We start from the raw sequence: 112,940 nt of genomic DNA, 5'->3' as shown, positions 1-112,940 counted from the left end.
ATCACCCAGCGGCACGAGATGCCTTGGACTGTCGACGATCATGTACTCGGCCATGGTGCCCGGCCGGTGGATTCCGGGTGCGCTGATCCCGTGAACACAATTGTTCTCACTGCCCTGCGAGCAGGAATGGCACATCCCGCAGCCCCACGGTCCGTACACCAGCACCGCTTGGCCGACCTCGATGCCGGTGGTGCCCGGACCGAGTTCCTCGACGACGCCTGCGCCCTCGTGCCCGAGAGTCAACGGCAGCGGCGCGAACACATACTGGTCGGCTGGCGTCGACATGATGAACTCATCGGAGTGGCAGGCGCCCGAAGCGGTCATCTTCAGCAGCACCTCGCCGGGCCCCGGCACCGGTTTGTCAACCGTGACGACCTCCGGGCGCGCCCCGAACTCGCGGTACTGCAGAGCTTTCATGGTCGCGGACACGGTCAGTCGACGTCCTCGCCGATCCACTGCGAGAGCAGATGATGAATGTGGCGGATCTTCACCTCTTGGTACCGGGCCAATGGCAGGTGCTTCGACTGTGCCGACTTCAGACCCTTGTGCACCTTGGGCATGTTGTACGCGTCCTGGTCGAACACCCGCGCAGAGCTACCCAGAACGGTCGCCTCGATCCACGACTGATCAGGTTCGAGCCATTGGGTTTTTGCCGGCTTGGGCCGCTCGCCTTTGAAGGGGCCGAGCAAGTAGACGTCCATGATCGACGTCTCGTGGTCGTCGCCGTTTGGCCGGAACCGGTAGACGATGCGCTGGTAGGCGCCCCATGGGTGGAAGTTGGGGAACACGGTGTAGTAGATGCTGTCGAGCGACTCGGCATCGGACATGTTGTCTGCCTTGACATCTCCGATGATGTCCCGCAGGCCCTCGCGGGCCAGCATCCCGGACATCTCGCGGGCGGTCACGCCCTCGGGCAGTGTCACCATCGGGTCCTCGTCGATGCGGGCGTCGACCATCGAGTCGAACATCTCCTGCTCGGACGGGACGAACTTGATGTGCGGGCTGGGTACACCGTTCGCGGTGATGCCGCGGTTGAAGTTTCCCCAGCTGTCGTACTGACTGTTCGAGTCGCCGGTGCCCACCACTCGCTGCGGGTGGGTGGTGATGACGTGGAATGCCTCGGAGAAGGCCTCCTGCGCGATCTTCCAGTTGGCCTGGATGACCTGGGCGACATGGGCCTGGATGTAGCGGTCCTCCAAAGGCCAAGCCTCGAAGTGCTTTCCGAGGTCGCCGAGGAAACTCGCGAGCGATTCGGAGGCCGGGTCCATGTTGATGAAGACGAAACCACCCCAGGTGTCGACCTTGACCTGTGGCAGATCCATCTTGCCCTGGTCGACCTGAGGGAAGTCCCAGGCGCAGGTCATGGATTTGAGTGATCCGTCGAAGTTCCAGGCGAATCCGTGGAAAGGACAACGGATCTCGTTACCTGCTGGCCCGTCCTCTTCGCGCAGCGTGCGGCCACGGTGCAGGCACGAGTTGTAGAACGCGCGGATGCCCATGTCCTTGCCCCGCACGATCAGGATCGACTTCTCGCAGATCTCGTAGACGAGGGTGTCACCCGGTTCTGGGATCTCTTCCTCGCGGCATGCCATCTGCCAGACCTTGTACCACATGCGGTCGCGCTCGAGCTCGTGGTACTTGCGGCTGATGTAGCGGGAGACCGGCACGAAGTTCTGGTCTTCGTACTTCTCGTACGACTCCCCGCGCAGGATGTCGGGCACCGGATGGGTGTCGGTGTCGAGCAGTCGCTGGTACGCGGTTCCGTTCTCGATGAAACCGCCGTCTGTGGATCGACCGGCCGCACGCTCGTCGATATTTGTCACAATTTGCCTCCTTGTTCAAGGCTGACGGCGAGGGCGTCTGCCGCCACTTTGTCGGCCTGCATCTTCTCGAGCAGTTTGGCTGCGCCCATGAAACGCCTGTTCTGGGTGATCGGCACAGGTTCGCGCGGTCCGAGACCCACCCACCGGGCCAGTTCGGGGTCCACAGCCTTCACCTCACCGTGCAGGTACCGACCCTCGGGGTCGAAAGTGCCGGTCTTGCCGTCTTTGGTGGTGACCCGGACGTTGAAATCCTCATCGAATTCGTAGATCGCCCGGCTCATCGGATGCTTGATCTGACGCATCGCGTGCTCCCTCTTCTGAGACTCGCTGCCTTACTTGGTACCGAATGCACTAACTGTAGCAGCGAAGAGTGATCGCGAGCACAAATTTCTTTAGGTTGTCACCAAAAAGTACGTCAGCGGCGACGACTCACCCATTCGAGTGCGCCCGACACCAGGGCTCGGTAGTTCGCGTCGCGCAATGTGGGGGCCTTGTCTCCGGGTTGCAGGTAGACCAGCCGGCTACGGCCATTGGTCTTTGTCCACCCGGCCAGGGGGGAACCCTCGCGATGTCGCCAGCCCTCCCGGTTGTCGCGACGGCCCGCCATGGCCAGCGACGTCGACCAGTGGACGGCGTCGGTCATCTCGGCATCGGTGCGCAGCAGTGGCTCGACGTCGTCTTCGAAGACCTCGCACAGGTACGTCTCGTCGGTCAGTCCGAACTCTGCGGGCACCTGCGAGACCACCGGGTGAGCCGCGTCGACCACCGAGATCGTCTCTGGTACTGCGTGTCGGTAACCCGAATCCGGGCAGGTGACGCCGCGGACCACACCTGGCTGGTAGAGGTAGCGACCGCCGACGAACTCCGCCCATTCATCCCAGCGCGCCCAGGATGCGAGCGCGTGGTGCAGCACCACGTACCCATGGCCCGTGTCGGGCGCTGATCGGATGGCCTCACGGATCGATTCTGGGGGATCGGTCGGCTCCGGAAGGGTCCCGGGCATGTCGTAGTGGAGTGATGCGTCGAACTCGGCGAGTTCTGCAGCGGAGATGTCTGCATCCGGATGCTCACGCCACGTGATGTCCGCAGGCAGGGAGTCGAGGAACTCGGCGAAGGCCTCCCGGTCGAAGGAATGCCCACCCGTGACAGCCAGAACTCGCATCGAAACGCTCCACTTCGTCGAACTCAACTGGTATTGCTGTCAAGTTACTCGACGGAGTGGCGTGGAGGGGCGGGTCAGCGACCTTCGATCATCCTCGAGCAGACCTCGGTGGTCGCAGTCCGCAGCCTGGGGACGGGGATGTCGGCGAGCGGCCCACCCTCGATACGGAGTGGCTGGATGGCGATGGTCATCGCGATCATCGTGCGCACCCGAAGCGAGCGGGCTGCGTGTTGTGCCGCGGCGGCGCGCTTGTTGGGAGGCACATCGGTGACCGGGAAATAGTCGAATGCGCGGCGGATGTGCCGTTCCTCGTACTCCTTGGTGAGCAGGCGTGTTCCGGGAGTCGCGCCGCCTGCCATTTGAAGGAACAGCATGCGGGCCGAGTTCGGGTGCTCCGCGGTCCAGTCCCACACGGCCGAGACGACCTCTTTGAACGAGTCGGCATCTGCAGAGACGTCATCGGGTCGGGCCGAGTACGCCGCCTTGGAGCTGGCGTCCATCGCATATCCCAGAGCGCTCTCGAACAACTCTTCCTTGCTGGCGAAGTGGTAGTAGACGGCGGTGGGGACCATGCCGGCTTCCTCGGCGATCTCCTGGATCGAGGCCTCGGCGAAGCCTTTCTTGGAAAACACTCTGACCGCTGCCTTCACGATCAGGTGGCGCCGTGACGGCCGGTGCGCCGAGCCCTTTGCCGGTGCGGTCTTCTTCACGGGTTCGTCAGGTTCGGAGTCGTCTGCCTGCTCGGGGGTCGGCGACCCGAGGCCACCGCCCGGTTGGTCATCCGCCGCAGGCAGCGAATCCCAGCCCAGCCAGTTCTCGTCGGTGTCCAGCGTCCGGCTGTCGGTGGTGCGTTCACCGTTCGATGCCGGTGTGGTTGTCTTCCGCCGTGCCACAGTCGTTCCTCCTCGCCCCGGATGACTGCATTGCCCCTTGAGTTACCACATCAGGATGTCACAGCCTCGAGAACTTGTTCCGCCTGTCATCATCTAGTGCATGACAAGCAAGGGTGGGGAGCCAGGGAGGTCCGGCACGGGTACGTCTGCTGCCGCCACCCCGGTGGGCAAGGGGACCAAAAGAGCAGCACACAGGCCCTCGCGGCGCGAAGTGGTGGTCGAAGCGGCGATGCACCTGTACTCCGTCCGGTCGATCGAAGACGTCACCGTCGCCGACATCGCTGCCGAAGCGCACATGACATCGGCCGCGGTCTACTACCACTACCCGTCCAAAGACGAGGTGCTGCTCGGTGGCCTGCGGCTTTTCGCAGAGCAACTGCTCGATGAGCTGCGGGGCAAAGTGGCCGAGGATCCGGATGCACCGCTCGGCGACATCATCGTGCGATTGCTGGAATGGACCGACAGCCAGCGGTCGGCGTCGCTGGTCTATTTCGTCCGCTCGCCCGGCTGGAGTCTGTCGATCGAGGCACTCCGCCGAGAGGTGCGCCTCGAGATGCTCGCGGTGTTCTCGGCCGAGCTGCGAACGCGCAACCGTGTCGCGTCGAAGGCGAAGCAGGCTGCCGCCGCAACCGCGCTGTCGAGTCTGCTGGAGGTCTCAGCCGCGTCATGGCTCACCGAAGACGCTGTGCTGGCCAACCTCGGCCGCCGAAAGTTCTCCGACGAGGTCCGAGAGTTGGCAGCGGACATCTGCAGTGTGTGATGCACATCGCTGGTCTCGGACCGCACTTCTGAAGGACTCTCACGCCATCTAGCTGGCAATTCGACAACGTATCTTTAGACCGACGACAGTTTGTGGTTCACTGGCAGAGTGCTCAGTCAGCCGCGTGCCCGCTCCATAGACCTCGACAATCCGTTCGCGCCATTGGACGGCTTGTGCGAGCTCGTGTTGGTGCGTCACGGTGAGCAGCAGCTCACCAAGGAGTTGAGCGCCGGCGAGACTGTGGACCCGCCGCTGTCGGAGACCGGTGAACGCCAGGTGCAGTCGGTTGCCGACCGCCTGGCAGCCACCCGGGTCGACGCCGTGTACAGCTCGCCGTTGCAACGGGCGCTGCGTACCGGTACCGAGATCGGCGCCCGGCACGGTTTGACCCCCGAGGTGCGCGACACTCTCACCGAGTTCGAGCCGTGGCAGAACTTCCCCGCAGATCAGTCGCCGTTCGAGGTGCTGCCTCACGAAGAGATCTCGACCATCTTCCGCGAACACATCCGCACCAGGCGGTACGAGGCGTTTCCGTACGCCGAGGACGGGGCCGCATTCCGGGCACGTGTGCTCGGCGAGCTGTCGCGCATCATCGACGCGCATCTCGGTCAGCGGGTGGTCGTCACCGCTCACGGCGGCGTCATCAACGCCGCGCTCGCCGACGCACTGGGCAGTGGATTCGACATGCCGGTGCGGGTGCACCACACATCCATCTCGGTTCTGCGGGGGGCGGACACGCGCCGCGCGGTGCAGTCCATCAACGACTTCTCACACGTGCTGTCTTTCCAGACACACGTGGGAGCAATGAATCTCTGACCTTCCAGGGGGTCACCCGCCTCCGCCATCACAAGGAGTAACAATGGATCTGAACCTCAAGGGCAAGCGCGCAATCGTCAGTGGTGCGAGCCGCGGCATCGGCCTGGCCATCACCCGGACCCTGCTGAACGAGGGCGCCTCCGTCGGAATCTGTGCGCGCGGTCAGGAACACCTCGATGAGGTCGCGGCCGAATTGTCCGAGTACGGAACGGTTTTCCACAAGGCGGTCGACGTCGGTGACAGTGAGTCGGTCAAGTCGTTTGTCGATGCATCCGCAGAAGCCCTCGGCGGCATCGACATCGTGATCGTCAACGCCTCTGCCGCCACCGGCAAAGGCCCGCAGGCGTGGGTGAACAGCTTCAACGTGGACCTGATGAGCCTGGTCAACTTCATCGAATCGACCTCCGGTCATCTGGAGGACAGCGAGGCGGCCGCCGTGGTCGCCATCGCGACCACCTCGGCTCTCGAGGCCGGCCCGATCACCACGGCCAACAGTTACGGCGCACTGAAGGCGGCCGCCTTGCAGCATGCTTCAGCACAGGCAAAAGCACTCGGTCCCAAGGGTATCCGCGTCAACTCGGTGTCGCCGGGGCCGATCTTCTTCGAAGGCGGCGCGTGGGACACCATCAAGGCCAGTCGCCCGGCTCTCTATGAGGGTGCGCTCGAGGCCGCGGCGATGGGCAAACTCGGTTCGGCCGAGGACGTCGCGAACGCTGTGGTGTTCTTGGCATCCCCCGCTGCCGGCCACATCACCGGAACCAACCTGGTCGTCGACGGCGGATTCACGAACCGCTTCGACTTCTGATCGACATCTCGGCGAGCGGAAAACGACATGACCAGTAGTGACAACAATGACCAGCCGGCCGACGTGGTCATCCTCGGTGGCGGATCCGGCGGCTATGCGTGCGCCCTGCGTGCGGCGCAGCTGGGCATGTCGGTGGTACTCGTCGAAGCCGGAAAACTCGGCGGCACATGCCTTCACAACGGGTGCATCCCCACCAAGGCGTTGCTGCACGCGGCCGAGGTGGCCGACTCGGTGCGCGAAGCCCACGACTTCGGCATCAAGGCCACCCTCGACGGCATCGACATGAGTGCCGTCAACGGCTACAAGAACGATGTCATCGCCGGCCTCTATCGCGGGCTCCAGGGCTTGGTCGCCTCGCGTGGTATCGAGGTTGTCGCCGGCTACGGCCGAGTGGTCGCCGACCGTACGGTCGAAGTCGAACTCGCCGCGGGTGGGCGTGCCCGATACCGCGGAGAGGCACTGGTGCTCGCGACAGGTTCGCAGGCCAGGAGCCTGCCCGGACTCGAGCTCGGAGGGCCCGTGATGACCAGTGACCGGGCACTCGAACTCGACTCCGTTCCCGACCGGGTGGTGGTTCTCGGCGGTGGTGTCATCGGATGCGAGTTCGCCAGTGTCTGGGCATCTCTGGGCACCGAGATGACCATCGTGGAAGCTGCTCCGCGCCTGCTGCCCACCGAAGACGAGTGGAGCTCGAAGCAGGTCGAGCGCGCATTTCGCAAACGAGGCATCAAGAGCCTGACGGGTACCGCTTTTGCATCCGTGACCACGGACGCCGACGGCGGCGTCGACGTCGAGTTGGCCGACGGCAGGCACGTCAGCGCGGATCTGCTGCTGGTGTCGGTGGGACGGGGTCCACGGACTGCCGGGCTGGGGTTCGAAGAGGCCGGCATCGAAGTCGACCGCGGGTGGGTGATCACCGATGAGTTGTTGCAGACCGGCGTGCCAGGTGTGTTCGCGGTGGGGGACATCGTGCCCGGGCCGCAGTTGGCGCATCGCGGCTTTGCCCAGGGCATCATGGTGGCCGAGCAACTCGCCGGACTGGACGCGATGCCCATCGCGGACAAGGGAATTCCCCGGGTGACGTACTCGAACCCGGAAGTGGCATCGGTAGGCCTGACGGAGTCGGAGGCAGCCGAGAAATACGGTGAGGTCTTCACGGCCGTCTACGATCTCGGTGGCAACGGCAAGAGCCGGATCCTGCGCACGACAGGTGGGATCAAGCTCGTGCGCGCCGGCGAGAACGGACCGGTTGTCGGTATCCACATGGTTGGTGCCCGCGTCGGGGAGCTCATCGGTGAAGCGCAACTCATCTACAACTGGGAAGCGACGGCCGGCGATGTCGCCCAGTTGATCCACGCGCATCCCACACAGGCCGAAGCGCTCGGTGAGGCCCATCTCGCGTTGGCGGGCAAGGCACTGCACGCACACGGCTGAACCTTGTACCGGTTCACGCGGAAAGAGGAACACATGTCCGGACCCTCGGGCCGTATCGACGCGGTACTGGTGTGTGGTGGCCAATGGCACGACTTCGACTATGCTCGCCTGCAACTGCTTTCGGCCTTGGCGGACTACGAGCACGTGCGTACCCGCGTCTTCGAGAACTACGACTGTCTCGAAGCGATCGACTCGGCGGACCTGCTGATCACCTATACGTGCAACGTGGTTCCCGACGTCGGCCAGCAACAAGCACTGATCGACTTCGTCGGACGCGGCGGGAGATGGCTCGCCCTGCACGGGACCAACGCGGCGATCGAGCCGACGGCGCCGGGAAGTCCGAGTAAGTACGTGACCCCCAGGTCGATGGGTGACCTGCCGGCTGTGATCGGCAGTCAGTTCCTGGGACACCCGCCGATCGCGCCGTACCTCGTCGAGATCACCGATCCTGACCACCCGTTCGTGGCCGACGTAGAACCGTTCGAGGTGACCGACGAGTTGTACATCAGCGAACTGCACCCACCCATTCAGGTGCTGGCGCACACCCGGTTCGTCGGTGCATCAACGGGTTTCGAGGAAGGGCACACCAGTGTGGACGAGCCCCGGCCCGTCTTGTACCTCAAGGACCACGGCGATGGAACGGTCTGCTACTTCACTCTCGGTCACTGCCGGGGACGATTCGACGTACAGGACCTGGGCATCGACGACCTCGGCAAGGTGGACCGGGGCAGCTGGGTGGTACCCCAATTCGACACCATCCTGGCGCGGTGCCTCGAATGGGCCATCACCGGGCTGATCAGCCCGGAGCCTGCCTAACCTGCGAAAGCTCTTCTCAGAGCATCACATTGCGATCCGAAGTACGTCCTGGACACCTCTGCGCGCCGCGCCACCAGATCGAACCCGTGGAAGGCGCCCGGTACGGTGACGAACTCACACGGCACGCCGGCTTCCTCAAGGCGCTCGGCGTACCTCTTGTCCTCGTCGAAGAACAGATCGAGTGTGCCGACCCCGATCCATGCCGGCGCGACGCCGCTGAGGTTCTCGCGACGTGCCGGCACCGCCGTCACCGGATCGGCGTCGCCGAGGTAGCTCTGCCAGCCGAAACGATTGCTCTGCGCGTCCCACAGCCGATGATGTCGATCAGGTGTCTCGGAGCGGTCGTCGAGCATTGGATACGACAGGAGCTGCAGCACCGGGCTGATCCCGCCGCGGTCGGCAGCACGCAACGCCAGTGCCGCCGCCAGCCCACCTCCTGCGCTGGCCCCACCGATTGCGATGTTGGCAGGGTCGATGTCCGGCTGAGTGGCCATCCATTCCAGGGTGGCGTCGCAGTCGTCGAGTGCGGCAGGATACGGATTGTCCGGAGCCAGCCGATAGTCCACGGAAACCACTGTCGCGGCGAGCTTCTCGGCGAAGGCACGGCAGAGGCCGTCGTCCTGCGCGGCTGCACCGATGACGTATCCGCCACCGTGTATCCACAGAAGTGCAGGCGATGGTGCGCCGGTACCCGGATGCCTGAACACCCGCGCAGAGGCGCCTGACTCGAGCTGGTGAACTTCCACATCTTCCGCCGAGGGGAGGATGGTCCTCAATTTCCGCATGACCGGCAAGGTCCGACGGCTGACCAGTCGAGGCGGCAACAGCATCGATGCCAAGCGCAGGTCGGGATGGAACTCGGCGCGGTTTCGGATGCGGCCGATCATCGGTGGCCGACAGGCGCCGTGGGTGTGTCCATGATGAGCAATCGTAGGTCACACCGCAGAGGTGGCGCGGGTCTATCGGACAGTGAACCCACCGGTCGATGTGCGGCTCGACCGGTGGGTTGTCTCTCCTCCGTGGTCGGAGAAGTCCGGCGAAGTCCGGTGAAGTCAGTAGGACGCGGTGCCGCCGTCGACGCTGAGCAGCGCCCCGGTGATTCCGGCACCCGCGTCCGAGGCGAGCAGCATCGCCATCGCGGCAACTTCCTCGACTGTATTGGGCCGCTTGATCGCCGACTCCTCGGCGAACAGGGCAACCATCTCTTCGAACGACATACCCATCGCTTCGGCGGTGGCGGGGCCGTTGTCCTTGATGATGTCGGTGATCACAAGGCCCGGGCAGATCGCGTTCACGGTGATGCCTTCGGTGCCCACCTCCCGAGCGATCGATTTGGTCATCCCGTTGATCGCGTGCTTGGCGGCGACGTAGGCGGTGAACACAGGCTTACCCTGCTTGCCCTCCACCGACGAGATGTTGATGATGCGTCCGTACTTGGCCGGGAGCATGTGCTGCAGCGCGCGGCGGGTGGCCCAGAAGTTGGCGTTGAGGTTCCAGTTCATCACCAGGTTCCACTCGTCATCGGTGAGCTTGGCGGTGGGCTGAAGATCTTTGGCGCCACCGGCATTGTTGACCAGCACGTCGATGCGTCCGAACGTGGCGACCGTCTGCTCGATGAAGTCCTCGACGTCCGCCTGTACGGTCACGTCGCCGGGGAAGAACGCGGCTCGCTCGCCGACTCCGAGATCGGCCAGTGCCTTCTCGCCCTTCTCGGCCGACCGTCCGTTGAGCGCCACCTTGGCGCCCTCGGCGAGAGCCGCCTCGGCGATCCCTCGTCCAATGCCCTGAGTACCGCCGGTGATGGCGACGACCTTGTCTTGCAGCTTCATCAAATCTCCCTTGAACCAACGGTCGGTTGAGTGCAGACAAGTTACTTGTATTCGTCTACAGTCTCAGTACAGTGTTACATGTCACACACCGTACTGCATCCAAAATATAGAAACTATCTAAGAGTCGAGATGAGATGACCGAAGAACGTTGGCTGGTCGATACCGATCCCAGCAACCGCCTGCCCGTGTACACCCGGCTGAACGCCAGCGACGTGCTGTCCGATCCGATCACCCCGCTGGGCGCCGATCTCGGATGGATCCAGAACATCTTGCCCGGTTGGAACTTCGGTTACGCCAGCTTGGGCAGCTATTCACTGGCAGAGAAGCCTGATGTGGCCGCGTCATCCGGCATCTTCTACGGCCACCTGTACATCAACCTCTCGATGTCGCGGCTCGTCGGGATCCGCGGTGGACTGCCGGTGGAGTTGGTAGACCAGCTCTGGTACGGCGGCGACCCCGACATCCCCGCCTACGTCGGACATCCGGACGACGAGAACGCAGACGCCAGCCGCCGTCTGGCCGACCGCAATGCCTGGGCGCTCTCTACAGAAACCTTCCCGGAATTGGAGGAAGATCGAACGCTCGCGGACCGACTGCGCACCGAGCGGCCCGATCTCGCGTCGCTGACCCCCGCGGCCCTCGTCGCGCGAGCACGTTCGGTGATGCCGCTGGAGCGGGTCGCCTGGCGTGGCGAGGTGGTGGCCACCAACTGCGCCGCTGTCGGCCCCGCCGTGCTCGGCCAACTGCTGGGTGCCGATCATCAGGACCTCATCGTGACGCTTGTCGGTTCGGCCGGCGACGTCGATTCGGCCCTGCCGTCGTATGCGTTGTGGGAGCTCGGCCGCCTCGTCCGCGCCGACGAGCAGCTGATGGCGGCCTTCGACGGCGGCGTCGCCGGGGTGGGTGCGCGGATCGCCGGCATCGATCCGAAGTTCGACGCGTCGCTCGAGCAGTTCCTCCTCGACTTCGGATACCGAGGACCGAACGAGTGGGACCTCGGTTCGGTCTCCTGGGAGACCAAGCCCGACCTGGTCTTCTCACTGATCGATCGCCTCCGGCTGCAAGACGATTCGGCATCACCCGCCGCCCGGCTGTCGGAACATGCGTCCGCCACCGACGACGCGTTGGCGCGTGCCCGGGCCATCGTGGGTGACGACGCCGAGGCACTCGCGACTCTCGACGCTGCGGTCGCATCGGCCCGGCGGTTCGCAGCGTGGCGTGAACGGGCAAAGACCAACTGCATCAAGGTGTTGCACGAGGCACGTGTCCCGCTGGTCGAGTTGGGTCGACGTCTGCACGCGCAGGGTCATCTCGAGTCGCCCGACCACGTCTTCATGGCAGTCGACGACGAGCTCGACGCCCTGGCCAGCGCGCCGGAGTCGATGACACGAACACTGGCCGGCCGGCACCGGCAATGGCGCGAGCTGTTCGGACTGGAACTGCCGACGTTCCTTGACACCCGGGAGCCGATGCCCCCGTTGTCGGGTCTCAAGCGCAAGGGCGAATCGGTCGTCGAGGGTGTGAAAGTGGGTGACGTGCTGCAGGGTTCGGGTGCTTCTCCGGGCATCACCACCGGGCGCACCCGCGTCATCACCTCGATGGACGCACTCGATACGTTCGAGGTCGGCGAGATCCTCGTCGCGCCGCAGACCGATCCGTCGTGGACTCCGCTCTTCATGGTGTCGGCCGGTGCGATCACCGACGTGGGTGCCATGGGTTCGCACGCCATGATCGTCAGCCGCGAGCTCGGAATCGCCTGCACAGCGGGCGTTCCCGCTGCCACCCGACGGATCCCGGACGGCGCGCTGGTCGAGGTCGATGGCTCCAAGGGCACGGTAACAATCCTGGAGCTGCCGTGAGCAGCGGTGTCATCACCACCACGCGGGCGGTCTTCTTGAAGGAGCGGCCGGCAGACGGGGAGCCCCGTCCAGAGCATTTTGAGGTTCGTGAGACGGCGGTACCCGAGATCTCGGGCGATCAGGTGCTGGTGCAGAACCTGTTCATGAGTGTCGACCCGTCGATGCGGGGCCGTCTGGGGACTTCGGAGATGCACTACACCACCAACTTCCAGGTCGATGCCCCGCTGGACGGCTCGGCGCTGGGTGTGGTGGTTGCCGGGAACAGCCTGATCCCGAACGGGTCGTACGTTCGCCACCGGTTGGGCTGGCGCGAACACGCCGTGGTCGACGCTTCCGCCGCGGCGGTCATCGAACCCCGGGGGGTCGAACTGCACCACTGGCTCGGGGCGCTGGGGCAAACAGGTTTCACCGCTTACGCAGGTTTGGTCCGCGCGGGCGAGTTACGTCCGGGCGACGACGTCTTCGTCTCGGCTGCCGCCGGTGCGGTCGGCAGCACAGCCGGGCAGTTCGCCCGATTGATGGGTGCGCGCACCGTGATCGGCAGCGCGGGAGGCCCGGCGAAAGCGACGAGGCTCACAGAGGATCTCGGCTTCGACGCGGGCATCGACTATCGCAGAGAGCCGGTCGGTTCGGCTCTGGGGGCCGCGGCTCCCGATGGCATCGACCTCTACTTCGACAACGTCGGTGGAGACCATCTTGTCGCCGCACTGTCGTCTCTGAAGGTCGGAGGCCGAGTTGCGTTGTGCGGGATGATCTCCAACGGAGGTCCGGACCGTCCGGCCATCGACGTGTTGATGAACGCCATCCTGAAGCGAATCACCCTGCGTGGCTTCATCGTCCGTGACCACGAAGATCTGAGGGCCGAGTTCGAGGATCGGGTTGTCGGCTGGCTTGCGGCGGGCGAACTGGTCGCCGAATCCACCATCTACGCCGGTCTGGACAACGCCGTGGGCGCTTTCCTGTCGATGCTCGGCGGCGGAAACGTCGGCAAGATGTTGGTCAGCCTCGGCTGAATTCGGCGGTATCGGCCATGTCGAGGACAAATCGGTAACGCACATCGTTGCGAGACAACCGCTCCAATGCCTCGTTCACCTGGCGTGAAGGCAGCACTTCGACATCTGCGGTGATGTTGTACTCACCGCAGAAGTCGAGCAGGTCCTGCGTGTGTCTGCGGCCGCCGCTGCCCGCAGAGGAGAGGCTCTTGCGGCCGATCAGTAGGTCGACGGTGTCAACCGTCATCGGCCCGAGATGCCCCACCACGCAGAGGGTTCCGTCCAGAGCGAGGCAGCGGAGATACGGGGCCGGGTCGTGCTCCACCGGCACGCAGTCGATGATGAGGTCGAGCTTCCCGGTCATCTCCGCCATCGAGGCGGAATCGGTCGAGATCACCACGCGGTGGGCGCCGAGCCGAGAAGCGTCCTCGGCCTTTCCGGTTGACGTCGTGAACACCGTGACCTCGGCGCCGAGCGCATTCGCCAACTTGACGGCCATGTGGCCGAGGCCGCCGGCTCCCACCACACCGACCGACATGCCCGGACCGACAGAGTTGCTGCGCAACGGTTCCCACACCGTGATACCCGCGCACATCAGAGGCGCCACTGCTGCGGGGTCGAGGAGCGAAGGACGGTGGTAGACAAAGCGGTCGCGCACAACGTACTCGGTGGAGTACGCACCCAAGGTTGTCGAACCGTCACGTCGGTCGGTGCCCCCATAGGTCAAGGTCGGATAGTTTCGGCAGAAGTTCTCCTGACCCACCCCGCACATGTCGCAGTCTCCGCACGAGTCGACGATGTTGCCCACCGCAACCCCATCGCCCACTTCGAATGCGGTGACCGCCCCTCCCACCGCGGTGACTGTCCCGACGAACTCGTGACCGGGGACCACGGGGGACGAGTCCCGGTCGGGCGCAGAGTTGCGCACCGCGTGCAGGTCGGTATGACAGACCCCGCAGAACGTGACCTGTACCGCGACATCGTCATCCCTGAGCTCTCGCCTCTCGAAGCGGAAGGGTTCGAGACCTGACGTTGTCGTGCTCGCTCGATAGCCCGTGACTGTTCGCATGTGTCCTCATCTCAATAACCAACCAACCAGTTGGATCCGACAGTAGGCGGTCGCCTGCGTCGTGGCAACCAACGAGTTGGTTTTGGGTAGAGTGGGCGTTCATGGGCGACGCATCAGAGACCAGGCGGCGAATACTGGCTGCGGCCACCGCGGAGTTCGCGGCCTACGGGATCGCCGGCGCCCGGGTCGACCGGATCGCTGCCACCACCCCGATCAACAAGTCGCAGATCTACAGCTACTTCGGTAGCAAGGACAAGTTGTTCGACGCCGTCTTTGCTGCGCGTGTTGATGCCGATGTGGACACCGTGCCGTTTGACGCGGACGATCTCCCGGGGTACGCCGTACGTCTTTACGACATGTATCTCGAGGACCCGTATCTTGTTCGGTTGTTGTCATGGGCAAGGTTGGAGCGCACGCCCACCGGCGCCCTCTTCGCACACCTACCGAACCGTGATGCCGATGTGCTCCAAGCGATCTCGGAAAGCCAGACTCGCGGGATCCTCGTCGACGATGTAGGTGCGGAAGACTTGTGGTCCATGCTTATCGCGCTGGCGAGTACCTGGGCGCAGAATGCCATCGTCTACACCGCAACCGGTGACGACAGCCCGAAGGACCACAACCGACGACGATCGGCCCTACGCGTGGCGGTCGGTCGCGCTTTCTGCCGAGACCGGTGAACGTGGGGCATTAGCCCACGCCAACAACAGGCTCGCACCCACGATGCCCAGCAACGTTCCGATGATGAATCCGCCGAAGTTGGCTGCCGGTAGTGCCACCAGCGCGATGATCATGGCGCTGACACCCGCGGGCAACTTCACGCTCGGACGCAACAACGAAGCCACTCCGCACAGCAACATCAGCGCGCCGAGCAACAGGGTGGATACCCCGGAGATGGTGCTGATGGTGACAAGGACGTCGCCGACGTGGATGGTCGTGTAGGCGGGTAGCAGCAGGCACAGACCTGACAGGATGAGCAAGGTAGCGCCCCAGAACGGTCGTTGTGTCCGCCAGGTTCGGAATCGCGCGCGTCGGGTCTGAGTACTTTCCGTGGTCAGCAAGTCGTGGATCCCTTGTCGACGTCGATGGTGAAGTTCTTCATCGACACCGCGCGGGCGTTCAGGGAGATGACGTCGATGCGGGCTTGCGTCATCGTCGCGTTCGCCGCCGTCTTCCCGGCTGTTATCACGCCCTCGGCCTGACCCGTCGCGGAGACGTCGAGTCCGAGCTGCGCCGGTCCCGCCTTCACGGACCCTCCCACGGAGGAGGCATCGACAACCAGGTTGTCCACGGTTGTGTTGTTGCCCGGAACCCGGATGTACATGGTCACGTCACCGATAAATGGAAGGCCGTGTGCCACAGTCGAGAGGCACACGTCGGTCAGTTGCGCGGACTCCATGCTGATGGCGGCGCTGGGCAGATTTCCCTCGGTGGTGGTGTCCACCTCCCGGGCGAACAGGGTGACGTTCTGTGCGGTGCCCGACGAGATCGTCGCCAGCGACGACTGGCCAGAGATCGACAGGTTCATGGGCAGATCGCCGTTGGCGATACCTCCACCGATGAGTGTTGCGCCGACGAGGCCGACAAAAGTGCACGCAGCGAAGCGGCGTTTCCGGATGGATCCCATGTGCGAGCCCTAAAAGTGGTGGGTGAGTGACAGCAGCGGGGTCAGATCACCGGGCACATGGGCAGAACCCGGTTGATCACGCTCGCTGTACCCATCGTTGCGCACGGGCAAACCGTTTCGGACCCCAGGGGGTCGCACGTCACACGATGTTGACTGTGTCCAGTACGGTCGCAGCGAAATCCGAGTCACCGTCGATGGATACGTGGTCACGCCAGGGTGTGCGAGTTGTGCCCCACATCACAAAAGACGTTGCGGTAGATGCGATCACGGTGTCTGCGTCGGCAATTCCGGTCTCGACGACGAGCAGGTCGGAACCTGGTCGAAGGGTCCACTCGCCGCCGCCCGGGCCGGAAAGACGGACGCCCAGCGGGCGGTCGAGCACCGAACTGACCGGCTTGCACATCTGCGGCAGCCCGTCCCACATCCAGCCGATCGCAGCGCTCAGCACCTCGTTGTCGGCTTCGGCGACCGGGCGAGTGACCGGGCCTTCGGGTGCCAGCAGATCCACGTACATGTGGCACCACATGTCGAACGCAAAGGCGTCCGAAAGTTGGTGGCTCTGATACGTTCCCAGGTCTGTCATGGTCATCGGGGTACTTGCCACACCGTCTTGTTGCATCATTTCCAGCACGCCCATGGCGCCGTCGGCGTTGCTCAGGAACTCGTCGGCGACCTGGATGCTGGTCCAGTCGCGGCGTTGCGCCACGAGTAGTTCCTGCATCTCCTCGGCGGTGGATGGCGTCGGTGCTCCGGGGTCCTCGGCCGGGGGATCCACCATCACCTTGAAGTTCGAACCCGTGTGTGCCACCAGGTCTTTCACTGACCATCCGGCACATCGGCTTGGTGCATCCCACTCGGCGGCCGTGAGGCTGCGGACAACGTCCGCGTACCTTTCGGCGAGTTTCTTGCTCGCGACCAAACCGGCTGTGCTCATGGGGGACTCCCTTGGCGAACGACGCACACGCTGTGACGCGCGTCTCAATATCGACAGTCAACCAACAAACAGGTGGCGTTGTCAAGTAACTCAGAAGGGTGGTGGAGCGAGCTCGTCCGCCCCCTGACTTCGACGGCGGTTTCGTTCCCTCTCCTGTTGACGGCGTGCATGTTTGGCAGCGGTACGCGTCTTCTGTCGGCTGTCCGTGAATGGTGGCGACAGAGACGATGGGTGCCTGCGGGGCACAGGGCCGGCGTCCCAGACGAGACGCGCGAGCACCGGGAACAGGTCTTCGCCGGTCCAGGCTGGGCCGCGATAGGTGCGCCCTTCAGGCGTGGTGAAGACGAGCCGGGTGCGACCGTTGCGCGTGTCCGGGTGCTGGTCGTCGAGCCAGTCTGAATAGGTCTTGAGCAGATGGTGGAAACGGCAGAGGACCTTCATGTGAGCTGGGTGGGTGGTCCCTCCGGCAACTGGATTGTCGTGGTTGTACTCGTGCGTGTGGTCGAGGTCGGCACCCCAGGCCTTGCGGTCGCAGCCAGGCCACGTGCAATAGCAGTCGCGGATGCGTATGTAGCTGTCTGCGACTGCGGATGGCCTGTACGAGTCGCCTGGTTGTACGACAGGCAGTGGAACGGCCTGCACATAAGGCGGTTCGACGGCGTCCGGCGTACCTCCGACGTCGACGCTCGGAATGCTGTGTGGCGCCCGGCGATACAACGTCCGCGGGGTGAGGTCATCTGCAGATGCGGGAGATTGTGGTGCCGAGCGGGGAGGGGGCATGGCTGATCCCGCAGACGACTCGCCATCGGCCTCGCGTGGCACAGCGTCCGTGCGTTCGGGCACGAATGCGTTCGGGACTGCGTGCTTGTCGGCCATCAAATCGGGAGTTTCGCGGTCGCGACCCAACCAGGTGTCGTCGTCAAGACGAGGATCGTCGACATCCTGATTGTGAGCGACATCGGCCGATGCTTCTGCCTGATCGACCTCCCGGTACTCGTTCCCCATAGGACGTGCGACGATTTCAGGTCTGGTGGCGATGTCGCGTACATGGTCCCCACTGATCACTCCATGTCCGGCGAGGTATCCGGGGCTGTCTGCGCTGCCGTCGACGGTTGCTTGATCAGCGATCACGTGAAGAATGATCTTCACGTCGATCCCAGAAGCCACCGCCTCGTGGGTCGGGACCGTACGAATGTTGGCTGTGCAGGGGTGCTTCGGGTCGTTGGGGCACTGGCAGTAGAACTCGCGGGCCATCACCACTGCGAACAGAGCGTCGGCCATCCGGTCGGACTTGCGCCGTGGATCGGCCTTGCAGACCGACATCGCCAGCTTCTCGAGGCGCGCCATGATCATGGCGGTCTCTTCGGCGCTCGCGACCGCGTCGATGGCGGACATTCCGTGCTCGATGTTGTTCGACCACACGCCGCGCTTGTTCTTCGCGTCTTCCCGATCGTGCCGGACGAGGTCAGGGTCACGGCGAAATATCGTGGCGTCGACCATGTCTCGCATGCGGTTCTTCGACCACGATCCGGGTCGTTGCAGGTGGCCGGCTATCTCGTGGTCGATGCCGGCCATGAACGCTGACCCGTCGATCAGGTCGGTCCTCGAGACGATCGTCGCGATGTGATGCGCTGCAACCCGTCCTTGCCGCAGTTGTTCGTTGACTGCCGGTAGCCGGTCTCGCAGAGCCAATGCTCGCGACAGGTGGTGCTCGGCACCCTGCTGTGTGATCTGCTGCGCAGCTGCCAAGCGAGCCGCGCAGACGGCGAATGGGTCGAGCGCCCTCAGCGCAACCGCCGTGTCCTCATGTGGCTCGACGAGTTGCCGATGCATCTGTGCGGCAGCGTCGTAACGCGCCCACTCCAAGTAGGCCTGGCCTGCAACCGCTGCCTCGGCGTTACGCAGCAGCTCATTGGGCCGCAACACCGCCGCGGCCACGATTCCGGTTGCCCGTTCTTGCTCTGATTTTGTCCCCCCGAACATGTGTTCGAGTGTATCGGAGGGGTCTGACAATCCCCGCCGAGTTGGGCTCGCCGGAGTTCTCAGGCGCAGCTGACCTGCTAAACCCGCAGGTGCGCGGTCTCATTCACGGATTGGATGACAAACCTGCCCGACCGCAGCACCGCGACGCGGGTCATCGAGGTGTAGCCGGGGTTGAAGAAGAACGGTGAAGGGGCCTGCAGGATGTCGGTCAGCAGAGTGTTGATCACGCCGCCGTGGGACACGATGACGGTCAGCTGGCCTGGTGCCCGCTCTGCTGCCTCGGTCACCGCCGCTCGCATGCGGGCCGCTGTCGCGACTTTGTCGTAGTCGGGGATGAACTCGTCATATCGGCCCTCCGCGAAGGCTTTCCCCCGTGGCGTGGCCGCGATGGCCTCGGGCGTGGCGTATGTGGTGCGATCGCTGTCCCATTCGCGAAGCCGCTTGTCCACGTGCACTTCCAGTGCGTGCGGCTGCGCTGCCAGCAGTGCGGTTTCGTGTGCTCGGGCGTAGTGGCTGGAGACGAACTGGGCCACCGGCTCCGCCCTCAGCCATTCGGCGAGACGCCGGGCTTGGGCGACACCCTCGGCGCCCAGTGAGGGGTCGGCCACCGCGGGGCCTCCGGGTAGTCCATGGCGGACCAGGATGATCTGGCTGGCTGTGGCGATGGTGTCGGGGGCGGTGGTGTCTGCGGCGGCGGTGACCGTGTTGTCGACCTGTGTCATGGGTTCACCGTGCCACGCAGGTGGGCGGTGTCGTTGATGGCATCAACAACGGTGACACCGGAATCGAGTCGGCGCAGCCGGGCCACGGAGGTGTAGGCGGGGTTGTGCCAGAACGTCTTCGACATCTCCAGTACGTCCGCGATCGCTGCGTTGAGGATGCCGCCGTGGGCGACCACCACAACCCGTCCCGATCCATAATGGTCGATCACCTGCTCCATCGCACTCCTGGCGCGGGCACGGAACTTCGGCAGATCGAGTTGCGGCACATAGTCTTCGAACCGGCCGGCCGCCACGGCGAGTAGCCGGGGATCGTCCGGTTCCATGTCTTCGAGGGCGACATAGTCTTCAGGGCTGATGTCGTCGTCCCACTCACGAAGATCCTCGAGGACAAGGTCCACCTCGCGGCCCAACCCGGCTGCGATGGTGTCAGCGGTTTCACGCGCGCGGGCCAGAGGACTGGAGACGATCGCATCGACCGTCTCGTGTCGCAACCATTCGGCGAGTTTGCCGGCATCGGCGATCTCCTCGGGCGCCAGGACGGGATCACGAACCCCCGACACGGGTTGGCCATGCCGGACGAACAGGATCTCGATCATCGGTGCCTTTCGAAGAGCATCAAGGTCGTACGGAGGAACAGGTGACTCAGCCCGCTATCGTGCGGCCGGTGGCCCAATAGGGGGCGCGCAGGGCCTTCTTGTCGAGTTTGCCCATCGCGTTTCGTGCCAGCTCGTCGACGACCACGTATTTTTTGGGGCACTTGTACGAGGCCATCGACTCCTTGGCGAACGCGGCGAGGGCCTCGACGTCCAGCGAAATACCCTGTACGGGAACAACAAGCGCAAGGAGCGCCTCGCCGAGATCACCGTCCGGCACACCGATCACGGCGACCTCGGCGACGTCCGGATGGGTCAGCAGCACTCGCTCACTCTCGGCCGGGTACAGGTTCACTCCGCCGGACACCACCATGTCGGCCACCCGGTCGGTGATGAAGACGTACCCGTCGTCGTCCACGTAGCCGACGTCCCCAAGCGTCGCGACCCCGGGCAAAATGTAAGCGGCAGCAGTCTTTTCAGGGTCAGCGTGGTAGACCACACCGCGTTCGGGTGGGGTACGAAATCCCAGTACGCCGACGGTGCCGCGCTCGAGTTCGGTGCCCTCGTCGCCCACGACAACAGCTTCGAACGGCGGCACGGCCCGGCCGACGGAGCGTGGATGCTCCAGCCATTCCGCCGAGTCGATCTTGCACACTGTCCCGATCTCGCTGCCGCCGTACGACTCGATGAGTACTGGCCCGAACCAGTCGATCATCGCGCGCTTCACGTCAGGTGGACAGGCCGAACCCGTATGCGCCACATACTGCAAGCTCGAGACGTCGTACCGATCTCGCACGGCTTCGGGCAAGGCCAGCAGGCGCTGGAAGTGTGTGGGCACCATCAACGTGGAGGTGACCCGATGGGTCTCGATCAACTCCAAGGTCCGCTCGGGATCGAAACGGCCGAGGATCACCACCGGTTGGCCGGAGAGCAGATGGCGAATCGACGTCAACGGTCCGTTGTGTTGCAAGGGCCCGACCACCAGATGGGTGCCCGTCGGGTATCCCGATCGGCCTGCGACTGCCGACGCGAAGTCGGCGGCGTTCGCCGCGGGCGCGGGCAGCCAGTGCACCTCGGTTCCGCGAGCACGCCCGGTTGTGCCCGATGTGTAGACCAACGGGGGCCGGGCGGGTCGCTGATCGGGAGCGGTTGTGGCGCCCGAGGTGGTGGGAGAGTCCAGAAAGTCAGCCCAGGTGACAACGCCGTCAGCGGCGGGTGCGTTGTGTGCGATCACGGCGCGCAAGTTCGCCTTGCCGGCGGCTTCGGTCGCCGATTGCAAGCCGAGAGGTCCGGTGACCACCGCGACGGATCCGGAGTCGATCAACTGGTCGGCCATCTCACCCGCCTTGAGCTGGCGGGATACCGCCACCGGCCCTACGCCGCGGCCGATGGCTGCGGCGTGCGCGAGCAGGGTTTCCACGTTGTTCTCGCCGATCACCGCAATGCGCTCGTCAGGATCGCCGGCCACACCGATGAGCCGCTCGCCGAGGGACTCGAGAATGCCCAGAACCTCGTGCCATGTCGTGATGGTGCGGTCGTCCACCAGGGCTGTGCCGGTGGGATCGGTCATCGCCCGATCGCGGATTCGGTCGAGCATCGACTCAGTCCTTCCAATACGTCCGTGTAGGCGCCCATCGTGCGATTTACTGGATACCAAGTCAAGTAAGACGCTGGGCCGGGGATCTGCTGCAGTAACTTTATAGTGATTCTACTTACATTCGGCTACAGTAGTGGTCGATACTGCAGAAGAAGTAAACAAAGTCGCCCCCGGCGTCCATGACTGCAAGGTTCGAAACGAGAGAAGAGGTGCTCGTGGTGACTTCGACCGCGACCAACGCAACCCGCGAGGCCATTGAGCCCGTCGGATCCAATGACCCCACCCCGAGCAAAGAAGTGCTGCTCGACCTGCACCGCCGTATGGTCCGGATTCGGCAGTTCGAGACCGAGGCGGGTCGCCTCATGGAGGGCGGCAAGCTTCCAGGCTTCCTGCATCTGTACGTCGGCCAGGAAGCGGTGGCCGCCGGCGCCATGAGCAATCTGCGTGACACCGATCAGATCTCCTCGACCCACCGCGGGCACGGTCACGCCGTGGCCAAGGGCGCGCAGTTCCGGCAGATGTTCGCCGAACTGTTCGGCCGGGTCGACGGCTACTGCAAGGGCCGCGGCGGCTCGATGCACATCAACGACCTCTCCATCGGCATGCTCGGCGCCAACGGCATTGTCGGAGGCGGAATCCCGATCGCCGTCGGGGCTGCGTTCGCGGCCAAGTACCGCGGCGAGGACACCGTTGCCATCCCGTTCTTCGGTGACGGTGCAAGCAACATCGGCGCCTTCCATGAAGCGGCCAACATGGCCGGGATCCTGAACCTCCCGGTGGTGTTCGTCTGCGAGAACAACGGCTACGCGGAGTTCACCGCACTGCGCGACCACATGAAGCTCGAGAACGTGGCCGACCGCGCACCCGCGTACGGTTTCCCCAGCGAGATCTGCGACGGCATGGATGCCATCGCCGTGCGTGCCGCGGTGGGTCGCGCCGTTGAACGAGCTCGAAATGGCGGCGGTCCGACGCTGGTCGAGGCCAAGACGTATCGGTACTACGACCACCAGGGTGTCAAGGGCCTGCGCAAAACCTACCGGACCGTCGAAGAGGTCGAGGCCTGGAAAGAACGGGACGCCATCAAGCTGCTCGAGGCCCGCGCGGTCTCCGAAGGTGTTGTCACCGAGGCCGAGTTCGCACAGATCTGGGCCGAGGTGGACGCCGACATCGCCGAATCCGTGAAGTTCGCCGAGAACAGCCCATTCCCGGACCTGGCCGACTTCGCCCTGAACGTCTACAGCGACTGAACCCGAGAAGGCTGAACACATGTCTACTGCAACAGAATTGACGGCGACCGAGACGTCTCCGGCCGCGCGTCAGACAACCTACGTCAAGGCCTACAACGAGGCCATCGCGCAGATCATGCGCGAAGACGAGGACGTCTTTGTCATCGGCGAGGACGTCGCGGCATACGGCGGCGTCTTCCACATGTACGACGGCTTGCTCGCCGAGTTCGGTGACCGGCGGATGGTCGACACCCCCATCGCGGAGATGGGCCTCATCGGGCTCGGCGTCGGCGCCGCTGCGCGGGGTCTCCGTCCCATCGTCGACATCATGTTCATGGACTTCCTCGCGGTTGCGCTCGACCAGGTGGTGAACCAGGCAGCCAAGATGAAGTTCATGTACGGCGGCGAGGTCAAAGTTCCCATGGTGATCGCGGTGGCCTACGGCGCCGGTGTGAGCGCGGGCGCGCAGCACTCGCAGAGTCTTGAGAGCTGGCTGGCGCACACCCCGGGTCTGAAGGTGGTCATGCCGTCCAACGCGTACGACGCCAAGGGCCTCATGGTGTCTGCGGTGCGCGACGACAACCCCGTGGTCTTCATGCTGAACAAGGTGCTTCTCGGCGCACGCGGCGAGGTACCCGAAGAGATCTACGAGATCCCGCTCGGCGAGGCCGCCATACCGCGCGAAGGTGACGACGTCACCATCGTCGCGTTCGGCCGAATGGTGGCCGAAGCACTCAAGGCAGCCGACATCCTCGAGCAGTCCGGTGTTTCCGTGGAGGTGGTCGACCCCCGATCGGTCCAGCCGCTCGACACCGCCACCATCGTGAAGTCCGCATCCAAGACGAACCGCATCCTGGTGGTCCACGAGGCAGTGACCTTTGGTGGGATCGGTGCGGAAGTGGCCGCCCAGATCCAGGAAGAGGCATTCGACTACCTCGATGCCCCGGTCCTGCGCATCGGGGCGCCGTTCACGCCGGTGCCGTTCAGCACCCCGCTCGAAAAGGCGTATGTCCCAGACGCGGACCGCATCGTCGCAGGCGCACGCCGACTGCTCGAAAGGAACTGACCGTGGCTCAGCAGATCGTGCTGCCGAAGTTGGGGCTCACGATGCAGGAGGGCGTCATCGGTGAGTGGCTGGCCGGCGAAGGCCAGCACATCGCGGTGGGCGACCTGTTGCTGCGGCTCGAGACCGACAAGGTCGAGGTGGACGTGGAGGCCGAGGCCGAGGGCATCCTCGCCACCGGCGCATCGGCCGGCGACGTACTGCCGGTCGGGGCGGTGATCGGCTGGCTCCTGGGCGAGGGCGAGTCGGCGCCCGACGGCACGGCTGCTGTCGCGCAACAAGAACCAGTCGCTGAAACGCATACCGCTCCTGCCTCGGTGGTCGTGGGCGGCCCCGACGACGGAGGACGTATCAAGTCCTCACCGAACGCGCGACGAGTCGCCGGTGCGGCGAACGTGGACCTCACGACCATCCGTGGCACGGGGCCCGGCGGTCGGATCGTGTCCGAGGATGTCGAGGAACATCTCGCCGCATTTCCCGCCAAGGCACCCGAACCGACCGCAGCGGTTCCGGCCGCAGGCAAGGCCGTCCAGACCGGCGGCGCCGCGGACCAATTCGTCGGCCCACTCGTGCGGCGGAAAGCGGATGAACTGGGCGTCGATCTCGCGCAGGTCGTGGGATCGGGCACCGGAGGCCGCATCACCAAGGCAGATGTCGAGGCGGCAGCGGGCACGGTGGCAGCTCCGGCGGCCCTCGGTGGCGGCTCGCCGACAACGGGTCCCCAAGCGGGTGCGGTGATTCCGTTGACAGGCATGCGAGGTGCCATCGCACGCAACATGATCGACAGCCTGCAGACGATGGCGCAGTTGACCCATGGCTACGAGGTGGACGTCACCGCATTGGTAGATGTCCGCGAGCAGCTCAAGGCCGAGGCAGCGCAGTCCGATTCAAAGGCGCCCAGTCTCAACGACTTCGTCGTCAAGGCAGCGGCTCTCGCGCTGCGTGAGCACCCGCTGCTCAACGCGGGCATCGCGGACGACAAGATCACGCTGTTCGAGGAGATCAACGTCGGTGTGGCGGTTGCGGTAGACGGCGGTCTGATCGTGCCCGTGGTGCGCGACGCAGACAGTCTCTCGGTGGCCGAGGTCGCCGACCGCACTCGAACGCTTGCGTCCGGGGCGCGGACCGGCAAACTGGGCCTGTCGGACATGGAGGGCGCGACGTTCTCGGTGAGCACGCTCGGCGCGTACGGTGTCGATTTCTTCACCCCCGTCATCAACCCGGGCAACGTCGCGATCCTGGGCGTCGGCCGAGTGAAAGACGGCTTCCGTTGGGAGGGTGAGACTCCGGTCCGCACGCAGGTGTTGACGTTGAGCTTGACCTTCGACCACCGCGCCGTCGACGGGGCGCCGGCCGCCGAGTACCTGAAGACGCTGAGTGCAATCCTGGGCCGGCCCCTGTCGCTGTTGGCCGGGCGTTAGTCGGGGCTTCGGCATGGAAGAAACCGTCGTAGACGAAACCTTGTTCGCCCAACTCGATCCGCCCGTGCTGGCCGGGTCGGGTTGCGCGGCGTGCGGCGTGGTGGTGTTCCCGTTTGCGGCCCGGTGCCCGGCATGTGCGAGCGCAGCGATGGAGCAACGGTCACTCCCGACCCGCGGCAGGGTGTGGACCTGGACATCGCAGTCGTTCGCGCCGAAGCCGCCGTACGAGATACCTGAGTCGGGTTTCGAGCCGTTTGTGGTCGGCTACGTCGATCTGGGGCCGTTACTGGTGGAATCGAGAATTCTCGGACCGGTGGTTATCGGCGACGAGGTGGAGCTACGTCTTCTCCCATTGGCCGGCGGCGACATCTCCTTTGCGTTCGGGAAGATCGCCGAATGAGCGCCAGGGACGTCTACATCGTGGGTGCAGGCATGCACGCCTTCGGTCGGCACCCCGGGGTGACCGGTATGGACATGGGTGAGCACGCATTGCGGGCCGCTCTCGTCGATGCAGGACTCGAATGGTCCGACATCGACGCCGCCGTCGGTGGGAGCAATGTGTCCGGCAAGCCGGATTCGCTTGTGTCGCGGCTCGGTTTGACCGGCATACCGTTCACCACCGTCAAGAACGGCTGTGCAACAGGCGGAGTGGCATTGTCCACCGCGGCCGACATGCTCACCGCCGGACGCGCGGATGTGGTTGCGGTTGTCGGATTCGACAAGCACGAGCGAGGGGCGTTCGGTTCGGATCCCGCTGCCTACGGGCTCGGTCAGTGGTATGCCCGGAGTGGGATGATGGTCACCACCCAGTATTTCGCGATGAAGACCCAGCGGTATCTGCATCAGCACGGCATCGACAGGACAGCGCTGGCGGCAGTGGCCGAACGCGCTTTCGCCAACGGCGCAAAGCATCCGATGGCGTGGCGTCGCACACCGCTCACCGCGCAGCAGGTGCTCGATGCCGCAACGGTCAACGACCCGCTGACCCAGTACATGTTCTGCTCGCCCGGCGAAGGCGGCGTGGCGTTGATCCTCGCCCGCGGCGACCGTGCTCATGACCTGTGCGACACGCCGATTCGGCTCGCGGCCGTCGAGGTCCGAACCCGGCGATTCGGTTCCTTCGAGGTGTTCTCACCCTGGCTGCACACCGACCCGGTGAACAGCCCCAGCATCGACGCCGCTGCAGCCGCGTTCGATGCTGCAGGCGTGCACCCGGCTGATGTCGGCGTTGCGCAGTTGCAGGACACCGACTCTGGCTCAGAGTTGATCCATATGGCCGAGACCGGCCTGTGCCGGCACGGCGAGCAAGCCAAACTGCTCGACTCGGGTGCCACTCGTCATGACGGAGAACTACCCATCAACACCGACGGCGGCTGTCTGGCCGGCGGCGAGCCCATCGGGGCGTCCGGATTACGCCAGGTACACGAGGTGGTCCGCCAGTTGCAGGGGCGCGCCGAAGGCCACCAGGTGCCAGATCAGCCGGAGATCGGTTTCACCCACGTCTACGGTGCCCCGGGCCTGTCGGCATGCACGGTCTTGACCGTCTGAGCACGAAAGGACCATCGTGACCAAAACTCTCGACACCGTGCCGGCTCTCGCCGACTTCCAGGAGGAGGTACGCCGCTGGCTGGCGTCCATCGTGGACCCGCGGCCGGCGCCGACTCCGACGGACAAGCCCGACCTCGCGGTGTTCCGTAACCTGTCCGACGAAGACGAACTCAATTTGCTCGACGCCGTCCGGGCGTATCGCCGACAGCGTTTCGACGCCGGCTATGGCGCCGTCACGCTCGCCGTCGAACACGGAGGCCGTGGACTGCCTGCCTCTTTCGCATCGGCGATCGCACAGGCCGAGCGTGAGTTCGACGTCCCACCGTCCACTGAGCTGATCAGCGTCACCACCGGACTTGTCGGTCCCGCCGTTGCCATGTTCGGAACTGACGAGCAACGGGCAGATTACGCGAACCCGTTGCTGCGTACCGATCTTCTGGCGTGCCAACTGTTCAGTGAGCCTGGCGCCGGTTCGGATCTGGCGGCTCTGAGTTGTCGAGGTGTTCGGGAGGGCGACGACTGGATCTTCAACGGCCAGAAGGTGTGGTCGTCGGGTGCCAGATTCGCCGATCTGGGCATGTTGCTGGCCAGAACCGACCCCGACGCACCAAAACACAAGGGAATCACCGCGTTCCTGATCCCTCTTGATGCAGAGGGCGTCGACATCCGGCCGATTCGGCAGATGAGTGGTGGCGCCTCATTCAACGAGGTGTTCCTCCAGAACGTTCGGGTGTCGGACAGCATGCGACTCGGTGCGGTCGGCCAGGGCTGGAAGGTCGCCAGTGCCACATTGGCATTCGAACGTACGGCGTCCGGATCGGTCACCCGGAAAAAGGGCGGTTCGGTCGCCGAACTCGTTGCGTTGGCCAAATCACTGGGTGTTGTGGACGATCCCCTGGTACGCCAAGATCTGGCGGACGCCTACATACGCTCGGAACTCCGTGCCGCAACCGCCGACCGCGTCGCTCGTGCCGCCGCGGCCGGCCGGTCGCCCGGCCCAGCTGCCTCGGTGGGCAAGCTGATGGCTTCCGACGTGCTCGGACGTATCGGTGAGATCGCTGCAGACCTGTTGGGCAACAACATCACTGCAGCCGTGGACCCTGATCAGTTCGCCTGGACGGAGCATCTCCTGGGCAGTCCGGGCTACCGGCTGGCGGGTGGCACCGACCAGATCCAGCGCAACATCATCGGCGAGCGGGTACTCGGCCTTCCGCCTGAGCCGCGTGAAGACCGCGACAAGCCGTGGTCGCAGCGCGACAGACGCTGACCGGCTGACGCGCGGGCAGTCACGACCGTTCCTGGCCCGGACGAGGTACGTCGGCCTCCCAGCGTGCGCGCCGTTCGTCGTCCGTCTGTTCCCACCACGGTGTACCGCGTTCGCCGAGAGCCACTTTCGTGGCCTGGACACCTGCTCGTGACTCCGGCGCGCCGCTGGTCCGTTTCACCTCTCGACGCCAGGCCATCAGTATCGAGCGTAACTCGGCACTTCGATCTTCTGGAATCGCAGGATCCGTGGCGCGCCAGCGGCGCCCGCCCACCACGATGTAGCGACCATCATCGGTGTGTTCGACTTCCTTGGCCATGCAATCAGGCTGCCACAAGTGGTCAAGCGTGTGCGTGAGCGAATGTGCCGATGAGTTCATCGGCCACCCAGCGGGCCACGCCGACCGGGTACGGAGCGGGCAGACCCAGCACGATGTGGCCGAACCCGGCATCGACCACTTGGCCGATCGCGTCCCGGGTGCGCTCCGGCTCTTCATAGGAGACCGGCACATGGATCGAGCGGGTGATCGAAGCAGGGTCGCGACCGATCTCGGTGCAGAAGCGATCGAGCAGGGTGCTGCGCGCGATGACGTCGTCGATGTCGCCCCCGGGAATGTTCCAGATGTCTGCGTGCTCGGCCACGATGCGCAGCACTGCGGACGAACGCCCGGCGATCAACAGTGGCGGATGTTGACGCTGAACAGGTTTCGGATTCTGCAACGCCCCGGTCAGTTGCACGTACTCGCCGTCGAAGTCGAACGGTGAGTCCTCGGTCCACAGGCGTTTGATCACGACGCAGGCCTCGGCGAGACTGCCCACCGCATGAGCGACATCATGGAACGGCAAGCCGTGCGCGGGTATTCGCGTCGAGCTTCCGGAGGGTTCGGCCGCGAGCCCGCTCCGATCCCGAAGTCCAGCCGACCGTCGGAGATGATGTCGACGGTGGTGGCGATCTTCGCGAGCATCGCCGGCGGTCGAAAGCGGTTGCTGGTGACCAGGAGGCCGAGGCGTAGACGCTCGGTCTCTGCGGCGAGAGCCGAGAGCAGCGTCCAGCCTTCGAAGATGGGCCCGTTGGGGTCGCCACCGATCGGCATGAGGTGGTCGAACAGCCAGGCATGTTCGATCTCGGGGATCGCGTCCGCCTCGAGCCACACGCGGAGGACGTCGCGGTAGTCGACTTGTTGTTGGGCGGTGAGGATGCCGAAGCTTGGTGCAGAGGTGGGCATGAATCTTCCTTTGAGAGCTTTTGCAAGACCTGAGAAGTTGGTCGGATCGGTGGGTCAGCGACGCCGCAGCGATGGGTCGAGAAGGGCGGGTGGAGTGTCGACCTTCTCGTCCGGAGCGAGATCCGTACCTGGAGCGACAATGGCGTCGATGGCATCGAGGATGTCTGACGAGAGCACCGTGTCGGCGGCCGCAGTCTGGGAGTGCAGATGTTGCAGCGTGCGGGGGCCGATGATGGCGCTGGTCACGCCGGGATGAGCGGTGACGAAGCCGAGCGCGAGTTGGATCAGGGTCAGGCCCGCCTGGTCGGCGAGACCCGCCAACTGCTCCACTGCCTCCATCTTGGCGCGGTTCACCGGGATTGTGGTGTCGAACCGGGCCGGCATCAGACCAGAACGGCTGGTTGCGATCTCACGACCTTCGCGGATCGCGCCAGACAGCCAACCCGACGCCAGTGGGCTCCACGCCAATACACCCATTCCGTACTCCTGCGTGACCGGCAACACATGGGTCTCGATGCCCCGTTGCAGGATCGAGTAGCTGGGCTGTTCGGTCACATATCTGCTGAGGCGGTATTCACGGGACGCCCACTGTGCCTGAACAACTCGGTATGCGGGGAACGTCGAGGAGCCGAAATAGCGTATCTTGCCCGCCCGCTGCAGATCTGTGAGTGCAGAGAGAGTCTCCTCGTCGCTGGTGGTCGGGTCCCACCGGTGGATCTGGTACAAATCGACATGGTCTACCCCGAGCCGGCGGAGGCTGTTGTCGAGCTCCATGGTGAGCCAACGGCGGGAACTGCCTTGATGATTCAATTCTTCGCCCATCGGCATGTTGGCCTTCGTCGCCAGGATGAGGTTGTCGCGGCGACCGGAGATCGCACGGCCGACCATCTCTTCGGACTCTCCCTGGCCGTACATGTCGGCTGTGTCGATGACATTGATCCCAGCGTCAAGAGCGGCATCGACGATGGCGGTCGCTTCCTCTTGGGTGGTGCGACCGATGGCGCCGAAGTTCATCGCTCCGAGCGCCAAGGTGCTGACCTGGACGCCGGTACGACCCAGGGTGCGGTACTTCATGGTGTCTCCTCTGACAGTGTGACGCGAGAGCTTGTGCGGCTCTGGCATACTGATCGAAACGGAACTGCGTTCCGATATGAACGATACGGAACAATGTTCCGTTTGCCAAGCGGAAGGGGTGACGCGGCACTGTGATGGCCAAACGCACGTCGGAAACACCCAGCCCTCACGTGGCGGAAAAGGATATGGGCACGCCCCCGGCTCGGAAGCGGTCAGATGCGCGACGGAACGAGAAGACCCTGCTGGATGCAGCGGCCGCCGCGTTCGTCACTTCCGGAGTCGAAGTGCCCGTGCGCGCCATCGCCGCGAAAGCGGGGGTGGGCGTCGGCACCATCTATCGGCACTTCCCGACGCGGGCCGACCTGATCGTCGCCGTCTACCGTCACCAGGTCGAAGAATGCGCGCAGGCCGGCCCGGCGCTCCTGACGTCCGTGACGTCCCCGCACGCTGCGCTGACCCAGTGGATCAATCTTTTTGTCGACTTCCTGGTGACAAAGCACGGTCTGGCCGAGGCCCTGCAGTCGGACGACGCCAGGTTCCAGACCCTGCACAGCTACTTCCTCGACCGGCTGGTCCCCGTATGTGCTTCCCTACTCGAAGCCGGCGCGGCCGCCGGTGAAACCCGTTCAGACGTCGCCGCATTGGAGCTGATGAGGGGCGTCGGCAACTTGTGCATCGGATCGGGTGACACCTCGACCTACGACGCAAGACGCATGGTCGGAATGCTCATGGACGGATTGCACGTTCGCTGACGCGAGGTATCCGCCGCGGCCTGCCCACCACTACTGTCGAGAGATGCCCACAGCCAAGCGCCTCATGCAGGTATCCGACAGCATCGACATCGCTGCGGACCCCGGTCGTCTGTACGAGATGGTCAGTGACCCGACCCGGATGGGTGAATGGAGCCCGGAGAACCTCGGTGCAACCGTGGTGAACCCGGCGGCCGACGGCGCAGCTTTTGTGGGGATGGTGTTCGACGGTCGCAACAGGCGTGGGCGCACCAAGTGGGTCACCCGTTGCACGGTGACCGCAGCCGAGCCCGGTGCGCACTTCGCGTTTCGAGTCCATGCGATCGGACCGAAGACCCCACGCCTCAAAGGTGCAAATGCATCCTGGGAGTACCGGTTCGCAGTTACCGAGGACGGTCGCACCCGAGTCACCGAGACCTGGTTCGACGATCGGATCAAGTGGCCCGATGCGGTGGCAGGTGTGTTCGACCGGATTGTCACCCGCGGAATGACATTCCCGGAGTTCCAGCGCCGAAACATCGCGAAAACGCTTGAAGCACTGCGCACAGCTGTAGAAAGTCGGTAAAGCGGACGTTCGGTGATGTAAGACTATGCCGATGACCTGGCACCGCGTATTCCCGCTCGCCCGCATCACCGGCCATGTTGCCTGGTGGGTGTTCGTGGTGGTGACGTTGTTCGCAGGTGGCATCACCTGGACGGGGGCCAGCGAGTACCTCGGCCCCACGTCCGGCACGGGGTGGTCGGGAAATCGGCAGGCCTACAGCGAGATCACAGCTCCGGTGGCCATCGCCAACTTTACGGGTGCGTCGTCGTTCGAACACGATCCGTGGACCCAGCTCGAAGTGCTGTCGGTGACTGCATTCGCAGTGGTGCTCCTCGCTGCTGTGATCGAGGCAATCGCATCGCGTCAGGTGGTGCCGGGGATCGTGACTGTTGCGGCGCCGTGCGTCGCCTTCGGGTTGCTGTTGTCGGCAACTCCCGGCGTCCTCGACAGCATTCAGTTCGGAACGATGCAGACCCTGGGTGTGGTGCTGGTCGCAGTCGCTGTGCGGGAGGTGTGGGCCCGCCGGTTTGCCCCGGGCCCGGGGATCGGTACTTCAGACAAGCCGTGACACACGGCGATGCCGGCCCCCTGAACGGGACCGGCATCGGCGTAATCTGTTCTGTCAGTTGATCAAACGATCACTTCAGGTCGAAGCGATCATTGTTCATGACCTTCACCCATGCGGCGACGAAGTCGTTGACGAACTTGTCCTTGGCGTCGTCCTGCGCGTAGACCTCCACGAGCGCACGCAGCTGGGAGTGCGATCCGAACACCAGATCGACATCCGTCGCGGTCCACTTGGGAGCACCCGTCGACCGATCGGTGCCCTGGTAGATGCCGGCATCGGAGTCGGCTGCCTTCCACTCGGTGCCGATGTCGAGCAGGTTGACGAAGAAGTCGTTCGTCAGTGTGCCCGGGCGGTCGGTGAAGACGCCGTGCTTGGTCCCGCCATGGTTTGCACCCAGGGCGCGCAGACCACCGACAAGAGCGGTCAGCTCGGGTGCGGTCACGTCCAGCATGTAGGCGCGGTCGAGCAGCAGCACCTCCGCCGGTGTCTTCTCTCCGGTGCGAACGAAGTTGCGGAATCCGTCGGCCCGCAGTTCGAGCACCTTGAACGACTCCGCATCGGTCTCCTCCTGCGAGGCATCGGTGCGACCGGGCGTGAACGGCACCGTGACGCCGTGGCCGGCGTCCTGGGCAGCCTTCTCCACAGCGGCGGATCCGGCGAGCACGATCAGGTCGGCCAGCGAGATCTTCTTGCCGCCCGAGCCGTTGAAGTCCTGCTGGATCTGCTCGAGAACGGTGAGCACCTTTGCCAACTCGGCAGGCTCGTTGGCCTCCCAGTTCTTCTGCGGCTCAAGGCGAATACGCGCACCGTTGGCTCCACCGCGCATGTCGGTGCTGCGGAAGCTACTGGCCGACGACCATGCAGTGTTGACCAGCTGGGCTACCGACAGACCGGACTCGAGCACCTTGCTCTTGAGCGAAGCGATGTCCTGGTCGTCAACCAGTTCGTGGTCGACTGCCGGAACCGGGTCCTGCCACAGCTGTGCCTCGGGGACCCAGGGGCCCAGGAAGCGGGTGACGGGCCCCATGTCGCGATGCAGGAGCTTGTACCAAGCCTTGGCAAAGGCTTCGGCGAGCTGCTCGGGGTGGTCCAGCCAGCGGCGGGTGATCTCGCCGTAGATGGGGTCCTCGCGCAGCGCGACGTCGGTGACCAGCATGGTGGGGGCCCGGCCCGGTCCATCGAACGGATCTGGGATGGTGCCCGCTCCGGCACCGTCTTTGGCGACGAACTGCCACGCGCCGGCGGGACTCTTGGTCAGTTCCCACTCGAAGCCGTAGAGGTTCTGCAGGAACCCATTGCCCCACTGGGTGGGGGTGGAGGTCCACACGACCTCAAGGCCGCTGGTGACGGTGTCCCCGGCGTTGCCCTTGCCGTAGCCGTTCTTCCAGCCCAGACCCTGCTGCTCCTTCGGGGCGCCTTCGGGCTCGGGACCGATCTTGTCTGCGTTGTGGGCGCCGTGGGTCTTTCCGAAGCTGTGACCACCGATGATCAGCGCAGCGGTTTCCTCGTCGTTCATGGCCATGCGGCCGAACGTCTCGCGGATGTCCTTGGCTGCTGCGATGGGGTCGGGCTCGCCTTCGGGCCCTTCGGGATTGACGTAGATCAGGCCCATGGTGGTGGCGCCGAGCTGCTCGTTCAGCTCGCGTTCGCCCTCGTAACGCTTGTCGGTGCCCAGCCATTGGTCCTCAGGACCCCAGAACACCTCTTCGGGCTCCCAGATGTCTGCTCGGCCGAACGCGAAGCCGAAGGTCTGGAAACCCATCGACTCCAGTGCGCAGTTGCCTGCGAACACCAGGAGGTCGGCCCACGAGATCTTGCTGCCGTACTTCTGCTTGATCGGCCACAGCAGTCGGCGGGCCTTGTCGAGGTTGGCGTTGTCGGGCCAGCTGTTGAGCGGGGCGAAACGCTGTGCGCCCTGACCGCCGCCACCGCGGCCGTCGAAGACACGGTAGGTGCCTGCCGAGTGCCAGCTCATGCGGATGAACAGGCCGCCGTAGTGGCCGTAGTCGGCCGGCCACCAGTCCTGCGACGTGGTCATCAGGTCGATCACGTCGGCCTTGAGTGCCTCCACGTCGAGCTTCGCGAACTCTGCCGCGTAGTCGAAGTCCTCGCCGAGCGGGTTCGACTTGGAGGTGTGTGCGTGCAGGATCGACAAGTCGATCTGCTCCGGCCACCAGTCCTTGTTGGTGAGCGGGGCATGCCCCTTCGGCTTCGGCGACGGTATCGCCGGGTTCTCGCTCTCACTGGCGCTATCGGTTCCGGCGTCTGAATGAGGCGGGCGGCTATCGGAGGTCACAGCGTTCCTTTCGCGGTTAGGTTGATCGGGCTGTGATCACGGGCTGTGATCAAACTCTGGTCGCATCGGCACAATCGGGGCACAGACCCCAATAGGTGACCTCGGCTTCGTCGAGCAGGAATCCGTGCGAGTCGGAAGGGTTGAGACACGGCGCTTCTCCGACCGCGCAATCGGCATCAGCGATCACACCGCACGCGCGGCACACCACATGGTGGTGGTTGTCGCCAACCCGGGATTCGTACCGTGCGACGTGGCCGGCCGGTTGTATCCGGCGCACGAGCCGTGCAGTTGTCAGCGCGCCCAGCACGTCATAGACGGCTTGGCGCGAGACGGACGGCAGCGCTGCGCGCACGAGACCGAAAACGGTGTCGGTGTCGGCGTGTGGGTGACTGTCCACGGCTTCCAGAACGGCCACCCTGGGCTGGGTGACGCGGAGGTCTGCGGCGCGTAGCCGTTCCGCGTTGTCCGGTGTGGTGGCCATGGCTACCACGATAAGCACAGAGCCCGCCCGATGGGAAGGTTTTTCTGGAATCAGTCAAAAAAGATTGCGGCCTGGTGGTCAAACGTCGCGGGTGTCCAGTGCCGCGACAACAGAGGCCATGACAGCACGCCAGTGGGCGCGCTGTTGCTCTCGCTCGCCTGCATCGAGCAGGCGCTCCTGGTGGAAGCGAATCATCGTCTTGCCCGGTCCGCCTGCCCTCACCGCGAGCTGCACGGTGCTGTCGTGGTCCCAGTGGGGTGGCTGCCACGTCAGTCGGATCCGGTCACGCCGGTGGAAAGTCCTTGTCTCGCCGACGACTCCGTTTCGGGTCTGATATGCCCGACCCTTTGCGTCCAGCACCGACACCCCATGCCCGAGCCACAATGCTGTCCCCTCAGCCGACGTGAGGAAATCCCAGACGACGTCGAGCGGACAATCCACCGTCTTCGAGACGCCGATCTGCCATCCCGCGTCTTTGGTGTGACCGGTTTCGCGCGAGCTCATCGCATGACGGCGGCGATCGCGGACAGCTCGACAAGTGCGCCGGGGACCGCCAGCGACGCGACCATCGCCGCCGCGATCAAGGGCGGATCGCCTGTCGGGTCGAGAGCTTGTGCGGCAACGGCATAACCGGCGGTGAGGTCGATGCCGTCGACGGCGAACAGCGTCATGCTCACCACATCCGACATCGTCGCCCCGGCGGCGGCCAACGCGGTCTGCAGGTTCTTCATGACCTGTGCGGTCTGGGCTCCGACATCGTCGCCACCGACGATTGCCCCGGTGGCATCGACCGCGTTCTGGCCGCCGATGTAGATGGTGGTGGCGCCAGGCGGGACAACGGCAACGTGACTGAACGCCGGACTGTGTACCAGCCCTTCGGGTCTGAGCAATGTGATTGTGTCCATGGAGGTGAAGCTAGACCAATACCCTGCCAAGAACTGTCAGGGTTTGGCATCATTATCCACGTAATGTCCACACCGACCGGTCGTCGCCTGCAGATGCTGGCGATCTTGCAGTCGAACCCGGGTATCAGCGCGGGCCGGCTGGCCGATCGCCTCGATGTCACCGAGCGCACGGCGCGACGCGATGTGGAACATCTCCGAGATCTCGGCTATCGGATCGACGCCGAACCTGGCCGTTTCGGGGGTACACACTCGCCGCGGGATCGGTGACCCCACCTCTCGTCCTCGACGCCGACGAGGCACTGGCGGTCGCCCTCGGGCTGCACGGGTCGGTGGGGGTCGGGGGATTGGCTCCCGCCGCGGTCACCGCACTCGCCAAGTTGACCGAGACCATCCCGTCGCGCCTGCGCGGGCGGTTCGAGGCGGTGGCCGCAGCCGAGGCGCTCGAGGGTGGCGAGATGGTGTCTGCAGACGCGGGTGTGCTCGTCACCTTGGCGCTTGCGTGCCGATCAGAGGAGGCCGTCCGCTTCCGGCATCGCCGACGCACAGATCGCCGTGGTGAAGCACGAGATATCCAGCCACTGAGTCTTGTTCGCGCAAGCGGGCGGTGGTACCTGGTGGGCAACGAGCGCGGATCGCAGCAGTGGCTGACCTACGCCCTTGACCGGATCAGCGATGTGAGGCCGCTGGGCACGAGGTTCGGTACCCCGCCCCCACCTCCCGATGCCGCGGCCTTCGTGGCAGACGCCTTCGCTCACGGCTGGCGGCACCACATCCGGGTGCGGCTGTACATGTCGGGCGACGAAGCAAGACGAATAGTGCGTCCGGTGGTCGGCTCGGTCACCGACGACGGTGACGATTGCGTACTGACGCTTGGTGCCGACGACCTGGATTGGGCTGCGCGCTGGCTGGTCTACCAGAACTTCGACTTCGATGTGCTGGAGCCGCCCGCACTGAACGACAGGTTAGGCGCGCTCGGGACCTGGATCGCACACCGGTACGGCGACGCGTCAGGCCTCGAGTCGGGCACGGACGGCGGAGAGCCGCTGACGTAGCTCGGCCTCGTCGATCACGCCACGATCCAGGAGGGAGTGCGCAAGCGAGATCAACTGGCTCTCGGGGTAGGGAACATCCGCATAAATCGTCGATGACAAGCGGTCCTCGTCATCCCTACGGTCGGTGACACTCGGCGCTTGTGCAGAATCGGCTTTGTCGAGAGCGTCACAGACGCCATCAAGACTGGTCTTCCACGGCGGTACCGGGTTTTCGACGCCGTATTTTTGCGCCATCGTCGGCCACACCTGCCCCCGTTCGACGATCTCGGCGAGCGGTGCGTAGTCGCTCGTGCTCCCGGAAGTGCTGTCTCCCATGTCAATTGTCCTGTGCGGGGTGGATTGCGGCCCGTGTCTCGGTGATGACATTGGTGGTCACGCTGGGTTTCGGCAGCGCCACCCCGATGAGGCTGTCGCGGGTGATGATCTCGGCGAGCTCGTCTTCGCTCCAACCCTCGGTGCCAGGCGGTTGCATGGGCATCACCATGAATCGGTGCTTCTGATTCGAATCTTGGACCCGCACAGCAACATTGTCGGGAAGGTAGAGGCCGAATTCGGCGAGTACCTGGCGGGGCCACCGAACCATGCGGCGCCGGTAATTGGGGGTGCGGTACCACTCAGGCGAGTTGCCGAGAATGGGTCGCGGATAGCAGGAGCACAGCGCGCAGACGATGACGTTGTGAACGGTGGGGGTGTCTTCAAGAATGGAGAAGGCGGTGAAATCGCTGGGGGTTCCGAAGCCGGTGGGTTCAAGCCAGTCGACACCGACCTCCTTGCTTGCCGCCATCGGATCACTCAGGGCGAGTTGTTTGAACTCGGGATCGAGCCAGGCGCGAGCAACGAGGCGCGCCGCGGGCGTCGGCCCGATCTGCTCCGCGAATTCGGTGAAGAGCCGGTGCTCTTCTGCGGTGAAAAGCCCTTTCTCGATGCAGAGTTCGCGTAACGCGATCTCAAGCACCTCGAAATCGGTCACCTCGTCGACCATCGGGGCGACAGTCCGCTCGTGGTCATGGTCATGGTCGTGATCGTGGTTGTGCTCGGTCATTCCCCCTGTCCTTCCCCTACGCCGATGCAAGCCAACGTTGCGGTATCTCGGTCCGCAGGATGTCATCTGGTGTGCCGGTATAGCCCTCCCACAGCTCCGCCATCTCGAACCCGACGACGTAGAACCACTCCGGTTTCGCGTCCTCGCGACCCCATGTCTCGTCTTCGGGTGCGGGACTCTCGTAGGCGACGGACTCGATCCGTCCATGGGCTCCGCGCACATACTCGGGTGTGCGGGTGTAGAGCAGCACCGGGAGTTCGCGGACGAGAACGCGATCGCCAACTGCGAACGCGGGCTCGCCGGCCTGCCCCGCGTAGATCTGCGGATCTCCGATTCCCACCGCGTGCCGGTGATGGGTGTTGCGTGAGACCCCGGACCCGTCGCCCTCGTGGCGTGGTGTGGCCTCGAGTCGGTTGCCGGACAGCCCGTCCGGGTAGCGGTTCTGGACTTCTAACATTCTCTCGGCGAGTTCTCCGAGCCCGATGTGGTGCTTCTCCACGAGTATCCGGGCAACGGCGTAAAGCCAACGGCCGTAATACGGTATCCCGAGGTACACCGCCCGGCCGACGTCGACGTTGCCGATGCGCCGGCGTTCTTCGGACAGCCAGATTCCCCGCCACGCGAGAACCTCGCACATCACGTATGTCATGTGCTCCCAGTACTCGTACGCCTTGTTCTCGTACTTCAGCGGCGCATCGGGTTCGCCGCCGACGTCGTGAACAGGCTTCATGTACGCGACAAACCGTTTGTGGTCGAGAAGGTCGGGTGTCGGTGCGTCAGGGAGTTCGGGATAGGACGACTGCAGTCGGGCGATCAGGTCGAGTTGCTCTGCGCGTTCTTGCGAGGTGCTCATACGCCCTCCTCAGGAGTCGCACCTTCGGCGTGTTCGAGCAGTGAATGTACTCCGCGTTCTTATCGGGCGAACCGGATTTCGGAATGTTCGGTGGGGAAGAACTCACCGATCAAGTGAAACCTCTTGGGCAAGACGGGAGAGCTTGTCGGGATTGCGCACGATGTAGAGACCCGTGATCTTGCCCTCGTCGAACCTGAACGACACCGCATTGTCGATCTGTCCATCGATGCTGACGATGAGAGCGGGGGAGCCGTTGATCAGGACTCGCTCGGTGGACACCGATCCCTCGATTCGGGGCAGGCCGCCGGCGAGGAGTCGTGCCACGCGGTCGGACCCGACGATGGGGCGCACCACGGCCTTCTTGACTCCGCCTCCGTCGCCGAGGAGCACCACATCAGGTGCGAGGAGGTCGACCAGCTCTTGCAGATCGCCCGTTTCGACGGCGTGCTGAAAGGCTTGCAGGGCAACCCGTGATTCGTCGGGACTCACAGTGCCTCGCGGTCGGCGAGCGGCAACATGTGCGCGGGCTCGGTGAGCAATCTGTCTGACGGCGGCGGAGGTCTTGTCGACGGCGATCGCGATCTCGTCATACGGAAGGTCGAACACCTCCCGCAATACGAACACCGCTCTCTCGGTGGGTGCGAGAGTCTCCATCACGAGCAGCATCGCCATCGACACGCTCTCGGCCAGCTCGACGTCATCCGCCACATCGGGTGCTGTCAGCAACGGTTCCGGCAGCCATGGGCCGACATAGGACTCGCGTTGACGTCCCAGCGTTCGCAGCCGTGACAGTGCCTGGTGGGTGGCGATTGTGACCAGATACGCGCGCTCGTTGCGGACGTCGTCGAGGTCGACTCCCGCCCAGCGCATCCAGGTCTCTTGCAACGCATCCTCGGCGTCGGCAGCAGAACCGAGGATCTCGTAGGCAATCGTGAATAGCAGATTGCGATGAGCGAGGAACACGTCGGTCGCGGCATCAGAATGACCGCCGGGGGTGTCGGCTGCGGTCAGGGGCTCGTCGGTCATCGGTGCCTTCCTTGCGTTGGTCGCTTGTTCCCCATGAGACGTCCGTGTCGGCGAATGTGTGACACCTGGTTGGGGTGTCACAACCGGAGGCTCCCCGACATCTCGTGGTTGTCGCATTCCGCGACAGACACCATCTCAAGTGAGGACATGACCAATGGTTGCCCGATTCGACATGCTCGACAATGACGTTGCCGCGAAGTTCAGCAAGCGGTTCCTCAACGCCGGCCTGGTGATCGACGATTCGCCACTGCCGAGATCGACCCAGGAACTGGTCAAGATTCGCGCCAGTCAGATCAATGGGTGTGGATTCTGCACGGACATGCACACCAAGGAGGCGGCCGCAGCCGGGGAAACATCGACGCGGCTCAATCTGATTGCCGTGTGGCGTGAGGCAACCGTGTTCACAGACGCCGAGCGTGCTGCGTTGACCCTCACCGAAGAAGCCACCCGACTCGCCGATCATCACCGTGGCGTCCGCGATGAAACCTGGGCGGAGGTGCGCAAACACCATGACGACGATCAGGTTGGCGCCCTGATCTGCCTCATCGCATTGATCAACGCGGCAAACCGGATCAACGTGATCGTGAGAACGCCGGCAGGCGCCTACGAGCCAGGCATGTTCGCGCAGATGTCGAATTGAACGGCGCGTGTGCGGCCGGGCGACGCACTCAGCGGCAGCAGGAGGGGTCGAGAACCTGCCGCAGGGCCTGCAACGCGTCGGTGTGGGCGCGGTAGTAGACGTTCATGCCGCGTCGCTCCGGCCGCACCATGCCCGCCTTCTTGAGCTGTCCGAGATGGTGACTGACCGTCGGCTCGGACAACTTCACCGCCGCGGCGAGGTCGCAGGTGCACACCTCACCCGACTCTGCCGTGAGGAGAATCGACATGAGCTTGATCCGCACAGGGTCGGCAAGTGCCTTGAGCCGCAACGCAACTTCCAGTGCGGCGGCATCGTCCATCGGTGACGCCGAGACCGGCGCGCAGCAGATGGGTGCCGTCATGTCGATCACCGGAAGTGTCTTGGGCATGCCTGAACTCTACCGACTCTCTTGACATATGTCGAAAAGGTAGCCAGTGTGGGTGTGGCAAGTAATTCGACGTATGTCTCACAGGTGGAGGTTAGGCCATGTCCCGTATGCAGCTGGCACTCAATGTCGACGACTTGGATCAGGCGGTCGCGTTCTACTCGAAATTGTTCGACGTCCCGCCGGCCAAACTCAAGCCCGGATATGCGAACTTCGCGGTGACGGAACCGCCACTGAAGTTGGTCCTGCTGGAGAACCCAGGCAAGGGCGGAACGATCAACCATCTCGGGGTCGAGGTGGAGTCGAGCGAAAAGGTTCACGGCGAGATCGCCCGACTCAGCGGCGAGGGACTCTTCACCGAAGAAGAGATCAACTCGACCTGCTGCTTCGCCACCCAGGACAAGGTGTGGGTGACCGGCCCGGCGGGTGAGAAGTGGGAGGTGTACACCGTCCTCGCGGAGTCAGACACGTTTGGCACCAGTCCGAAGTTGTTGTCGGAGAGCGATACCGAGATGGGTTCGAGTGGTTCGGTGTGCTGCGGTTCGGGTGTAGGGGAAGATCTCAGCAAGTCCTGCTGCTAGTTGGTTCGCTCCTGGTCCGCCCCGCTCGGTGTGCTGGTTGTTGCTCGGTCTGTAGCGCGAGCGTTCGCGAGTTCTGCGCGCTGGCCACCAACCCCGCGCGGTGTTCTCGCCGTTGCTCGGTCTGTGGTGCGAGCTTCTCCAAGTTTTGTGAGCTGCCCACCGAGCCCGCTCGATCAGCTCAGGTCAACCGGGCGATCAGGTCGGTGACCCGGGTTGCGATGTCGTCTCGGATCACGCGCATCCGGTCGATGCCCTCGATCCCCCGCAGTGATGGTTCATCGGTGTCCCACACCTCGAGTGTGGTTCCCTCGGGAGGGTTCACCTGCGCGGCTGACCCGACGACCACGGTCACGTCAGCGGCGCGCATCAGGTCGTCGGTGAGCTGGCGGGGCCGGTGATCGGAGACATCCACCCCGACCTCGGCGAGAGTCTGGGCGGACAGTTCGTTCACCCGGCCATCGACCTTCGCTTCGGTGCCTGCTGAGCCTGCGGCCACGGCATCGCCGGCGATCTTCTGGGCGAGGCCCTGCGCCATCACCGACTTGCCCCTGTTGCTCACGCATACGAACAGCACGCTGGGAACCCTGTTGACCGTTGGCATTTCGTCAGACATTGCGCGTCACATCCGTTGCCTGGGTGGACGACGGTTGCGGGGTGAAGCGTCGACGCAGTGCGAGCGACACGTACACCAGGGCGACGAGGACAGGTACCTCGATCAAGGGCCCGACAACACCGGCGAGCGCTTGCCCCGACGTGGCGCCGTAGGTCGCGATGGCGACGGCGATGGCGAGTTCGAAATTGTTGCCCGCCGCGGTGAACGCGAGTGTGGTGGTGCGTGCGTACCCCAGCCCCATCGCTGCCCCGAACGCATATCCGCCACCCCACATGACCGCGAAGTACACCAGCAGCGGGAGGGCGATCCGGATCACGTCGAGAGGCTGCGACGTGATCTGATCACCCTGCAGCGCAAAGAGAATGACGATCGTGAACAGCAGTCCGTACAGCGCCCAGGGGCCGATTCGCGATAGGAAAGTTGTCTCGTACCACTCTCGGCCTTTGCGCTTCTCGCCGAGATAACGGGATAGGAAACCGGCGATGAGCGGGATTCCCAGGAAGATCAGCACAGATTGCGCGATCTGCCAGGGTGACGCCTCGATGGTGGTCTGTTCCAGACCCAGCCACCCCGGGAGTACCGAGAGGTAGAACCATCCGAGCACGGCGAACATGACCACTTGGAACACCGAGTTGATCGCGACAAGCACTGCGGCAGCTTCGCGATCACCGCACGCGAGGTCGTTCCAGATGATCACCATCGCGATGCACCGTGCCAGCCCGACGATGATGAGGCCGGTCCGGTACTCGGGCAGGTCTGGGAGGAACAGCCACGCCAGGGCGAACATCAATGCGGGGCCGATCAGCCAGTTCAGCACCAACGAGGCCACCAGCAGCCGTTTGTCCCCGGTCACGGAGTCGAGACGGTCGTAGCGGACCTTGGCGAGCACCGGGTACATCATGATCAGCAACCCGATGGCGATGGGCAGCGAGACGCCGTCGACCGAAATCGCTGACAGCGCCTTGTTCAGTCCGGGGATCAGCCGGCCGAGCGCCAGGCCGACGACCATCGCGACGCCGATCCACACCGGCAGGAATCGGTCGAGTGTGGACAGCTTCGCGACGACCGCCGGTCTGTCGGCCGCGTTTGTCGCCGTGCTCACGAGGTCACCAGGGCTTCGTCGACGGTGTGCGAAAGATCGGACATGTCGAGTGTCGCCGAGAGCTGTTGCAGCGTTGCGGGTATCACCCGGTAGTAGACCCAGGTCCCGCGGCGCTCACAGCCGAGCAAGCCGGCCTGGCGTAGCACCTTCAGATGATGGGAGATCGTCGGCTGGGACAGGTCGAACGAGTCCGATATGTCGCAGACGCATGCTTCACCGCCGAGGTGACTGGCAATCAGGCTCAACAGTCGCAGCCGTACCGGGTCTCCCAACGCCTTGAACATGCGCGCCAGCTGGACGGTGCGGTCCATGCTGAGCGGTTCGTTGACCAAGGGCGAGCAACAGGTTTCATCGCCGGACGGGTTCGGACTTTGATTCGACACCGATCTATATTGACAGGTGTCGATGCAGTGCGCCAAATGAACATCGGGCGAACGCCTCGGCCGCGCCTCTCCGTGCGGTCAGGCGCTCACCAGGCCAGGGCCGTGGCCAGTCGCTCGCGATGCATGGCACTGCCGCCGAGCAGTTGGGCGTCGGCGCGCGCTCGCCGAAAATAAAGATGGCAGTGGTGTTCCCACGTGAACCCGATGCCGCCGTGTAACTGCACGGCTTCGGCACTCACTGTCCGGTAGGCGTCCGAACACCAGGCCCGTGCGACGGCCCCGGCCTCGGTCCGGTCATCGGACTCGACTGCGCGGCTCACTGCCGAGCGACTCGACTCGACGAGGACAAGCAGATCCGCGAGGGTGTGTTTGACGGCTTGGAAGCTGCCGATGGCCCGACCGAACTGCCGGCGCTCTTTCACATAGTCGACCGTGTGATCGAGGCTGGCCTGAGAACCGCCGAGTTGCTCGGCTGCCAGCACGATGCATGCTGTATCGAGGGCCGGAAGCACTGCAGCAGAGGCACTCCCACCGGTGGTGAGCCGGATCGCCGGGACGGCAGCGAGGTGGACCGAGGCCTGGGCGCGCGTGAGGTCGAGGGTTTCGACGGGATGGACGCCGACGCCGTCTGTGGTCGCCGCGACGACAAAGATGTCGGGACCGTCTGCGGTGTTCGCGGCGACGACAATCCATGTCGCTCCTGCGGCGCCGAGCACGGCCGGGGCGTGTCCGTCGATCACCCAGCCGCCGTCGACTTCGGTTGCAGCGAAGAGAAATTCGTCAGTCGACCACCACCCCCGTCGGTCGAGACCTGCGAATGCCGCAGGCGCTCCCTCGGCGATCTCCGTCAGGACGTCGTCGGGAGGCGTGGGTACGCCCAGTAGGACCTGGCCGGCGATGACGGTGGAGAGAAAGGGGACCGGCAGCAGTGCGGCTCCGAGCTCTTCGGCCACCACTGCCAGTTCGGGGAGACCACCGAGACCTCCCAGGTCTTCGGGCAAGCCCAGTGCGCCGATGCCGATCTGCTCGGCCAGCACCGACCACGCTCTGGCATCCCAGCCAGGGCCGTCGGCATCCAGACGACGGCACAGCGCCGGCCCGCCGAGGTCGGCAGCGGCATCACGGACTGCAGTACGCAGGTCATCGAGTTCGGTACTCACCGCCCATCACCTGCTTTCGAGTGCCGCGTGCGCAGCAGCCAGCCGGGCCACCGGGACACGACGTGGTGAACACGAAACATAGTGCAGTCCAACAGAATCAAGGAAGGCGATTGACGCAGGATCGCCGCCATGTTCGCCGCACACACCGAGCTTCACCGCGGGCCGTGCCTGCTGCGCACTGCGGACGGCCATCGAGATCAACGCCCCGACGCCATCGGTGTCCAGTACGGCGAAAGGACTGTCGTCGAGCAGCCCGTGTTCGAGATAGTGGGTGAGCATGGTCTTCTCGACGTCGTCCCGCGAGAACCCATAGGTCAGCTGCGTCAGATCGTTGGTGCCGAACGAGAGGAATTGCGCGTCTTCGGCCAAGGAGTCGGCCAGCAAGGCGGCGCGGGGTGTCTCGACCATGCTGCCCACGAGATACGGAATCGTCACGCCGGTGTCTCGCTCGACATCCGCTGCGGCCGAACGCACCTGCTTGATCGCTTTGGACAGCTCGCCGGGCAGTGACACCAGCGGGATCATAACCTCGAGTTGTGGTTGCAGCCCTTCGCCGTTCACGGTCACCCATGCCCTGAACAGCGCCTCGGCCTGTGCCGGATACAGCTTCTGTTGCACCATCGCGAACCGCACACCCCGCAATCCGAGCATCGGATTCGATTCATGGGTGTCGGCGGCGCGCTGGGCCTGCGCCTCGTCGCGGTATTCGCCGTCGGCAGGCAGGAACTCGTGGAGTGGGGCGTCGAGAAGGCGAACCGTGATCGGGCGGTTCCCGACCACTCGCAGCAGGTCGGTGAAGTCGCTCTGCTGGGCGGTGGTGAGAGCGGCGATCGCCTCGATTTCTTCAGCCTCTGATTCTGCGAGCACAAGGCGCTGCACAAGAGGAAGTTGATCGCCGAGGAACTGATGTTCGGTGCGGCAGAGGCCGATTCCCTCGGCACCGAGCCGAAACGCCGTTGCGGCGTCCTCGGCGTTGTCTGCATTGGTGCGCACCCTCAGGCGCCGGATTTCGTCGGCCCACCCGAGCAGGACCTCGAGTTCGGCCGATGGCTCGGCGGGGCGGATCGTCACGGTGCCGCAATACACGTCTCCGGTGCGCCCGTTGACCGACACGGTGTCGCCTTCACGGAGTGTCACGTCACCGGCGGTGACGGTGCCGGCGTTCGCGTCGATGCGCAGCGTCGTCGCTCCGCAGACAGCCGGGCGTCCGGCCCCCCGTGCGACGACCGCGGCATGCGATGCCAGCCCGCCGTTCGATGTGACCACCGCGGTGGCCGCGAGTAGAGCCGGCACGTCCGCCGGGCTCGTCTCGGACGCCACGAGGATGACGTTCTTGCCCTGGCCTGCGAGCTGGATCGCGCGGTCGCTCGACAGGGCGATCTCGCCGATCGCAGCGCCGGGAGAGGCCGGTAGCCCGCGTGCGAGCAATTGTTCAGACCCGGTCAGTTTGAGCTGGGCGTGCAGGAGGTCTTGCATCAGGTCTGGTTCGAGCATACGAACGGCTTCGCTGCGATTGATCGAGCCTGCGGTCGCGAGATCCACCGCGAGGTGTGTGATCGCACGTGGTCCGGGGTGTTCGACCGCCTGGGCACTCAGCAACGCCAGCTGGCGGTCTCGCACCTCGAACTCGACCTCTGCGACTCCACGCAGATGCGGCTCGAGGGTTGCGAAGATCTGGTCCAGGATCTGGACACCGCCCGGTGTCTGGTCAAGGGGGTCGCCGGGGCCCGGATTCGGGTCGGCCCGGCGAACGCCGAGATGGAAGACGCCGTGGGGTGCGAAACGGCCGGTCTCGAGGTCGCGGCTGATGGCCGATCCGTACCCGGACTCGTTCCACGAGCCCAGACGCAGCGCTCGGACATGCAGGGCGATACCGAGATCATCGGGAAGCGACAGCGCTCTGCGGGCCCGCTGGCCTCGAGGTGACGCCCACCGCGCCAGCATCGCTTTGGCCGCCAGGCCTAGTTGTTCGGCCGGGTCGGCGGGAAAGGGTGAGCCTGTCGACTCTTCGATCAGTTCGAGCAGCGCGGGCACCTGGGCCCTGCTGTCGGGATGGTCGTCCGCGAGGTCGTCGAGGTCATCAACATCGACTTCGAGAGCGTTCTCGGCGACGAACCGCAGATTCGCGGCCCACGAGTCGTAGATGTCGCGTTCGCGTCCGATCACTTCCACCAGCGCGTCGATGTTCCGGCTGGACAAGCCGATGACCGAGATGGCGGGCGGTAGAGCCGACACGGGTACGGGTGCGCTGCAGCGCAGATGCATGAGCATCGGCCGCCGCTCTGTACGCACAGCCGGCCAGATGCCTCGGACTGCGAGCTTTTCGAGCAGATCGATCGCCGTGGTGGCGGTTTGGTGATCCTGTAGGCCGGATCCGGCGCCGATCGGCACCGTCAATCCTGGGACGACGGGCAGGCCGAGGGCGACGAGGTTGTCCATCTCGACGCCGTGTACCCCGAGCACGTCTGCGCCGAGTCCGCGGGCACGTCCCTGGCCGTAAGGAACGGCGGCGCGGGTCGTTGCCGGGAATGTGTTCTCCGACAACGTCATCGGGACGAACCCGAAACGAGCTCCTCCTCGAGTGCCTCGTCCTCGGCGCGGGTGACACCGAGCATCATCAGAACGTGCTGGTGCAGCCACATCCAGACGGTGTGGTAGCCGTCGGTGAGGGGCGAGGTGAGGGATGCGGTGTCGCCGTCGTCGAAGCGTTCGAGCGCGACCCCGAGACGGTCGCGGTATTCGGTGAGTTCGGGGGCCTGTTTGCCTGCCCGCCGCAGCATCTTCGAGACCGCCGAGTGGATGTCGTCGAGACGATCCCGGATGGAGGCGTCGTACTGGGCGTCCGAGTGGTCGTTGGCCGAGCCGTCCGGTCGGCACTGCCACGCAGTGCACAGTTCACGCAGCTGCCGGTTGACGGGGAGAAAGGCGTGGAGGAAGTCCCGCACGGCCTGCTCCTGCGCACTGCCCTCCGGCAGACGGACCAGACGGCCTGCCTCGGCAATACCCGCGGGGGTCGGCATCACCATCGGACCCTTCGCGATGGCATGCCCGGCGTCGACAACTATCTGGAGCTCAGGGGCGATCGGCCCACGGGACATGCCCTTCACAACAAGATTGACCAGCTCGGCTGACGCGGTGGCCGGTGCAGAGTTGTTGATCGCGAGGTCGTTCATGGTGCTCCTCGAACGGGTCCCGGCTGCGGGACGGCGGATGGCGAGAGTGGTCGGTGCCTCGCGCTCGGAGACTGTGACCGTGCTCATAACGTACCCAAATAGTAGTGGAAGTCAAGAAAGAACGCAGAAACTATGTACAGACTTGAAACTGAAGAGTTACTTGACACCGAATCCGCAAAGTAGTTTACGCTGGCTGTGATGGTCGCCACTCGGTGTTCATCGCACGACGAAGTGGAGGCGCCCAGAATGGACGATCGCACCGAGCTCTATATCGACGGCACGTGGGTGCCGTCGGACGGTGGAGGCACGATCGACGTCTTCGAGGCTGCCACCGGCGGCCTGTTGGCCCGCGTCCCTGCAGGCACAGAAGCTGATGTCGACGCTGCGGTGGCAGCGGCAAAAAGGGCGTTCCCGTCGTGGTCGCAATCGCCGGTGGCCGACCGCGTTGCGCTGCTCCGACGCTTCGCCGACGAACTCCAGCAGCGCGAGGACGAGTTGGCCGAGACGATGGCGCGAGAGGTCGGAACACCGATCGCACGGTCACGGAGCGTGCAGGTGGGCCTGGGCGTGACGATCTTCCGATCGATGGCCGACGTCCTCGAGACACTCCCGATGGAAGAACGGCGCGGAACGTCGTTGATCCTCAAGGTTCCCGCAGGTGTGGTCGGTGCGATCACTCCGTGGAACTACCCCCTGTACCAACTGGCGGCCAAGGTCGCGCCGGCGATCGCGGCTGGGTGCACCACCGTGGTCAAGCCCAGCAGCGTTGCTCCGCTTGCTGCCTTTGTGGTCGCCGACATCGCTGACGCCATCGGATTGCCACGCGGCGTCCTCAACGTGGTGTCGGGTTCTGGTGGCCGCGTCGGCGAACGGCTCGCCGGGCACCCGGACGTCGATCTGGTGAGTCTCACCGGGTCGACATCTGCAGGAGCTCGAGTCGGTCAGCTGGCTGCAGCTGGAATCAAGAAAGTGACACTCGAGTTGGGAGGGAAATCGGCGTTCATCGTGGCCCCTGATGCGGACATGGACGCGGCGCTGAACGCCGCTGTTCGTAGCTGCTATGTCAACAACGGCCAGACCTGTACGGCCACCACCCGGTTGCTCGTCCCGGCCGATCGGCTCGACGAGGTGGAGCGGCGACTGGTGGAACTGGTCGGCTCTCAGACGATCGGCGACCCACTCGACGAAACGGTCGATGTGGGACCGATGGCCTCACAGGACCAGCAGCAGTCGGTGCTCAAACATCTCGCGGACGTGCCGGCGGACGCGACGTTCCTGGTGGGCGGCCCCGGCGACGTGGACGGGCTCGATGAACGACTGCGGTCGGGCTACTTCGTGCGTCCGACGGTGGTCAGTCGCGTGGACAACAACACCCCTATCGCGAGGGACGAAGTGTTCGGCCCGGTGCTTGCCGTCCTCACCTATCAAGACATCGACGACGCCGTCGCGATCACCAACGATTCGGAGTACGGATTGTCAGGTGCGGTGTTCGCGGCGGACGACGACGCGGCCATCGCAATCGCCAGGCGTCTGCGTACCGGACAGGTCTCGATCAACGGAGGCCGGTTCAACGCCATGGCCCCGTTCGGTGGCATGAAGAAATCGGGCATCGGACGTGAACTCGGCCCCGATGGACTCGAGGAGTATTTCGAGAAGATCTCGCTCCAGCTGCGTAGCTGACCCGCTGCCCTGAACGAACCCGCTCACCTCAACGAACATGTGGACAAGGAACCGACCATGACCGAGACAGCCCATGTGGAGATCACCCGCTTGATGGCAAGGTTCGCGCGGGGTATCGACCTGCGGGACTGGGATTTGTACCGCTCTGTGTTCACCGATGAGATCGACATCGACTACACGAGCTATCGCGCCGGGAACGAAGGCCGCTTTCGCGCCGAGGACTGGGTGCAGCGCGGACGAATGCTGTTCCCGGGACTCGCTGCATCCCAGCACTTCCTGTCGAACCTCGACATCGACATCGACGGCGAGGAGGGCACCGTGACCTCCTACGTACGGGCCGAGCACGTCCTGCCCAACACCTCCGGAGACTCGATGTTCACCATCGGCGGCTACTACACCGACGGGGTGGTGCGGGTTGGCGGAGAGTGGAAGATCCGGAGCAAACGGCTCACGGTGCTGTGGAACTCGGGCAATCCGCAGGTTCTCGCCCTCGCCCGGGATCGGGCAGCCGAACTGCTGGCGGCCGCCTGATCACATCTGGCGCACGGGGTCGGTGCCGTCCCAGTTCACGGCGGCATCGGCGACCGTCCGATACAGGCGCAGGATGGACGGTCTGGGTTCGTAGATCTCCACCAGGTGGCCCAGTTGCGGACGGGCATCGTGAAACGCGAAGTCGTTGCCGTTCGGGGTGGTTGCAGAAAGTAGTGCCGGCCAACCTGATTCGGCGTACACGCGCTGTTGCTCGGCGAACGACTCCACCATGACCGCGACGTGGTGGATGCTGTTCCGGACGGAGGTGGTGGCCGCGAACGCCGCGGGCTCCGCGGTGTGGGTCTGCACCAGTTCGATCTGTAGGCGACCCCACTGGCCGTAGGCGGATGAGTGGTCGAAAGCGCCCGGCGCGCCGTCGGGGCCCAGGGCGCCGGTGATGCGGTTGCGACGCACGAAAAAGGGCCCTGCGCCGAGCCGCGCCGCGAAGTCCTCGGCAGCGGACGCGACATCGTCCACCATGTAGGCGATTTGCACGACGGTCCCCAGTTGGACGTCCATATAGAAGGTCACCTCTCCTCTACCGCTCGGTAACTTCTATCTGACTGTAGATACATGTTGTCTCGATGACATCGGGTTGACGGCGGTGGCGCGGGACAACCGCCGCAGTGTGCATGAATCTGCCGGTCAGAGCCGAAAATAACAAATTGCGCAAACGCTGGACATATCCATGTACATACTTCACTATGATCCAGGTAACACAAGTGATGTTCAAGTAACTCTCCTCACGTAGGTAGGCCAACATGACAGACGCGCTCAGCATCAGCGGCCTCTCGAAGACTTTCGGCGGCCAACGAGCCCTCGATGGTGTCGATCTCTCGCTTGCCCCCGGCGAAATCCGTGGACTGGTGGGGCAAAACGGGTGCGGCAAGTCGACACTGATCAAAGTTCTTGCCGGATACCATGATCCGGACCACGGTGCGAAGATCACCGTGGCGGGAAATGAGCTGCACCTCGGAGTCCCCGGTGGTGGGGAGGCGGCCGGGCTGCGTTTTGTGCACCAAGAACTGGGCCTCGTCGAGAGTCTGGATGTCGTCGACAACCTCGCTCTGGGCCACGGTTACAAGCGCACTGCGGTCGGTACCATCGACAACCGCGCAGAACGGGCCCAGGCCAAGGAAGCGCTCGCAGAACTCGGGTTCGACCTGAACCTCAAGAAACTGGCCGGTGCGCTCACCATGAGCGAGCGGACCATGCTGGCCGTCGCACGCGCGGTCCAGGGCCGCAGCGGCGACACCCACATTCTCGTGCTCGACGAACCGACCGCCAATCTGCCTGCGGCCGAGGCGGTTCGATTGTTCGACCTGGTCCGAAAGATCCGCGACCGCGGTGTGGCCGTACTGTTCGTCTCGCACCACCTCGGAGAGGTGTTCTCGCTGTGCGACAGCGTCACCGTGATGCGCGATGGCAAAGTCGTCACCACACGCCCCCTCGAGGGGCTCGATGAACCCGGTCTGGTGGAACTGATGATCGGCCGCCGAGTCGAGGAGTTCCTCGCCGAGCCCGAAGAGACAACACATGCCGGAGCGCCTGCGCTCGAGGTCGATGCACTCACCTGTGGTGCCGCACACGAGCTCAGCTTTGCGATCCATCCCGGAGAGGTCCTCGGAATCGCCGGGATCACCGGTTCGGGCCGCGAACACATCGTCCCGGCGCTGTTCGGCGGCGAGAGCCGCGCAGGCGCGGTGACTGTCGATGGCAAGGTCATCGAGCAGGGCCGTCCCGATCTCGCGATGTCGGCAGGGATGGGCTGTGTTCCCGCCGAACGTCTCAGCAACGCCGCGTTCGCGACCGCATCGTTGCGCGAGAACGTGTCCGTGGCCGACCCGTGGGCGTACACCAGCGGTGGCTGGCTCCGTGCAGGACGTGAGAAGTCCGATGTCGCAACGTGGCTCGAACGCCTCGGGGTACGCCCAACCGGTGACACCGAGCGGGCCCTCGGCACCCTCAGCGGTGGCAACCAGCAGAAGGTCATGCTGGCACGCTGGCTGCGGCGCAATCCGCGTGTACTCCTACTCGACGAGCCCACCCAAGGGGTCGACATCGGCGCCAAAGCCGACATCCATGCGCTGATCGACGACGCCGCGGAGAAGGGTGCCGCCGTCCTGGTGGTCTCCACCGACCACGGTGAATTGACGAGGCTGTGCGACCGCGTGATCGTCCTGTCCGCCGGACGGGTCGTGGACGATCTGCGCCGGCCGCGCATCGAACCCGATCGACTGACCGCCTCCACTCTCAAGAAGCCCGCACTCGCCGAGTCCTGAGCCCTCCGCGGCCGCCGTCTCGCGGCATCGCAGCGGACCCGATGCCCGATCCGCCGCAGCGACACCTCCTCTACCTCCGGGCACCACGTCGGTGAAAGGAACACCATGACAACACAATCCCCTGAAGAGACGGCGACATCACCAAGGGTCCACCGCCCACGGGCGGTCATCAAGCCGGGCGCGGCAAGCGCAAGATCAACCTCGGTCTCGACCGGTTCAGCGGAATCTATGTGTGGGTTGCCATCATCGTGCTGTTCGCGATCTGGATCCCCGACACGTTCATGACCGAGGGCAACTTCCGGATCATCGCCGGCGACCAGGCGATCACCGCTATGTTGGCGATCGGATTGATCGTTCCCCTGGCGGCGGGAGTCTTCGACCTCTCGATCGCCGGCGTGATGGGCTTCTCGGTGGCGATGGTCTCGTACCAGTTGTCCAAGGGGATCAGTGCACCGATCGCGATCATCACCACCTTGCTCTGCGGGGCCCTGATCGGTGCGGTCAACGGGTTCGTGGTGGTCAAACTCCACGTCGACTCCTTCATCGCGACCCTTGGTATGTCCAGCATCCTTCTGGCAGGCACATATTGGGTCACCGACGGAAAGCAGATCACCGAGGGCTTCACCGACGGCTTCCTCGATCTGGGCAGCAAGCCCTTTCTCGGACTGCCCCTTCCGTTCTTCTACATGATCGCCGTCGCCGCCGTGATGTACGTGATCTTGGAAAAGACTCCCCTCGGCCGGTACCTGTACGCCACCGGTGGCAATCGCCAGGCGGCCAGGCTCGCCGGACTACGGGTGGAACGAATCATGTTCGGCGCGTTGGTCACCTCGGCGACCGTCGCGGCCCTCACCGGTGTCATCCTGGCTGCCAAACTGGGGACCGCCGCACCTGACATCGGACCCTCCTATCTGTTGCCGGCGTTCTCCGCGGTGTTCCTCGGTTCCACTCAGATCCGGGCCGGAAGAGTCAACGTGCTCGGCACGCTGATCGCCATCTACCTCCTGGCGACGGGCGTCAAGGGGTTGCAGCTCGCAGGTGCGCCCAGCTACGTCAACGACCTCTTCAACGGTCTCGCCCTCATCGTCGCCGTCGCCCTGGCGGCCCGTACCGCCCGTCGCGCCTGACGGCCCGGTCTCCGAACGTCTTCTCCACCCGGCCTATCGGCCACCCCTCGAAAGGAATGCATGTGAAAACGACAACCTGGACAAAGGCGTTCGTTGCCGTTGTCTCCGCGAGTCTGCTCGCCACCGCGTGTAGCAGCAGCGACGACGGCGGCTCCAGCCAGCCGGCAGACATCGCCGCCGCGCAGGCGGTGACCGATCAGTACGAGGCCGCGCCGACCAACCTCGTGCTCGACACCCCGCTGAGCAAAGCCCCCGAAGCGGGCAAGTACGTCATCAGCATCGAGACCCCGCAACCGATCTCGAGTGCCAAGGACGACGCCATCCAGCAGGCTGCCGATCTGCTCGGCTGGCGGTACCAGCGGATCATCATGGGAACCGACGCAGAGGCCGCACCCAAGGCGATGGATCAGGCCATTGCGCTGAAGCCGGATGCCATCCACTTCTCCGGCACCCCGGTGTCGATGCTGAGCAAGCAGATCGAGTCCGCGAAGGCGGCCGGGATCACCGTGATCGCCGACAGTGTCGGTGACGAGCCGATCCCCGGCGTGATCTCCACATCCTTGGATGGAACTGCGCAGGTGCAGGAGTGGGGAAAGATGGTGGCCAGCCAGGTTGTCGTCGACAGTGAAGGCGATGCGAACGTCGCGGTCTTCACGATCACCGATTACCCGATCCTCAACGTCTTCACCGATGCCTTCACCGCGCAGATGAAGGCGCAGTGCCCGGGCTGCAAGGTGGAGATGGTCAATCAGCAGGTCACCGACCTCGGTACCAAGACCCCTCAGAGCGTGGTCAGCACGCTGCAGAGAGACCCGAACATCAACTACGCGGTCTTCTCGTTCGGTGACCTCGTGCTCGGTGTGGACGCTGCACTGCGCGGTGCCGGCCTGCAAGACCAGGTGACCTTTGCCGGTCAGACCCCCACACCGGACAACCTGAAGTCGCTCGAAGACGGTGACAACAGCGTGTGGGTCGGTTTCCCCGTGCAGATCCTCGGATGGCGCGTACTGGACATGCTGGCCCGCTCGTTCAACGGCGACGACCTGAAGCCCGCCGACGATGCGTTCCTGCCGACCCAGCTCCTCAACAAGGACAACATCGGATCGGCGGTGATCGACGACAAGACCGGCTTCTATGTCGGAGTCGCCGACTACCAGGACCAGTTCAAGGCCCTCTGGAAGAAGTGATCTCTGTGTAGGTGAGGAACTGCCCGGGGCGAGCACCATGCCCCGGGCACTTCCGCGCGACCGGTGAGACGCCCGAACGATCGGAACCCGTATGGAACAGCCTCCACAGCAACGAATCCTGTCGTTGTCACACCTCTCGGCGATTCAGGTGCCGCCGCCCCAGTTCATCGAGAACGCCGCGGCGGCGGGCTTCAACGCAGTCGGACTCCGGGTGGCACAGACACCACGAGACCGCGGGTTCCAGTTGCTGGAGGGTTCGGCTCTTCTCCGCGACACCAGGCAGGCGTTGCACGACAACGGAATGCGCGTCCTCGATGCCGAGGTGATCAAACTGCACCCGGGCAGCTCGCGCGAGGACTGGATGCATGTGCTCGAGGCCGGACAGGCCTTGTCGGCGTCGTACTTGCTCGTGACCGTTCTCGACGACGACTACCAGCGGGCGACCACGCTGTTCGGTGAACTCGCGGCTGCCGCCGCCGATCATGGTCTGCGGTGCTGCCTCGAACCGATGATCTTCAGTGCCGTCCGCGACATGGATGCCGCGGCTCGCTTCCTGGCCGACGCGGGTGACGGCGGCTCGGGCATCCTGCTCGACGCGTTGCACGTTGCCCGGGCCGGCACGCCGATCGACGACATCGCAAGGCAGTCGCCGGACCTGTTCCCCTATTGCCAGTTGTGCGACGCACTTTCGGCCGAACCGGCCACGGATGAGAACGCAGCGATCACCGAAGCGCGCCAGCACCGGCTGGCGCCCGGTCAGGGGGTGCTGCCGTTGGCCGATCTGGTCCGCGCATTGCCGCCGACGGCCGCGATCAGTGTCGAGGCGCCGTCTGACCGCGGCTCCGCCGATCCCCGTGGGTGGGCGGCCGAGCTGGGTGCCGCTGCTCGTGAACTCTTCGAGTACCTGGACCGTGACCGAACGGCAGCTGCGGGTCACTGACCCGAACCGACCCCGGACCGTTCAGGCCACCAGACCAACAAGCCCATCGGCCCATCTGGACGACAGAAACACACAACAGGACGAAAGTGGAAGTCATGACACACCAGACCCGCCCGTTTCGATTCGCTGCGCAGGTCTACCGCGCGAACACCGGCAAAGAGTGGCGCGACGTGGCCCACAAGGTCGAGGACATGGGCTATTCGGCGCTACACGTCTCAGATCACTACATCGGACCGGGCGCTGCCCTGGACCCCACCGGCCATCGGCCGGTGACGATGGCCCCGATCACGAGCATGGCTGTCGCGGCCGAGGTGACCGAGACCCTGAAGGTGGGGTGCCGAATGTTCTGCACCAGCTACCACGAACCGGTTGTGCTGGCCAAAGAGGCTGCAACGCTTGCGATGTTCGCGCCCGACCGGATCGAGATCGGGTTGGGAGCGGGATGGCTCGGGGCCGAATACGAAGCCATGGGTATCGATTTCCCTTCGGCGGGATCTCGGGTGGACCGTCTCGAGGAGACGATCGAACTCATCGCCCAGCAGTTTCGCGGCGAACAGATCGACGTGGACGGCAAGATCGTCAAGGCCGCGGGGTTCGCTCCGCTCCCCGTACCCGAGACCGCGCCCCCGATCATGGTCGGAGGCGGCGCTCGCCGGGTCCTGACGCTCGCCGGTAGGACCGCCGACATCGTTAGCATCAACTTCAACAACCGTTCGGGTGTCCTGGGTTCGGACAGTGTGCTCACCTCCACCGTCGAAGAGACCCACAAGAAGATGGGCTGGGTTCGGGACGGCGCCGGCGATCGGTTCGGAGACATCGAGATCGAGACCGGCGCTTATTTCGTGGCGATCGAGGGCAAGACCGACATCACCGAAGACGCCCTGATCGATCGAACCGGCTTCAGCCGACCCGAGCTCCGGGCATTTCCGCATGCTCTCGTCGGGTCCGTCGATGACATCTGCGAGCAGCTCGAACAACGTCGCGAGGAGTTCGGATTCTCCTACTTTACGATCGGCGATAGGGCCTACGAACAGTTTGCGCCCGTGGTCGAGCGCATGAGCGGGAAGTGAAAAGCATGGTTACCGACGGACAGAACAAGTACGTACACATGGTGGCGCCGCAGACAGCAGAAACCGCGCTGGAGTCCGACCCGGTCCCAGCGCCGAACGGCGTGGTCGTGGACATCGGCTATTGCGGCATCTGCGCCACCGATACCCACGGCTACGCATCCGCCGGCCTGCCGCCTGCCGTCTTCGGACACGAGTGGATGGGCACGATCAGCGCGGTCGGTGAGGAGGTCACCGGACTCTCGGTCGGACAACGTGTGGTCGCCGGTGTCGGGCCGGCGTGTGGCCAGTGCGCTCAATGTCGCGCCGGGCATGCGGCTCACTGCGACCTCGCGTTCGCCGAAGCCAACGGGATCACCGACGATGCCCCTGTGCACGGCGGGTTCGCGACCAGGCTCAAAGTGTCTGCGCGCAGGGCCATTCCGATCCCGGACACGATCTCCGACGAGGAGGCGGCCCTGATGGAGCCGGCCACCGTCACCTTCCACGCGGTCAAGCGCGCCGGTATTCGCCTCGGTGCCGCCGTGGTGGTGCAGGGAGCGGGACCGATCGGTCTGCTCACCGCCCAGCATGCGAGGGTGGCGGGTGCCGGCAGGATCATCGTGAGCGAGCCTTCGCCCGCTCGGCGCTCGGCGGCCGTCGATCTGGGGTTCACCGAGGTGGTCGAGCCGGGCGATCTGAAGGCGCTGCTCGCGGAGGCCACCGATGGACTGGGCGCGGATGTGCTCTTCGAATGCACAGGCGTGGCCGAATTGCTCCAGCCCTCGGCCGAACTGGTCCGTCGAGGCGGAACTCTCGCATTGCTGGGCTACCCGGGTACCAATTCTTCGGTGAGCTACGGAGACTGGCAGAGTCGCGAGCTGACGGTGATCGGTTCCCTGGCGTATTCGCACGAGGACTTCCTCGGCGCCATGACACTCATCGCCGCCGGCCGGGTGGATGTGCGCTCCCTGCACACGGGCACCATCGGCCTCGATGAGCTGGTACCCATGTTCGCCGAACTGGATTCGGGAAAGAGTCGTCACGCAAAAGTTCTGGTGGACCCCAAGAGGTAATATCCCTCGCGACGGTGAGCGCAGGCGAATTCACCCAGGGTTTCGTAGTGGAATCGTTGAACACCAGGTAGTCTCCCGATGATTCGACCTGGATGAGAGACGCAGATGATTCGTACCGGCAAGCTCATGGGAACTTCACTCGCCGCGGTGTGTGTCATCGCCACAGCGTGTACGTCCTCCGACAGCAATTCGCAGTCGTCGACATCGCCGCCCGCCGGTTCGGCGGCGGCCACGAGTCCGAGTTCGGCTGCGCCGGCGTTCGCCGCCGAGCTGACGCCGCTGATCGAGAAGACCATGGCAGACAACGTCATTCCTGGTTCCGTGGTGACGGTCAGTTGGCCTGGACACGGTGACTGGGCCCAAGCCTTCGGAACACGCACCATCGGAGCGAACGATCCGATGACCGTCGACGACCATTTCCGGGTCGGGAGCAACACCAAGACGATGACGTCGACGGTGATCCTGCAACTGGTGCAGGAAGGCAAGCTTGCTCTCGACGATCCGATCGGAAAGTACATTCCCGGGGTCCCGATGGGCGATCGCATCACCGTGGCCCAGCTGTCCGAGATGCGTAGTGGGCTGTACAGCTACACCCTCGACCCCGGCTTCAACGCAACGCTCGACGCTGATCCCGGCAAGGTGTGGCAACCTCAGGAACTCCTCGACATCGCCTTCTCTCACGAGGTGCAGTTCGAACCGGGGGCACGGTTCGACTACTGCAACACCAACATCGTCCTTCTGGGGTTGCTGATCGAGCAGCTCACCGGGAAGACCGCATCGGCGGCGTTCTCCGAGAGGATCTTTGAGCCGCTGGGACTGAAGAACACCTCGTTGCCGCCACCCGCGGATGCCGCCATCCCGGACCCACACCCCAACGGCTACTCCTTCGGGACCAATGTGTCGACGATCAACACCTACGAACTGCCCGCTGCCGAGCAGCCTTTGGCGCTGAACGGAACACTCAAGCCCAACAATGAAACCGACGCGAACCCGTCGTGGGCGTGGACGGCGGGTGGAGCGATCTCGACCATGCGCGATCTGTCCACCTACGTTCGTGCGTTGGTGGGTGGGGGTCTGCTCGATCAGCAGATGCAGCAGATTCGGCTGTCCAGTATCACCCCGACCGTTCCGGACAACCCTGCCGCTGCCGGTTACGGGCTGGGCATCGCCCGGTTCGGTCCCGAGCTGACCGGACACGACGGGCAGATCCCAGGGTTCATGACATTCATGGGCCACGACCCGAGCAGTGGACTGACGATCACTATCGGCACCAATCTTGCCACTGTGCCCACCGGCGAGGGTTCGGCGCTGACGATTCTCAAGGCCATCATGCCGGTGTTCTACGGCGAGGGATCGGTGCCGGGGGCCGACCCGGCAGCGGCACCGTCCTCCGCGGTGGCTCCGAGTTCAACGAGCATGCCGACCACGCCGTCACCAGGCAACTGAGGTCAGCGAGCGGGGATCGGAACGGTCTGGCCGCTCCCGCAGGTGGCGCCGCCGTCGACCGGGATCGCGGTTCCCGTCACGAACGACGCCAGCGGTGAGGCGAGGAACGCGATCACCTCGGCGACCTCGCGTGCGGTACCCCAACGGTGCAGCGGCACCATGGCTTTGAGCGACTCGTACCGCTCCGGCGTGTTCTCTTCGATGCGTTTGGTCATGCCCGTGCTGATGGGCCCCGGACAGACGCAATTGATCCGGATCGAGTCGTTGGCCAGGTCCAGCGCCAGTGACTTGGCGAGATTGACGACGCCCGCCTTGGCCGCTGCATAGGGCCACCGGTTGGGCTCTCCGCCCATGGCGGTGGCGGACGAGGTGATCACCACGGAGCCGCCGCCTGCCCGGCGGAAGAAGGGGATCGATTCGCGGATACCGAGGGCCACCGCTCGGAGATTGACGTCGATCGACCGGTCGAAGACATCCATGTCGAGGGTCTCGATCGAACCCGACGCCGGAACTCCGGCATTCAGGATCAGCGCATCGAGGGTCCCGAACGATTCGACGGCCACCGACATCGCGTCGCGGTTGTCGACGCTCAGCGTGACGTCGCCGACGAAGGGCACTGCGTGGTCGTTGTCGCTGAGCCAGTCCAGGCTGTCGGCAGACCGGTCGAACGCGACCACGCGACCGCCGCGTTCGAGGATCAGCTCGGCGGCGGCCCGGCCGATGCCGGAGGCAGCGCCTGTCACAACCGCGACGAGTCCGGTTGCAACCGAACCGTTCTCGGCTTCGGTCATGACGGCATCTCGATGATTGCTCGTCCCACGATCTCACCGCGCGCGAGAGCTTTGTACGCTTCGTCCGCCTGCTCGAGCGTGTACCGACGGGTGATGACGCGCTCGGGCTCGACGATGCCGCCCGAGACCATCCGAAGCAGGGCCGGCATGTCCCGCCGTGCCTTGGCTCCATACGAACCGTGGATCTCCAGCTTGCGGCGAACCAGTCGGGCGAGGTCGATCTCTCCTGCGGAGCCGGCGGGGGCGATGCCGACCACCACGGCGCGACCACCGTCGTCGAGGATCTCCATTGCCGTGGCGAACGTGTGTTTGTTGCCCAACGCCTCGAAGGCCACGTCAACACCGTGGCCGTCGGTCAGCGCCCGAACCTCGGCGACCACGTCGGTGGTGCTGGAATTGATGGTATGGGTGGCACCAAGTGCGGCAACGGCTTTGAGCTTCTCGTCGCTGACGTCGATGGCGATGATCTGCGCCACTCCGGCGGCCGCCGCGAACTGTACGATCGACGACCCCACTCCTCCGGCAGCGATCACTGCGATGCGGTCGCCGAGTTCGAGCTCTGCATTGTTGACCGCACCCAGCGCGGTGAACGAGCTGCATCCCAGAATCGACACCTCACCGAGGCCCACACCATCCGGCACCTTGAAGGCGTCAGAAGCCGGGACCACGCAGAACTCCGCCAAACCGCCCATCGAGTACATCGCAAGTGACGTACCGTCCTCGCGCGCCAGCCGGGTCTCGCCGTCGTAAAGAGTGCCGTTCAGTCGGTTGTGCGCAAAGAACTTCTCGCACAGGTCCTCCAGTCCGCGCACGCAGTGCCGACAGTCGCCACAGGGCATGATGAAGCTGCAGACAACCCGGTCGCCGACAGCGACGTTGTCCACGCCATCGCCGATCTGCTCCACCACGCCGGAGACCTCGTGCCCGAGTACGGCGGGTGCCGGGAACTTCACCTCCGACTTGAGCACGTGCAGGTCGGTGTGGCACACGCCGCAGGCGGTGACCTTGAGAAGGATCTCGCCACGGCGTGGCTCGGGTCGGGGGATGTCTTCAATCGTGAGGTCGGGGCCATCGCCGGCCCACACCGCTGCCTTCACTTACACACTCTCCTTCGCCAATTGTGCTGCTGCCGACTCTTCTTCGGCGGACTCGAGCAAGGTGGCCAGCCGGGCGGGTGCCTGTGCCCAGTCTCGGGTGGACCGCATCTCGTCCCAGAAATTGATCTCGACGATGAATTGTTCGGCTCCGGCAGCGACTGCCGTCCGGATGTCGCGGCGGACGCCGTCGACACCCTGGCCACCGGAACCGACCGCATCGGTCGGCCGCTGCAGGTACGAGCGCAAGAAGAGGCGTACGGGGGCGACCTGATCCGGCCGTACCTCGCGCATGGTCTGCAGTCGATCGAGCAACGCCTCTGCGGTGCCGCTGCTGGGATTCCAGATGTCGAACATTGCTGCGGTACGGGCCAATCCGGCGGCCGAACGCAGCCCGGACAACAGCGGGGGTGTGGCTGCTGCACCGGCTTGGGCCGAACCACCGACCTGGGGATGTTGAAGAAGTCGCCTGAGAACTCGACAGGGTCGGGGCCCCAACATGCCTGGACGGCCGCGACCAACTCGCTCATCCGTCGTCCGCGTGTGCGCGGATCCACATCCATCTGTCCGTGCTCTTCGTCTGACCAGCCCGCGCCGAGCCCGGCGACCAGTCGACCGCCGGACAGCACGTCGAGCGTCGAAAGACGCTGAGCCAATTCGATGGGTCGGTGATACCCGGCCACCAGGATGCTGCTGCCGATCATCGCCTTCTGCGTGCACGCGGCAACAAACGCCATGAGCTCGGTGGCGCCGAGCACCGAGCGGTAGGCCGGGTGGACGGTGGTGGTGTGCCTGCCGCCGTAGATCGATTCGTTCTGCTCTGGGTAGAACAGGTGCTCCTGAACCCACAGGCTGCTGAACCCCAGTTCCTCTGCGGCAACGGCGAAGTCGCGCACCGCCGTCGCGTCGACGTGTTCTCCGAGCTGGGGGAGGGTGAGACCGACCTTCAGGGTCACAGTACGGTCACTGTCCCGGTGTTGCCGTCCACCTCGATCATCGCGCCGTCGGGGATGCGTGCGGTCGCATCCTGGACCGAGACCGCACAGGGAATGCCCAGTTCGCGACAGACGATCGACGAGTGGGTGATGGTGGCCCCGACGTTCACCACCACGCCACCGGCAAAGACGAACAACGGGGTCCAGGCCGGGTCCGTCTGCGGTGCGACGATGATGTCGCCCTCTGCTAGATCGCCTGCGTCATAGGGGTCGTGAAGTACTCGAGCTCGGCCCCGGCTCACGCCCGGAGCGCCACCCACGCCGCTCAGAGTGTCACCCGGCAGGGCGGGTTCCGATTTGTGTTCGGTCCGGCGCGGCCACTGTGACAAGGGGAGCGGCTCGAACAGGAAGAACGGCGGTTCCAGGTCGAACAACTGCAGGTATTGCTCGCGGCGCTCGGCGATGGTGGCCGAGAACGACTCGGGGTCGGCAGCGAAGTCGTCGAGCTCGGTGTCGAGCAGCATGGTGATGTCGTGGTGGTCGTCCATCACCCCGCGAGCGACCATGCGGTGCCCCAATTCGTAAAGGGCCGCTCTCATCTCACCCATCACCTTGACGCACGATGTCTTGGTCCGTTCGCGCCATGGCATGAACTTGGTGATCGACTTGGCTGCGTCGAGGAAGCTCTGGCGGGTGTCTGCATCGGGCATCTTGTCGGCGAGCTCGGCCGTGAGCGCGATGCGCTTGGCCTGGTTGCGCTCGAGGATCAGCTCTGGATCGGCATCGTCGGGGCTCAGACGCATGCCGTTGATCGCCATCAGTGCGAGAACAGGTTTGGTCTCCCAGCTGTCCGAACGGATGTCCCATTCGTTCGGTGCCCGGGAACCGTACTTGTACAGGAAGTCGTCGAAGTCGATGCGGAACTGCTTGGCATCGGGGGAATCACTGGCGTCGACCGCGTCGAGCACAGTGGCGAGACCACCGTCGAAGATGGTGGTCAGTTCGTCTGAGGCAGCGACAAGGCGGCCCATCTTCCACATTGCGAAAGACGGAGCGGCCGAGTCGACACCGCCCAATCCGCTCAGCAGATCGCCGAGTTTGTCGCTCTCACCGATGGACTCGAGCAGGGCGCCGGCCACTGCCGGTCCCATCGTGGACAGTGTGGTGGTGACCGGGTGGTAGGCGTAGCAGAAGACCAGGTCGGGAACGAATGATCGTGCGTGGTCGACCAATTCCTGATCGCTCAGGGCGCTGAGGTCAGGACGCTGCTCGCGCGCGAGGTCGGCGCGGCGCTTGGTCTCTTCGGCTTCGGGATACGTATCGGTGGTCAATGCCCACGCGGTCTTCTCGGCAAGACCCGCGGTCAGTTCAGCGTTCTCGTGGCCCGGCTTCGGCTCGTACTCAGGTAGGTCGGGGTGGTCGCCCACCCAGAGGCGGTTCCACACCGGCACGGTCAGGCCAGGTAGGCGAGCGCCGTTGAGCTCGGTCATCGAGAAGTTGGTGTAGTGGTAGCCGCCGAAGTTGCCGATGATCTCGGGCATCGTCTCGTCGATCTCGGAGGCCAGGTGGGTTCCGAGGTGCTCGACGTAGCCTTCGCGCCACCCGATGTTGAGACCCTTGTTCCACACGAGTGTCACGTTCAGCGGACTCGACGGGTCGGGCAGGACCTCTCCCGCGTTGGCCCGCGTGTAGACGGGGTAGCGCTCACTGAACTCCCAATCGGTGATCCAGTGGTCGGCGCGTGGCGCGTTGCTCATCGAGTCCTCCTGAAGGCGGCTGACGGACTGTATTTCAAGTCACACTATAGAAACGTCGCCCAAATAGAAACATGTACAGAGATATTGCGCAGCAAGTTGAGCAACATTCTCAGGCGACAGCCGAATCTGACTAACTTGACTGCCCATCTAGTAAGTGATGCTAAAACATGAGAGACTCAGCTCACATACCTCGCCACACCGTGCCTGCCCGTGCGGTGTGATTCGCCGTTCCCGGCATCGTCCCGACAAGAGAGGAACGCCCATGTTCACAAAGGTCCTGGTCGCCAACCGTGGCGAGATCGCGGTCCGCGCATTTCGTGCCGCCGTTGAACTGGGTGCGTCGACGGTTGCCGTCTACCCCTACGAAGACCGCAACTCGGCCCATCGCGCCAAAGGGTTCGAGGCGTATCAAATCGGTGAACCGGGCCATCCCGTTCGCGCCTACCTCTCTGTCGACGAGATCATCTCGGCCGCACAACGTGCTGGTGCCGACGCGATCTACCCCGGATACGGGTTCCTCTCCGAGAATCCGGATCTGGCCGCTGCCTGTGCAGCTGCGGGGATCACCTTCGTCGGCCCGTCCGCCGACATACTCCGGCTGACCGGGGACAAGTCGCACGCTGTTGCCGCCGCCCGAGCCGCCGGGCTGCCGGTGCTGGCCTCCTGTGCGCCATCCGATGATGTCGACGAGCTGGTCGCCGCAGCGGAGGGAATGCGCTTCCCTGTATTCGTCAAGGCGGTTGCCGGCGGCGGCGGCCGAGGAATGCGACGTGTCGCCGACCCGGAATCACTCCGGTCTTCCATCGAGGCTGCATCGAGAGAGGCGCACACGGCGTTCGGTGACGGGACCGTCTTCCTCGAACAGGCGGTGGTCAACCCCCGGCACATCGAGGTCCAGATCCTGGGTGACAGCAGCGGCGAGGTCATCCACCTCTTCGAGCGAGACTGCTCGTTGCAGCGGCGACACCAGAAGGTTGTCGAGGTGGCTCCCGCGCCAGGCCTCGATCCCGAACTGCGCGAACGTATCTGCGCCGACGCGGTGAAGTTCGCTCGGCACATCGGATACACCTGCGCAGGCACCGTGGAGTTCCTTCTGGACCCATACGGCAATCACGTCTTCATCGAGATGAACCCGCGTATCCAGGTGGAGCACACCGTCACCGAGGAGATCACCGATGTCGATCTGGTTGCGGCGCAACTGCGTATCGCGTCGGGTGAGTTGCTGACCGACCTGGGTCTGACGCAGGACTCCATCGAGATCCGCGGCGCCGCCATGCAGTGCCGAATCACAACCGAGGATCCCACCGACGGATTCCGCCCCGACACCGGCCGGGTCACGGCCTATCGCACACCGGGCGGCTCAGGCGTCCGATTGGACGGCAGTGTCGGACTCGGATCGGAGATCGGTTCGCATTTCGACTCGATGCTGGTCAAACTCACCTGCCGCGGACGCGACTTCGTCACCGCAGCGGCCCGCGCCCGGCGGGCGATCGCCGAGTTCCGTGTCCGTGGTGTGGCGACCAACATTCCTTTCCTGCAGGCAGTCCTGGACAATCCCGACTTCCTGGCCTGGAGGGTCGACACGTCCTTCATCGAGAACCACCCGGAACTGTTGACCCAGAACGTCTCCGCGGACCGAGGCACTCGCATCCTCCGCTACCTGGCAGAGATCACCGTCAACCGGCCACACGGCGAGCGTCCGTCCACCGTATATGCCGTGGACAAGCTGCCGGCGGTGGACGTCGGCAACCCACCTCCGGCCGGATCGCGGGATCGGCTGCTCCGCCTCGGACCGACGGGGTTCGCCGCAGACCTCCGTCGCTCAACGGCTCTGGCCGTCACAGACACCACATTCCGAGATGCCCATCAGTCCTTACTGGCAACGCGCGTACGAACCCGTGATCTCGTCGCCGTTGCGCCCTACGTCGCCCGGATGACCCCGCAGCTGCTGTCGGTGGAGGCATGGGGAGGCGCGACATATGATGTGGCGCTGCGCTTTCTGCACGAGGACCCGTGGGAGCGATTGTCCGCGCTACGTGAGGCGATGCCGAACATCTGCATACAGATGCTGCTGCGAGGCCGGAACACGGTGGGATACACGCCGTACCCCGACGAGGTGACCCATGCGTTCGTTCGCGAGGCGGCAGACACGGGTGTCGACATCTTCAGGATCTTCGATGCGCTCAACAACGTCGATCAGATGCGTCCGGCCATCGATGCGGTTCGCGACACGGGCACAGCTGTTGCCGAAGTGGCGATGTCGTACACCGGCGATCTGACCGATCCAGACGAGGACCTGTACACGCTCGACTACTATTTGCGGCTCGCCGAACAACTGGTGGAGGCCGGCGCACACATTCTCGCGATCAAGGACATGGCCGGTCTGCTGCGTCCCCCGGCCGCCGCAACCCTTGTCGCAGCACTGCGTTCACGTTTTGATCTACCGGTTCATCTCCACACCCATGACACCCCGGGCGGCCAGTTGGCCACGTACCTCGCGGCCTGGGACGCCGGTGTCGACGCCGTCGACGGCGCCAGCGCCGCGTTGGCCGGCACCACCAGTCAGCCGGCGCTGTCGGCGATCGTGGCCGCGACCGAGCACACAACACGTGACACCGGGCTCGATCTCAGCGCCGTGTGCGACCTCGAACCCTACTGGGCCGCAATCCGTTCGAACTATGCGCCATTCGAGTCAGGACTCCCCGCTCCCACCGGCCGCGTGTACACCCACGAGATCCCGGGCGGGCAGCTGTCCAACCTGCGCCAGCAGGCCTCGGCGCTCGGCCTGGCCGATCGGTTCGAGGACATCGAGTCGGCCTATGCCGGCGCCGACCGGATTCTGGGCCGATTGGTCAAGGTGACCCCGTCGTCGAAGGTCGTCGGCGACCTCGCGTTGGCGCTTGTCGGCGCCGATGCGACAGCGGACGACTTCGCAGCCGAACCGTCCTCTTATGACATCCCGTCGTCGGTCATCGACTTCCTCCGCGGCGACCTCGGCGACCCCGCCGGTGGCTGGCCAGAACCGCTGCGGTCCCGGGCGCTGGCCGGTCGGGCCGAGCCAAGAGCGGTCACACCCCTCACGGAACAACAGCTTGCGGGACTGTCGGGGCCGAGCGAAGTCAAGCGGGAGACGTTGAACCGGCTGCTGTTCCCCGGTCCGACAACGGAATTCGAAACCCACCGCGACAACTTCGGAGACACCGCGCAGTTGTCGACCAATCAATACTTCTACGGCCTGCGGCAAGGTGAGGAGCACCGGGTGCAACTCGAACCCGGCGTGGAGTTGCTGATCGGTCTGGAAGCCATCTCCGAACCCGATGCCCAGGGCATGCGAAACGTGCTGTGCATCCTCAACGGTCAGCTCCGTCCGGTACAGGTACGTGACCGCAGCGTCGAGACGACCACTCGCGAAGCCGAAAAGGCCGATCGCACCGATCCGGGACAGGTGCCGGCGCCGTTTACCGGTGTGGTCACGTTGTCGGTCAAAGAGGGCGACGCCATCGAGCAGGGTGAATTGGTGGGAAGCATCGAGGCGATGAAGATGGAGGCCGCGATCACCGCGCCCCGCTCCGGCACCGTCAGCCGAGTGCCCATCAGTGGTGCAGCACAGGTCGATGGTGGCGACCTGCTTCTGGTGATCGGGTGACGAAGGACCGTAAGAACGTATGTGCGGGAGCACAACTCGCGGCGGAGGGAGTGCCGGCCGCGTAGCGGTGGTAGTCGACGTGGCCACTTTTACTCGAACAGACGTTCGACAATCTGGGGTTTGACCGGTAGACTTTGAGAAAGTAGTTCATCGGGGCTGGGGGGCTTCATGAGTGGTTCGGTGACGGTTGATCCACCGTCGGTTCCGTTGTTGGTGGGGTTGTATCGCGATCTTGATGCGGTGCTGCAGCGGATTGCTGGGGCGTCGTCGGCTGATGTTGATGATGTGCAGGTTGCTGAGTTGGTGCGGGTGAACGAGAGAGTTGTTCGGGCACTGTCGTTTCAGGGCCTTCGGCGGTTGCAGGAGGTGAATGATCGGGGTTTGTTTCGTAAGGCTGGTCATTCGACGTTGCATCGGTTTGTGATGAGTGAGCTGCGGGTCTCTCGTGGTGATGCCTCCTCGCGGTTGAAAGCACTTGATGCGGCCGGTGTGTTGTTGTCGATGCAGGGCGAAGTGCTGCCGCCGAAATGTCCGGCCGCTGCGGAAGCGTTGGCCGAGGGCGCGATTGGGTTGGCGCACATGGATGTCATGCTCAAAGTCCGCGACAAGATTCCGCACAAGTCAGCGCCGGAGGTGTATGACGTGGTCGATGCGTGGCTGACCGACAACGCGCGCACGTTGACTCCGACTGAGCTCGAGGTGTGTGGGCGGGAAGTGTTGGCGCGGGTGGATCCGGACGGGTCGCTCACTGATGACGCTGACCGCAGACGTAACCGGGGCTTGTCTGATGGCGGCCAGGGCTTGGACATGATGGCCAAAATTACCGGCAACCTGGACCCGGCAACATTGGCGTTGTTTCGAACCGTGATGGATGTGTGGGCAGCACCAGGGATGAACAACCCTGATGACCCGAACTCACCCACCGGCGCCGCAGACGACCCGAGCATGGACCCAGCAATCCTCGAGGCTGCCGCGGGGCGTGACACCCGTTCGCGTGCGCAGCGTCAGCATGATGCGGTCAAGGCGATCTTGAAGACGATTCTGGAGTACAGGTTGTTGGGTACTTCGCATCGTGGCCTGCCGGTGCAGGTGATTGTCACGATGACCAAGCAGCAGCTTGATGAGGCTGCGGGGATCGCCCACACCGCCTCCGGGGTAGATGTACCCGTGAAGGATGCGTTGGAGTTGGCGGCGCGGGCGGAGTGGTCGTTGGCGGTGTTCGCCAACCACTCCGCGGACGTTCTCTACTTCGCTCGGGCCAAACGCACTGCCCAGCAAGGCCAGCGGATGGCGTTGTTCGCCAAAGACCGGGGCTGTACGAGTCCGGGTTGTCGTAACCCGATCTCCTGGACCGAAATCCATCACACCACCGCCTGGGCCGATGGCGGCTTTACTGACATCGACGAACTGGCCCCAGCGTGCATCCCGCACCACGCGATGATCGGACCCGGCGACGATCAATGGCAAACAGTCATGGTCACCGATGGTCCCGACGCCGGACGCGTGGCGTGGATCCCACCGAAATACATCGACCCCGATCAACAACCCAGGATCAACCGCGCCCACCACGTCGATGTCACCGTCGAAGCCACCTGGCAACGCGTGATCAACGAACGACAGGCCGCACTCGATGAACGCGAGGAACGGATGAAATCACGACAACTCGACGCTCCTTCACCGGCGGTGGGCGATCACGCAGACCACGATGATTCGTCCGAACACCTCGAGTAGGTGCCATCACCCGACGAGTACGCATAGCCAGAAGGCCTTGCCGAACTCAGGCGCTGCCCGGCAAGGCGGGTTGCTCTAGATGAGAGCTGAAGCAACGGCCTCCAGGTGAACGGTGGGGTCGCCGAACAGCAACTCACTGGTCTTGGCCCGGCGGAAGTACCTGTGCAACGGGTGCTCCCAGGTGAATCCGATGCCGCCGTGGATCTGCACGGACTCCTCGGCCGCGAAGGTCGCGGCTCGGGAGGCAAGTACTCGGGCCGTCGCGGCAGCGACGAATAACTCGCCGCTACTGCGGGAGTCGGCGTCGGCGGCATCGAGTACAGCTGCCTCGGCCAGTTCGATTGCCACCAGCATGTCGGTGAGTCGATGTTTGATCGACTGAAAAGACCCGATGGCACGTCCGAACTGTTGACGGGTCTTGGCGTAGTCGACAGACATCTCCAGGCAGGCGCGTGCAGCCCCCACCTGTTCGGCGGCGAGAGCCGTGATGGCGATGGCCTGCGCCCTGTCGAGACCCGCTACGAGGTCGTTGCCGCCGACGCGCTGTGCTGACGCCCCGGTGAACTCGATCCGCGCGAGTGGTCTGGTGAAGTCGAGTGACTCACGCGCAGTGCGGACTACGCCGGCGGCGTCACCACCGATGACCGCCAACTCAGGACCCGAGGGTCCCTCGGCGACGACGACAAGCAGATCAGCATCGGCTCCGGCGACCACGGCCTCCTGAGCGCCGTCGAGAACGATTGTGTTGTTGTCACCTCCGGACGCGGTGATCGACGTGGACGCAAACGGGTATCCGGTCACGAGTGCGGCGGTCACGCTGCCATCCGCGATGGTCGGAAGATGTTGTGTTTTGGCGGCATCCGAGCCTGCGTGCAGCAGCGTGAAACCTGCCAGGATGACCGAGGAAAAGTATGGAGCGGCGCCGAGTGACCGGCCCAGTTCGGCCATCACGACAGCGGTGTCCTTCAGGGTGAACCCTGCTCCGCCGTAGTTCTCCGGGAACGGGACCTCGGTCAGGCCCATCTCCAGCAGCGAGTCCCAGACGTCTTCGCCGGCCGCGGTACGGGCCAGCGACGACCGGAGGCTTGATTCGAGATCGCGTTGTTCGACCGTCAATTCGAGAGGCATTGCCGATCTCCTAACGTGGTTCGCGGGGCAGTCCGAGCCCGCGTTCGCCGATGATGTTTCGCTGGATCTCGTCGGAGCCGCCCGCAATGCGATAGCCGGGTGCGCCCAGGAGGTGTTCGGTCCAGGCGAACGTGTTCGGTTCTCCGGTGTCGGCGAGGATCTTCGGGCCGAGGAACGATGCGGCGGCGTCGCCGATCCGCTTGAGGTTCTGGGTCCAGACGAGTTTGCCGATCGAACCCTCCACTCCTGGAACGGCTCCGGATTGCTCACGTTCGGCGTAGCGAGCCACCATCAGTGCCGAGGCGCGCTCGTAGATCGCAGCGTCTGCCAATTGCTGGCGTACCAGGGGATCGTCGGTGATGCCCAGACTCTTTGCCAGACGCACCAGATCGGCGCTGTTACCGCCGGCGCTGACGATACCCGCGCTCGAATTGCGTTCGAAGCCAAGCGTGGTGAGCGCGACCTTCCAACCGTCACCTTCGGCACCGATGCGCAGCGAGTCAGGGATTTCGACGTCGGTGAGGAAGACCTCGTTGAACGTGGATCCACCGGAACTCTGCCGAATGGGTCGTACATCAACGCCGGGCGCGTCCATCGGAACCATGAACGCCGTCATGCCACGGTGTTTGGCCACGGTGGTGTCGGTGCGGGCGATGAGCAGGCCCCACTCGGAGAATTGTGCACCCGAGCTCCACACCTTCTGCCCGTTGATGCGCCAACCGTCGCCGGTGGCCGCAGCTTTGGTGGACAGCCCGGCCAGATCGGAACCGGCGCCGGGCTCGGAGAAGAGCTGGCAGCACAGTTCGTCGGTGCGAAGGAATGGCCGGACGAACCGCTGTCGCTGCTCCTCGGTGCCGAGCGCATGAAGTGTGGGCGCCACCAATTCGACTGTGACGAGCACGGTCTCGTGACGGTCCGGAGTGGTGTACTGCCGCTCGAGGCCGACGTACACGCGTTCGTGGCTGGCAGTCAGTCCTGCGCCACCCCATTCCGAACCCCAGGTGATGGCACCGAAGCCGGCATCGACCCTCTTCCGCTGCCAGTCCCGGGCAGCGTCGATCAGGGCGCGTTCCTCGTCGTGGGTGTGGTTGTGGAAGATTGCGTAGTTCGGGTCTGCCGCAACCGCCGGCCCCGTCTCCCGCCGGTCGAGGTGCTCGTCGAGCCACGCAACGCATTTTTCGGAGAATGCGTCGACGTCGATCACCTGTGCGTCGACGGATCCGCTTGCTCCCGGGTTCGGGGTCATGGCTTCTTTCCTTTCGACATCTCGGCGATACGGGCCTCGACTGCCTTCTTGGAGTCGGGGTGCTCGGACAGTCGCACGGTGAAGGTCTGTTCGAGTTCGTAGCCGCGTTTGAGGTCGAGATCTTCGCAGCCGTTGAGCGATTGCTTGGCCAGCACGATCGCATGGCGGCTCTTGGCGGCGATAGATCGTGCCCGCGCCATCGCGATCGCAAGAAAGTCATCGTGGGCTGCGACCTCGATCGGTGCTCCCCACGTGCGGAGTGTCTGAGCGTCAACGGCTTCAGCGGTGAAGAACATCCGCCGCATCGCCTGCTGGGGCAACATACGCGCAGTGAATCGGCCACCGCCGAGCACTCCCACGTTCATCTCGGGCAGTCCAAAAGTGGCCCGTTCAGAGGCGACAACCAGGTCACAGACAGAGGTGAGTCCGAAACCGCTGCCCAGCGCGGGTCCGTTGATGGCCCCGACCACAGGTAGCCGGCAGTCCAGGACGCTGAAGATCGCTCGTCGCACCGTGCGCATCTCGATGTCTCCGTTGTCGCCGTCCATGGTTCGAAAGTTCGCCAAGTCGTTGCCGGCACAGAAGATTCGGCCACGCCCGGTGAGGACTACCACCCGAACGCCGGGGTTCTCCGACAACCCGTCGAAGACGGTGGCGATCTCGGTGTACATCTGGGTGTTGAGGGCGTTGACCTTGCCACGCGCGAGTTCGACAACGGCGATCCCCGGCTCGGGCTCGGTCACCGTGACGTGTTCGACCCCCGCTGGTTGTACAGACATGTAGGTACCTATTTCTCGTGTGCCGCGGCGAAAGTCATCTTCTGCATCTGCGGCGGCAGCTCGGTCCGGTCTCTGGTCCAGTCTCTGAGTGCGAACTTCTGCACTTTTCCGCTGGCGGTCTTGGGCAGGGAATCGACGACAAACACGCTTTCCGGGATCTTCTGCACCGCGATCTCTCGCTCGAGAAGAAACCGGTGCACCTCGGGCAGCGTGAGATCGCGCTGATCTCGGGTCACCACAAACGCACACCCGCGTTCACCGGTCCGGGCATCAGGCCCGGCGACAACGGCCACCTCGACAACAGCCGGATGCTCGCTGAGTTGGTTTTCGACGTCGTGTGCGCTGATCTTCTCGCCCGAGCGATTGATGACATCTTTGATACGTCCGACGATGTGGATGCCGCCGCTGCTGTCGAAGCGACCCAGGTCACCGGTACGGAAGAAACCGTCGTCGGTGAAGGCGTTCTCGTTCAGGCGCTCATCGAGGTACCCGAGAAAGGTGTCCGGTCCACGCCAGAGGATCTCGCCCACCGCGCCTGTGGCAACGGGCGTGCCGTCGTCGTCGGCGACGATCACCTCCGTGGGTGAGATCGGCCGACCATCGGTCTTGGTGCGCAGGTAGATGGGGTCCCATCGGTCGGACGCCGTCACAGACGGGCCCTCGGTGGCGCCGTACATCCTCGTGACCGTACCCAGCCGCTCGGTGGCGGTGGAGGTCAACGAGTCGGGGATATCGGCTCCGCCACAAGCGATGTAGCGGATAGAAGGGGTATCGAGCTCCGCTGCGGTGGCTGCGTCGAGCAGGCCCCGGAGGAAGGGCGTCGAGAAGATCATGAAGCTGGCGCGCTCGGACCGGATGAGATCCAAGGCTGCTTCGGCATCCCAGATGTCCTGCAGCACAACCGTTGTGCCGAGTAGACACGGTAGCGTCAGCGCGCAGTTCACCCCGGTCACATGGGTGACCGGTGATGGGTTGAAGATGACGTCGCGCTCGTTCAATCCGAACCAGGTGATCATCGACCGGTTCTCGTAGACAAGAGTGTTGTGGCTGTGCAGAACGCCTTTTGGGTCAGCGGTGGTACCAGAGGTGTACAGCAACAGGCAGATGCTGTCGGGGTCGGCCGGTGGCAGATTACGCACAGTCGAAATGGCTTGCGGGGTAGCCGAATCCGTCAATTCATCGAACGTGGTGCCGACCGCCGCGTCGACGGGGTTTCCTTCGATGGAGACGACGAGCTGCAGATCGGGAAGGTCCGTCACCAGGTCCCGGTACATTGCCCCGAAATCGAACCCACGGTGCGTTCCCGGGATGAGCACCACCTTTGCGCGAGCCTGTCCGAGGATGAAGCGGAGTTCCCGGGCTCGGTAGATGGGAACGATCGGGTTGGCGATCGCGCCGAGCTTCATGATGGCTTGAAACGCGATGACCGCCTCGGCGCAATTGGGCAGCTGGAACGCCACGACGTCGCCGGATCGCACACCGCGACCTCGCAGTGCTGCCGCGAGCCGTGCCGACGCGTCGTCGAGCTCGCCGAAGGTGATGCGACGCGCACCGTCGATCACCGCAACAGCGTCTGGGGATCGAGCGCAGGCACGCTCGAGGAAGTGGGCGACGGGCTGATCGCTCCAGTGCCCGGCATTCCTATAGCTCTGCGTCAGAGCAGCATTCGGTGGCCGTGTGGGATACATGACCACCTCCTCGCCCCCGTGAGTACTTTTCTGACACGGACTACAGTATCTAATCCCGCTAACTATGTACAGACTTGGCGCACATCACACTGTCCGTAGGTATGGTTAGCACTGCGAGACGAACTTGGAGGCGGGGGAGAAACACATGACCATCGAGGAAAGCGTTCCGCGGGCGCGCGCGCCCAAGATCTCGGCGCGAGTGGCCAACGTGATCGCGGATCAGATCCTCGGAGGCGGAATCGTCGTCGGACAACGGCTACCCACAGAGAAGGAAATGGTCGCCGAGCACGGGGTGGCGCGTACGACCGTCCGCGAGGCGCTGCGTCTGCTCGAAAGCCGCGATCTCGTGACGATCAAGTCCGGCATCGGTGGCGGCCCAGTGGCAAAGCGGCCGGAGCTGGAGTCGCTCGGCAACACGATGAAGCTGTTCCTGCAGATCAACGGCGCCAACATCAGCGACGTCATCGACGTGCGGCTGATGATGGAGCCCATCGTCGCCCGTCAGGCCGCGGCGAACGTCACCGACGATCAGCTCGAGACCATGCAACTGGCGCTCGACCGCATGCGCGAGGACCCCGGCGATTACGCCAACTTCCAGGAGAACAACGCGGTGTTCCAGCGAGGGGTGTACGAAGCCGCCGGGAATCCAGCTCTGCGCATCGTGATGGAAACACTGTGGCTGCTGGTGCGCGACGCCGAACCCAGCGAGCACCCGATGGCGACCCGGCTTGCTGCGGTCGAGATGCAGCAGGACGTTCTCGACGCCATGCGCGAGCGCGACCAGGACGCGTCCGCCACCGCGATGAGTGCGTTCGTGGAAGAAACGGCCAAGTACTACCGGCGCCGATTGAACGAGATCATCTCGCGGCCGGTGCACTGGCAGATGTAGCGCCGCATCTATCGAAATCCGCGGGAACATTCCCGCGCCGCGACGTCTCCTATCTCTGACTGCTTCACCGAGACAGAGATCAGCACCACCGAGTCACAGGAGACATCATGGCCACCGAGTACTACGACACCAACGCCGACGGCATCATCGACACCGCTCTCACCGACACCGACGGTGACGGCATCGCCAACTACGAGGAGTACGACACCGACGGTGACGGATTCGCCGACGAGATGCATGAGGACGCGAACAACGACGGCTACATCGACACCGTGCACGTCGACACCGATGGCGACGGTTACTACGACACCACGGTGGTCGGCTGATCCACAGACTCCCCGATCCAACTTTGTCGTTCGCTCTGACAGCTGCGCGGTTCAGGACTTCGTGAACGTTCCCAGACCGTTGTCGTCAAAGTACTCGAGTACCACCGTGCTGCCGTTGAACGTCGCCTGCGACACCGTGCCCGGGTTCGGCATCTCGCCGGTGGGGATGAACGTCCAGGTGTCTCCACTCCAGGGCGTCAACGTGTATCGCACCCGATCCGGCCCGATGATCAGTTGCAGGTTGCCGTCGGGCATCGGTGCCACGGTCGCCTCGCCCCAGTACGGGTTGGCGTACGTGCCCGCGTATCGCGGCAGCGGTCCTGGCGGAGCGGCGTCGGCGGGTCGTTGCTTGCCGGCGAGTTCACCCTCGGCCGGTTCGGCGGTGAGCTGTGCGTAGCCCGCAACCCAATCCCGGGTGATCTTCCCGTATTGGACGAGGTCGACGAACTCGGCGGTCAGCGCCTCGACGGCACCGATCGGTCCGGCGTTGCTCAGCGCAACGATGCCCACGTTCAGGGACGGGATCATCACGTAGTTGGTCGCAGCTCCCATGTTGAATGCACCGGAGTGGCTGTTGATCACGCGTCCGGACGATGTGGTGCTGACGTTCACGCCGTACCCGGACGTGCCCGACCGGAACGACGTGTCCTGGCCGGGGCCGTGTGCGGATTCACTGGTGAACGCCGCGACCAGCGGCTCCTTCTCGACCAACGGCTGCCCGTTGTGTACCCCACCTGCGAGAACCAGATTCATCCACTTCGCGAGGTCGTTGACCGTCGACGAGACGCCGCCGGCAGGGGTCTGGGCATCGGGGTCGCGCTGAAACTTGGGCTGGTACTTGTCGCCGACCAGCGTGTGGGGAATGGCGCGGTCGGTGTGCGCCATGTAGTCAGCGAAGCGAGAACTGGTGTTGGTCATGCCCAACGGGCCGTAGAGCGAGTTCTGGCTCAGGGTCGCCCAATCGGTTCCGGCTGCGGTGGAGACGGATTCGGCGGCCGCAGTGATGCCGAAGTTGGTGTACGCATCGTGGACCCGGAAATCGGCCGCCTCGATGGGCTCCTGCGCCAGCTTGCTGAGGATTTCTTGCTGTCCGTAGCCGAGGTCTTCGAGGATGTCTCCCGCGTGAAGCGGCAGCCCCGACCGGTGGGTGTACATGTCGGCGATGGTCACGTGGTCACTGATCCACGGATCGCTCATCGTGAACGACGGCAGGTTCTGACGCACGGGGGTGTCCCATTGCACAACACCTTTGCCGACCTGCTCGGCGATCACGGTGGCTCCGACCGACTTGGACAGCGACGCGATCTGAAAGACGGTGTCGGCGTCCACTTTGCTGTTCTTGCCGACCTCTCTGACCCCGAAACCTTCGGCGAAGGCCACGTCCCCGCCGCGGACAACTGCCACCGCGAGGCCGGGGATCTTCGTCTTCGACATGATGCCCTCGGCGAGCTCGGGCACCCGGTCGATGGCGTCATCGATCTGCTGCTCGCTCACCGCCACAGCCGAATTCGCCGGCGGCGGACCTGAGAAGTCGCCTTCCGGGCTCGACGATTCGCTGTCGTCCCCGCATGCGGAGATCATGAGAACTGCCGAGAGTGCTGCGACGGCGAGCTGCAACCGGCGAGAAGTGGCCAATTTCGTCATAGTCGACATCTTTGGCGATGATGGACCGTTTTGCACCGGAAATGCCAAGAGCCGCACACCTTCTAGAAGGCGTGCGGCTCTCGGGTGGAGCTTGTCAGATCAGATCAGGCGTCGGCACCGATGATGAAGGCTTCGAGCTGCTTGCGCGCGACGTCGTCGGCGAGCTGCTCGGGCGGGCTCTTCATGAGGTAGGCCGAGGCCGGGAGGATGGGTCCTCCGATGCCGCGGTCCTTGGCGATCTTCGCCGCACGCACGGCGTCGATGATGATGCCGGCCGAGTTGGGGGAGTCCCAGACCTCGAGCTTGTACTCGAGGCTCAGCGGCACGTCGCCGAAGGCTCGACCTTCGAGGCGGACGTAGGCCCACTTGCGGTCATCCAGCCACGCAACGTGGTCGGACGGCCCGATGTGAACGTTCTTGTCGTCGATCTTGCCCGCCAGCGAACCGGTGAGGTTCGAGGTGACGGCCTGGGTCTTCGAGACCTTCTTGGATTCGAGACGCTCACGCTCGAGCATGTTCTTGAAGTCCATGTTGCCGCCGACGTTCAACTGGTACGTGCGGTCCAGCGTGACACCGCGGTCCTCGAACAGCTTTGCCATCACGCGGTGGGTGATGGTGGCACCGACCTGGCTCTTGATGTCGTCGCCCACGATCGGCACACCGGCGTCGGAGAACTTCTTGGCCCACACGGGGTCGCTGGCGATGAAGACCGGGAGGGCGTTGACAAACGCGACGTTCGCGTCGATGGCGCACTGTGCGTAGAACTTGTCGGCCTGCTCGGAACCGACGGGCAGGTAGGACACGAGCACGTCGACCTTGGCGTCCTTCAGTGCCTGGACGACGTCGCCGCCCTCGCCGTCGGCCTCGGTGATGGTCTCGCGGTAGTACTTGCCGAGTCCGTCGAGGGTGTGGCCCCGCTGCACGGTGACGCCGGTGGGCGGCACGTCGGCGATCTTGATGGTGTTGTTCTCACTGGAGAAGATGGCATCCGAGAGGTCGAAGCCGACCTTCTTGGCGTCCACGTCGAATGCGGCGACGAACTCGACGTCGCGGACGTGGTACTCGCCGAACTTCACGTGCATGAGGCCCGGAACGGAAGCGTTCTCGTCGGCATCCTTGTAGTACTGCACGCCCTGGACCAGGGATGAGGCGCAGTTACCCACGCCAACAATTGCCACGCGTACTGTGTTGTCACCCATGGTCGGGTTCCCCTTCTTTATGTGGTGTAACCGAAGTTGTTTCGGGTTCTGTCGTAACCGCCTCGGTGGGCAACGGTCCGGGATTCCTCGACGTCTTGGTCGAATCCCCGGCCCATTCCGAACTCTCGGCGGCGATGAGTTCGTTGAGCCAGCGAACTTCACGCTCGCTGGATTCGAGACTCAGCTGATGGAGTTGCTTGGTGTAGCGATCCACTGTGCGGTTCGAACGTCCGACGGCCTCTCGGAGACCCTCGCGCCGCTCTTCCACCTGCCGGCGACGACCCTCGAGGATGCGCATGCGCGCTTCCGCGGGAGTCCGGCTGAAGAATGCGAGATGCACTCCGAAGCCGTCGTCGGTGTAGTTCTGCGGTCCGGTGTCGGCGACCAGTTCGGCGAACCGTTCGCGTCCCTTCGGGGTGAGCGCATAGACGCGACGAGCACGTCGTTTGAGCGTTCCCGGAGGGCCCGAATCCTCAGCGATCAAACCGTCGGCCTGCATGCGGCGCAGGGACGGGTACAGCGATCCATACGAAAACGCGCGGAACGCCCCGAGCAGTCCGGTGAGCCGTTTACGCAGCTCATAGCCATGCATCGGGGATTCGAGGAGCAAACCGAGTACCGCGAGTTCGAGCATCTCCGATCGCACCTCCGTTCAACGTGTTGCAGAAACCTGTACCGCAGATGCTACACACATATGTATCGGGCCGATATAACCGGGATGGAAACTGCGCCTGAACTGGGCTTATCCGCAGCGTGCACGCGCTGAGAACGATCGGTGCCGCAAAAATCAGGCCGCCAACTGCCACGATCAGAGCCCTGACATGGTCCTGGCGGGGCCGAACCGCCAAATCTTCCGAGGCGGCGGCACGTACTCTTGATTCGTGCGATTGCAGCGACAGGTGGTGGACTACGCGTTACAGCGCAAGTCCCGGCTGGCCGAGGTCTACTCCGGACGTACCGGGGTTGCCGAGGTGTGCGATGCCAGCCCCTATCTGCTGCGTGCTGCGAAGTTTCACGGCCGTCCCAGTTCGGTGCGATGCCCGATCTGCCGGAAAGAGCAGGTCACCATCGTGTCCTGGGTCTTCGGCGACAAGCTCGGGCAGGTGTCGGGGTCGGCGCGCACCACCGAGGAGATCCTCCGTCTGGCCGTGAGCCAGGAGGAGTTCTCGGTACATGTGGTCGAGGTGTGCCGGACCTGCAGCTGGAACCACCTGGTCCAGTCGTACGTTTCCGGCTTGCCTCCGCGTCCACGGGTACGGCGGACCCGGCGGGTAGCGGGGGGTCGACTGGCGAACAGTTCAGCCGATGCAGCCACTGACGTGGGTGCCGGCGGTGGCCCAGAAGGAATGGGCTCAAAAGGGATCGGCACAGAAGGTATGGAGAAGTACTTGTGAGCAATGGCCCTGACGGACCCAACCGGTCCGGTTGGACCTCGGAGCATGGCGGCGGCGGCCGCGCTCCCTCCAGCAGCAGCCCGGTCGAGAAGAAGCGACGGTGGCAGAAGGCAGTCGCCTGGATCGTCGGTCTCGGCGGTGCGCTGCTCCCCGCTTTCGCCCTGGTGATGGCAGCGGTGTTCCTGGTGACCTACGCCGGCGCCGAGGTGCCCGCACCCGGCGACATCAAGCAGAGTCAGATCGCCACGGTGGTCGACACCCGGGGCGGCGAACTCGCGCGAATCGTGCCACCGGAGGGCAACCGCACCGATGTGCCGATCACCGAGATCCCGCAGGTGCTGCAGCAGGCCGTGATCGCAGCCGAGGACCGCGAGTTCGCGAGCAACTCGGGCTTCTCGATCCGCGGCTACTCCCGCGCGGCGTGGGGCAAGGTGACCGGTCGCGAGGACGCGGGTGGTGGCTCGACCATCACCCAGCAGTACGTGAAGAACGTGCTGACCGGCGACGAGGCCAGCTACCAGCGCAAGTTCCGTGAACTCGCGATCTCCACCAAGATGTCCAGCGAGTGGACCAAAGAAGAGATCCTCGCGGCGTACCTCAACACCATCTACTTCGGTCGCGGCGCCTACGGTGTCTCGGCAGCGGCCAAGGCGTACTTCAACAAAAACCTCGCCGACATCACCCTGTCGGAGGCGGCTGTGCTCGCGTCGTCGATCCGCTCTCCCTCCTACTACGACCCGGCAACCAACCTCCAGGCTGCCGAAGGGCGCTGGGAGTACGTCCTCGACGGCATGGTCACGATCGGCGCGATCAACAGGGAAGAGGCCGACGCGCAGCAGTACCCGAAGGTCGTCGATACCCAGGCCGTTGCCGGCGACCCGGCGAGCGACGGACCCAACGGACTGATCAAGCAGCAGGTACTGGCCGAGCTCGGCACACTCAACATCTCCGAGGAGGAGATCCGGACCGGCGGTCTTCGCATCACCACCACCATCGATCCCCAGGTACAGCGGGCGAACTTCACCGCGGCGAACGACCTCCGCGAGGGTGAGCCGCCCGAGCTGCGAACATCTGTGGTGTCGATCGATCCACGGACCGGCGCGGTCCGGGGCTACTTCGGGGGCAACGACGGCAACGGGTACGACTACGCACAGGCCAATCTGCAGACCGGCTCGTCGTTCAAGGTGTTCGCGCTGGTGGCAGCACTCGAACAGGGCATCCCGCTGTCGAAGACCTACAGCTCGGCGCCGTTCGAGGGACCCGGCGGCCTCACCGTCACCAACTCGGACGGCGAATCCTGCGGGTCGTGCAACCTGGCGACGGCCATGAAGATGTCGCTGAACACCGTTTACTACCGCCTGATGATGGACCTCAACGGTGGACCCACCGCGGTCGCCGATGCGGCTCACCGCGCGGGCATCCCCGAGGTCGCGGCCGACGGCGCCAAGACACTGCAGAACCCCGACGGCGGAGTCGAGGGTGGTGTTGTGCTCGGCCAGTACGCATCTCGCGTCATCGACATGGCGTCGTCGTACGCCACGCTCGCGGCGTCGGGCATGTACCACGCTCCGCACTTCGTCCAGAAGGTCGAGAACTCGCAGGGCCAGGTGCTCTACGAGCGCACCGACAATGCGGGTGAACGCCGGCTGCCGGCCGAGGTGGCCGACAACACCACGGCTGCATTGGAACCGATCGCCTCGTACTCGAACGGCAACGCGCTCGACGGGGGCGAGCGGCCATCCGCCGCCAAGACAGGCACCACCCAGCTCGGCGACACCGGGCTGAACAAGGACGCCTGGATGGTGGGGTACACGCCGCAGCTGTCGACGGCAGTGTGGGTTGGTACCGACAAGGGCACCGCGCTCAAGAACTACACCGGCGCAACGATCTACGGGTCAGGCCTGCCGGCGCAGATCTGGCGAACAGCGATGAACCGGGCTCTCGATGGCAAGCCGATCGAGGAGTTCCCGGAGCCGGGCGAGATCGGTGGGGTCGCGGGCGTTCCCTATGAGCCGCCGCCGCAGACCTACACCCCCACTCGCACTGTGCCGACGACCACGACACCACCGACCACCACCACGCGGCCGGGTGTGACGATCGGTCCCGGTGTGGTGATCCCGCTTCCGGGTGGAGGGCCAGATCCTGACACCGAGACGGAGACAGAGCCGGTACTCCCGCCCGAAGAGGGTGGACCGTCCACAGGTACCCGCTGAGCGAGTGGGGTGATGACCGACGGGGAAGCGACCGAATCGACGTCGCACGAAGTGCGCGACGATGACGGTTCGGCTGCGACGGAACACCTGAACGCATTCGAGTCGCCTGCGTTGCCTGCGGCCGATCGTCGGGAGGCGACCACACGCGTCCTGCCGAGCCGTACCGATCCGATCGCTTCTCCGGGCAGCATGGTGATCGGTGGCCCGGTCGGTCTGCACGCGGTGGTCGGGCGCAGTCCCGGTTGGACGCCGATCCGGGTGATGCTCCTGATCGCCCTCGTGTTCATGGCGTTGGGCTGGTACGCGAAAGCCGGTTGCCTGCAACAGGCTCCGGACAAGACGACCGGCGAGCAGACACTCGATTGGTCGGACCACCGCCAGTACACCGCGATGTGTTACGCCGACACCATCCCGCTCTACAGCGCCGAGCGACTCAACGAAGGCGCGCTCCCGTACAAGACGTTCTGGTACGAGGACAACGGCGCCGGAGGACAGAAGCAGCGGTTCATGGAGTACCCGGTACTGACCGGGATGTTCATGTACGCCGCGGCTCAGTCCACCGAGGCCTGGCAATGGGCACACGACAATTGGGGCCTGCCCAGCGCGCTGGACGTGGTGGTCTTCTTCAACCTCGTGGCGCTGGGACTGGCATTGTGCTGGCTGGTGACCATCTGGGCCACCGCGCTCACCGCAGGGCGCAGGGTGTGGGCCGTGACGCTCGCAGCGCTCTCTCCTCTGGTCGTGGTCCACATCTTCACCAACTTCGATGCCATCGCGACTGCGGCGCTCGCCCTGGCGATGCTGGCGTGGGCCAGACGAAACCCGTGGATGACCGGGGTGTTCCTCGGAATCGGCATCGCGGCCAAGCTCTACCCCGGATTGCTGTTGGTCCCGTTGCTGGTGCTCTGTCTCCGTGCGGGCAAGGTCCGAGACTTCGCCGTCACCGCTCTGATGACCGCCGCGACCTGGTTGATCATCAACCTGCCGATCATGGTCCTGCACTTTCGCGGCTGGACCGAGTTCTTTCGCCACAACTCTTCTCGGGGTACCGATCCCGACACGATCTACAACGTGGTGTCGGCTGTCACCGACTACCAGTGGGGCAACCAACCCGGGCAGCCGCCGTCTCTGCTGAACGCGGTGAGCATGGCGTTGTTCGTGGTGGTCTGTATCGGCATCGCGTTCATCGGCTTCCATGCACCGCTTCGGCCGCGGTTGGCCCAGTTGGCCTTCCTGACCGTCGCCGGGTTCTTGCTGGTCAACAAGGTGTGGAGTCCGCAGTACTCGCTGTGGCTGGTGCCTCTCGCGGTTCTGGCCCTGCCGCACACGCGAATCCTGTTGGCGTGGATGCTGATCGACGCTCTCGTCTGGGTGCCGCGCATGATGTGGTACCTGTTCCAGGAGACGGACGACGGCTTACCTGAGCAGTGGTTCCTGTCCGCAGTCGTGGTCCGGGACTTCGCAGTTCTGGCACTGTGCGCGTTGGTGATCTGGCAGATTTATCACCCGACCGACGATCTGGTGCGACGCGGCACCGGATGGCAGAGCCTGGCCGTGGACGACCCCGGCGGCGGGGTGCTCGACAGGGCTCCCGACCGGTTGCCGTGGCCGAGGCGGAGCAAGGTGAGAACCCGTCCGGCGCCAGAGGATCCGACCACCGACTCGATGGCGGTCTCCTCGCGCACGTGACCTGCAGCACCTGAACGGGGTGGGCTGAGGCGGCCCTTCAGGCCGTTCTTATCGCCCCAACCTCTTGGAGAGGGCTTCTCTCGTCGCGGGCCAGTCGTCGTCCGTCATCGCGTATTGCGCTGTGGTGCGCCATGTTCCGTCGGGAAGTGGACGGTGCTTGCGCAGCAGACCTTCGAACGTGGCGCCGAGTTTGGCGATGCCCGCCCGCGATTGGGCGTTGCGTTCATCGGTATGCCACACCACTCTGACGGCTGACAGGTCTTCGAATGCGCGGAGAAGAAGCAGCAGCTTGGCCTCGGGATTCACCGCGGTGCCGTGGACGGCTGCGGAGTACCAGGTGTGGCCGATGGCCAGCGCGCGGTAGTCCGGAGTGATGTCGTAGTAGCTCGTGGAGCCCACCACACGACCACTGTCTTGTTCGACCACCGCGAAGGCGACGCGGTCGGGGGTGTCGAGGGCGATCTGGATGTACCGCTCGGCGGCGACAACGTCGCCGGGCACCGTTGTCCATCGGAATGCCTCCGGTCGGTCCACCGCGGCAGCGAGGGCGGGTGCATCGTCGGGTACCAACTCGCGCAACATGATTCGGGAGCCGGAGAGCGTGGGAGCGGTGTACCAGGTCATGCCGGTACGGTAGCCGCCGTCGAAGCCGGGGGCGAGACCTTTTCCGGTGGCACCCGCAGGGGCCGGCCGACGAAGTGGTAGATCAGGATCGCCAGGCACAGCGCGTGCGACCACACGCCCAGTTGAACACCGCCCATCACCCACCACTCCATCTCGTCACCTCGCGTGAGGATGCCGAACATGCGGAAGATGGTGAGGTCGAGCGCCAGATCGCCGACGAGGTACAGCGTGACCAGGCGCCAGTCGACCTTGAGGAGCACGAAGAACGGAAGTATCCACAGTGTGTACTGCGGCGAATGGACCTTGTGGAACAGCATGAACCCGGCCAGCATGGCCGCGCTCACGCCGATCCACGGAAAGACGTTGCCGCGCTGCCAGTGTCTGAGTCCCAGCCACACCGCCACGCCCAGCGAGACGATGATCAGCAGTGGTGAGGCGACCCCGACGATCGAGTTGTAGACGCTGTTCGCATCGCTCGGCCCGTCGCCGGTGACATGCCGCAGTCCCCAGTACCAGATGGTGTTGGTGTCGACGTCGGCCTTGCGTTTGCCCTGGAACGACAGCGAAGCCTGCCAGCCCTTGAACCCGGCGATCATGAACGGCAGTTGCACGGCGATCACCGTGATGACCGCGACAGCGACGACGCCGGCGGCTCCGGTCCAATCCAGGGACCGGCGGGTCAGCCGGGTGCGCAACGATGCGGACCCACTCGCCTCGGAGTCCGGCACCATCGCGCGGGTCAGCACAAAAATGGCCAACGGCAGCACGAACAAGCCGGGGTAGATCTTGAGACAGAAGCCGATCGAGAGGATGAAGGACGCCCAGAGCGCACTGGTCCGCAACGACAACCACGGCCTGCCGGTCCGCGGATTGATCCGTGCGCCGAGGATCATCACCGCGATGGCGCCCACCGACGTCGCGACCACCGGCAGCTCCCAATTGTGGAACGCGTAGAGGATCAGCGGGGGAGTGGCTGCCCAGAGCATCACGTACCAGCGGGCCAGCAGGGCGAGCAGGATGACGATCAGGATCCCGAAGGGCACGAGCAGGAGCGCGGACTGGGTCAGGAACTCGGTGTCGGTGTGGGCGCCGCTGGCGCCGAAGTACATGAGCAGTCCCGACAGCACCGGATACTCGACCACGCCACCGAAGAGCACCCCGTTGTCAGTGATGCCCCCATGGATATAAGGGAACACGTGGTTGTTGATGTCGCGGCCGATCCACAGGAACTGCAGGTCGGAGTAGCAGGGCATGATGATCTCGCTCGAACCGACCGGCCAGAGCGCACTGCGGCCGGACTCGTCGAACGGCGGGCCGCCGCAGGTGGCCTTGCCTAGGTAGCCGAGCCACATGAACAGTGAACTGATCAACAGCGCGAGGGTCAGGATGAGCAGGAGCTCGCCGCGGCCGGCGCTGATACGCGCCCGCCAGCCCGGTCGCGGTGTCGTCGTCATTTCCCAGGTGGAGGTGGGGGACGGCGAAGGCATGGCCTACAGGGTAGGGGGTGTCGATACGCCTCGGCCCGCCCGGTCTGCGGGTGGCTGTGGCGTGGAGGCCAGGATTTCGCTGGTCAAGCACTGTTGGGGTAGCCTGGACCGGTTGCCGACGCAGGCGACCCTCCTGCCACGGATCGTCCGTGGCCGACCTAGTCCATAGGAGGTGATGAGGTCTTATGCGTCACTACGAATTGATGGTCATTCTTGACCCCAACCTGGATGAGCGAACTGTAGCTCCATCGTTGGATACCTTCCTCAATGTGATTCGCCAGGATGGCGGAAATGTTGCGGGCGTCGATGTCTGGGGCAAGCGCCGTCTTGCTTACGAAATCCTCAAGCACACTGAGGGGATCTACGCAGTCGTCGATCTCAATGCCGAGCCCAAGACGGTCACCGAGCTCGATCGCCAGCTGAAGCTGAACGAGTCCGTGCTGCGCACCAAGGTGATGCGCGTTGACGAGCGTGCCAAGGTACGTCGCGCCAAGGTTGCTGCGAAGCACGCTGCCAAGGCTGCGGCCAAGCCGGCCAAGTAGCTCGTGATGTTCGAGTGGTCCGAACGGGCTCGCTCGAACGTCCAATGCGTGTCGGTGCCGAGCTCTAGGCTCGGTGCACATCGACCCACACCACTGCGCAACCGCAACTGAACTCGGGAGATACACATGGCAGGCGATACCGTCATCACCGTTGTCGGAAACCTGACGGCAGATCCGGAACTCCGGTTCACGCCGTCCGGTGCAGCCGTCGCGAACTTCACCGTGGCATCCACGCCACGCACGTTCGATCGGCAGTCCAACGAATGGAAAGACGGCGAAGCGCTGTTCATGCGGTGCAACATCTGGCGCGATGCCGCCGAGAATGTTGCCGAATCTCTCACCAAGGGTTCACGAGTGATCGTGTCCGGCCGGCTCAAGCAGCGGTCGTACGAAACCCGCGAGGGTGAGAAGCGCACCGTGGTGGAGCTCGAGGTCGACGAGATCGGTCCCTCGCTCCGCTACGCCACCGCAAAGGTCAATCGGGCCTCGCGCGGCGGCGGTGGCGGAGGCGGCGGCAACTTTGGTTCCGGCGGAAGCGGCGGTGGAAACCGCGGCGCTGCTGCGAACTCGGGTGCGGCCGCACAGAACGACGATCCGTGGGGCAGTGCGCCTGCCAGCGGCTCGTTCGGTGGCGGGGACGACGAACCACCGTTCTGACGAACATCTGAGTCTGCACAGGTAGCTGTGCACCTCAACACTTTTGGAGTGACAACACATGGCTGGAAAAGCTAAAGGCGGACGGAAGGTCCGTGGCGCAGAAAAGATCGTCAAGGCCAAGGCCTGCACTTTCTGCAAAGAGAAGAACCTGCTGATCGATTACAAGGACACCGCGCTCCTGCGTCGTTTCTTGTCTGACCGTGGCAAGATCCGCTCGCGTCGGGTCACCGGTAACTGCGTCCAGCATCAGCGGGACGTGGCCATCGCGGTGAAGAACTCGCGCGAAGTTGCCTTGCTGCCCTTCACCTCCACCTCTCGATAAGCGGAAAGGACCAAGAACATGAAACTGATCCTCACCGCAGAGGTCGAGAAGTTGGGCGTCCCCGGCGACACCGTCGAGGTCAAAGACGGCTACGGCCGGAACTTCTTGCTGCCTCGTGGGCTGGCCATCGTCGCCACCCGCGGAGCAGAGAAGCAGGTCGAAGGAATTCGTCGTGCACAGGACGCTCGCGCAGTGCGCGGTCTCGAGCACGCCAACGAGCTCAAGCAGGCCATCGAAGGGCTCGCCGAGGTCACGTTGGGTGTCAAGACCCACGACTCGGGCAAGCTGTTCGGTTCGGTCTCGGCCGCTGACGTGGTCAGCGCCATCAAGAGTGCCGGCGGACCTGCTGTCGACAAGCGCAACATCGAGCTGCCCAAGGGCCACATCAAGGCCACCGGTACCTACCCGGTCTTGGTGAACCTGCACAGCGACGTTGTTGCGCAGTTCAACCTCACCGTGACTGCCGGCAAGTAGTCACCAGGTTCAACACGCTACAAACCCCCGGCCACATGTGGTCGGGGGTTTGTTGTATCTGCGTTTGATCAGACGGTGCAGAGCGGACGGATCTCGTTTGAACCGCCGGTGGTCGGAGAGGTGAGGAGCAGGCAGGCGTTGTAGCCGCGGTCTTCGGCGACCTTGCGGATCTGTTTCCACTGGTCGGTGCTCACGGCCGGCTCACGCGACAAGACGAATGCTGATGTGCGCTCAGGACTTCCGACAAAGGCCCAGGAGTAGTCATCGGCGATGTAGGTGACCACATAGTTGGTGGGCCCGTCCTTGGATTCCTGCGTCGGAACGCCTGGGAAGCTGACGTGGAGTTGGGCGCCGGTGACCTTGTCGTTGACCCGAGCGTTGCCGACGATCCGGTTCTCTTGGTTGGTCCAGGTGGTGCAGGTGTTCTCCACCCGGATGTTCGTCGGGTCGATCAACTGGTAGTTCGCCATCGTGTCGCGCGCGCAGATGAGGTTGAACGGCTGTGGGATGGCGGCGATCTGATTCCAGTCACCGAGGTAGCGCTGGGTGTCCAGCTTGGCCACCGGCTTCAGTGGCTGGGGTAGAGAGCTGGTGTCCGCCGAAGCGGGAGCCGCACAGGCAAGAGCGAAAGCGATTGCAAGACCGCCGATCACGATGCGACTGAGTCGGCGAGGTGAGAACGCCATGGTGTCATCTCCTACTTCTGTTGTTGTAACTCCGGTTGTGGACGCCCTTTTTGGTCCAAAGTGCCTGGCCACCAGATGCGGGGCCCGATCACGCTGAAGAGTGCGGGGATCACCACGGTCCGAACCAGGAACGTGTCGAGGAGGATTCCGAGCCCGACGATGATGCCCAGCTGGGTCAGTGTGATGAGCGGGAGGATGCCGAGCACGCAGAAGACTGCGGCCAATACGATTCCCGCACTGGTGATCACGGCACCTGTAGAGGCCACCGCGCGCACGATGGCGTCTCGCGTGCCGTGGTCGGGTGTCTCTTCCCTCGCGCGGATCACCAAGAACATCGTGTAGTCGATTCCCAGGGCAACCAAGAAGAGAAAGGAGTAGAGCGGAACGTTGTTGTCCAGAGCAGGGAAGCCAAAGATGTGTTCGCTGATGAGACTGCCGATCCCGATGGCGGCGATGGTGCTCAGCACTGTTGTCGCGACCAGCACCACCGGTGCCACCAGAGCGCGTAGGAACACGATCAGGATGACGAACACCACGGCGAGGATCAGCGGGATGATCAGGAGCCGGTCACGGTCGGACGCGTTTGCGATGTCGAGGGCTTTGGCATCGGACCCGCCGACGAGTGCCTGCGCGTCGGGAACGTCGCCCGTGGCGGCGCGTAATTGATCGATGATGTCGAACGCTCGCTCGGATGCTGGGTCGGCGTCGATGACCACGGACCACTTGGTGAGACCGTTGTCGGACCTCCCCGTTTCGGTCGCCGAGATCACTCCGTCCGTGTTGTCCAGGACGGACTGGATCTCTTCGGCTGCAGCGGTGTCCGCGATGACGGTTGTGGGGTCGGACTGCCCGGCGGGGAAGTGCTCGGCGAGTGCGTCAAAACCTTCGACGGAGTCCGCGCTCACCCGGAACTGCTCGGTCTGTGAGAGGCCGATGTTTGCGCCGAGCAGGCCCAACGAACATGCGACCAATGCCGTGAGGGCAACCGCGAGAACGCGAACCGGGTGCCGGGAGACGGCGTTGGCGATCTTGAACCAGTTACCGCCCTCGGTTGGCACCGGATCGCCCACCTTGGGGATGAACGGCCAGAAGAGTCGAGTTCCGAACAGCGCCAACAGGGGTGGCAACACCACCAGGGCGAAGATCACTGCGACAACAAGACCCGCAGCCGCCAGTGCACCGAGACTGCGGGTACTCGGCAGTGCAGCAAGCAGGAGTGTGAGCAGTGCCAGTACCACTGTCGCGTTCGAAGCGAGGATGGCCGGGCCGGCATGACGGACTGCGTGCTGCAACGCAATCCGGTGGTCTTGCTCTTTGCGCAGCTCTTCCCGATACCGCGAGATCAGCAGCAGTGCATAGTTGGTGCCTGCGCCGAACACCAGCACACTGGTGATGCCCGAGGTGGATCCGTCAAACGAGAGGCCGGTCAGCTCGGCCAGCCCGGTGCCGACCGAACTCGCCAACCGATCGGCAAACCCGATGACCAGCAACGGAACCAGCCACAGAACCGGCGAGCGATACGTGACGATCAGCAACAGGGCGACAACGAGTGCCGTCACTGCCAACAGTGTGACGTTGGCACCGGAGAACGAGTTTGCGGTGTCGGCGCCGAACGCCGGGCCACCGGTCACGTAGGTGGTCAGTCCGCTCGGTAGGCCGTCGTCGGCGGCGTCTCGCAACTCGTCGACGAGGTCGGTGAGCTTGAAGCCGTTGAGCTCGGCGCTGACAGGGACGACTGAGATGGCCGCGATGCCATCCGGAGAGACGACAGCGCCCGGACCGGCCGATGCGGTGGCGGGCACCGAGCGGTCAACAGCCAGCATGCGCTGTTGCGCTTGCCCGACCGCAGCCTTGTCCTCGTCGGACAGCGGAGCGCCGTCGCTGCGAACGGTGACGAGTACGGCTGCAGATACGTCCGAATCCGGGAAGCTGTCCAGCAATTCGTTGACCTGTGCCGAATCAGCCGATGGCGGAAGCGAATCCGGCGCTTGATCTCCCGAGTCGTTCTCACCGATGAGCCCCATGGCGGCGCCGGAGATCAGGATGACCGCCAGAGCGATCCACCACGATCTACGGCCGCTCACTGCGGCAGCACAGCGATCCCACCAGGTGGGAGAATGAGTCGACGTGTTCGAGGTCGCCATGTTCCCAACAATCTCACATTTTAAAATATTGAGCAACTAAACTATCTCCAGGCCTTATAGTCCTGGCAGGAGGTACCCATGCCCGACAATCAGCCGGCGCAGGACAACCGCGCGGCGCTGGAGTCCCAGATCTCGTCGGATGTTCGGGCGCTCAACGCCGAGTCCGACCAGATCACGCGCGTGTTCGCCACGCTGAATGACCTCAGTGCAAACGACTTTCGAGCCTTGCTCCACGTGATGGTTGCCGATGCCTCGGGTGCGCCATTGACGTCCGGTGCACTCGGCAAGCGGTTGCAGGTGTCGGGCGGGGCTGTGACGCATCTCGTGGAACGCATGATCGGTTCTGGACACATCCGGCGGGAGACCGACGAGCGCGACCGCCGAAAAGTCATCCTGCGCTACGACGAACACGGGATGGCCGTGGCGAGGGCGTTCTTCGCGCCACTGGGCAAGCACACCCACGATGCGATGGTGGACCTTCCCGACGAAGATCTTGCCGCGGCCCATCGGGTGTTCACGGCGTTGATCTCCGCGATGCACACGTACGAAGACGAACTCGGCAATCCCGGTGGGGCGGCGCCCGGGCGGTGACTCGTGGGCTCGGTGTGCGGCCCCCGGACCCTCCGACTTCGGCGAGTTCCTCCGGTTGCAGTCGGAGCATGTGACGACAGTCGGAGGGTTTGTCGCTCAAGACGATTGGGTCAGCGCTGATCTGGGGGAAGGAACTCGGGGGAGCGGTTCGCGTCGTGGTACTGGTCGCCGGCCGGCGTCACGAACCTGTACCAGGACTGGGTCAAGGTGAACGCTCTCGGACCGGCCACGCATGTCACGCCGGTGGGGCTCACCGCGCAGCTCGATCCGTCGACGGTGATCGACTCACCGATCTGCAGCAGGGGTGGTTGGAACCAGCCCCGCGGACGCACCGTGTACGAGGTGTTCGGAGGTACCCAGTAGGGGCCCGTCTGGCCCGCAGAGATGGCCGCACCGACGATTCCTGGGGGCGCGGTGGACGGGTGGCCGGTGCACGCTGCGTAGGCGTAGCCGGGGCCCAAGGCGCAGACCCGGCCGCTGGGAGTGACGAAGAAGGTCTTGCCGTTGTCGGCGAAGTCGGGGGATCGGTAGCCGTAGGGGTCCACGGGCACGTAGCCGGCGAGGTCGGGGACCTGCGTGTACGTGGGACCCGGTACCGCCGAGGCCGGGGATCCTGCCGACAGCAGTCCGACAGTGGCCGCAACCGCGGCGATCACCCCGATGATCTTCCTCATGAACGCCTCCCCAGATCATTCGTTCGTGCCCGATCATTGCACCACTGTTGGCGGCTCGTGTGACCGGTTCGGTGAGCACAAATCTGTGCACGTCACGGTCACTTTAGGGCAAGAGATGGAAGTTCGTGCGTTTGTAGTACAACTCGATTTGTCAAACCGAACACGCCCGAAACCGCACTTGCAGAGACACGCCGTGTGAATGGGTATCCACAGTAAGAAAAAGTGAGCGACCGCGTCTGAGCTGCGGTGATGCGTCTATTCACGTCTCTTATCCACAGGTAGCCAACAGGGCGCTAACAACTATCCGCACACCGTCCACAGTTGGTGCACAGGATGGTCCACAGCTCCGTTTGGCCGGATCGCCTTGAGCCCTTAGTGTCTGGCGGGTGCGCAAGCAGATCGGCGGCGATCTGAGGCGATTGGGTTGTCAGACCCTCTTGAAATAGTGGTCCAGACAACCTGAAGCGAAAGGGGTGGCACGTTGGCCGTAGTTGACGATCGTGGGCATACAACTCCGCGTGAGCAGGTGCCCCCGAGCGAAGACTTCGGCCGCCAGCCCCCGCAGGACATGGCCGCCGAGCAATCTGTTCTGGGCGGCATGATGCTGTCCAAGGACGCCATCGCCGACGTGCTGGAGAAGCTTCGTCCCGGTGACTTCTACCGGCCCGCGCACCAGGCGGTCTACGACGCAATTCTCGACCTGTACGGCAAGGGGGAACCTGCCGATGCTGTGACCGTTGCCGGGCAGCTCGACCGCGCGGGCGAGCTTCGACGTATCGGAGGGGCGCCGTACCTCCATACGCTGATCTCGACCGTGCCGACCGCGGCCAATGCCGGCTTCTACGCGGAGATCGTCGCCGAGAAGGCAATCCTGCGGCGCCTGGTGGAAGCCGGCACCCGTATCGTCCAGTACGGCTACGCCGGGGCCGACGGCCAGGATGTCGCCGAGGTCGTCGACCGCGCGCAGGCCGAGGTCTACGAGGTCACCGAGCGCCGTACCGCCGAAGACTATGTGGCGCTTGAAGAATTGCTTCAGCCCACGATGGACGAGATCGACTCCATCGCGTCGCGTGGTGGTCTATCCCTTGGTGTGCCAACGGGTTTCCACGATCTCGATGAAGTGACCAACGGTTTGCACCCGGGTCAGATGATCATTGTTGCGGCGCGGCCTGGAGTTGGAAAAAGTACCCTTGCTATGGATTTTTTGCGGTCGTGCTCCATCAAGCACCAAATGACCAGCGCCATGTTCTCTTTGGAAATGAGCAAAACCGAGATCGTGATGCGGTTGCTCTCGGCCGAAGCGAAGATCAAACTCGGCGACATGCGCTCGGGTCGGATGAGCGATGACGACTGGACCCGCTTGGCTCGCCGTATGGGTGAAATCTCCGAGGCGCCGTTGTTCATCGACGACTCGCCCAACCTCACGATGATGGAAATCCGTGCCAAGGCAAGGCGTTTGAAGCAGCGTCATGATCTCAAACTCGTGGTCATCGACTACATGCAGCTGATGTCGTCCGGCAAGAAGGTCGAATCGCGCCAGCAGGAAGTCTCCGAGTTCTCGCGAAGCATCAAGCTGCTCGCCAAGGAGCTCGAGGTTCCGGTGGTCGCCATCAGTCAGCTGAACCGTGGTCCCGAGCAACGTACCGACAAGCGCCCACAGGTGTCCGACCTCCGTGAGTCCGGTTCGCTGGAGCAGGACGCCGACATGGTCATCCTGCTGCACCGCCCCGACGCATTCGAGCGCGATGACCCTCGAGCCGGCGAAGCCGACATCATCCTGGGTAAGCACCGTAACGGTCCCACGTCGACGATTACCGTTGCGCACCAACTGCATTTGAGCCGGTTCGTGGATATGGCGCGCGGCTGAGCGGTTGGTGTCGGGGGAGGTGCTCCTGGGCCAGCGATGTCGGTTCGCATGCTTGGTCGAGTCCGTACGGCTCGATCCGCGGTCAATCACTGCGGGTTGATACCCACAGGTTATGTACGTTACAGCCGTGCGTTCTCGGGCAATCGAACGTTGGTGTCACTTCACGTCGTAGGCGCGCTGTAACCTCATACTCCGTCGAGGCGACGCAGCTAGTTCGATCAGATACGAGGTCCTCACATGAGCGCGGAGTCAGATCTCAAGCGGTACAGAGCAGATGCCGAACGCCTCAGGAAAGACATCGGCGCAGCGTCGAGCACCGTCGCCGACAAGCGGAAGAAGGCACTTGCCGCCGGACAGGCAGCAGACAAGTCCAAAAGCCCCGCGACGCAGAAGAGTAAACGCGCCGATGCTGAGCGCCTGACAAAAGCAGCCAACGACGCGGAGAAGAAACGCGCCGATCTGGAAAAGAAACTCGCGGCCACAGAGGTCAAGGTTAACGCCGCTCTAGGGAAGGTCGAGAAGGAACGAGCGGTTCGGGAACGATCGCGGGAGCGCAAGTTGCAAGAACTCGCTCGCACGACTGACCTTGCCGCCACGCAATTCGCAACCCCACTACCGAGCCGTGTCGGCGCCACTACTCCGTTGATTCGGAACCAGCGCCCGGAGCACGATGTGTTTCTCTCCCATGCGAGCGAGGACAAGGACGAGATCGCGCGTCCGCTCAAGGACGCCTTGGAAGCGCTTGACCTTAATGTGTGGTTCGACGAGATCCGGATCAAGGTTGGGCATTCGATCCGGCAAAGCATCGAAGAGGGGATTTCCAACTCCCGCTTCGGAGTAGTGATCATCTCGCCCGACTTCTTCGCCAAACAGTGGACGAATGCAGAGTTGGATGCGCTCTTCGGCAAGAAAATGGGTACAGGTGAAAACCTTGTTCTCCCCGTGTGGCACCACGTGTCAAAGGACGAGGTGATGCGGCACTCGCCCCTGCTTGCCGGCATCCTCGCACTTAATACTGCAATCATGACGGTAGACGAGATCGCCGCAGCACTGGCAGAAGCGGTCCGCGAATAGCCGCTGAAAGCCCTGGCGGCCGCAGCCGAGGGGGCCAGCGCTCGACCTGACACAACGGCGGCTTGTCGGTGGTTGCGTGGACCCGACAGTAAGGTCTGTCGAAACGTTCAAAGTCGGTCGGATGCTGCTAGAACCGGTTTAGCGCGGGCTGCGACGCCCTTCACCAGCGTTGCCATGCTGTGTCGCAAAAGTGCTCGACGCGGCCCATCTTTCGGGTGGACGTGTCCACTTAATTGAGGTCGGCGACCTCGCCCTCCTCCGGGTGCTAGCGCGTTAGCCCTTCATTACGATCGAGATCGAATGTTAGCGAAACTAGTCGACCGTCAGCGCGCATCAACCAAACGTATGAAGCGAGGCCTAGGGGGTTCGATTAACTGGCATTCGAGCGGTGAACCCAGCGATCATATGGAACTGCATGCAAGAATAGGCGCGTCCCCACCCGGAGAGGGTTGCTATGTCATTTAACGCACCTCCCAACTGGCCCACCCCGCCTTCTGGCTGGACGCCGGGGCCGGACTGGACGCCCTTACCTGAATGGGGCCCCGCTCCCGATGGCTGGGACTTCGGTGGTTGGCAGCCGCCTGAGCCGCAACCATCGCGAGGCATCCGGCGTGCGACATCGACATTCGTCAAGCATCCACTGTGGACAACGCTCGGAGCTTTAATTGGCGTTGTTGGCGTAGTGATCTCCGGCTTCCAGATCTATCAATCCACGCAGAGCGCTGCCGCTGATCTCGAGGTCGCAATGACCTCCATAGGCGGCCCGGAACAAGTAAGAGCGGTTGGTTACGATCGCGCGGCCAAGAAGGTAAACCTGGACATACCCGTTGGGGAATTTAAGGCCAACCCGATCGACCTAACGCTCAAGAATAGTGGCGGACAGCCATCTCTTATCACCAAGGTAATTGCGGACGTCAAGCACTTTGAGGTCTTGCGAGACTGCACTCGGTCTGGTGCCGGGCCTGCTGGGATCACTGCCGAGTACACATTCAGGATTCCCACAGATCCCACCACCGGCCAAGTGATACTTGGAAAACACGACCACGACGTTCGATTTGAGACGAAACCGGGGGCTGTGGATCGGATGGCGCTCACAATCGGCCCCGATATCGAAACTTTCTATAACACGCCGTACGTGCTCGGAGCGCACTTTATTCTGGTTGCCGAGGGCGGCAAAGAACTTGACGCCGGAAGCTATACCATAGTCGGAAACCACAGAGCTATCGAGACGAACCTTGACGGGGTTCTTGATCCAGCGTGCTCCCAGGAGAATCTCGAGACGCTCGAAACGATCTACGCGTTTCAGTCGACGAAAGCGCCCGAACTCGATGAGCTGCGAGACACATTCCGAACGAATGTAGCGTCTTCATCGGCGGGTAGCTCAGCTGCTCCGGCCGGCGGGTAGGCGGGCGAGACAGACCTTCGCCAGCTACCGTGCTGGGTGCAGCGGTCGGATGGCACGACCACACGCCGCTGCGGCGTGGAAAGACTATGGTTGGACAAACCTAGTTGAGAGCAGCAGCGAAAAGATTTGGTTGACATTTGGGTGCCGTCGGCCGAACACATGAATCTTCCTGTCTTGCAGTACATGCTCGTCGCGCGTGAGAGAATCTGCCATGCGAATGTCTGGCGGCGCTGTCGCGATCTTTACCGTCGTTGCCGGTCTGATTGTGGGTTGTTCGAGCAGTGGCGGTGAGTCGTCCGCTCACCGGCTAGAAGCGTCGGTGAACGGCGATGGTGTCGAGATTGTCCTGAACGATTTCACGGTTGCAGGTCCGCCCGGGGTTGGGCAAGGCTCAAAACTGAGTGTGGTCGACGATGTTCCTTCTGAGCAGGTGGTCCTGCCGGAAGGGGTGTCGTGGCTCGACCCCTTGTCACCTACCGTGCAGATTGCCCTAGACGGTGAGCGCCAGCCGGGCGCACCGCTGCAGCTGACCTACCGGCTGCCGGAGGACGCGGATCGCCCCGAGGGCGCAGTGCCAGTGGTTGTGTCGCGCAGTGCAGACGGCAGTGTCGACATGGTTGAAGCCCGTGTCGAGGGCGACACTGTCGTAGCCGATCTCGGTCACCTGAGCTGGGACATGTTTGCCTGGTTGAAGCCAGACAAGCTGAATAAGCAGCTCACCGAGTTTGTGAAACCCATCTTGGGAACGGGTTCACCGAAACCAAACTGCGTCGGTAAACCGTTGACGTACCCCAACCTGATCAAGACCGTCACCGCGGTGGAAGGCGACATCGCGTGGACGTGCATCTCGAACACCCCGGGGTCGAATGCAATGGAACCGAGCACAAGTGTTGAAATCACCATCAACTCGCCGTATGCCTGGCGACTCTCCGCCGACCCCCGCCCGCTGAACCTCGTATTCACGGAAACTGGTTCGGCAAACGAGTATTTGCGAGACTTCTACGACGAGTCCGTCAACACCACCGACGTCGCCGGTCCAGGGGACACCGTCCGGATGGATTTCGGCCAGTACGAGCGAGGCCCTCGCACCGGCACTTTGACCCGAAACCCGAAAATGGACGCGATCGCCCTGAGCGCCTGGGCCTACGAGGAAGCGCTGCAACAAGGCCCGCTGAAGAACGTTTTCAAAGGATTGGACATAGGTCGCGAGCTCATTAAGTGCGCCGGCACCCGATCAGACGCCGGTGTAGACCGCCTAGGAGCAGATCTGGTCTCATGCGCTCAAGGGCTCGGCGCCGCAGTGATACGCCTGGTCATTGGTAAGACCGGGGTCGCGTTCGGCGCCTACATAGGTGAGGTGGTCGGTAAAACCCCCACCACGGCAACGTGGACCATCACCAATCAGACGCGAAACACACCGACCAGCCAAACCCCTACCACCGTCAATAGTGACAACGTCGTGCTCGGGAGCTCCGACAACCAATACTCCGTCGGGTACGGCACGGCTAGGCCCACTACAGTCTCGTTGAACTCGCTGTGTGCCAACACAATCAGCAACATAACCTGGTCCACTTGGGGTGGCATGGAAGCGACAGGGCAGGGACAGATGTGCGCGCCTGCTGGCTCGCCCGAGAGCGGAGGCCCGGTCCAGCTCACCGCGACCGACGTCGGTGACTGCGACGGTGCAACGGCCTACCGCAAACTTTTGATTAACGGCCGACAAGCATGGAACCTGTGCGGATAGGTGTCACACACCGACGGTGGCCGTCACGGCGTGGCGTGGGCCTGCCGCTACGCCTGCCTGACCGGGCAGCACAGACGGATGACCTCCGTTGGTCTTGGGTCTTTGACGATCTTTGCGCCGGAGCTTCCGCCTTTACAACATCGCTCGACGACCGACTGCCCTGTGTTACGCACAAATCTTCGTCGAGGCCCTGCTCGACCGGCCTCGATCAACAATGTGAACCTGGCGGTTTCAATTTGATTGGTCGGCATGACTTCAGCCGGCCGGCAATTACGTCAACGCCCTCAAGGTGCTGCACTGACCAGCTTTATCGCAGATCACGACAGCGGTACCAGCGTGAATTCCCTGATCGCCGTCAGAGGCAGCCACCTGAAACAAGGGCGGCTTATCGCGTGGACGGTCCTGTTTCTTTGCGGGGAGAGCCAAAGAACCCCGGCGATCTCGGCGCAGTGGTTACGCTGTGGCGCAGGACAATTGCAGCATGGGCGATTCCCGAGGTGCTCCAGGGACAGCGCAGCGATCAGGCGGCCGCCCTGCTGCGCCGCTACTTTGACATCGGCACCGAGGGGCAGCCAAACTTCACTGGTTCGATGTTCGAACGATTCGACGGTGGGGGAGATGCACCGCATGTCGTAGACCGCTTCACCGCCGCCGATATGGTCGCCGTCAGCATGCTCAGCGTCGACGTCCCCGCCGCGGCCGCACTGCGCATCCTCCATCCCGGCCAGCACCACCTCAACGACGTACTAGCTGCTCTGCCACACGACCTGGACCTGGTCAACCTCGACGACGAGCACCTGCGGCACGGTGAGCAACTGTGGAAACTGATCCGGACCGCTGGCGTGGGGCCAGTAACAACGAGCAAACTCCTCGCCCGCAAACGCCCCCGGCTACTGCCAGTCATCGACACGGTGGTCAAAGACGTGCTCACCCACCCTCACCGCGGCGACTTCTACCGGACCCTGCGCCATCAGCTCGCCGCCGACGGACACGCTTTGCACCGCCACATCGAGACCATTCGTGAGCGTGCGGACATCGGATCAGATATCAGCGTCATCCGTTGCTTCGACGTGATCGTCTGGCTGGTCGGCCGGGACAATCGTGTCGCGACGATCGGTCGTGGACGGTTTTGAGGTAGTTCCACCTCGGGCTGATAGTTGGTGACTATTCCGGATCGAAGAGGAGGGGTGGACAACCCGACGCGATAAGCAACTACTGCCAAACGAGCTAGCGCGGACCGATTTCGCACGTGTTGGATCGGTGGAATCGTTCCTGTGGAACTGCATTGCGCACGTGCATGTTGTTCTCTGCGAAGTTCAGAGCCTGACCCACCTAGTCAAGGCGTCGGCCGGCTAATCACTCGACCACCGAGTCGGCATCGCCCATGCCACACAGGCTTACGACCTGCAGTACCCCGAGTACGAGATTCGATGAGTGTCGAACTGCCTACTCGATGACGATGTCGAGACTGTCGGAAACAGGCACGGACTGGCATGCAAGCCGCATGCCTTTGCCTATCTCGTAATCGTCGAGCGTGTCGTTGACACGCATCTCGACTTCGCCGGCTTTGAGGGTGAAAGCGCATGCGCCGCAGTTTCCTTCGCGGCACACGAAGGGGGCGTCGATACCGTTGTCGAGCATCGCGTCGAGGAGAACGGTGTCGGGCGGGCAGCGGAACGTGTAGTCCTCCCCTTCGACCTCTGCGGTGACAGGCGTACCCACGTCCGTCGCGGACGGGGGATCGGCGACCGAGGTATGGAACGGGTTGGCCTGGATGGAGGTGAAGACCTCTCGACGAATGGCATCGGGGGAGAGTCCCGCGGCGACGAGGGCTTCATGCGCGAGATCCATGAATACCGCAGGGCCGCAGAGGTATGCATCCGAATCGGGCGATGGGGTTACCAGGTTGCGCAGCCCGGCGGCGGTCGGCAAACCGTGGTCGGACTCGAACCAGTGGATCACCTCTAGGCGCGTCGGATAACGCTGGAGTAGGTCGGCCAGGGTGCTCGCGAACATCACCGATTCTGTCGATCTGTTCGCGTAGACCAGCACAACCCGCGCCCGGTGGACTTCCAGCGCGGTTTTGAGGATGGACAGCACCGGGGTGATGCCACTGCCGGCCGCGACGAGAACGAGTGGCCTGTCCCACCGTGACGGCACAAAAGACCCCGCAGGCCTCAGCGCCGACAGGGTCATGCCGACTGTGGCGTTGTCGCAGAGCCAATTGGACGCGTAACCGCCCGGGGTGCGTTTGACCGAGATTGCCGGCCGATCGTCGCAGTCGGGGCTGCTCGACAGCGAGTAACAACGCGCGACGGAGCGGTCCTCCTCATGCGGGATCTCCAGGGTGAGGAATTGTCCGGGCCGATAGTCGAACGGCCCAAGACGGTCGGTGTCGGGAGTGGAGAAGACGAGGGTCACGGCGTCGGATGTTTCCTCGATGACGTTCTCGACTTGCAGACGAAGGGTTCGTGCGCTGGTGGCCGTGTCGCCGGCCGAATCGATCGTCAAGAGTCATCCTTTCGTGGACTGTCTGCACTCGGCCGACCCTGGCAGGCCTGTTCCGTGGAGCGAAGTGCGTTCGAACTGCGTGAACAAACCGTACCATTGACAAATGGCACAGTTTCCGATGATGCTGTCGTTATGACAACGAGAGGCGCGGTCGTGCCATTGCGAGGATCCCTGCGGTCCCGGTGTGCTGCCCGGTTGACGGCGGCGACGCTGCGTCCGGTCGCGTCGCGGCTTCCGTACGACAAGGGTGGCGTGCAGGTCGCGCGGGTTCTCGTCGAAGTTGCAATGCGTTTGTGCGGCAGCCGGTTGCGCGGAACCAGGGTCACAGCGGTCAGCGACGACGGTGTCGTCGGGGAGTGGGTGGATGCCACGAAACCCGGGTTGCCGGACGAGAATGACGCGGGCGAGGCCGCCGGGGTGGTGTTGTATCTGCACGGCAGCGCCTATGCGATCTGTTCGGCGCGCACGCACCGTGGCCTGGCATCGCGACTTTCGCGTGAAGCGGGCCTGCCGGTGTTCGTGGTGGAGTACCGACTCGCACCCGAGCATCCGTTTCCGTCTGCCGCGGACGACATCGAGCGGGCGTATCGGTGGCTGCTGGAGCGTGGCTACGACCCCGGCAACATCGTCGTCGCGGGAGACTCCGCGGGCGGGCACCTCGCGTTGGACCTGGTCATCGACAACGCGCGGCGCTCTGTACCCCAGCCTGCCGCGGTGGTGCTGTTCTCCCCCTTGATCGACCTGACCTTCGATTTGGCCGAGCGCCGCGAGCGCGTACGGCGCGATCCGATGATCTCGGCCGCCGGTGCGCGGGCCCTCACCACGCTCTACACAACCGGTCAGGAACCCGATATCCCGCGTCTGCGACTGGCGGTGGAGGCCGGAACAGTGCTGCCGCCCTTCCTGGTGCAGGCGGGCGGCGCCGAGATGTTGGTCGCTGACGCCGAATATCTGCGTGATCTCGTCGAAGCCAACGCGGGTACATGCACGCTTGAGATCTGGCCCGATCAGATGCATGTCTTCCAAGCGCTTGATCGCGTGTCTCCGGAGGCGGCGCCGGCGTTGCGGCGGGCAGCACAGTTCCTCCGTACCGAGCTCAGCCACAGCGCAGCCTCCAAAGACCGTTCCGCCCACTAACAGAAATCGAGAAATCATGTTCGGATTCCGTTCGACCCCGCCACCGTCCTACGGCGCCGATGCCGTGGTGACCGGCGCGGGAAGCGGTATCGGCCGCGCCTTTGCCATCGAGCTCGCCCGGCGCGGAGGCCGCGTCGTGTGCGCCGACATCTCACTCGAACGGGCCGAGGAAACCGTTCGCCTCCTTGCCGGCCGCGGCTACGCAGTGCAGTGCGACGTTGCCGATCGATCGCAGGTGGAGGATCTCGCCCTGTTCGCCGAACTCGAATTCGGTGGTGCCCCAACGGTGGTGATCAACAACGCCGGCGTCGGCATCGGCGGGCAACCGGTGGGCAGCATCGGTTTGGACAACTGGAATTGGGCGTTGAGCATCAATCTGTGGGGTGTCATCCACGGGTGTGAAACGTTCATTCCGCAACTGCGCGCGGCCGGACGTGGAGGTGTCATCAACGTCGCCTCCGCTGCGGGGTTCGCCGCCGCGCCGACCATGGGCCCCTACAGCGTCGGCAAGGCCGGTGTCATGTCGCTGTCGGAAACCTTGGCGGCGGAGTTGTCGGGAACTGGTGTGCGCGTGAGCGTTTTGTGCCCGACCTTCGTCAAGACCAACGTCGCCGTGGACGGCCGTATCACCGCGAAGTCGTCGCAACTTGCGCAGAACCTGATGCGGTGGACCGGGTTCTCGCCCGAGCGTGTCGCCGTCGGCACGCTCGACGCCTTCGACAAGGGCCGCCTCTACGTCGTTCCACAGCTTGATGCCAAAGCGATCTGGCTGGCCAAGCGACTCACTCCAGCCCTCTATGCCCGCGGTGCGGGGCTGCTCAATCGACTTATCCCGAACGAGCCGGCGCCGCACAGTGAGCTTCAATCCGTTTCAACGACAGGAAAGTGACGATGACAACGAACTTCGATTTCGATGCCATGCTGGACAAGATCAAAGACCGTCAGTGGGCCCTCGCCGACATCGACTGGGACGCACCGGGCGCGGAGTTGATCAGCCCTGAATTGCACGCCAAACTCAAGCCGTTCATGTCGGATCTGATGTGGATCGAGAACGTCGGTGCCCGCGGCTTCGCGGCCATGGCGCGCAAGGCCCCGACCGAGACCCTCCGAGACATCTACCGCCACTTTCATGCTGAGGAACAAAAGCACGCCAACGCCGAACTCGCGCTGATGCGCCGGTGGGGGATGCTCGAGAACGATGAGATCCCTCAGCCGAACGTCAACGTCAAACTCATCATCGACTGGCTGGACAAGTACTCCGACCAGACCCCACTGGCCGTGCTCGGCACAGTGATTCCCATGCTCGAGGTGGCTCTCGACGGTGCGCTGGTGAAGTTCATCGTCGACGAGATCGACGACCCGGTCTGCCAAGAGGTGTTCAAACGCATCAATGCTGACGAGTCACGGCATCTCGCAGTTGATTTCGAGGTCATCGAGCTTCTGGGTCATGCGAAGATGCGCAAGATCATCGTCGAGACCGTCGGCGCCTGGATGCACCCGTCGCTGATCATCGGCACCCTGCGTTACATCCCGTTGCTGAACAAGATGCGCGACAACATCGTTGCGATGGGTGTCGACGAGGAGCGTCTCTACACCGCCATGAAGCGATTCAAGAAGGTCGGTGAGCGCACCCCCTTCCCCAATCGCCTGCCGATGTACCGCTTCATCAGCTGGCACGGATCGGTCGTGATCAACCGCGACCACCCGTACCACCGTTTCGCCGATTCGATGGTCACCCTGACCGCCAAGTACCCCAAACGCCTGCTCCGCGCCCAGCCCACCTGGTCGAAGGAACTGACCTACGAGCCCGTCGCATGAGCGGCCGTGAAGTGTTGTCCGTTGCCGTCATCGGCGGCGGGTTCGCCGGCGTCGGCGCGGCGATCCGGCTCAAGCAACGCGGGATCACAGACATCGCCATCTTCGAGCGTGGTACGCGCCCAGGGGGCACGTGGCGCGACAACACGTATCCCGGTGCAGCGTGCGACATTCCATCACGCCTGTACTCCTACAGTTTCGCGCCGAATCCGGACTGGTCGCACACCTACTCCGGCAGCGAAGAGATCCTCGCCTACGTCGATTCGATGATCGACAAGTTCGAGCTGGGCCAGTATTTCCGGTTCGAACACAACGTGGCCGACCTGACCTGGCACGAGGACTCGTCGCTGTGGGAGGTCACCATCGATGACCGCGAGCCGGTCTTCGCTCGCGCGGTAGTCATGGCGTCGGGTCCCCTTGCCAACGTGAGTCTCCCGAAGATCCGCGGTATCGAAACTTACGAGGGCGAGAAGATCCACAGCGCCCGGTGGAATCATGACTACGACTTCGCGGGCAAGAAGGTTGCCGTGGTGGGCACCGGCGCGAGCGGGGTGCAGATCGTACCGGAACTGGTCCGTGTGGCGGACTCGGTCAAGGTCTTTCAGCGCACACCCGGGTGGGTTCTTCCGCGCACCAACCTCAGCACACGGCCGGTGACCCGCGAGGTGTATCGGCGCCTGCCGTTCACGCAGTCGCTGGCCCGCAAAGCCTGGTTCTGGGGCCACGAATCCGTCGCCTTGGGTGTGGTGTGGAAGTCGCCGTTGACCCGCGTTGTCGAGGGAGTGTCCAAGCTGCACCTGCGCACCCAGGTGCGTGATCCATGGATGCGCCGTCAGCTCACGCCCGAGTTCCGGGCCGGATGCAAGCGGTTGCTGATGACCAGTCAGTACTACCCGGCTCTGCAGAAGGACAACTGCACCTTGGTGACCTGGCCGATCGCCAGTATCTCCGAGAAGGGGATCCGCACCGTCGAGGGGATCGAGCACCAGTTCGACGCAATCGTTTTCGCGACCGGATTCGATGTATCCAAGGCGGGCACACCCATTCCGATCACCGGACGCGGCGGCCGCGTCCTTGCTGAGGAATGGAGCGCAGGGGCATACGCCTACAAGTCCGTGGCCGTCTCGGGATACCCGAACATGTACTTCACCTTCGGACCGAACTCCGGCCCGGGACACAGCTCGGCACTGGTGTATATGGAAGCCCAGATCGACTACATCGTCGACGCCATCGCCACCGCAGTGAACCAGAACTTCGTCCTCGACGTCCGCGCAGACGTGCAGGCGCAGTACAACGAGGAGCTGCAACAACGGTTGACCAAGACCACGTGGAACTCGGGCTGCTCGAGCTGGTATCTCACCGAAGACGGCTTCAACGCCACCATGTACCCCGGTTTCGCCACGCAGTACGTCAAGCAACTCGACACGGTTGTCTTGCCGGACTATTCGATCACCGCCGCGAACACGATCGGCGTAGATGACGCTGTTCTGGCTGGGACCAGTTGATTCCCACGGCCAAACAAGCGACCTGAAAGCCTCACCGCTGCAGGGGTACACGAGGGGAGTGATGCGGAGAACCGCGTCACTTCCCTCGTTTGTATATCCGGCGGAAGCTGGCGCGAAAGCTGCGCCGTCAGGATGGAACCACGGAGCGGGAACTGCCCGAGACCAGCAAGGCCTGGTCGTCGGCGAGTAGTCGCAGTGTGAACTGCCCACCGAATCGGTGTCTGAGTTCGTCGATGATCGCCCGACCCGACACAATGCCGTCGGCGTGGGGCACGATGACTTCGTCAATCCAGCCGAGCCCGGTTGTGGAGTCAAGACTGCGCGCCTCGGCTGGGTCGTCGAGGAGGGCAAGCGGCTCGATATCTGCGCCGATGACGCACGCACCTGCACTGGCTCCGATGTAGGGGAGACCGGCCTCGACGTGTTCGGTGAGAACGTCCGCGAAACCCGTGCGCCGCAACACCTCGAGCAAGTGGAAGACGTTGCCGCCGGAGACGAAGACCGCATCAACCGTCTCCAGAGACTTCGCGAGGTCGATAGCTGTCATGGCCTCGATGTCGAGTTCGACTGTATGCCAGCCCTGTTCGTGGAGAGTTGTTCGATCGAAGTCCACCCAGGCGCGGTCGACGTAGATCGACGATGCGGTCGGTACAAACCCGATTGTGGCGCCAGGACCGGTTCGGGCCGTCAGGAAGCCCGGTACCGCCGACAACCATCGGCTCACCAACAGGAGTTCAGCCACAGCACCAGCCTGCCACGTTGCGTGCTCGCACCGTCAACAAGTGCGACGGCCACAATAGTCATACTTCGCGTCAGAGCGGAGTGAGACCGATCATCCGGCGGTCCGAGGAATAGATCCACCCGTTGTCGTACGGTGTCATGGCACGGCCCGAACGGAACGTCTCGGGATCTGCGTCGATGGCCACAAATGGCGCTGTCCACACCATCTCGCCGGTACCGATGTCGACCGCCACCAGCGCCTCGGCCCCGGCGACCAAGCCGGACCCAAGGAGCAGCCCGCCGCCGGCCGAGAGCGGGGTGAAAGAACCGTCGGTTGGGGTGCGCCACATCTGCTTTCCTGTTCGCAGGTCGACGCCCATCGCGCTCGAACTCGCCGAATCGCTCAGGTAGGCCATGTTCCCGACAACCGCAGAGATGATTCCCGACTGCCCAGCGATGAGATCCGGGTTGGTCCAGAGGCGTTCGCCGGTGGTGCGGTCGTACGCGGAATCACCGAGCAGGACGGGGGCTTCGGCGTCGACGGCGTGATCGTATGTCGGACGCTGCGCTTCCGGACTCTGTGCCGTCGCGAGCACCTTGCCGTCCGGGCCCCGCAGAACCTGCTCGGACTCGGTGTCGCCGGACCCACACCCGCTGTTCGATTGCACCACAACACCTCCGGACTCGAGGGTCGCGCTGGAGACGCAGCTCTCGCCGCTGCCCCACAACAGGTTGCCGGAATCGGCGTCGAACTGCGCCATAGAGACACCCATCCGCACGAGCCCGACCTCGTCGGCCACGGTCAGTACGCCCGACTGGTACACCTCCTCCCATCCGCCGCTGACGTCAAATTTCTGCGTCCAGTTGGCAGAGACGTCGTCGAAGTTGCCCGAATGGACCCGGACCTCGCCGTCTTCGGGGCTGCCTTCGATGATGTACAGGGTGTCGGCGGTGGTCGTGAGACCGAATACGTATTCCTCGCCGGAACGCCTCTCTGAGGCACCCGACTTGACGTCGTACGTGACGATCGAGTGGCCATCGGTTTGTGCGTAGCAGTAGATCTTTCCCTTGATCGGCTGCGCGCTGCATTGCTCGAGATCCGCGGCGGGAGATTGCCAGCGGACAGAACCGTTTTCGGGGTCGACACCGATCATCACGGCCTCGTCGAGGACGTACCTGTCGGTCGGAATGCCGACAATGGTCACGAGAGTGTCTGCTGCCAGGATGAATCCGGGAGTGCCGGACATGTACGACGATCCCCCGCGCGGGTCAGAGAAGTCTGCGAACGGACGGCCGAGGTACTCGGCGGCATCGAGGGACCACGCGAGCCCTGGCGCCTGCTCGTTTGTTCCGGTGATCTTCTTGACCGACGTCGGACCCTGGTTGGCCACCACGGTCGCCGCTGCGGTGACTGTCACGACGGCGGCTGCGGCGGCCGCGATAAGCGCCCGGGTACTCCTGTTGGGCACGGCTACAGCTCCAATCCGTCTGTGAGTGCGATCGATTCGAGCTCTTCCAAGGAGAGCGGCGAATTGGGTACGGCGGCGCTGGAACTGACGGAGATTTGAGTTCCGCCGGGACGCGTCACTTCGACGGAGTTGGTCGTCTCCCTCTGCGAGTTGTCGGGACTGCTCGTCGTCGAGACCGAACCGGAGGACTGCTGCGTCTGCACGACGGTCCCGTCGGGAAGCGTCCGCATCTCTCGCTGGCCACTGGACCCGGGAACGGGGCGTTCGGGAGTGGGAAGTGGCTGGCCGCCGGTGATCGAGATATAGAGCCCTGCACCGTCCTTCGCGTCCGGGTTGTCCGAGCACAGAACATCATCTGCGGACCCGCCCGGTTGCAACGGGTTCAGGCGCGGCCCAGCGAGATCGATGGTGGCGAGCACAGAATCCAGCCTCTGCGCCTGCTCGCGATCAATACGTGGGGCGTTCACGTCACCGTCCGAGCCAAAGGAGTGGCGACAACCTTCTGGCGGCGGAGGTGTGCCCGGTGGTGCGGGGGTACTGACGCGAAGTCGAGGGTCGGTGACGATTCGCACCAGGTCGTCGATCGTCAGGGGAACCTTGCCGGTTTGCTCGAATTGTCCGTCGCCGGAATTGTCATAGGCGGCTGCGTGAATCCATGATTGGTCGGACACGTACGCGTGTGCGGATCTTGTCAACGTTCGAACCTTGTCCACTTCGCGCCACGTGTCTTGCACATCGACCACGACGCCCTCAGCCGTGGTGCGACGCTCATCGAGATAGCCCGCCACACATGCGGGAATCGGGTCGGAGTTCTTCTGCACCTGTAGGAAGACGCTGCCTTTGGCGTCGCCGTTGACCAACGCGGCAGAAGCGTAGGTATAGCCTTTCGGCTCTGGTTGCGCGTCACCGAAGTCAGATATCGGCTGGAACACAAGCGATCGCTCCGGGCTCGCGAACTCAATTTCGGCAGTTGGGGGCAGCGACGCGACCGCAGCGTTCGACATCGCGGTCGCCTTCGGGCCGTTGAACCAGGGGAATTTGGGGTTGTCGTAGCTGTCTTCAACGATCGAGAAGCTCGAGGTGTACTCAGCCTCGCCTGGTTCTTCGACCGTCTCGCATCCAGGTATAGGTGCGGTCGGGTCCACGGGTTCTTCCACGATGTCGACGTCCACAGGCGCACCCGGATCGGGCTCCGGAGTCGATGTTGTTGGCACCGTGGTCAACTCTGGATCCGGCGATGGCCTCAGAAGGCCGGCCACCGCGATCACCAGCGCTACGACGGACAACATGATCAACGCGTAGGTCCATGCCTGCTTCGCGCGTGACGATTCCTGCTCGTTCATCCACTTCCTCCCCGTTGCGGACGCTACGGCAGCCATGGCGATAAGGCCAGCACGCGGGCCATCTTGCCCAGATGGCTACAGGGCCGCTTGCACTACATGGCGCTTACGACCTGGTGGTCGGATCCGCGGCGCTCGACAGCGCGATCCCGTGCGAGCAGGAAGAAGGGGATCGCAGTCGCGATGCCCACCCCGAAGGTGAGGACAAATGAAGCGACCCACCATCGGATGATGTGGAGCTTCTTCGCTTCCGAGAATGCCCAGATATGGAATCCGACGACCACGTACATGAGGTCGACCATTGCGAAGCGGCCCGGCGTTGTCTTGTGGATGTCTCCGATGAAGAAGTCCAGTACCGACTTCGGGCCGTTCTCGCGGACGTAGGGAATTGCGATGGCGTTCTGGGTCACCAAGGCCGCAACGAACGTGACCATGAGAGATCGGCGCCGCCAGATGTCATTGGTGGTGGGTGATTTCGACATAGTGCTCCTCTGTCCTGAGTTTCATCTGCACGATCACGTCGGACCTAGCCGACTCGAATCAGTCTCTCTACTTTGCGACGACCATCTCCTCACTGTCGGCGGCACTTCGGGCCAATGCAATTGCAGCGGCGACCGTGGCGACGAGCGCGATCGCCAGGATCGCGGCCACTGCCTTGTCGGCATGCAGGTACTCACCGAGCACAACAAAGCCCAGCAGTGAGGCGACCATCGGTTCCATCACCGTGGTGGCCGGGAGCGAGGCCTGCAATGCGCCGACCTGAAAAGCCGACTGCTGCAGTGAAATAGCGATCACCGCCACAACGATCAGCGCGTAGGGCTCCACGGACGTGAGCAGCGCAACGGGGCCGCGCCCGACGAGATGGACAACCCCTTTGGTCAGCACTGCTGCAACGCCGAAGAGTGCAGCCTCCGGCGAGTCCCAGAAGTAGCGCACGCCGTGACCTGGATCCGGTTCGCGACAGCAGGACACACGCGGCGACAAACGGTAAACCGATGGCGCAGATGATGATCCAGTGCTGCGTCTCGGCGCGTTCGACACCGGGGCGTGGGTCGCCCACGACAACGAGTACGGCGACGGACAGGGTCAACGCCGCTGCCCAGGCCCAGTCCAGTGGCCGGACGGTACGACCGGAGAATCTCGCCCCCAGTGGTAGGGCGAACAGCAACGACAATACGAGAAGGGGCTGCACAAGTAGAAGCGATCCGAGCCCCAGAGCAACCGCCTGGAGGCCGTAACCACCGAACCCGACCAATGTGCCCAGCCACCACTCCGGTCTGCGAACGAGTGTGGTGATCGGCCCGAGCGCGCCCACGTCTTCATCGCTGATCACCGACGCCGATCGCTGTCGGATCACCGTGCCCACCGCGATACACAGAGCGGCGCCGATCGCGCACACGACCGCCAGGAACGAGTTACTCACTCAGGAAACGTACCGTGACCACATCGGGTGGGCAGAAGTTGTCTTCTCAGCGCACGAGGACGAAAACTAGTGCCGGATGATCCGATCTGCACCCGTGTGAACGGCAGCGAAACAGAGCGTGTCCCAACGGCTGTGGATGTGTGCGTCAGACGAGGCGCTCGGCGGCGAGACGCTCGATCCGAGGCACCGCGATCGCCATGATGCTCAAGTAGGCCGGCGCCCACACCGGCACAGCCATGCTGAGCACGCAGCCGCCCCGTGTCGGGATCACCTCGTGCCGGGTGGCGGGCACACCTGCCACCCGCCAAGCCCATACACGGCCGTCGATGAACTCGTTGATCTCGAAGGGGAGCGGCACGCCAACCGGTGTCCACACCTTGCCGCGGGCCCCCAGCTTCAGCGGCCCGGGCTCATCGAGTTCAGCACCGGCAACCGTCGGGCCCCACTTCGGCCACGACGTCAAGTCCACCAGGACGTCCCACACCGCATCCGACGGCAACGACATGGCGAGTTCCACAGTCGGCATTCGATGTCGGAAACCCAAGCGCATGGGTAGGACGTAGCCAGAACACCGCGGATTCAAACCCGTCTCGCCAGAGCTGCTGGACTGAGCCGGATGGAGTGGTCAGGGAATCGGTGTGGGCGCGAGGCTGTTACCGGGGGAATGCTGGCGCAGTTGCTACGGGTTGGGATACCCGCAAACCGCTCGGTCAGGTACTCGAAGCCCTGTGCCTCGAACGGTGGGAACGATTCCTGGTGCGTGAGGCCGTTGTACTGCGCGTAGGTGACATCGACTCCGCGGCCGCAGTATTCGTGTGCCAGTCCGACCACGTCGTCGGTGACCATGATGGTGTCGCCGATGGGGTCGGCATGCCCGACAGCCAGGAACAATGGCGCCTTCGGGGTTCCCTGGCTACCCATGATGTTGTCGTCGATCGCGCCGACGACCTGCGGCACCTGGAGCAGCGAAGTGTAGGGAGCCTTCACCATCTGGGCGTCCGTCAGACCGGGATAGTCTCCGGCGAAGTTGGCGATGCATTCCGAACTGACCGTTTGCATCAGCTGCTGGCCGTAGTCGGAGATGAACTTGCTGGTGTCGAGGTCGTAGGCGCGCTGGTAGGCGACGATCAGCGCGGGGATCACGCCCGCCCACTGGGTGCCACCACTGATGTAGGGGAGGTTGTGGGCGAGGTCGACGGGCAATCCGCCTGCCGCAACGCCGATGATGTTCAGTTCGGGCGCGTACTTCGGTGCCACCTCGGCACCCCACTGGGTGGGTACCGAACCGCCCGAGTACCCGAGCAGGCCCACCGGGGTGGAGACCGGCAGCTTCAAGAAAGCCTCAGCAGCCCGGACACCGTCGAGCGCGGCATAGCCGGACTGGCGTCCGATGGTCCACTCCAGATTTTCACCCTCGTAGTCGGGGGCGACCACGGTGTATCCGGCGGCCAGGTATCCGGCGATCACTGCTTGCTCCGCCTCGGCGATGGGACTGGATGACCCGCCGCTGAGTGTGTACGACGGATCGCACTGAGAACCGAGGGCGTCGTACGCCATGTGGTACGAGATCAGCTTCGTCGGTCCGGGCACCAGCGGCCGCAGCACTGTTGCGACGGTGACAGCACCTCTGCCTTGCTGATCGGTTGTGCGGTAGAGGACCTGGCTACCGGTGATCGGGGTGTCGAGCGTGGGCGTCCGAAAAGTCATCGGTCGGCTCCGCAGTACCGTGCCCGGCGTGATGTCGGTGAGCGACCCGTCGTAGCTGTAGAAGGGGTCGGCCGACGGAAGCGGGGACCCGGGCCCCGGATCCGCCTGCGCGGCAGGGATGCCCGACAGCGCCAACGATCCGACGAGGAGACCTACTGCGGCGACGACACGCAGGGCAAGAGTCCGACCACCAAATGACATGGTGATATTAAAACACCGGTCCCGCGACCGCGGAGTGAGTTCGACGACTGTTCACGAAACATGATGCACTGCAACGAAATAACGATCATTCATTCCGTGTTTGGGAAAGCCATTCGCTAGAGAGGTTTTCAGCGGCTACTGCGAATCCAGATAGGCGATGATGGCGTTGACCAAGCCGTCGCGGGCATCGTCGAGGTCGCCGTACGTTCCCAGGGTTCGCTCCGAGGTGATGCCGCGCATGGCTGCCGGGATCAGCGCGGCCATCTGCCGGATCCGCACCGGATCCACACCCAGGTCCGCGAACGCACGCTCACAAGCGTTGTCCCAGCGCGGTTTCCACGAGGCGAGCTCGGCTGCGGTGAGGGGGAAGTCGCGCTCGAGTTCGGTGCGTTCGCGGGGCAGGGCCGCGCGCAGTGTCTCGATCGCCAGCGATTCCGGCGATCGCAGCCCGACGTACATTGCCTCCACCAACCCGGTCACCCGTTCTTCGAGGGTTCCTCCCGGTTTGACGTTCGCGGGCAGATCGCCACGTTGCTCGGCGGTGTAGCGGAGTACGGCGGCCCACAACCCGTCGATGTCGCCGAACTGGTACTTCACCACGCCCCAGGTGGCCCCGATGTCGCGGGCGATCCGGTTTCCCGACACGGCGCCGGGGTCGCCCGTTGCCAACGCGGTGATCGCGGACTTGATCATGCTCTCGCGGGTGGCGATTCCTCGCTTGTTCGCCCGCCTGCTCGGCGCCGCCACTTCGGTCATGACAGCTGATGGTAGTCGGTGTCAGCCGCGACGCCCACTTTCAAAGAACCCTCTTTACAAGTTTCACAGATGGTTCTACGGTTGTGGTCAGCGCGGCCGCCGCAGGGTGCGTGGTCCATCCGAGTGGCTACTCGGCGTCGACTGCGGCACAACGTAATTGAGAAAACGCGGAGGTTCGGAGTGGCCAAACCCACACTGTCCATGAAGCCCACCGGCTGGTTTCAGGTGGCTTGGTCGGCTGAGGTCACCGTGCGCGAAGTCCACCGGATGACGTATTTCGGCCGCGAGATGGTGGCATGGCGAACTACGTCGGGCCAGGTGGCGGTCTTCGACGCGTACTGCGAACATCTCGGCGCCCACCTCGGCTACGGCGGACATGTGGAGGGCGAGAACCTGGTCTGCCCGTTTCACGGATGGGAATGGAACTCCGAAGGCCGGAACGTCTGCATTCCCTACGAGAACCATCCGAACAAGGGCCGGCGGATCCGCAGTTACCCCGTCGTAGAGCGCAACGAA

The 112,940-nt window shown here is 64.0% G+C and carries 110 protein-coding genes and 5 pseudogenes (2 of these 115 only partly in view); 53 read left to right on the top strand and 62 right to left on the bottom strand.

The features are described from left to right. The 5 genes from MVA47_RS03180 to MVA47_RS03160 form a co-directional block, all read right to left on the bottom strand. Positions 1 to 417 carry the 5' portion of an NAD(P)-dependent alcohol dehydrogenase gene (locus MVA47_RS03180; protein ID WP_247210549.1) on the bottom strand. 615 nt of this gene lie to the left of the window's left edge, so the window shows 417 of its 1,032 coding nt (coding positions 1–417); it begins with the start codon at positions 415 to 417; its stop codon lies beyond the left edge, outside the window. Between the two features lie 14 nt (positions 418 to 431). Continuing rightward, complete coding sequence (locus MVA47_RS03175; RefSeq protein ID WP_247206642.1) at positions 432 to 1,823, bottom strand: SRPBCC family protein; 1,392 nt, start codon at positions 1,821 to 1,823, stop codon at positions 432 to 434. Next, complete coding sequence (locus MVA47_RS03170) at positions 1,820 to 2,125, bottom strand: hypothetical protein (protein WP_247206641.1); 306 nt, start codon at positions 2,123 to 2,125, stop codon at positions 1,820 to 1,822. Before MVA47_RS03170 ends, MVA47_RS03175 begins: the two co-directional genes overlap by 4 nt. Positions 2,126 to 2,238: 113 nt before the next feature. Further along, on the bottom strand, positions 2,239 to 2,985 hold the full coding sequence (locus MVA47_RS03165) for a ThuA domain-containing protein (protein ID WP_247206640.1): 747 nt from the start codon (positions 2,983 to 2,985) through the stop codon (positions 2,239 to 2,241). Between the two features lie 74 nt (positions 2,986 to 3,059). Beyond that, the gene (locus tag MVA47_RS03160) at positions 3,060 to 3,878 is read right to left on the bottom strand and encodes a TetR/AcrR family transcriptional regulator (RefSeq protein ID WP_247206639.1); all 819 of its coding nucleotides are present in this window, start codon (positions 3,876 to 3,878) and stop codon (positions 3,060 to 3,062) included. Positions 3,879 to 3,978: 100 nt separating this feature from the next. Between MVA47_RS03160 and MVA47_RS03155 the strand changes: the two genes are divergently transcribed. From MVA47_RS03155 to MVA47_RS03135, 5 genes are all read left to right on the top strand, one after another. Beyond that, a complete protein-coding gene (locus MVA47_RS03155; RefSeq protein WP_099382718.1) occupies positions 3,979 to 4,638 on the top strand; it encodes a TetR/AcrR family transcriptional regulator in 660 nt (219 codons plus the stop codon). Positions 4,639 to 4,746: 108 nt separating this feature from the next. Beyond that, a complete protein-coding gene (locus tag MVA47_RS03150) occupies positions 4,747 to 5,454 on the top strand; it encodes a histidine phosphatase family protein (protein ID WP_247206638.1) in 708 nt (235 codons plus the stop codon). A gap of 43 nt (positions 5,455 to 5,497) precedes the next feature. Continuing rightward, positions 5,498 to 6,259 (top strand): SDR family NAD(P)-dependent oxidoreductase, encoded by a 762-nt coding sequence (locus tag MVA47_RS03145; protein WP_247206637.1) that lies wholly within the window; start codon positions 5,498 to 5,500, stop codon positions 6,257 to 6,259. A 27-nt stretch (positions 6,260 to 6,286) separates the two neighbouring features. Then, the gene (lpdA, locus tag MVA47_RS03140) at positions 6,287 to 7,693 is read left to right on the top strand and encodes a dihydrolipoyl dehydrogenase (RefSeq protein WP_247206636.1); all 1,407 of its coding nucleotides are present in this window, start codon (positions 6,287 to 6,289) and stop codon (positions 7,691 to 7,693) included. Positions 7,694 to 7,726: 33 nt separating this feature from the next. Next, on the top strand, positions 7,727 to 8,509 hold the full coding sequence (locus MVA47_RS03135; RefSeq protein ID WP_247206635.1) for a ThuA domain-containing protein: 783 nt from the start codon (positions 7,727 to 7,729) through the stop codon (positions 8,507 to 8,509). Here MVA47_RS03135 and MVA47_RS03130 read toward each other — a convergent pair. Then, positions 8,506 to 9,339, bottom strand: coding sequence for an alpha/beta hydrolase (locus MVA47_RS03130; protein ID WP_247210546.1), 834 nt, complete (start codon positions 9,337 to 9,339; stop codon positions 8,506 to 8,508). The genes MVA47_RS03135 and MVA47_RS03130 overlap by 4 nt on opposite strands. Between MVA47_RS03130 and MVA47_RS03125 the strand changes: the two genes are divergently transcribed. Next, positions 9,293 to 9,430, top strand: coding sequence for a hypothetical protein (locus tag MVA47_RS03125; protein ID WP_247211084.1), 138 nt, complete (start codon positions 9,293 to 9,295; stop codon positions 9,428 to 9,430). The two genes, MVA47_RS03130 and MVA47_RS03125, sit on opposite strands and share 47 nt — an antisense overlap. Before the next feature lie 131 nt (positions 9,431 to 9,561). Here the strand turns inward: MVA47_RS03125 and MVA47_RS03120 are convergent, their stop codons facing one another. Continuing rightward, positions 9,562 to 10,338, bottom strand: a complete 777-nt coding sequence (locus MVA47_RS03120; protein WP_247206634.1) for an SDR family NAD(P)-dependent oxidoreductase — start codon at positions 10,336 to 10,338, stop codon at positions 9,562 to 9,564. A 134-nt stretch (positions 10,339 to 10,472) separates the two neighbouring features. On the opposite strand from MVA47_RS03120, the gene MVA47_RS03115 reads away from it, so the two are divergent. Both MVA47_RS03115 and MVA47_RS03110 read left to right on the top strand, forming a co-directional pair. Then, entirely contained in the window at positions 10,473 to 12,197 is a 1,725-nt protein-coding gene (locus tag MVA47_RS03115; RefSeq protein WP_247206633.1) for a PEP-utilizing enzyme, read from the top strand. Continuing rightward, positions 12,194 to 13,210, top strand: coding sequence for an NADP-dependent oxidoreductase (locus MVA47_RS03110; RefSeq protein WP_247206632.1), 1,017 nt, complete (start codon positions 12,194 to 12,196; stop codon positions 13,208 to 13,210). Before MVA47_RS03115 ends, MVA47_RS03110 begins: the two co-directional genes overlap by 4 nt. On the opposite strand, the gene MVA47_RS03105 is transcribed toward MVA47_RS03110, so the two are convergent. After that, positions 13,197 to 14,258, bottom strand: coding sequence for an NAD(P)-dependent alcohol dehydrogenase (locus MVA47_RS03105; protein ID WP_247206631.1), 1,062 nt, complete (start codon positions 14,256 to 14,258; stop codon positions 13,197 to 13,199). The genes MVA47_RS03110 and MVA47_RS03105 overlap by 14 nt on opposite strands. 101 nt (positions 14,259 to 14,359) lie before the next feature. Between MVA47_RS03105 and MVA47_RS03100 the strand changes: the two genes are divergently transcribed. Further along, positions 14,360 to 14,935, top strand: coding sequence for a TetR family transcriptional regulator (locus tag MVA47_RS03100; protein WP_247206630.1), 576 nt, complete (start codon positions 14,360 to 14,362; stop codon positions 14,933 to 14,935). Here the strand turns inward: MVA47_RS03100 and MVA47_RS03095 are convergent. The 7 genes from MVA47_RS03095 to MVA47_RS03065 all read right to left on the bottom strand — a co-directional run bounded on the left by MVA47_RS03095 (position 14,894) and on the right by MVA47_RS03065 (position 21,711). Further along, on the bottom strand, positions 14,894 to 15,316 hold the full coding sequence (locus MVA47_RS03095) for a DUF6114 domain-containing protein (RefSeq protein ID WP_281504634.1): 423 nt from the start codon (positions 15,314 to 15,316) through the stop codon (positions 14,894 to 14,896). The genes MVA47_RS03100 and MVA47_RS03095 overlap by 42 nt on opposite strands. Beyond that, the gene (locus MVA47_RS03090) at positions 15,310 to 15,882 is read right to left on the bottom strand and encodes a DUF6230 family protein (protein ID WP_247206628.1); all 573 of its coding nucleotides are present in this window, start codon (positions 15,880 to 15,882) and stop codon (positions 15,310 to 15,312) included. Before MVA47_RS03090 ends, MVA47_RS03095 begins: the two co-directional genes overlap by 7 nt. A gap of 139 nt (positions 15,883 to 16,021) precedes the next feature. Then, entirely contained in the window at positions 16,022 to 16,816 is a 795-nt protein-coding gene (locus tag MVA47_RS03085) for a maleylpyruvate isomerase family mycothiol-dependent enzyme (RefSeq protein WP_247206627.1), read from the bottom strand. A gap of 90 nt (positions 16,817 to 16,906) precedes the next feature. Beyond that, positions 16,907 to 18,799: an HNH endonuclease signature motif containing protein gene (locus MVA47_RS03080; protein WP_247206626.1), complete on the bottom strand. Its 1,893-nt coding sequence runs from the start codon at positions 18,797 to 18,799 to the stop codon at positions 16,907 to 16,909. 77 nt (positions 18,800 to 18,876) lie between these two features. Further along, positions 18,877 to 19,521, bottom strand: coding sequence for a histidine phosphatase family protein (locus MVA47_RS03075; protein ID WP_247206625.1), 645 nt, complete (start codon positions 19,519 to 19,521; stop codon positions 18,877 to 18,879). Next, positions 19,518 to 20,117, bottom strand: a complete 600-nt coding sequence (locus MVA47_RS03070) for a histidine phosphatase family protein (protein WP_247206624.1) — start codon at positions 20,115 to 20,117, stop codon at positions 19,518 to 19,520. Before MVA47_RS03070 ends, MVA47_RS03075 begins: the two co-directional genes overlap by 4 nt. 46 nt (positions 20,118 to 20,163) lie before the next feature. After that, the gene (locus tag MVA47_RS03065; protein WP_247206623.1) at positions 20,164 to 21,711 is read right to left on the bottom strand and encodes an AMP-binding protein; all 1,548 of its coding nucleotides are present in this window, start codon (positions 21,709 to 21,711) and stop codon (positions 20,164 to 20,166) included. A 218-nt stretch (positions 21,712 to 21,929) separates the two neighbouring features. Between MVA47_RS03065 and MVA47_RS03060 the strand changes: the two genes are divergently transcribed. Genes MVA47_RS03060 through MVA47_RS03035 form a run of 6 tightly spaced genes read left to right on the top strand, consistent with a single transcriptional unit; the run spans position 21,930 to position 28,236 of the window. Then, complete coding sequence (locus MVA47_RS03060) at positions 21,930 to 22,958, top strand: thiamine pyrophosphate-dependent dehydrogenase E1 component subunit alpha (RefSeq protein ID WP_247206622.1); 1,029 nt, start codon at positions 21,930 to 21,932, stop codon at positions 22,956 to 22,958. A gap of 19 nt (positions 22,959 to 22,977) precedes the next feature. After that, the gene (locus tag MVA47_RS03055) at positions 22,978 to 24,003 is read left to right on the top strand and encodes an alpha-ketoacid dehydrogenase subunit beta (RefSeq protein ID WP_281504627.1); all 1,026 of its coding nucleotides are present in this window, start codon (positions 22,978 to 22,980) and stop codon (positions 24,001 to 24,003) included. Positions 24,004 to 24,005: 2 nt separating this feature from the next. Then, positions 24,006 to 25,421, top strand: coding sequence for a 2-oxo acid dehydrogenase subunit E2 (locus MVA47_RS03050; protein ID WP_247206621.1), 1,416 nt, complete (start codon positions 24,006 to 24,008; stop codon positions 25,419 to 25,421). A gap of 13 nt (positions 25,422 to 25,434) precedes the next feature. Continuing rightward, positions 25,435 to 25,821 (top strand): Zn-ribbon domain-containing OB-fold protein, encoded by a 387-nt coding sequence (locus MVA47_RS03045; RefSeq protein WP_247206620.1) that lies wholly within the window; start codon positions 25,435 to 25,437, stop codon positions 25,819 to 25,821. Further along, the gene (locus MVA47_RS03040; RefSeq protein WP_247206619.1) at positions 25,818 to 26,969 is read left to right on the top strand and encodes a thiolase family protein; all 1,152 of its coding nucleotides are present in this window, start codon (positions 25,818 to 25,820) and stop codon (positions 26,967 to 26,969) included. The genes MVA47_RS03045 and MVA47_RS03040 overlap by 4 nt, the downstream gene beginning before the upstream one ends. A gap of 16 nt (positions 26,970 to 26,985) precedes the next feature. Beyond that, a complete protein-coding gene (locus MVA47_RS03035) occupies positions 26,986 to 28,236 on the top strand; it encodes an acyl-CoA dehydrogenase family protein (RefSeq protein ID WP_247206618.1) in 1,251 nt (416 codons plus the stop codon). A 19-nt stretch (positions 28,237 to 28,255) separates the two neighbouring features. Here the strand turns inward: MVA47_RS03035 and MVA47_RS03030 are convergent, their stop codons facing one another. Genes MVA47_RS03030 through MVA47_RS03020 form a run of 4 tightly spaced genes read right to left on the bottom strand, consistent with a single transcriptional unit; the run spans position 28,256 to position 30,532 of the window. Then, complete coding sequence (locus tag MVA47_RS03030) at positions 28,256 to 28,552, bottom strand: hypothetical protein (protein WP_247206617.1); 297 nt, start codon at positions 28,550 to 28,552, stop codon at positions 28,256 to 28,258. Between the two features lie 22 nt (positions 28,553 to 28,574). Continuing rightward, complete coding sequence (locus MVA47_RS26620) at positions 28,575 to 29,051, bottom strand: LLM class flavin-dependent oxidoreductase (protein WP_308280465.1); 477 nt, start codon at positions 29,049 to 29,051, stop codon at positions 28,575 to 28,577. Further along, on the bottom strand, positions 29,021 to 29,458 hold the full coding sequence (locus tag MVA47_RS26615) for an LLM class flavin-dependent oxidoreductase (protein WP_281504624.1): 438 nt from the start codon (positions 29,456 to 29,458) through the stop codon (positions 29,021 to 29,023). Before MVA47_RS26615 ends, MVA47_RS26620 begins: the two co-directional genes overlap by 31 nt. Positions 29,459 to 29,512: 54 nt before the next feature. Continuing rightward, complete coding sequence (locus tag MVA47_RS03020; protein ID WP_247206616.1) at positions 29,513 to 30,532, bottom strand: aldo/keto reductase; 1,020 nt, start codon at positions 30,530 to 30,532, stop codon at positions 29,513 to 29,515. Between the two features lie 185 nt (positions 30,533 to 30,717). Between MVA47_RS03020 and MVA47_RS03015 the strand changes: the two genes are divergently transcribed. The 3 genes from MVA47_RS03015 to MVA47_RS03005 are packed head-to-tail and all read left to right on the top strand — an operon-like array spanning position 30,718 to position 32,393. After that, positions 30,718 to 31,284 (top strand): TetR/AcrR family transcriptional regulator, encoded by a 567-nt coding sequence (locus MVA47_RS03015; RefSeq protein ID WP_247206615.1) that lies wholly within the window; start codon positions 30,718 to 30,720, stop codon positions 31,282 to 31,284. A 43-nt stretch (positions 31,285 to 31,327) separates the two neighbouring features. Beyond that, on the top strand, positions 31,328 to 31,846 hold the full coding sequence (locus tag MVA47_RS03010) for an SRPBCC family protein (RefSeq protein WP_247206614.1): 519 nt from the start codon (positions 31,328 to 31,330) through the stop codon (positions 31,844 to 31,846). A gap of 31 nt (positions 31,847 to 31,877) precedes the next feature. Further along, on the top strand, positions 31,878 to 32,393 hold the full coding sequence (locus MVA47_RS03005; protein ID WP_247206613.1) for a hypothetical protein: 516 nt from the start codon (positions 31,878 to 31,880) through the stop codon (positions 32,391 to 32,393). Between the two features lie 70 nt (positions 32,394 to 32,463). Here MVA47_RS03005 and katG read toward each other — a convergent pair whose 3' ends face one another. The 4 genes from katG to MVA47_RS02985 all read right to left on the bottom strand — a co-directional run bounded on the left by katG (position 32,464) and on the right by MVA47_RS02985 (position 36,075). Then, complete coding sequence (gene katG / locus MVA47_RS03000; RefSeq protein ID WP_247206612.1) at positions 32,464 to 34,689, bottom strand: catalase/peroxidase HPI; 2,226 nt, start codon at positions 34,687 to 34,689, stop codon at positions 32,464 to 32,466. Between the two features lie 49 nt (positions 34,690 to 34,738). Continuing rightward, the gene (locus tag MVA47_RS02995) at positions 34,739 to 35,170 is read right to left on the bottom strand and encodes a Fur family transcriptional regulator (protein WP_247206611.1); all 432 of its coding nucleotides are present in this window, start codon (positions 35,168 to 35,170) and stop codon (positions 34,739 to 34,741) included. Between the two features lie 78 nt (positions 35,171 to 35,248). After that, the gene (locus tag MVA47_RS02990) at positions 35,249 to 35,674 is read right to left on the bottom strand and encodes an SRPBCC domain-containing protein (RefSeq protein WP_247206610.1); all 426 of its coding nucleotides are present in this window, start codon (positions 35,672 to 35,674) and stop codon (positions 35,249 to 35,251) included. Then, positions 35,671 to 36,075, bottom strand: a complete 405-nt coding sequence (locus tag MVA47_RS02985; RefSeq protein ID WP_247206609.1) for a RidA family protein — start codon at positions 36,073 to 36,075, stop codon at positions 35,671 to 35,673. Before MVA47_RS02985 ends, MVA47_RS02990 begins: the two co-directional genes overlap by 4 nt. A gap of 63 nt (positions 36,076 to 36,138) precedes the next feature. Between MVA47_RS02985 and MVA47_RS02980 the strand changes: the two genes are divergently transcribed. After that, the gene (locus MVA47_RS02980) at positions 36,139 to 36,342 is read left to right on the top strand and encodes a YafY family protein (RefSeq protein ID WP_247206608.1); all 204 of its coding nucleotides are present in this window, start codon (positions 36,139 to 36,141) and stop codon (positions 36,340 to 36,342) included. Further along, complete coding sequence (locus tag MVA47_RS02975) at positions 36,339 to 37,127, top strand: YafY family protein (RefSeq protein ID WP_247206607.1); 789 nt, start codon at positions 36,339 to 36,341, stop codon at positions 37,125 to 37,127. Before MVA47_RS02980 ends, MVA47_RS02975 begins: the two co-directional genes overlap by 4 nt. On the opposite strand, the gene MVA47_RS02970 is transcribed toward MVA47_RS02975, so the two are convergent. The 4 genes from MVA47_RS02970 to MVA47_RS02955 all read right to left on the bottom strand — a co-directional run bounded on the left by MVA47_RS02970 (position 37,083) and on the right by MVA47_RS02955 (position 40,048). Then, the gene (locus MVA47_RS02970; protein WP_247206606.1) at positions 37,083 to 37,442 is read right to left on the bottom strand and encodes a thiocyanate hydrolase; all 360 of its coding nucleotides are present in this window, start codon (positions 37,440 to 37,442) and stop codon (positions 37,083 to 37,085) included. The genes MVA47_RS02975 and MVA47_RS02970 overlap by 45 nt on opposite strands. A gap of 1 nt (position 37,443) precedes the next feature. Further along, positions 37,444 to 38,169 carry a thiocyanate hydrolase subunit gamma gene (scnC, locus tag MVA47_RS02965; protein WP_247206605.1) on the bottom strand — a complete coding sequence of 242 codons (726 nt, stop codon included), beginning with the start codon at positions 38,167 to 38,169 and terminating at the stop codon, positions 37,444 to 37,446. A gap of 16 nt (positions 38,170 to 38,185) precedes the next feature. Then, a complete protein-coding gene (locus MVA47_RS02960) occupies positions 38,186 to 39,022 on the bottom strand; it encodes an SH3-like domain-containing protein (protein ID WP_247206604.1) in 837 nt (278 codons plus the stop codon). 102 nt (positions 39,023 to 39,124) lie between these two features. Next, positions 39,125 to 40,048: an RNA polymerase sigma-70 factor gene (locus MVA47_RS02955; protein ID WP_247206603.1), complete on the bottom strand. Its 924-nt coding sequence runs from the start codon at positions 40,046 to 40,048 to the stop codon at positions 39,125 to 39,127. Positions 40,049 to 40,202: 154 nt separating this feature from the next. Between MVA47_RS02955 and MVA47_RS02950 the strand changes: the two genes are divergently transcribed. Next, positions 40,203 to 40,688 (top strand): carboxymuconolactone decarboxylase family protein, encoded by a 486-nt coding sequence (locus MVA47_RS02950; RefSeq protein WP_247206602.1) that lies wholly within the window; start codon positions 40,203 to 40,205, stop codon positions 40,686 to 40,688. Between the two features lie 28 nt (positions 40,689 to 40,716). Here MVA47_RS02950 and MVA47_RS02945 read toward each other — a convergent pair whose 3' ends face one another. Next, positions 40,717 to 41,076 (bottom strand): Rv2640c family ArsR-like transcriptional regulator, encoded by a 360-nt coding sequence (locus MVA47_RS02945; RefSeq protein ID WP_023958611.1) that lies wholly within the window; start codon positions 41,074 to 41,076, stop codon positions 40,717 to 40,719. A 98-nt stretch (positions 41,077 to 41,174) separates the two neighbouring features. Between MVA47_RS02945 and MVA47_RS02940 the strand changes: the two genes are divergently transcribed. Then, positions 41,175 to 41,654 (top strand): ArsI/CadI family heavy metal resistance metalloenzyme, encoded by a 480-nt coding sequence (locus MVA47_RS02940; RefSeq protein ID WP_247206601.1) that lies wholly within the window; start codon positions 41,175 to 41,177, stop codon positions 41,652 to 41,654. A gap of 178 nt (positions 41,655 to 41,832) precedes the next feature. Here the strand turns inward: MVA47_RS02940 and MVA47_RS02935 are convergent, their stop codons facing one another. The 6 genes from MVA47_RS02935 to MVA47_RS02910 form a co-directional block, all read right to left on the bottom strand. Beyond that, a complete protein-coding gene (locus MVA47_RS02935) occupies positions 41,833 to 42,267 on the bottom strand; it encodes a low molecular weight phosphatase family protein (protein WP_247206600.1) in 435 nt (144 codons plus the stop codon). Continuing rightward, positions 42,260 to 43,369: an ACR3 family arsenite efflux transporter gene (arsB, locus tag MVA47_RS02930; RefSeq protein ID WP_308280464.1), complete on the bottom strand. Its 1,110-nt coding sequence runs from the start codon at positions 43,367 to 43,369 to the stop codon at positions 42,260 to 42,262. Before arsB ends, MVA47_RS02935 begins: the two co-directional genes overlap by 8 nt. Further along, positions 43,366 to 43,680, bottom strand: a complete 315-nt coding sequence (locus MVA47_RS02925; RefSeq protein ID WP_247206599.1) for a helix-turn-helix transcriptional regulator — start codon at positions 43,678 to 43,680, stop codon at positions 43,366 to 43,368. Before MVA47_RS02925 ends, arsB begins: the two co-directional genes overlap by 4 nt. A gap of 158 nt (positions 43,681 to 43,838) precedes the next feature. Continuing rightward, the gene (locus MVA47_RS02920) at positions 43,839 to 44,912 is read right to left on the bottom strand and encodes an acyl-CoA dehydrogenase family protein (protein ID WP_247206598.1); all 1,074 of its coding nucleotides are present in this window, start codon (positions 44,910 to 44,912) and stop codon (positions 43,839 to 43,841) included. A gap of 6 nt (positions 44,913 to 44,918) precedes the next feature. Continuing rightward, positions 44,919 to 47,462 (bottom strand): putative PEP-binding protein, encoded by a 2,544-nt coding sequence (locus tag MVA47_RS02915; protein WP_247206597.1) that lies wholly within the window; start codon positions 47,460 to 47,462, stop codon positions 44,919 to 44,921. After that, positions 47,459 to 48,172 carry a hypothetical protein gene (locus MVA47_RS02910; RefSeq protein WP_247206596.1) on the bottom strand — a complete coding sequence of 238 codons (714 nt, stop codon included), beginning with the start codon at positions 48,170 to 48,172 and terminating at the stop codon, positions 47,459 to 47,461. Before MVA47_RS02910 ends, MVA47_RS02915 begins: the two co-directional genes overlap by 4 nt. A gap of 159 nt (positions 48,173 to 48,331) precedes the next feature. Between MVA47_RS02910 and MVA47_RS02905 the strand changes: the two genes are divergently transcribed. Continuing rightward, complete coding sequence (locus tag MVA47_RS02905; protein ID WP_247206595.1) at positions 48,332 to 49,765, top strand: aldehyde dehydrogenase family protein; 1,434 nt, start codon at positions 48,332 to 48,334, stop codon at positions 49,763 to 49,765. 57 nt (positions 49,766 to 49,822) lie between these two features. After that, on the top strand, positions 49,823 to 50,296 hold the full coding sequence (locus tag MVA47_RS02900; RefSeq protein ID WP_247206594.1) for a nuclear transport factor 2 family protein: 474 nt from the start codon (positions 49,823 to 49,825) through the stop codon (positions 50,294 to 50,296). Here MVA47_RS02900 and MVA47_RS02895 read toward each other — a convergent pair whose 3' ends face one another. Continuing rightward, positions 50,297 to 50,827, bottom strand: coding sequence for a VOC family protein (locus tag MVA47_RS02895; protein ID WP_247206593.1), 531 nt, complete (start codon positions 50,825 to 50,827; stop codon positions 50,297 to 50,299). It lies immediately after the preceding gene. Positions 50,828 to 51,057: 230 nt separating this feature from the next. On the opposite strand from MVA47_RS02895, the gene MVA47_RS02890 reads away from it, so the two are divergent. The 7 genes from MVA47_RS02890 to MVA47_RS02860 all read left to right on the top strand — a co-directional run bounded on the left by MVA47_RS02890 (position 51,058) and on the right by MVA47_RS02860 (position 59,400). Beyond that, positions 51,058 to 52,578 (top strand): sugar ABC transporter ATP-binding protein, encoded by a 1,521-nt coding sequence (locus MVA47_RS02890; protein ID WP_247206592.1) that lies wholly within the window; start codon positions 51,058 to 51,060, stop codon positions 52,576 to 52,578. A 230-nt stretch (positions 52,579 to 52,808) separates the two neighbouring features. After that, positions 52,809 to 53,705 carry an ABC transporter permease gene (locus tag MVA47_RS02885; RefSeq protein ID WP_247206591.1) on the top strand — a complete coding sequence of 299 codons (897 nt, stop codon included), beginning with the start codon at positions 52,809 to 52,811 and terminating at the stop codon, positions 53,703 to 53,705. A 62-nt stretch (positions 53,706 to 53,767) separates the two neighbouring features. Beyond that, on the top strand, positions 53,768 to 54,892 hold the full coding sequence (locus tag MVA47_RS02880; RefSeq protein WP_247206590.1) for a sugar ABC transporter substrate-binding protein: 1,125 nt from the start codon (positions 53,768 to 53,770) through the stop codon (positions 54,890 to 54,892). A gap of 91 nt (positions 54,893 to 54,983) precedes the next feature. Beyond that, positions 54,984 to 55,832, top strand: coding sequence for a sugar phosphate isomerase/epimerase (locus MVA47_RS02875; protein WP_247206589.1), 849 nt, complete (start codon positions 54,984 to 54,986; stop codon positions 55,830 to 55,832). Between the two features lie 95 nt (positions 55,833 to 55,927). After that, the gene (locus MVA47_RS02870; protein WP_247206588.1) at positions 55,928 to 56,902 is read left to right on the top strand and encodes a TIGR03621 family F420-dependent LLM class oxidoreductase; all 975 of its coding nucleotides are present in this window, start codon (positions 55,928 to 55,930) and stop codon (positions 56,900 to 56,902) included. A gap of 5 nt (positions 56,903 to 56,907) precedes the next feature. Continuing rightward, complete coding sequence (locus tag MVA47_RS02865) at positions 56,908 to 57,954, top strand: zinc-binding dehydrogenase (protein ID WP_247210541.1); 1,047 nt, start codon at positions 56,908 to 56,910, stop codon at positions 57,952 to 57,954. Positions 57,955 to 58,080: 126 nt separating this feature from the next. Then, a complete protein-coding gene (locus MVA47_RS02860; RefSeq protein ID WP_247206587.1) occupies positions 58,081 to 59,400 on the top strand; it encodes a serine hydrolase in 1,320 nt (439 codons plus the stop codon). Positions 59,401 to 59,402: 2 nt separating this feature from the next. Here MVA47_RS02860 and MVA47_RS02855 read toward each other — a convergent pair whose 3' ends face one another. The 5 genes and pseudogenes from MVA47_RS02855 to MVA47_RS02835 all read right to left on the bottom strand — a co-directional run bounded on the left by MVA47_RS02855 (position 59,403) and on the right by MVA47_RS02835 (position 63,977). After that, on the bottom strand, positions 59,403 to 60,191 hold the full coding sequence (locus MVA47_RS02855) for an SDR family NAD(P)-dependent oxidoreductase (protein WP_247206586.1): 789 nt from the start codon (positions 60,189 to 60,191) through the stop codon (positions 59,403 to 59,405). After that, complete coding sequence (locus tag MVA47_RS02850; RefSeq protein WP_247206585.1) at positions 60,188 to 61,288, bottom strand: zinc-binding dehydrogenase; 1,101 nt, start codon at positions 61,286 to 61,288, stop codon at positions 60,188 to 60,190. Before MVA47_RS02850 ends, MVA47_RS02855 begins: the two co-directional genes overlap by 4 nt. After that, complete coding sequence (locus MVA47_RS02845; RefSeq protein ID WP_247211083.1) at positions 61,289 to 61,687, bottom strand: hypothetical protein; 399 nt, start codon at positions 61,685 to 61,687, stop codon at positions 61,289 to 61,291. It abuts the gene before it with no gap. Positions 61,688 to 61,746: 59 nt separating this feature from the next. Continuing rightward, positions 61,747 to 62,181, bottom strand: a pseudogene (locus tag MVA47_RS02840) (LLM class flavin-dependent oxidoreductase); the annotation flags it as partial. A 56-nt stretch (positions 62,182 to 62,237) separates the two neighbouring features. Continuing rightward, complete coding sequence (locus MVA47_RS02835) at positions 62,238 to 63,977, bottom strand: PEP-utilizing enzyme (RefSeq protein ID WP_247206584.1); 1,740 nt, start codon at positions 63,975 to 63,977, stop codon at positions 62,238 to 62,240. A 262-nt stretch (positions 63,978 to 64,239) separates the two neighbouring features. Here MVA47_RS02835 and MVA47_RS02830 point away from each other — a divergent pair, with 262 nt between their 5' ends. Together MVA47_RS02830 and MVA47_RS02825 are read left to right on the top strand one after the other, a co-directional pair. Continuing rightward, positions 64,240 to 67,623, top strand: a complete 3,384-nt coding sequence (locus MVA47_RS02830) for a pyruvate carboxylase (RefSeq protein WP_247206583.1) — start codon at positions 64,240 to 64,242, stop codon at positions 67,621 to 67,623. A gap of 168 nt (positions 67,624 to 67,791) precedes the next feature. After that, the gene (locus MVA47_RS02825; protein ID WP_247206582.1) at positions 67,792 to 69,354 is read left to right on the top strand and encodes an HNH endonuclease signature motif containing protein; all 1,563 of its coding nucleotides are present in this window, start codon (positions 67,792 to 67,794) and stop codon (positions 69,352 to 69,354) included. A gap of 75 nt (positions 69,355 to 69,429) precedes the next feature. Here MVA47_RS02825 and MVA47_RS02820 read toward each other — a convergent pair whose 3' ends face one another. The 4 genes from MVA47_RS02820 to MVA47_RS02805 are packed head-to-tail and all read right to left on the bottom strand — an operon-like array spanning position 69,430 to position 74,195. Next, a complete protein-coding gene (locus tag MVA47_RS02820; protein ID WP_247206581.1) occupies positions 69,430 to 70,482 on the bottom strand; it encodes an acyl-CoA dehydrogenase family protein in 1,053 nt (350 codons plus the stop codon). A gap of 10 nt (positions 70,483 to 70,492) precedes the next feature. Next, positions 70,493 to 71,728 carry an acyl-CoA dehydrogenase family protein gene (locus MVA47_RS02815; protein ID WP_247206580.1) on the bottom strand — a complete coding sequence of 412 codons (1,236 nt, stop codon included), beginning with the start codon at positions 71,726 to 71,728 and terminating at the stop codon, positions 70,493 to 70,495. Continuing rightward, on the bottom strand, positions 71,725 to 72,507 hold the full coding sequence (locus MVA47_RS02810) for an enoyl-CoA hydratase-related protein (protein ID WP_247206579.1): 783 nt from the start codon (positions 72,505 to 72,507) through the stop codon (positions 71,725 to 71,727). The genes MVA47_RS02815 and MVA47_RS02810 overlap by 4 nt, the downstream gene beginning before the upstream one ends. Before the next feature lie 8 nt (positions 72,508 to 72,515). Then, a complete protein-coding gene (locus tag MVA47_RS02805) occupies positions 72,516 to 74,195 on the bottom strand; it encodes an AMP-binding protein (RefSeq protein ID WP_247206578.1) in 1,680 nt (559 codons plus the stop codon). Positions 74,196 to 74,340: 145 nt separating this feature from the next. On the opposite strand from MVA47_RS02805, the gene MVA47_RS02800 reads away from it, so the two are divergent. Beyond that, the gene (locus MVA47_RS02800; protein ID WP_099382668.1) at positions 74,341 to 75,084 is read left to right on the top strand and encodes a FadR/GntR family transcriptional regulator; all 744 of its coding nucleotides are present in this window, start codon (positions 74,341 to 74,343) and stop codon (positions 75,082 to 75,084) included. A 107-nt stretch (positions 75,085 to 75,191) separates the two neighbouring features. Beyond that, positions 75,192 to 75,410: a hypothetical protein gene (locus MVA47_RS02795; protein ID WP_023958664.1), complete on the top strand. Its 219-nt coding sequence runs from the start codon at positions 75,192 to 75,194 to the stop codon at positions 75,408 to 75,410. A gap of 51 nt (positions 75,411 to 75,461) precedes the next feature. On the opposite strand, the gene MVA47_RS02790 is transcribed toward MVA47_RS02795, so the two are convergent. The 3 genes from MVA47_RS02790 to MVA47_RS02780 all read right to left on the bottom strand — a co-directional run bounded on the left by MVA47_RS02790 (position 75,462) and on the right by MVA47_RS02780 (position 78,887). Next, entirely contained in the window at positions 75,462 to 77,054 is a 1,593-nt protein-coding gene (locus MVA47_RS02790; protein ID WP_247206577.1) for a serine hydrolase, read from the bottom strand. 104 nt (positions 77,055 to 77,158) lie between these two features. Beyond that, complete coding sequence (locus MVA47_RS02785) at positions 77,159 to 78,253, bottom strand: inositol-3-phosphate synthase (protein WP_247206576.1); 1,095 nt, start codon at positions 78,251 to 78,253, stop codon at positions 77,159 to 77,161. After that, positions 78,246 to 78,887 (bottom strand): PadR family transcriptional regulator, encoded by a 642-nt coding sequence (locus tag MVA47_RS02780; protein WP_099382665.1) that lies wholly within the window; start codon positions 78,885 to 78,887, stop codon positions 78,246 to 78,248. Before MVA47_RS02780 ends, MVA47_RS02785 begins: the two co-directional genes overlap by 8 nt. A 253-nt stretch (positions 78,888 to 79,140) precedes the next feature. Between MVA47_RS02780 and MVA47_RS02775 the strand changes: the two are divergent. From MVA47_RS02775 to MVA47_RS02765, 3 genes and pseudogenes are all read left to right on the top strand, one after another. After that, positions 79,141 to 79,530 (top strand): annotated as a pseudogene (locus MVA47_RS02775) (DUF5318 family protein); the annotation flags it as partial. 284 nt (positions 79,531 to 79,814) lie between these two features. Beyond that, entirely contained in the window at positions 79,815 to 81,860 is a 2,046-nt protein-coding gene (locus tag MVA47_RS02770) for a transglycosylase domain-containing protein (protein WP_247210540.1), read from the top strand. A gap of 12 nt (positions 81,861 to 81,872) precedes the next feature. Next, positions 81,873 to 83,549, top strand: coding sequence for a glycosyltransferase family 87 protein (locus tag MVA47_RS02765; RefSeq protein ID WP_247206575.1), 1,677 nt, complete (start codon positions 81,873 to 81,875; stop codon positions 83,547 to 83,549). Between the two features lie 48 nt (positions 83,550 to 83,597). Here the strand turns inward: MVA47_RS02765 and MVA47_RS02760 are convergent, their stop codons facing one another. After that, the gene (locus tag MVA47_RS02760) at positions 83,598 to 84,173 is read right to left on the bottom strand and encodes a GNAT family N-acetyltransferase (RefSeq protein ID WP_247206574.1); all 576 of its coding nucleotides are present in this window, start codon (positions 84,171 to 84,173) and stop codon (positions 83,598 to 83,600) included. Next, a complete protein-coding gene (locus tag MVA47_RS02755; protein ID WP_247206573.1) occupies positions 84,170 to 85,660 on the bottom strand; it encodes a hypothetical protein in 1,491 nt (496 codons plus the stop codon). The genes MVA47_RS02760 and MVA47_RS02755 overlap by 4 nt, the downstream gene beginning before the upstream one ends. Before the next feature lie 185 nt (positions 85,661 to 85,845). Here MVA47_RS02755 and rpsF point away from each other — a divergent pair. The 4 genes and pseudogenes from rpsF to rplI all read left to right on the top strand — a co-directional run. Next, positions 85,846 to 86,121 (top strand): annotated as a pseudogene (gene rpsF / locus MVA47_RS02750) (30S ribosomal protein S6); the annotation flags it as partial. 207 nt (positions 86,122 to 86,328) lie between these two features. Beyond that, positions 86,329 to 86,859 carry a single-stranded DNA-binding protein gene (locus tag MVA47_RS02745; protein ID WP_023958684.1) on the top strand — a complete coding sequence of 177 codons (531 nt, stop codon included), beginning with the start codon at positions 86,329 to 86,331 and terminating at the stop codon, positions 86,857 to 86,859. Positions 86,860 to 86,917: 58 nt separating this feature from the next. Further along, the gene (gene rpsR / locus MVA47_RS02740) at positions 86,918 to 87,181 is read left to right on the top strand and encodes a 30S ribosomal protein S18 (protein ID WP_023958686.1); all 264 of its coding nucleotides are present in this window, start codon (positions 86,918 to 86,920) and stop codon (positions 87,179 to 87,181) included. 18 nt (positions 87,182 to 87,199) lie between these two features. Beyond that, entirely contained in the window at positions 87,200 to 87,655 is a 456-nt protein-coding gene (gene rplI / locus MVA47_RS02735) for a 50S ribosomal protein L9 (protein ID WP_023958688.1), read from the top strand. Between the two features lie 68 nt (positions 87,656 to 87,723). Here the strand turns inward: rplI and MVA47_RS02730 are convergent, their stop codons facing one another. Both MVA47_RS02730 and MVA47_RS02725 read right to left on the bottom strand, forming a co-directional pair. Further along, the gene (locus MVA47_RS02730; RefSeq protein ID WP_247206572.1) at positions 87,724 to 88,341 is read right to left on the bottom strand and encodes a lipocalin family protein; all 618 of its coding nucleotides are present in this window, start codon (positions 88,339 to 88,341) and stop codon (positions 87,724 to 87,726) included. Between the two features lie 11 nt (positions 88,342 to 88,352). Beyond that, entirely contained in the window at positions 88,353 to 90,485 is a 2,133-nt protein-coding gene (locus MVA47_RS02725) for an MMPL family transporter (protein ID WP_247206571.1), read from the bottom strand. A gap of 78 nt (positions 90,486 to 90,563) precedes the next feature. On the opposite strand from MVA47_RS02725, the gene MVA47_RS02720 reads away from it, so the two are divergent. Beyond that, complete coding sequence (locus MVA47_RS02720) at positions 90,564 to 91,076, top strand: MarR family winged helix-turn-helix transcriptional regulator (RefSeq protein WP_247206570.1); 513 nt, start codon at positions 90,564 to 90,566, stop codon at positions 91,074 to 91,076. 110 nt (positions 91,077 to 91,186) lie between these two features. On the opposite strand, the gene MVA47_RS02715 is transcribed toward MVA47_RS02720, so the two are convergent. Then, positions 91,187 to 91,750, bottom strand: coding sequence for a hypothetical protein (locus tag MVA47_RS02715; RefSeq protein WP_247206569.1), 564 nt, complete (start codon positions 91,748 to 91,750; stop codon positions 91,187 to 91,189). Positions 91,751 to 92,231: 481 nt separating this feature from the next. On the opposite strand from MVA47_RS02715, the gene dnaB reads away from it, so the two are divergent. The 5 genes from dnaB to MVA47_RS02690 all read left to right on the top strand — a co-directional run bounded on the left by dnaB (position 92,232) and on the right by MVA47_RS02690 (position 98,973). Next, positions 92,232 to 93,617, top strand: coding sequence for a replicative DNA helicase (gene dnaB, locus MVA47_RS02710; RefSeq protein ID WP_120802581.1), 1,386 nt, complete (start codon positions 92,232 to 92,234; stop codon positions 93,615 to 93,617). A gap of 237 nt (positions 93,618 to 93,854) precedes the next feature. Continuing rightward, a complete protein-coding gene (locus tag MVA47_RS02705; protein WP_247206568.1) occupies positions 93,855 to 94,691 on the top strand; it encodes a TIR domain-containing protein in 837 nt (278 codons plus the stop codon). Positions 94,692 to 95,436: 745 nt separating this feature from the next. Continuing rightward, entirely contained in the window at positions 95,437 to 96,096 is a 660-nt protein-coding gene (locus tag MVA47_RS02700) for a hypothetical protein (protein ID WP_247206567.1), read from the top strand. Positions 96,097 to 96,292: 196 nt separating this feature from the next. Continuing rightward, positions 96,293 to 97,840, top strand: a complete 1,548-nt coding sequence (locus tag MVA47_RS02695) for a hypothetical protein (RefSeq protein WP_247206566.1) — start codon at positions 96,293 to 96,295, stop codon at positions 97,838 to 97,840. A gap of 410 nt (positions 97,841 to 98,250) precedes the next feature. Then, entirely contained in the window at positions 98,251 to 98,973 is a 723-nt protein-coding gene (locus MVA47_RS02690; RefSeq protein WP_247206565.1) for a DUF6308 family protein, read from the top strand. A gap of 313 nt (positions 98,974 to 99,286) precedes the next feature. Here the strand turns inward: MVA47_RS02690 and MVA47_RS02685 are convergent, their stop codons facing one another. Beyond that, positions 99,287 to 100,351: a ferredoxin--NADP reductase gene (locus MVA47_RS02685; protein WP_247206564.1), complete on the bottom strand. Its 1,065-nt coding sequence runs from the start codon at positions 100,349 to 100,351 to the stop codon at positions 99,287 to 99,289. Between the two features lie 153 nt (positions 100,352 to 100,504). Here MVA47_RS02685 and MVA47_RS02680 point away from each other — a divergent pair, with 153 nt between their 5' ends. From MVA47_RS02680 to MVA47_RS02665, 4 genes are read left to right on the top strand one after another with little or no spacing between them, the layout of a single operon-like run. Next, a complete protein-coding gene (locus tag MVA47_RS02680; protein WP_247206563.1) occupies positions 100,505 to 101,488 on the top strand; it encodes an alpha/beta hydrolase in 984 nt (327 codons plus the stop codon). 16 nt (positions 101,489 to 101,504) lie between these two features. Next, entirely contained in the window at positions 101,505 to 102,377 is an 873-nt protein-coding gene (locus MVA47_RS02675) for an SDR family oxidoreductase (protein WP_247206562.1), read from the top strand. A gap of 2 nt (positions 102,378 to 102,379) precedes the next feature. Continuing rightward, a complete protein-coding gene (locus MVA47_RS02670; RefSeq protein ID WP_247206561.1) occupies positions 102,380 to 103,306 on the top strand; it encodes a ferritin-like domain-containing protein in 927 nt (308 codons plus the stop codon). After that, complete coding sequence (locus MVA47_RS02665) at positions 103,303 to 104,808, top strand: NAD(P)/FAD-dependent oxidoreductase (RefSeq protein ID WP_247206560.1); 1,506 nt, start codon at positions 103,303 to 103,305, stop codon at positions 104,806 to 104,808. The genes MVA47_RS02670 and MVA47_RS02665 overlap by 4 nt, the downstream gene beginning before the upstream one ends. 127 nt (positions 104,809 to 104,935) lie before the next feature. On the opposite strand, the gene MVA47_RS02660 is transcribed toward MVA47_RS02665, so the two are convergent. From MVA47_RS02660 to MVA47_RS02625, 9 genes and pseudogenes are all read right to left on the bottom strand, one after another. After that, positions 104,936 to 105,550, bottom strand: a complete 615-nt coding sequence (locus tag MVA47_RS02660) for a Type 1 glutamine amidotransferase-like domain-containing protein (RefSeq protein ID WP_247206559.1) — start codon at positions 105,548 to 105,550, stop codon at positions 104,936 to 104,938. Between the two features lie 70 nt (positions 105,551 to 105,620). Next, positions 105,621 to 106,997, bottom strand: a complete 1,377-nt coding sequence (locus tag MVA47_RS26920; protein ID WP_247206558.1) for a PQQ-binding-like beta-propeller repeat protein — start codon at positions 106,995 to 106,997, stop codon at positions 105,621 to 105,623. 2 nt (positions 106,998 to 106,999) lie between these two features. Continuing rightward, complete coding sequence (locus MVA47_RS02650; RefSeq protein WP_247206557.1) at positions 107,000 to 108,340, bottom strand: hypothetical protein; 1,341 nt, start codon at positions 108,338 to 108,340, stop codon at positions 107,000 to 107,002. A gap of 92 nt (positions 108,341 to 108,432) precedes the next feature. Next, positions 108,433 to 108,819: a DUF2834 domain-containing protein gene (locus MVA47_RS02645; protein ID WP_247206556.1), complete on the bottom strand. Its 387-nt coding sequence runs from the start codon at positions 108,817 to 108,819 to the stop codon at positions 108,433 to 108,435. 67 nt (positions 108,820 to 108,886) lie between these two features. Beyond that, complete coding sequence (locus MVA47_RS26605; protein ID WP_308280463.1) at positions 108,887 to 109,273, bottom strand: DMT family transporter; 387 nt, start codon at positions 109,271 to 109,273, stop codon at positions 108,887 to 108,889. Between the two features lie 34 nt (positions 109,274 to 109,307). Further along, positions 109,308 to 109,694: pseudogene (locus MVA47_RS26600) on the bottom strand (DMT family transporter); the annotation flags it as partial. Between the two features lie 211 nt (positions 109,695 to 109,905). Next, positions 109,906 to 110,310: an SRPBCC family protein gene (locus tag MVA47_RS02635; protein WP_247206555.1), complete on the bottom strand. Its 405-nt coding sequence runs from the start codon at positions 110,308 to 110,310 to the stop codon at positions 109,906 to 109,908. A 75-nt stretch (positions 110,311 to 110,385) separates the two neighbouring features. Next, a pseudogene (locus tag MVA47_RS02630) lies at positions 110,386 to 111,668 on the bottom strand (lipase family protein). A gap of 135 nt (positions 111,669 to 111,803) precedes the next feature. Next, positions 111,804 to 112,424 (bottom strand): TetR/AcrR family transcriptional regulator, encoded by a 621-nt coding sequence (locus MVA47_RS02625; protein ID WP_247206554.1) that lies wholly within the window; start codon positions 112,422 to 112,424, stop codon positions 111,804 to 111,806. 180 nt (positions 112,425 to 112,604) lie between these two features. On the opposite strand from MVA47_RS02625, the gene MVA47_RS02620 reads away from it, so the two are divergent. Beyond that, positions 112,605 to 112,940, top strand: the 5' end (the start) of a protein-coding gene (locus tag MVA47_RS02620) for a Rieske 2Fe-2S domain-containing protein (RefSeq protein WP_247206553.1). Its footprint extends 693 nt past the window's final position; 336 of the gene's 1,029 nt are visible here — the first part of the coding sequence; its start codon is at positions 112,605 to 112,607; its stop codon lies off the right edge, out of view.

The sequence above is a fragment of the Williamsia sp. DF01-3 genome (genome assembly GCF_023051145.1).
Classification (GTDB): Bacteria; Actinomycetota; Actinomycetes; order Mycobacteriales; family Mycobacteriaceae; genus Williamsia.
This window is presented reverse-complemented; position numbering and strand designations above follow the sequence as displayed.

Coding starts and splice junctions, on each gene's coding strand:
- MVA47_RS03170 (WP_247206641.1), bottom strand. CDS start 2,125: ATGCGTCAGATCAAGCATCCGATGAGCCGGGCGATCTACGAATTCGAT.
- MVA47_RS03165 (WP_247206640.1), bottom strand. CDS start 2,985: ATGCGAGTTCTGGCTGTCACGGGTGGGCATTCCTTCGACCGGGAGGCC.
- MVA47_RS03155 (WP_099382718.1), top strand. CDS start 3,979: ATGACAAGCAAGGGTGGGGAGCCAGGGAGGTCCGGCACGGGTACGTCT.
- MVA47_RS03145 (WP_247206637.1), top strand. CDS start 5,498: ATGGATCTGAACCTCAAGGGCAAGCGCGCAATCGTCAGTGGTGCGAGC.
- lpdA (WP_247206636.1), top strand. CDS start 6,287: ATGACCAGTAGTGACAACAATGACCAGCCGGCCGACGTGGTCATCCTC.
- MVA47_RS03135 (WP_247206635.1), top strand. CDS start 7,727: ATGTCCGGACCCTCGGGCCGTATCGACGCGGTACTGGTGTGTGGTGGC.
- MVA47_RS03125 (WP_247211084.1), top strand. CDS start 9,293: ATGACCGGCAAGGTCCGACGGCTGACCAGTCGAGGCGGCAACAGCATC.
- MVA47_RS03130 (WP_247210546.1), bottom strand. CDS start 9,339: ATGCTGTTGCCGCCTCGACTGGTCAGCCGTCGGACCTTGCCGGTCATG.
- MVA47_RS03120 (WP_247206634.1), bottom strand. CDS start 10,338: ATGAAGCTGCAAGACAAGGTCGTCGCCATCACCGGCGGTACTCAGGGC.
- MVA47_RS03115 (WP_247206633.1), top strand. CDS start 10,473: ATGACCGAAGAACGTTGGCTGGTCGATACCGATCCCAGCAACCGCCTG.
- MVA47_RS03105 (WP_247206631.1), bottom strand. CDS start 14,258: ATGCGAACAGTCACGGGCTATCGAGCGAGCACGACAACGTCAGGTCTC.
- MVA47_RS03100 (WP_247206630.1), top strand. CDS start 14,360: ATGGGCGACGCATCAGAGACCAGGCGGCGAATACTGGCTGCGGCCACC.
- MVA47_RS03090 (WP_247206628.1), bottom strand. CDS start 15,882: ATGGGATCCATCCGGAAACGCCGCTTCGCTGCGTGCACTTTTGTCGGC.
- MVA47_RS03085 (WP_247206627.1), bottom strand. CDS start 16,816: ATGAGCACAGCCGGTTTGGTCGCGAGCAAGAAACTCGCCGAAAGGTAC.
- MVA47_RS03080 (WP_247206626.1), bottom strand. CDS start 18,799: ATGTTCGGGGGGACAAAATCAGAGCAAGAACGGGCAACCGGAATCGTG.
- MVA47_RS03075 (WP_247206625.1), bottom strand. CDS start 19,521: ATGACACAGGTCGACAACACGGTCACCGCCGCCGCAGACACCACCGCC.
- MVA47_RS03070 (WP_247206624.1), bottom strand. CDS start 20,117: ATGATCGAGATCCTGTTCGTCCGGCATGGCCAACCCGTGTCGGGGGTT.
- MVA47_RS03065 (WP_247206623.1), bottom strand. CDS start 21,711: ATGCTCGACCGAATCCGCGATCGGGCGATGACCGATCCCACCGGCACA.
- MVA47_RS03055 (WP_281504627.1), top strand. CDS start 22,978: ATGTCTACTGCAACAGAATTGACGGCGACCGAGACGTCTCCGGCCGCG.
- MVA47_RS03045 (WP_247206620.1), top strand. CDS start 25,435: ATGGAAGAAACCGTCGTAGACGAAACCTTGTTCGCCCAACTCGATCCG.
- MVA47_RS03040 (WP_247206619.1), top strand. CDS start 25,818: ATGAGCGCCAGGGACGTCTACATCGTGGGTGCAGGCATGCACGCCTTC.
- MVA47_RS03030 (WP_247206617.1), bottom strand. CDS start 28,552: ATGGCCAAGGAAGTCGAACACACCGATGATGGTCGCTACATCGTGGTG.
- MVA47_RS26615 (WP_281504624.1), bottom strand. CDS start 29,458: ATGCCCACCTCTGCACCAAGCTTCGGCATCCTCACCGCCCAACAACAA.
- MVA47_RS03020 (WP_247206616.1), bottom strand. CDS start 30,532: ATGAAGTACCGCACCCTGGGTCGTACCGGCGTCCAGGTCAGCACCTTG.
- MVA47_RS03015 (WP_247206615.1), top strand. CDS start 30,718: ATGGGCACGCCCCCGGCTCGGAAGCGGTCAGATGCGCGACGGAACGAG.
- MVA47_RS03010 (WP_247206614.1), top strand. CDS start 31,328: ATGCCCACAGCCAAGCGCCTCATGCAGGTATCCGACAGCATCGACATC.
- MVA47_RS03005 (WP_247206613.1), top strand. CDS start 31,878: ATGACCTGGCACCGCGTATTCCCGCTCGCCCGCATCACCGGCCATGTT.
- MVA47_RS02995 (WP_247206611.1), bottom strand. CDS start 35,170: ATGGCCACCACACCGGACAACGCGGAACGGCTACGCGCCGCAGACCTC.
- MVA47_RS02990 (WP_247206610.1), bottom strand. CDS start 35,674: ATGAGCTCGCGCGAAACCGGTCACACCAAAGACGCGGGATGGCAGATC.
- MVA47_RS02985 (WP_247206609.1), bottom strand. CDS start 36,075: ATGGACACAATCACATTGCTCAGACCCGAAGGGCTGGTACACAGTCCG.
- MVA47_RS02980 (WP_247206608.1), top strand. CDS start 36,139: ATGTCCACACCGACCGGTCGTCGCCTGCAGATGCTGGCGATCTTGCAG.
- MVA47_RS02970 (WP_247206606.1), bottom strand. CDS start 37,442: ATGGGAGACAGCACTTCCGGGAGCACGAGCGACTACGCACCGCTCGCC.
- scnC (WP_247206605.1), bottom strand. CDS start 38,169: ATGACCGAGCACAACCACGATCACGACCATGACCATGACCACGAGCGG.
- MVA47_RS02960 (WP_247206604.1), bottom strand. CDS start 39,022: ATGAGCACCTCGCAAGAACGCGCAGAGCAACTCGACCTGATCGCCCGA.
- MVA47_RS02955 (WP_247206603.1), bottom strand. CDS start 40,048: ATGACCGACGAGCCCCTGACCGCAGCCGACACCCCCGGCGGTCATTCT.
- MVA47_RS02950 (WP_247206602.1), top strand. CDS start 40,203: ATGGTTGCCCGATTCGACATGCTCGACAATGACGTTGCCGCGAAGTTC.
- MVA47_RS02945 (WP_023958611.1), bottom strand. CDS start 41,076: ATGCCCAAGACACTTCCGGTGATCGACATGACGGCACCCATCTGCTGC.
- MVA47_RS02940 (WP_247206601.1), top strand. CDS start 41,175: ATGTCCCGTATGCAGCTGGCACTCAATGTCGACGACTTGGATCAGGCG.
- MVA47_RS02935 (WP_247206600.1), bottom strand. CDS start 42,267: ATGTCTGACGAAATGCCAACGGTCAACAGGGTTCCCAGCGTGCTGTTC.
- MVA47_RS02925 (WP_247206599.1), bottom strand. CDS start 43,680: ATGGACCGCACCGTCCAGCTGGCGCGCATGTTCAAGGCGTTGGGAGAC.
- MVA47_RS02915 (WP_247206597.1), bottom strand. CDS start 47,462: ATGACGTTGTCGGAGAACACATTCCCGGCAACGACCCGCGCCGCCGTT.
- MVA47_RS02910 (WP_247206596.1), bottom strand. CDS start 48,172: ATGAGCACGGTCACAGTCTCCGAGCGCGAGGCACCGACCACTCTCGCC.
- MVA47_RS02905 (WP_247206595.1), top strand. CDS start 48,332: ATGGACGATCGCACCGAGCTCTATATCGACGGCACGTGGGTGCCGTCG.
- MVA47_RS02900 (WP_247206594.1), top strand. CDS start 49,823: ATGACCGAGACAGCCCATGTGGAGATCACCCGCTTGATGGCAAGGTTC.
- MVA47_RS02890 (WP_247206592.1), top strand. CDS start 51,058: ATGACAGACGCGCTCAGCATCAGCGGCCTCTCGAAGACTTTCGGCGGC.
- MVA47_RS02875 (WP_247206589.1), top strand. CDS start 54,984: ATGGAACAGCCTCCACAGCAACGAATCCTGTCGTTGTCACACCTCTCG.
- MVA47_RS02870 (WP_247206588.1), top strand. CDS start 55,928: ATGACACACCAGACCCGCCCGTTTCGATTCGCTGCGCAGGTCTACCGC.
- MVA47_RS02865 (WP_247210541.1), top strand. CDS start 56,908: ATGGTTACCGACGGACAGAACAAGTACGTACACATGGTGGCGCCGCAG.
- MVA47_RS02860 (WP_247206587.1), top strand. CDS start 58,081: ATGGGAACTTCACTCGCCGCGGTGTGTGTCATCGCCACAGCGTGTACG.
- MVA47_RS02855 (WP_247206586.1), bottom strand. CDS start 60,191: ATGACCGAAGCCGAGAACGGTTCGGTTGCAACCGGACTCGTCGCGGTT.
- MVA47_RS02835 (WP_247206584.1), bottom strand. CDS start 63,977: ATGAGCAACGCGCCACGCGCCGACCACTGGATCACCGATTGGGAGTTC.
- MVA47_RS02830 (WP_247206583.1), top strand. CDS start 64,240: ATGTTCACAAAGGTCCTGGTCGCCAACCGTGGCGAGATCGCGGTCCGC.
- MVA47_RS02825 (WP_247206582.1), top strand. CDS start 67,792: ATGAGTGGTTCGGTGACGGTTGATCCACCGTCGGTTCCGTTGTTGGTG.
- MVA47_RS02820 (WP_247206581.1), bottom strand. CDS start 70,482: ATGCCTCTCGAATTGACGGTCGAACAACGCGATCTCGAATCAAGCCTC.
- MVA47_RS02815 (WP_247206580.1), bottom strand. CDS start 71,728: ATGACCCCGAACCCGGGAGCAAGCGGATCCGTCGACGCACAGGTGATC.
- MVA47_RS02810 (WP_247206579.1), bottom strand. CDS start 72,507: ATGTCTGTACAACCAGCGGGGGTCGAACACGTCACGGTGACCGAGCCC.
- MVA47_RS02805 (WP_247206578.1), bottom strand. CDS start 74,195: ATGTATCCCACACGGCCACCGAATGCTGCTCTGACGCAGAGCTATAGG.
- MVA47_RS02800 (WP_099382668.1), top strand. CDS start 74,341: ATGACCATCGAGGAAAGCGTTCCGCGGGCGCGCGCGCCCAAGATCTCG.
- MVA47_RS02795 (WP_023958664.1), top strand. CDS start 75,192: ATGGCCACCGAGTACTACGACACCAACGCCGACGGCATCATCGACACC.
- MVA47_RS02790 (WP_247206577.1), bottom strand. CDS start 77,054: ATGACGAAATTGGCCACTTCTCGCCGGTTGCAGCTCGCCGTCGCAGCA.
- MVA47_RS02785 (WP_247206576.1), bottom strand. CDS start 78,253: ATGGGTGACAACACAGTACGCGTGGCAATTGTTGGCGTGGGTAACTGC.
- MVA47_RS02780 (WP_099382665.1), bottom strand. CDS start 78,887: ATGCTCGAACTCGCGGTACTCGGTTTGCTCCTCGAATCCCCGATGCAT.
- MVA47_RS02770 (WP_247210540.1), top strand. CDS start 79,815: ATGGCAGCGGTGTTCCTGGTGACCTACGCCGGCGCCGAGGTGCCCGCA.
- MVA47_RS02765 (WP_247206575.1), top strand. CDS start 81,873: ATGACCGACGGGGAAGCGACCGAATCGACGTCGCACGAAGTGCGCGAC.
- MVA47_RS02760 (WP_247206574.1), bottom strand. CDS start 84,173: ATGACCTGGTACACCGCTCCCACGCTCTCCGGCTCCCGAATCATGTTG.
- MVA47_RS02755 (WP_247206573.1), bottom strand. CDS start 85,660: ATGCCTTCGCCGTCCCCCACCTCCACCTGGGAAATGACGACGACACCG.
- MVA47_RS02745 (WP_023958684.1), top strand. CDS start 86,329: ATGGCAGGCGATACCGTCATCACCGTTGTCGGAAACCTGACGGCAGAT.
- rpsR (WP_023958686.1), top strand. CDS start 86,918: ATGGCTGGAAAAGCTAAAGGCGGACGGAAGGTCCGTGGCGCAGAAAAG.
- rplI (WP_023958688.1), top strand. CDS start 87,200: ATGAAACTGATCCTCACCGCAGAGGTCGAGAAGTTGGGCGTCCCCGGC.
- MVA47_RS02730 (WP_247206572.1), bottom strand. CDS start 88,341: ATGGCGTTCTCACCTCGCCGACTCAGTCGCATCGTGATCGGCGGTCTT.
- MVA47_RS02725 (WP_247206571.1), bottom strand. CDS start 90,485: ATGGCGACCTCGAACACGTCGACTCATTCTCCCACCTGGTGGGATCGC.
- MVA47_RS02720 (WP_247206570.1), top strand. CDS start 90,564: ATGCCCGACAATCAGCCGGCGCAGGACAACCGCGCGGCGCTGGAGTCC.
- MVA47_RS02715 (WP_247206569.1), bottom strand. CDS start 91,750: ATGAGGAAGATCATCGGGGTGATCGCCGCGGTTGCGGCCACTGTCGGA.
- MVA47_RS02705 (WP_247206568.1), top strand. CDS start 93,855: ATGAGCGCGGAGTCAGATCTCAAGCGGTACAGAGCAGATGCCGAACGC.
- MVA47_RS02700 (WP_247206567.1), top strand. CDS start 95,437: ATGACCTCCATAGGCGGCCCGGAACAAGTAAGAGCGGTTGGTTACGAT.
- MVA47_RS02675 (WP_247206562.1), top strand. CDS start 101,505: ATGTTCGGATTCCGTTCGACCCCGCCACCGTCCTACGGCGCCGATGCC.
- MVA47_RS02670 (WP_247206561.1), top strand. CDS start 102,380: ATGACAACGAACTTCGATTTCGATGCCATGCTGGACAAGATCAAAGAC.
- MVA47_RS02665 (WP_247206560.1), top strand. CDS start 103,303: ATGAGCGGCCGTGAAGTGTTGTCCGTTGCCGTCATCGGCGGCGGGTTC.
- MVA47_RS02650 (WP_247206557.1), bottom strand. CDS start 108,340: ATGAACGAGCAGGAATCGTCACGCGCGAAGCAGGCATGGACCTACGCG.
- MVA47_RS02645 (WP_247206556.1), bottom strand. CDS start 108,819: ATGTCGAAATCACCCACCACCAATGACATCTGGCGGCGCCGATCTCTC.
- MVA47_RS02635 (WP_247206555.1), bottom strand. CDS start 110,310: ATGCGCTTGGGTTTCCGACATCGAATGCCGACTGTGGAACTCGCCATG.
- MVA47_RS02625 (WP_247206554.1), bottom strand. CDS start 112,424: ATGACCGAAGTGGCGGCGCCGAGCAGGCGGGCGAACAAGCGAGGAATC.